Raw genomic sequence first — 90,920 nt, forward strand, 5'->3', positions numbered from 1 at the left:
CGGGTGTCGTCCGCCCGGCCCTGTCCCGGCAGGACCGCCCCGAGACGGTCCCGGTGTCGTACGCCCAGCGACGCCTCTGGTTCCTCAACCAGTGGGAAGGCCGCTCCGCCACCTACAACCTGCCCATCACCCTGCGCCTGACGGGCCCGCTCGACACCGAAGCGCTGCGCGCCGCCTGGAGCGACGTCCTGGCCCGGCACGAATCGCTGCGGACGGTCTTCACCGAGCACGACGGCGAACCCGCCCAGGTCGTCATCCCCGTCGACCGGGCAGCGGCGGCTGCGCTGACGCAGGAGCGCATCACCGGCGACGCCGACGCCTGGGCGCGCGACATCGCGGCGCACGGCTTCGACGTCACCACCGACCTGCCCGTCCGGGTGGCACTCGGCACCGTCTCGGACACCGAGTCGATCCTCGTCATCGCCGTCCACCACATCGCGGGCGACGGCTGGTCCGTGGCACCCCTGGCCCGCGACCTCACCCAGGCATACGAGCAGCGCTGCGCCGGAAACGCCCCCCAGTGGGACGAACTCCCGGTCCAGTACATCGACTACACCCTCTGGCAACGGAACTTCCTCGGCTCCGCCGACGACCCCGACAGCGTCCTGCGCCACCAGACCGACTTCTGGCGCAAGGCCCTCACCGGCGCACCCACCGAACTCACCCTCCCCTGGGACCGCCCCCGCCCGGCGGAGGCGTCCCACCGCGGCGCCACGGTCCCCTTCCACATCGACGAAGACCTGCACCACGCCCTCACCGACCTGGCCGCCCGGCACGGCGTGACGGTGTTCATGGTGCTGCAAGCGGCTCTGGCGGTGACCTTGCAGGGCTTCGGCGCGGGGGACGACATTCCCCTGGGCACCCCTATCGCGGGACGCACCGACGACAAGCTGAACGACCTCGTCGGCTTCTTCGTCAACACCCTCGTCCTGCGCACCGACCTCTCCGGGACGCCCACCTTCCGTGACGTGCTGGAACGCGTCAGGGAAGCGGACCTCGCGGCATACGAGAACCAGGACGTCCCCTTCGAAGCCGTCGTCGAGGCGATCAACCCGGCCCGTTCCACCCACCACCACCCGCTGTTCCAGGTGATGGTGGACCTCCAGAACAACGCCGATGCCGACCTCCGGATGACGGATCTCGACATCAGCGCGGTCCCGACGGACGTGGAGGTGGCCAAGTTCGACCTGCACTTCTCCTTCTCCGATGACCCGGCAGGCGCCGACGGCCACAGCGGGATGTCGGCCGACCTGTCCTACGCCGTGGACCTGTTCGACGCGACGACCGCACAGCGCCTGGTCCAGGGCCTGGTCCAGGTACTCACCGCCGTCACCACCACCCCGGAAGCACCGGTCGCCGGCATCGAGGTCATCACCCCCACCGAACGCGCCGACGTACTGACCGAACGCAACGCCACCGAGCGGCAGTTGCCCGCCACGACACTGCCCGCACTCCTCGCCGAGCAGGCGGCACGCACCCCGCAGCACACCGCCGTCGTCTTCGAGGAGCGAGAACTCACCTACGCGGAACTCGACGCCCGCTCCAACCGCCTGGCCCACTACCTCATCGGCCAGGGCGTGGGCCCGGAGGACCGCGTCGCCGTGGCGCTCCCCCGCTCCGAGCACCTCGTCGTCGCCCTGCTCGCCGTCCTCAAGGCAGGCGCCGCCTACCTCCCGATCGACATGTCCCACCCCGAGGCCCGCATCGCCCACATGCTGAGCGACGCACGGCCCGCCGGCCTGCTCACCGACGCCGGAACGCTGGCCGCCCTGCCCGAGACGGCCACCCCGGCGTTCCTGCCGACCGCCGATGACCTGGCCCGCTTCCCGGCCACCGGCGTCACCGACGGCGACCGCATCCGGCCGCTGCTCCCCAGGCACCCCGCCTACACCATCTACACCTCCGGCTCCACCGGAACCCCCAAGGGCGCGACCATCGAGCACGCCTCCTTGGTGAACCGCCTGCTGTGGATGCAGGACGCGTACGCGCTGTCCGCGCACGACCGCGTCCTCCAGAAGACACCGGCGACGTTCGACGTCTCCGTCTGGGAGTTCTTCCTGCCCGTGATCACCGGCGCCACCCTCGTGGTCGCCCGGCCTGACGGGCACCGCGATCCGAAGTACCTCGCCGAGCTGATCACCGCCGCCTCCGTCACCGTCCTGCACTTCGTCCCGTCGATGCTCGGGGTGTTCCTGGACGAGCCGGACGCCGCACGGTGCGAGAGCATCCGACTGGTGATCACCAGCGGCGAAGCCCTGTCACCCGACCTCGTGACGCGCGTGGGCAGCACACTCGATGCCCGCCTGCACAACCTCTACGGCCCGACCGAGGCCACCGTTGACGTCACCGCATCCGAGGCCCTGCCGGCCGAGACCACCGGCCCGGTCCCGATCGGCCGCCCGGTGTGGAACACACAGACATACGTCCTGGACGACGCGCTGCGCGTAGTACCTCCGGGCGTGACCGGCGAACTGTACATAGCAGGCGACCAGTTGGCCCGCGGCTACCTCGGCCGGCCCGGCCTGACCGCCTCCCGCTTCGTCGCCGACCCCTTCGGCCCCGCCGGCGCCCGCATGTACCGCACCGGAGACCTCGTCCACTGGAACACCGACGGCAACCTCGTCTACACCGGACGCGTCGACGACCAGGTCAAAATCCGCGGCTTCCGCATCGAACCCGGCGAAATCGAAGCCGTCCTCACACAACACCCCGCCACCGCCCAGGTAGCCGTCATCCCCCGCGAAGACGGCCCCGGCGGCACCCACCTCGTCGCCTACACCACCCCCACCGACAGCGACCACGACCCCGCCCATCTCGCAGCCGAACTCCGCTCACACGCAGGCCAGTTCCTCCCCGACTACATGATCCCGTCGGCGGTAATGGTGCTGGACACCCTCCCGGTCACCCCCAACGGCAAACTCGACCGCCGCGCCCTCCCCGCTCCGGAATACCCCGGCGGCGGTGCGGCGGCGCGCACCCCGCGCACCATCCGCGAGGAACTGCTCGCCGGACTCTTCGCCGAGGTCCTGGGCCTGCCCACCGTCGGCATCGACGACGACTTCTTCACCCTGGGCGGCCACTCACTCCTGGCAACGCGCCTGGTCAGCCGGGTGCGTGCGGCGCTCGGCGTGCAGTTGGGGATCCGGGACCTGTTCGCCGCGCCGACCGTCGCCGCGCTCGCGGACAGTCTGGGCGGCGAGGTCGGCGGCGAGTCGCTCGACGTCCTGCTCCCGCTGCGCGCGACCGGCGATGCGCCGCCACTGTTCTGCATCCACCCGGGATCGGGCGTGGGCTGGGTCTACTCCGGGCTGCTCCGGCACGTGGAATCCGACCGTCCGCTCTACGCCCTCCAGGCACGGGCGCTGGCAGGACCGGAACGGGAACTCCCGGGGAGCCTGACCGAAATCGCCCGCGATTACGTCGAGCAGATCCGCACGGTCCGGTCGAGCGGCCCGTACCACCTCCTGGGCTGGTCGTTCGGTGGCGTCCTCGCGCACATGATGGCCACCGAACTCCAGGCGCAGGGAGAGGAAGTCGCCTTCCTCGCGGTGCTCGACGCCTCGCCCGACCCCGTCGGCGCGGGCGAAGAGGACATGGCGGTGGATGAATCCCAAATCGTCCGCATGCTCACCGATTACTACGGTTACGACCGGCCCGAGTCCGCACAGGAAACGACCGCAGCCCCCGAGCCCGAAGCGGCGGACGGATACGACGGCGTTCTGCGCATGCTGGAAGGCTTCGAAATGGCCCGGGTGGCCGCGGTGATGAACAACTTCGCGCGCTTGTCGAGCGAAGTGTCCCTGGGTTCGTACACAGGGGATCTGACCCTCTTTGTCGCCACCGGCGGGGATTCCGAACCACTGGCACGGGAGGACCGGTGGGCGCACCACGTGGACGGTGCGCTCGACGTTTACGACATCGATTGTGCGCACGACGACATGATGAAGAGCGGCCCGGTCGACGAGATCGGCCCGGTCGTCGCGCGGAAGCTGATGGATTCACGCGAAGCGTGATGAGAAGGAGATACTGCTATGGACAACCCGTTCGATGACGACAGCGCGGAGTTCTTCGTGTTGGTGAACGACGAAGGCCAGTTCTCGCTGTGGCCGGCGGCCATCGGCATTCCGGACGGCTGGACCGTGCGCCACGGCAAGGACAGCCGCCAGGCATGTGTGGATTACGTGGACGGACACTGGGACGACATGCGTCCTCGCTCCCTGGTGCAGGCCATGGGAGACAGCTGACCGCTCTGCGGACGCGCTCCGGCCCTCGTCTCCGGGGACACTCGGCGGCGGCTGTGGAAGCGACTCCACAGCCGCCGCCGAGCGGCCCGCGACCGGGACACGACCGGACAACAGACTTCGAGGTGACGGAATATGACGAATGCGGACCGGTCCCCAGAGGCAGGCAGTGAAAGCCGGGGAGAAACCGGCAGGGGAAAGCGGCGTATCCCGTTCCTCCTGGCAGTGGCGGGTCTCGCCTATGCGATCGACCTGTTCAGCAAGGTGCTCGTGGTCGCGAAGCTGGAGCACCACGCTCCCGTGGAACTGATCGGCACCGTGCTGGAGTTGCGGGTGATGCGCAACCCCGGCGCCGCATTCAGCATCGGCGAAGCGACGACCATCCTGTTCACCGTCATCGCCGTGGCCGTCACCGTGGCCATCATCCGCATGGCGCGCAAGCTCTACAGCGTCCCCTGGGCCATTGCCCTCGGGCTGCTGCTGGGCGGCGCGCTCGGAAACCTGACGGACCGGCTCTTCCGCAGCCCGGGGCACTTCCGGGGCGCGGTCGTCGACTTCATCTCCGTACGGGGTTTCAGCGTGATGAACCTCGCCGACTGGGCGATCGTCTGCGGCGGCATCCTGATCGTGTTCTTCACCTTCCGAGGGTGGGAGCTGGACAACACCGGCAAAAGCGCCGATGCCGAGAACACCGAGGCCGGCGACAGCACGGAAACCGCTCGGTCCTGACGCCGAGCAGCACACAAAAGAATTCCCCGGTGCGGGTGTTCACTTTCGGAACAAGGAAAAGGGAGACGTCGTGTACGACGTGATCGTGGTGGGAGCGCGCTGTGCGGGGGCGCCGACGGCAATGCTGATGGCCCGCGCCGGATACCGGGTCCTGCTCTTGGAGAAGGCACATTTCCCGCAGGACAAGCTCTCCTCCCACTACCTTCACCAGCCAGGGGTCGAGATGCTCGGCCGCTGGGGCCTGCTGGACAAAATACGCGCCACCAACATCACCCCCATCGAGCGCGTCAGCTACGAAAACGCGGACATACGGCTGAGCGGCTCCCTGCTGCCGGCCGACGGCCACAGCACGACGTACGCGCCCCGCCGCTTCGTCCTCGACCCGATCCTCGCCGACGCCGCGAGCGCGGCCGGCGCCGAGTTCCGCGAAGGATGCACGGTCACCGGCCTGCTCCGCGAGGGCGACAAAGTCACCGGCGTCACGTACAAAACATCCGACGGGGACGAGATCTCCGAACACGCACACCTGGTCGTCGGCGCCGACGGCATGCGCTCGGTCGTCGCACGGCACGTCGAGGCCCCGATGATCGCCGAAAACCCGCCCATGACCTGCACGTACTACAGCTACTGGGAGGGCCTGCCCGCCCACTTCGAGCTGTACGAACGCCCCGGCCGGTGGGTCGGCGTCGTCCCGACCAACGACGACCGCACGCTCGTGATGACGTACTTCCCCCAGTCGGAATTCCAGCAGGTACGCACCGACGCCCAGGCCGCCTACCTGGAGGCGATCCGCACCACCGCCCCGAGCCTGCACGACCGGCTGGCATCGGCCGAACAGGTCGAACGGCTCTACGGCACGGGGGAACAGCTCAACTTCATGCGGCAGCCGTCAGGCCCCGGCTGGGCCCTGGTCGGCGACGCCGCCCACCACAAGGACTCGATCGCCGCCCGCGGCATCACCGACGCCTTCCTCCAGGCGCAGCTGCTGACCGACTGCGTCGGCAAGGACCTGCACGACCCCGCGGCGCTCGCCACGGCCTGCGAGCGCTACGCACGGGACCTGCAGGAGACCTTCATGGACTTCTACCGCAGCACCCTCAACGTCGCCGAACTCAAGGTCCCCGAGGACCGGGTGACCTTCCTCAAGGCCATCTCGGCCAACCAGACCCTGGTGGACCGTTACTTCGCCACCCTGTCCGGCGTCTGCACCATGGACGACTTCTACAACGAGGAACTCCTGACAGCCCTCGCAGAAGCCTGACACTCCCCACACACACGGCCCAGGTCAGCAAACCACTCGCTGACCTGGGCCTTGCACTGCCCCACACCATCGGCCACTGCCAAGAGACCCCCCATACACTGCACGCCATGCGCCTCTACCTTTCTTCCTTCCGCATAGGCAATTACCCCGAGGAGTTACCGCGCCTGCTCGACGGCCGGACACGTACGGCACTCGTGATGAATGCCTACGATTTCCAGGACGCGGACTCAAGGGCCGCATCCACCCAGCGGGAGATCGCGGAACTGCAATCCATCGGCCTGTCCCCTGAAGAACTCGACCTCCGTGACTATTTCGGCGGCGACCGTTCACTCCGGAAAACCCTGGAAAACGTCGACCTGGTCTACGTACGGGGCGGTAACTCCTTCGTCCTGCGCCGCGCCCTGCGACACAGCGGCGCGGACGCACTGCTCAAGGAACTGCTGGCCGCCGACACCCTGGTCTTCGGCGGCTACAGCGCCGCCGCGGCCGTCGCCGGCACCACCCTGCGCGGCATCGGCGGCCACATCGACGACCCCGACCACATCCCCGCCGACTACCCCGCAGGCGACCCACTCTGGGACGGACTCGGACTGCTCCCCTTCGCAGTCGCACCCCACTACCGCTCCGACCACCCCGAAACGGAAGAGATCGAGCACACCGTCCAGCACCACATCGACCACCACGAGCCCTTCGTGGCACTGCGGGACGGCCAGGCAATCGTCGCCGACGACAACGGCGTACGAGTGGTCGGCTGAACCGACTCCAGGCAACGCCCGAGAAGCGGCAGACCGTGGCGCACCGCACGCCGAGCGCGTCGCAACTCGCGTTGACGATGCGGTCGTTCTCGTAACCGATGGATCACCAAGGGCGGCCCCGCTCACCCCAAACATGAAAAAACCCCAGGTCACGGCGAGTGAGTCCTGGGGCTTTTCCGGAGCCGCCTAGGGGAGTCGAACCCCTGACCTACGCATTACGAGTGCGTCGCTCTGGCCGACTGAGCTAAGGCGGCGTGATGCGCGGCCCAGTCTACACATGCCGAAGGGGTGCTTCGTAATCGGTTGCGGGGCTGGTCAGAGGGTGAGGGTGGGCGGCGGGTGGAGGTCAGGTGCAGCGTTTGTTCTTCGGGGGGACGGTGCCGTCGAGGAGGTAGGTGTTGACGGCGGAGTCGATGCAGTCGCTGCCGCGGCCGTAGGCGGTGTGGCCGTCACCCTCGTAGGTGAGGAGGGTGGCGCCGGAGAGCTGGGCGGCGAGGCCCTTGGCCCAGGCGTAGGGGGTGGCGGGGTCGCGGGTGGTGCCGATGACGACGATGGGGGCGGAGCCCTTGGCCTCGATGCGTTGGGCGGTGCCGGTGGGCTTGGTGGGCCAGTAGGCGCAGTTCAGGGAGGCCCAGGCGAATTCGTCGCCGAAGACCGGGGACGCCTTGCGGAAGCGGGGGAGGTCGGCGCGGACCTGATCGGGGGTCTTGTAGGCCGGCGGGAGGTCGAGGCAGTTGACGGCCGGGTTGGCGTACATCTGGTTGGCGTACTTGCCGTCCGGGTCGCGCTCGTAATAGCTGTCGGAGAGCGTGAGCAGCCCGCGGCCGTTGCCGCCATCGGCCTGGGCGAGATATTCGCGCAGGACCGGCCATGCCTGCTCGTCGTACATCGCGGCGATCACGCCGTTGGCGGCGAGGGATTCGGTGAGCTTGCGGTCCTCGCCGGTCTCGGCCGGGTGTGCGTCCAGCTTTTTGAAGAGGGCGGAGAGCTGCTTTCCGGCGTCCGTGGTGCTCTTGGTGCCGAGGGGGCAATCGGGGTGCTTGATGCAGTCCGCCGCGAACGCCGTGAAGGCGGTGTTGAAGCCGGCGGTCTGGTCGATGTTGACGTCCCGGGGGCCGAGCGTGGGGTCCATCGCGCCGTCCAGGACCATCCGGCCGACGTGGGAGGGGTAGAGGCCGGCGTAGGTCGCGCCCAGGAACGTGCCGTACGAGGAGCCGACGTAGGTGAGCTTCTTGTCGCCCAGGACGGCGCGCAGTACGTCCATGTCGCGGGCCGCCTCGATGGTCGAGACGTGCGGGAGGAGCTTGCCCGAGCGTTCCTCGCAGCCCTTGGCGAAGTCGCGGAAGGCGGTGGTCAGCTTGCTGACCTCGGCGGGGGTGTCCGGGGTCTGGTCGGTCTGGGTGTAGCGGTCCATCTCCTTGTCGGTGAGACATTCGACGGGTTGGCTGCGGGCCACGCCGCGCGGGTCCGTCGCCACCATGTCGTAGCGGGCGCGGACGGCGGCCGGCTCCGGTGCGTACTGCTGGAGGTAGTCGATCGCCGAGCCGCCGGGGCCGCCGGGATTGACCATCAGGGAGCCGATCCGCTTGCCGGGCCCGGTGGCCTTCTTACGGGCCACCGCCAGCTTCAGGTCCGTGTCCTTGTCCGGCTTGGCGTAGTCCAGGGGCGCCTTCATCGTCGCGCACTCGAAGCCGCTCACTCCGCACTTGCGCCAGCTGAGCTTCTGGTCGTAGTACGGCCGGAGGTTGGCGGGTACCTCGGTGGGCAGCGGGGCGAGGGCGGGCTGGGCGCCGCCGGTGGCGCGGGCGCCCGCGGTGCGGTCCGGGGAGTCCGTCGAGTCCGAGGACGACCCCGAGGAACAGCCGGAGATCAGCAGCGCGGTGGCCGCGAAGACGGCGGCGGTGGTGCGGTACAGGCGGCTGGTGGCCATGGGCGGTCCTCGGTCCCTGGGTCGGCGTGGCGGCGGGCGGCTGCGGTGGCGCCGGTGGGCGCGTGGCGCGGAGGGCACTGGCGGCTCCGGCGGTGAGGCCGGAGGGGGGTGGTGTCGCGTGGTGTGGATGTGGATGTGGATGTGGACGGTCGGCGGCCGGGGTGTGGGGCGAACCGACGCATGAGCGGAGCGTATCGGGGTGATGACGATGCGTGCCGTAGGGAAGGCGTGGTGAAAGGACGCGCCGAGGTGGCGAGCGGGCCGGGGCGGGCCCGGCCGTCGGCGCGTGGTGGCGGTGTGCCGGTGGGTGCGGGTCAGCCCGCGCGGAGGGCGGTGGTCATCGCTTCGACGGCGAGCAGCGGGGCGACGTTGCGGTCCAGGGCGCCGCGGCAGGCGATGATCGCCTCTATCCGGCGCAGGGTGCGGGCCGCGGTGGAGTTCTGGGCGATGCGCTGGACGCTGTCGCGGACCTCTTCGTTGGCGAGCTGGACGGATGCGCCCATCTGGAGGGCGAGCACGTCGCGGTAGAAGCCGGTGAGGTCGACCAGGGCGAGGTCGAGGCTGTCGCGCTGCGTACGGGTGGAGCGGCGCTTCTGCCGGTCCTGGAGTTCTTTCATGGCGCCCGCGGTGCCGCGCGGCAGCCGGCCGCCCGTACCGGCGGCGGCCCCCAGGGCGGCGCGCAACTCCTCGGTCTCCTTGGTGTCGACCTCCTCGGCGACCTGCTTGGCGTCCTCGCCCGCCGCGTCGATCAGCTCCTGGGCGGCCTTGAGGCAGCCGCCGATGTCGTCGATGCGGAGCGGCAGTTTGAGGACGGCCGCACGGCGGGCGCGGGCCCGCTCGTCGGTGGCCAGGCGGCGCGCCCGGCCGATGTGCCCCTGGGTGGCACGGGCCGCCGCCGCGGCGGCCTGCGGCTCGATGCCGTCCCTGCGCATCAGGACGTCGGCGACCGCGTCCACGGGCGGGGTGCGCAGGGTGAGCTGGCGGCAGCGGGAGCGGATGGTGGGCAGTACGTCCTCGATGGAGGGGGCGCACAGCAGCCAGACCGTCCGCGGCGCGGGCTCCTCGACGGCCTTGAGCAGGACGTTGCCCGCGCCTTCGGTGAGGCGGTCGGCGTCCTCCAGGACGATCACCTGCCAGCGTCCGCCCGCCGGGGAGAGGGAGGCGCGGCGGACAAGGTCGCGGGTCTCCTTGACGCCGATGGACAGCAGGTCCGTACGGACGATCTCGACGTCGGCGTGGGTGCCGACGAGGGTGGTGTGGCAGCCGTCGCAGAAGCCGCAGCCGGGGGCGCCGCCCAGCGCGCGGTCCGGGCTGACGCACTGGAGCGCGGCGGCGAACGCGCGGGCCGCGGTGGACCGGCCGGATCCGGGCGGGCCGGTGAACAGCCAGGCGTGCGTCATCTGGGAGGCGCCGGTCCGCTCGGGCGCGGCCGGTTCACCGGGCACCGCGGCGTCGAGCGCGCGGTCGGCGGAGACGATGGCATCCGCTTCGCGCGCGGCTGCGGCGAGATGCTCCGTCACCCGGTCCTGGCCGACCACGTCGTCCCATACCGCCACCGCTGACCGCCGTCCCTGTTCCTGTCCGTCCTGCCTGTGTGCCGGGGTGTCGCCACTCCGGCACCGTGCCCCGCCGGTCCGCGGCACGCTCCGTGCACCGCGCGGCCTGCGGGCCGCCGCTCACGCGCCCGGCGCCTCGCTGCCTCACGCGCTCATCCCATTGTGGTGCAACCCACTGACAATCGACTCCACACCGCCCGCCGCACCCCGGCAGGCCGGCGCCGCGATGCCCCAAGTCGGCCGGGTGCCTTGCCGGTTGCGCAACGGAAACGGGCGGGGGGGGGGGGGGGGGGGGGGGGGGGGGGGGGGGCCGGGGCGCCCCCCCCCCCCCCCGGGGGGGGGGGGGGGCGGGGCGGGGGGCCCGCGGCCCCGGGCGGGGCCCCCCGCGGTGGGGGGGCGGCGCCCACGGCCGATTTCCCGAGCGGACGGAGCGAAGGGGCGGACGGCGAACGAGCCGGCCGTCAGCCCCGCTGCCCCCGGCGCCCGTTGTCGCGCGTCCCGTGGCCCTGGTTCTCTTCGGGGCGCGGCCCGAGGAGTTCGTCGGCCAGCGTCGGCAGATCGTCCAGCGGCGTCTCCTCCGCCCACTCCGGGCGGCGGCGGGGGCGCTGCTGGGGCGCTTCCACCGGGCGGCCCGTCTCCGGGTCGATCTGCGGGAGTTCGCGGGTGCGCTCGGCGCCGGACTCGGCGGGCGCGGACGGCCGTCGGCCCGCCGCGCCACGGGCGTCACCGGACGCGGCCGGCTCGTCCGCGAACATCCACGACGGCACCCGGTCCGCCGGGTCACCGTCCCGGGAGCCACGCGCGTCCCGCGCGCCACCGGCCGGCACCGAGGGCAGCACGCTGGTCTCCTCGGCATCCGAACCGATGGCCGCACGCGGCAGCACGCTGGTCTCCTCGGCATCCGAGCTGAAGGCCGCACGCGGCAGCGTCGTGGTCTCGTCGGCCGCCCCTGAGACGTCCGTCCCCGGCCGCGGCAGCGAAGCCGTCCGCTCGCTGTCCGAAGCGGCACCGGAGGCCGACGACGATCCCGAGCCCGAACCGGACGAGGAACCGGACCCGCGCCCTCCGGACGATCCGGCGCCACCCGAGCCGCTGCCCGGGGCACCCGGAGCGCCCCCGGAACCCGCGGCGCCCGAGCCTCCGCCGCCGTTCCCCCCGTCGCCGTTCGCCCTGTCGCCGCCGTCATCGGCCGTCCGCTTGTGCAGATCGGCGACCGGCGTCTCCGTGGTCGGCGCATCGGCCTTCGCGGCAGCCTCCGCAGCCGCCTTCGCCTCCGCGGCGGCAGCCTCCTCGGCCGCCGCGACCCGGGCCTGTTCGGCACGGAGCAGGGCCTCCTCGGCCTTCCGCTGCTTCTCCAGGCGGCGCTCCTCCGCCTCCGCGCGCAGCCGCGCCTCCTCCTCGGCACGCTTGCGCAGCCGCTCCTGCTCCTCGGCGCGCGCCCGCTCCTCGGCCTCGCGGCGCTTGCGCTCCGCCTCCGCCGCCTGACGGGCCTCCTCCGCGCGCTGCCGCGCCTCCTCGGCCTGACGGGCGGCCTCGCGCGCCTTGGCCGCCTCCAGCTCCTGGCGCTTGCGCTCCTCTTCCTCGGCGCGCAGCTTGGCGAGCTGTTCCTGGCGCTCACGCTCCAGGCGCTCCTCCTCGGCCTTGCGCGCGGCCTCTTCCTCCGCCTTGCGCCTGGCCTCTTCCTCGGCGGCCTTACGGGCCTCCTCCTGGGCCTTGACCTCGGCGTCCGACAGCGGCAGCACCTGGTCGAGGCGGTGCCGTACGACCGTGGTGACGGCCTCCGGGTCCTGGCCCGCGTCGACGACCAGATAGCGCGCCGGGTCGGCGGCGGCCAGCGTCAGGAAGCCGGCCCGCACCCGCTCGTGGAACTCGGCGGGCTCGGACTCCATCCGGTCGGGCGCCTCGGTGAAGCGTTCGCGCGCGGTCTCGGGCGAGACGTCGAGCAGCACGGTCAGGTGCGGCACGAGCCCGTCGGTCGCCCAGCGGGAGATCCGGGCGATCTCGGTGGGCGCGAGGTGGCGCCCGGCGCCCTGGTAGGCGACCGAGGAGTCGATGTACCGGTCGGTGATGACGATCGCGCCGCGCTCCAGGGCCGGCCGGATGACGCTGTCGACGTGCTCGGCGCGGTCCGCGGCGAACATCAGCGCCTCGGCGCGGTCCGAGAGCCCGGACGTCGAGACGTCCAGGATGATCGAACGCAGCCGCTTGCCGATGGCGGTCGCGCCCGGCTCGCGGGTCACCACGACCTCGTGTCCCTTGCCGCGGATCCACTCGGCGAGCGCCTCGACCTGGGTGGACTTGCCGGCCCCGTCGCCGCCCTCCAGGGCGATGAAGAACCCGGTGTCGGCCGGCGCCTGGTCCGGGTCGCCGCCGCGCAGCGCCTCGCGCAGGTCGCGGCGCAGCGGAACGCCGTGCCGGTCGTCGACCTTGCCGAGCACCCAGGCGGCGACCGGCAGCAGCAGCGCGCCGACCAGCATCAGGGTGAACGCGGCGCCGCCGTGGTCGAAGACGAAGGCACCGTCACCGAGGCGGTGCGGGCCGATCACCGCGGCCAGCAGCGGCGCGACGATGACGGCCAGCGCCACGGCGGTCCGCACGACGGCGTGCAGGTGCGCGGTCGTCCGGGCGGCGCGGGACTCCTCGGCCTCCTGCTCCAGCAGGACGTGGCCGGTGTTGGCGGCGATCCCGGCGCTGACGCCGGCGACCAGGGCCAGCAGCAGCACCGTGGTCGGGTCCGGCACAAGACCCATGGCCAGCAGCGCGAGGCCGGTCACGGCCACCGCCAGGGCCAGCAGCCGCCGCCTCGACAGCGCGGGCAGCACCCTGCGGGCGCCGCGGATACCGGCCACCGGGCCGCCCGTCAGCACCAGTACCAGGAGCGCGAACATGACCGGGCCGCCCACCAGGTCGTAGCCGTGCAGTGCGGCCAGCGAAACGGCCGCGGCGATCGCGGCGGCCACCGCGGCGCAGGCGAGCACCAGCAGCGGGATCGCGCCGGTGCGCCCCTTGTCGACACTGCTTCCGGACTTGGGGCGGCGCAGTCCCTCCAGAGGGGAGCGCGGACGCGGCGTCTGCCCACCGGGCAGTTCGATGAAGTAGAGGATCGATACGGAAGCGGCGAACAGGCCGGCCGCCACATAGGAGCCCAGGGCCGCCTGGTGCACATGGAACCACTCGATGCCGGTGCCCAGCAGCTTCCCGATGAGCGTGACGACCACCAGGGCGGCGGCTGCGATCGGCAGCGCGACGAATCCCGTCCGCAGCGAGAGCCGGCGCAGCGCTTCCATGTTGTCGGGGAGCGGCCTGACGGCGGCGCCCTCCGGCGGCGGCGCGGGCAGCAGACCGGGCGCCGCGCCCTCCCGTGCGACGGTCCAGAAGCGCTCGGCGACGCCGACCACGAAGACCGTGATCAGCAGCCAGGCGAGCGCGTCACCCCGGGTCCAGTCGATCCACAGGGGTGCGACGACCAGCAGCGCGACCCGGACGATGTCCGCGCCGATCATCGTCCAGCGCCGGTCGAGCGGCCCGGAAGGCGCGGTCAGCGAGGACAGCGGCCCCAGCAGGACCGCCCCGAAGAGCAGGGTCGCCAGCATCCTGGCGACGAAGACGACGGTGACCGCCAGGGCGGCGCCCCGATAGCCACCGCCGAAGGCGGCCTCCCCTCCCAGGGGTACGTACAGCGCCGCCTGAAGGGCGAGCAGTACCAGGACGAACATGGACAGGGCATCGCCGATGCCCCCGACGAACTGGGCGCTCCACAACCGCTTCAGCGGGGGGAAGCGGAGCAGGGCTCGCACGGCGCGCTCGCGGGAATCCGCGGCAAGGGCGCCTGAAGTGGGGGTCACGACCGTTGGCTGCTCGGCACGCGTCATCCCGCCAGCCTATCGGCAGGGCGCGCCGGAGCGGGCCCCGCCCGAACAAAGGGGCGGGCCCGGCGGAGCTCCGTCCGCCTTGCCCGCCCTTGTCCCCCACCGCACGGCGGCACGGCATCGGCCGCCCGCCGCCCGCGGCTCAGTCCTCGCTCGACGCCGTCTTCGCCGCCGCGGTCTTCTTCGCCGGCGCCTTCTTGGCCGTCGTCTTCTTGGCGGCGGTGGTCTTCTTCGCCGCGGTCTTCTTGGCGGTCGTCTTCTTCGCCGCCGTCTTCTTGGCCGGCGCCTTCTTGACCGCCTTCTTGGCGGTCTTCTTCGCCGGCCCCTTGGCCCGCTTCTCCGCCAGCAGCTCGTAGCCGCGCTCCGGCGTGATCGTTTCGACGTCGTCGTCCCGGCGCAGCGTCGCGTTGGTCTCGCCGTCCGTGACGTACGCGCCGAACCTGCCGTCCTTGACCACCACCGGCTTCTCGCTGACCGGGTCGGTGCCCAGCTCCTTCAGCGGCGGCTTGGCGGCGGCCCGGCCACGCTGCTTGGGCTGGGCGTAGATCGCCAGCGCCTCGTCGATGGTGATCGAGAAGAGCTGCTCCTCGCTCTCCAGGGAGCGCGAGTCGGTGCCCTTCTTGAGGTACGGGCCGTAGCGGCCGTTCTGCGCGGTGACCTCCACGCCCTCGGCGTCCGTGCCGACGACCCGCGGCAGCGACATCAGCTTGAGCGCGTCCTGGAGGGTCACCGTGTCCAGGGACATCGACTTGAAGAGCGAGGCCGTCCGCGGCTTGACCGCGTTCTTGCCGGTCTTCGGCGTGCCCTCGGGCAGGATCTCGGTGACGTACGGACCGTAGCGGCCGTCCTTGGCGACGATCTCGTTGCCGCTGACCGGGTCCTTGCCCAGCTCGAAGTCGCCGCTGGGCTTGGCCAGCAGTTCCTCGGCCAGCTCCACGGTCAGCTCGTCGGGCGCCAGGTCGTCGGGGACATCGGCGCGCTGGTGGCCCTCGGCGTCCTTCTCCCCGCGCTCGACGTACGGGCCGTAGCGACCGACCCGCAGCTTGATGTCGTCGCCGACGGGGAAGGACGAGATCTCCCGGGCGTCGATCGCGCCCAGGTCCGTGACCAGCTCTTTCAGCCCGCCGAGGTGGTCACCGTCGCCGTTGCCCGCGTCCGACGCGGCACCGACCGTGCTGTCGTCGGCGCCCTCACCGAAGTAGAAGCGCCGCAGCCACGGCACGGACTGCGCCTCGCCCCGCGCGATGCGGTCGAGGTCGCCCTCCATCCTGGCGGTGAAGTCGTAGTCGACGAGCCGACCGAAGTGCTTCTCCAGGAGGTTGACCACCGCGAAGGAGAGGAACGACGGGACGAGCGCGGTGCCCTTCTTGAAGACATAGCCGCGGTCGAGGATCGTGCCGATGATCGACGCGTACGTCGAAGGGCGGCCGATCTCGCGCTCTTCCAGCTCCTTGACCAGCGTGGCCTCGGTGTAGCGGGCCGGCGGCTTGGTGGCGTGCCCGTCCGCGGTGATCTCGCGGGCCGACAGCGCGTCGCCCTCGGCGACCTGCGGCAGCCGCCGCTCGCGGTCGTCCAGCTCGGCGTTCGGGTCGTCGGCGCCCTCGACGTACGCCTTCATGAAGCCGTGGAAGGTGATGGTCTTGCCGGACGCGCTGAACTCGGCGTCCCGGCCGTCGGCGGCCCGGCCACCGATCTTGACCGTGACGGAGTTGCCCGTCGCGTCCTTCATCTGAGAAGCGACGGTCCGCTTCCAGATCAGCTCGTAGAGCTTGAACTGGTCGCCGGTCAGGCCCGTCTCGGCCGGAGTGCGGAAGCGGTCGCCCGACGGACGGATCGCTTCGTGCGCCTCCTGCGCGTTCTTGACCTTGCCCGCGTAGCTGCGCGGCTTCTCCGGCAGGTAGTTGGCGCCGTACAGCTGCGTCACCTGCGTGCGGGCCGCGGAGATCGCGGTGTCCGACAGCGTGGTGGAGTCCGTACGCATGTAGGTGATGAAGCCGTTCTCGTACAGCTTCTGCGCCACCTGCATCGTCGACTTGGCACCGAAGCCGAGCTTGCGGCTGGCCTCCTGCTGGAGGGTGGTCGTACGGAACGGCGCGTACGGGGAGCGGCGGTACGGCTTGGACTCGACCGAGCGGACCGCGAAGTCGGTGTTCTCCAGGCCCGCCGCCAGCGCCCGCGCGTTCGCCTCGTCGAGGTGCAGCACGGCGTCGCCCTTGAGCCGGCCGTCCGAGCCGAAGTCACGGCCCTGGGCGACCCGGCGGCCGTCGACGGTGGTCAGACGGGCGGTGAGGGTGGACGGATCCGAGGTGTCGCCGGCCCGGCCGGTGCCGAACGTGCCGGTCAGGTCCCAGTATTCGGCGGAGCGGAAGGCGATCCGCTCGCGCTCCCGCTCGACGACGAGCCGGGTGGCGACGGACTGCACGCGGCCGGCCGACAGCCGGGGCATGACCTTCTTCCACAGGACCGGCGAGACCTCGTAGCCGTAGAGGCGGTCGAGGATCCGGCGGGTCTCCTGTGCGTCGACGAGCTTCTTGTTCAGCTCGCGCGGATGGGCCACGGCGTCCCGGATGGCGTCCTTGGTGATCTCGTGGAAGACCATCCGGTGGACCGGGACCTTGGGCTTGAGGATCTCCTGGAGATGCCAGGCGATGGCCTCGCCCTCGCGGTCCTCATCGGTGGCGAGGAAGAGTTCGTCGGACTCGGCCAGCAGCTCCTTGAGCTTCTTGACCTGGTCCTTCTTGTCGCTGTTCACGACGTAGATGGGCTGGAAATCAGCGTCGACGTTCACACCGAGACGGGCCCACGGCTCGCCCTTGTACTTCGCCGGGACCTCTGCCGCGCCGTTGGGAAGGTCGCGGATGTGCCCGACACTGGCCTCGACCACATAGCCGGGGCCGAGATAGCCCTTGATCGTCTTCGCCTTGGCAGGCGACTCGACGATGACGAGTCGGCGGCCGCCGCCCTCTGCGGTCTCGCTGGTCGGGGACAACTTGCTCTTCTCTCCGGTCGACGCCTGGGGATACCCCCAGGCGAAAGCGCTGGAGGCGGACACTGCGGTGTCGCTTGACGCTGCGGAGTGTGACGGTACCTCCCGCCCCCGTGTCAAACGGAAAAACCCCGCAACGCCACTCGAACGGTAACCCGACTACATGCCTTCATGCCGCCCGGACCGCACTCGGCGCCCGCGCCGGGGCTGCGACGATCACCGGGCGCTCCCCTTCCCCGCCCGCATCCCGGCGCCGCGCTCCCCTCCCCATGTCACAAGCGGGCTGCGGAAGCCCGCTCGCCGTGATACCCGGCGGCGGGCGCTGGCAGGATGGGCCCGGCACGGCTCGCCGCTCGGGCCGGTCACTGCCGTCTCACGCACACTCGGGGGTCAGATCACTCATGGCGAACCAGTATCCCGGACCGCCGCAGGACGAGCCCGGTCGGAACCCGTACGCCACCCCGCAGCCCGGCGGCCCCGCCGACGCGTCCGGTGGCACCGGCGGATACGGCTCCCCGCAGGGCGGCCGACCCGGAGAACCCGGCTACGGCTACCCGCAGGCCCCGCCGCAGCCCGGATACGGATATCCGCAGGCTCCGCCGCAGCCACCGCAGCCCGGATACGGCTACCCGGGCGGCGCGCCCCAGCATGCGCCCCAGCAGCAGACCCCGCCGCAGCCGCCCGTGCCCCCGGCCGCGCCCGCCTTCCCGATGGGCACGCCGCCGCAGCCCGGCGGCGCCTTCCCGGTCCCGCAGCCTCAGATGGGCGGCGGCATGACGATGTCGATCGGCGACATCGCGATAACCGGCGACATGATCATGACTCCGTCGGGCCCGATGCCCCTCAAGGGCGCCATATGGACGGCCACCGACATGTCCCGCACCGAGGAGAAGATCCCCGCGCACGCGGTGGTGCTGGCCATCGTCTTCTTCCTCTTCTGCCTGCTCGGCCTCCTCTTCCTCCTGATGAAGGAGCGCGTCACCACCGGCTTCGTGCAGGTCACGGTGAACAGCGGCGGACGGCACCACTCCACGATGGTTCCGGTGCAGTCCCGCGAGCAGGTCATGTTCGTGCTCAACCAGGTCAATCACGCCCGTTCGCTGAGCGTGTGACCGCCACCGACCCGATGCCAGGACCCGCTGCCGCCGGGTACGGCCACGAGCCCGCGCCGCCTGACGCCCGCGCGATCCGGAAGCGCACCGTCCGCCTGGCCTGCCTCGCGCTCGGCGCCGGCGCGGCGGGCGCCGGGTACCTCTGGCACACCAATCCGCACGAGCCGGGACACCTGCTGCCCGGCTGCCCGTTCCGGTGGCTGACCGGCCTGCTCTGCCCGCTGTGCGGCGGCACCCGCCTCGCGTACGACCTGCTGCACGGCGATGTCGTGGCGGCGTTCCACGACAACGCCGTGCTGCTCACCCTCGGAGTGCCCACCGCCGCGTACGCCATCGGGCGCTCGCTGCTCGCCGGGCTGCGCGGCCGGCGCTACCGGCTACGGCTCACACCGCGGAGCGGCGCCGTGGTGCTGGGCGTCGCCCTGGTGTGGACGGTCGGCCGCAATCTCGTCGGCTGAGCACGGCACGGCGGCGGGCCGGCGTCCGTTCAGCGCACGGTGACCGAGACCACCGGCGAGACGGTGCTGTCCACCGCGGTCCTGAGCTGGTTCACGCCCTTGATGCCGAGCTTGACCCGCACCGAGTAGCTGCCGGTGGAGTTGACCGGGGTCTGGGCGGGCAGCGAGACCCACTTGGTGCCCTGCTTCTGCTGGACGGTGACCTTGGTGCCTGCCTTGATGCCGTGCGCCGTACCGGTTATGCGGAACTCCTCCCAGGCGTGGACCGAGGACGCGCCGGCCTTGGCGGTGAGCGACGCCGTCGCCGGAGCGGTCGCCACCACGGGGGTGGGCGAGTGCAGCTGAGCGGGCGCGGCGAACGCGGCGGCCGAACCACCGGCGATGAGCGAAACGGCGATCACGCCGACGGCAGTCATTCGGAATGCTCGGTTCATGGCTTTCCTCACTGGCGGGCTTGACGGACGGAACGGACAGGCGCGGGTGACCGGCCTTCACCGAGGAAAACGGTGCTTTTGCCGACCGGGTTCCCTTTCGTCGTCCCGAACCGCCCGCTCCCCGAGATCTGGCCGGATGTGAACACCCCGCCCGCCCTTGCCCGTTGGCCAGGCGTCAGGCTCCCGCGGCCACCGGCTCCAGGAAGCCCTGCTCGACCAGCGTCCGGATCGCGTCCGGCGTACGGTCACGCAGCAGAACCGGGTCCTCGCCGACGAGTTGGGCGATGGCGTCCAGAATCCGCCCGGCGGGCAACGAGCCGTCGCACACCCCGGCGAACCCGGCGCCGACCGTGTCCACCTTCGTGGCCCGGCGCATCCCGCGGTTCTGACGCAGCACCACGTGCTCCGGGTCCTCCGCGCCCGGCAGCCCGACCTGCTCCTGCACCACCTCGCCCGCGAGCCGGAAATGCCCGGCCAGCAGCGCCGCGTCGTCCGTCCTGCGCAGATAGTCCTGCCGCTCGAAGTGCCGTACGACAGTCTCGCCGAGCGGCTGCTCCACCGGGTGCGGCCACTCCTCGACCGTGACGGACGGGTCGTCGGCACCGGACTTGCGCAGCGTGATCCAGCCGAAGCCGACGGCCCGGGTCCTGCGCGCGGCGAACTCGTCCAGCCAGGCGTCGTAGCGCGCGGCGTACGCCTCCGGGCCCGCGCGGTGGTCGCCGCCGTCCCGCAGCCACAGCTCGGCGTACTGCGTGACGTCCTGCACCTCACGCTGCACGATCCAGGCGTCGCAGCCGGGCGGCACCCACGAGCGCAGCCGGTCCTGCCACTCCTCGCCCTCCACGTGCTGCCAATTGGCCAGCAGCTGGCAGTGGCCCCCGTCGTTCAGATGCGCCGCGGCCTGCTGGACCAGGGTGCGGCAGAGGTCGTCGCCGCCCATCCCGCCGTCCCGGTAGGTGAGCCGGGCACCGGGGGAGATCACGAACGGCGGGTTGGACACGATCAGGTCGTACGTCGCCTCGCCGACCGGCTCGAACATCGACCCCTCGCGCAGCTCCGCGGGCTGCGCCCCGGAGAGCGCCAGCGTCAGCGCGGCGATCCGCAGCGCCCTGGGGTTGAGGTCGGTGGCCGTGACCTGGGTCGCGTGCTGGGCGGCGTGCAGCGCCTGGATGCCGGAGCCGGTGCCGAGGTCGAGTGCCTTGCCGACCGGGGTGCGGGTGGTGATCCCGGCGAGCGTCGTGGACGCGCCGCCGACGCCGAGCACCAGTTGCGAGCGGTCCACACCGCCGCCGCCCTGGATGCCACCCGCGCCGCCGACCGCGCAGCCCAGGTCGGAGACGATCCACCAGTCCTGCCCCTCGGGGCCGCTGTACGGGCGGACGTCGACGCTCGCGCGCACCTCGTCGCCGTCCTGGACCAGCCAGCCGTCGGCGAGGCAGTCGCTCACCGGCAGCACTGCCCGTGCACGCGCCTGCGGCACCGGACGCTGCAACAGGAACAGCCGCACCAAGGTCTCCAGCGGCCCGTCGCCCCGGGTGGCGCGCAGCGCGGGCACGGTCTCGCTGCGGGCCAGCGCGGCGTAGGCGGGCGCGCCGAGCAGCTCCAGCAGGCCGTCGGCGGTGAAGGCCGCGGCGAGCAGCGCCGCACGCAGCCGGTCGGTGCGGGCGCTGCTCTCGGGATCCTGGGCATCTGCGGTGGGGAGGTGCGTACTCACCGCTCCATTGTCAGCCCAACCACTGACAATCGACGACGGCCCGGCGCCGCACCCCTCTCGGGCGCGTCGCCGGGCCGTACACCGGTCCCCGGAAGGCGCGTTCCTGCCGCGCCCTCCTGTGCCGCCCGCCGCGCCGGGCCGATGCCGTGGCCCACGCGGCGGCTGAGTACCGGACGCTCTCCTGACGCGGCGGCGTCACGGAGCCTCCGGGCCCGTCCTACGCCTTCTTGGACGGCGCCGCGGACGGGGAGGCGGACGCGTTCTGGTTCTGGCAGCCCTTCTGGCCCGCCATGGCCTTGCCCACGTCGCCGGACTCCAGCTTCTTGAAGGCCGCCTCGCTCTGCTGGTTGAGCTTGTTGATGCCGTTGGAGAGATCCCGCAGGCCGTCGGCGAACTTCAGTTTGTCGCTGGTGTCGAGCGCGTCCACGTCCTTCTTCAGGCTCGCGTACCCCTTGGAGAGCTCGTTGAGTTCCTTGACGGCGTTCTTCTGGGCCGCTTCACCTCCGTCGCTCGGCGGGGCACCCGCACTGTTGAGCGACTTGGCCAGCGCCGCGTAGGCGTCGGAGATCTTCTGGAAGGCCGCGGAGTCGGTCTGCTGGACCTTCTTGGAGTCCGTGCTGCCGTCGTCCGCCGTCTGCATCGCAGCGTTGGCGTCCTGGATCTTCTTGAACTGTGCCTGCGCGGGGTCGCAGAACTTCTTGGCCCAGTCGTCGAGCTTCTTGCTGCTGTCGTCGCTGCACCCGGTCAGCGCGAGCATCAGTGCCGCACCGCCGGACAGTGCGGCCACAAGCTTCTTGTTCACCGGATCGGCCCCTTCCATGGCTCTCGGCCCCGGAACATACACGGCCAAAGGGCCTGCTCCGCGAGTCGGCCGTCCCCCATGTCCCGCATTGCAGCCATTTGCACCAAGGGCTGGAGGGCCACCCGGCTCCGCACGACGACGGGTGGCCGGCGCATCCCCGATGCACCGGCCACCCGTCTGTTGAGCCGTCAGGCGGCCCTTCCGCTAGGAAGCCGCAACCGTCTCGGCGGGCTTGGCCGCTTTCTCGGAGTTGCTTTCGTCACCCACGGCGATTCCGCGCCTCTTGGAGACGTAAACCGCGCCCACGATGACCACGAGGGCGAGCACCGCGACGCCGATCCGCACCCCGGTGTTCTTGTCGGCGCCGTAGCTGAACTTCACCACGGCCGGGGCGATCAGCAGTGCCACCAGGTTCATGACCTTCAGCAGCGGGTTGATCGCGGGGCCCGCGGTGTCCTTGAACGGGTCGCCCACGGTGTCGCCGATGACCGTCGCGGCATGCGCCTCGCTGCCCTTGCCGCCGTGGTTCCCGTCCTCGACGAGCTTCTTGGCGTTGTCCCAGGCGCCACCGGAGTTCGACAGGAACACCGCCATCAGCGTGCCCGCGCCGATCGCGCCCGCCAGGAACGAGCCGAGCGCGCCGACGCCGAGCGCGAAGCCGACGGCGATCGGGGTGAGCACCGCAAGCAGCCCCGGGGTGGCCAGTTCGCGCAGCGCGTCCTTGGTGCAGATGTCGACGACCCGCCCGTACTCGGGCTGCTCGGTGTAATCCATGATCCCGGGGTGCTCACGGAACTGCCTGCGCACCTCGAAGACCACCGAACCCGCCGACCGGGACACCGCGTTGATGGCGAGACCCGAGAACAGGAAGACCACCGCGGCACCCAGGATCAGCCCCACCAGGTTGTTGGGCTGCGAGATGTCCAAGCTCAGCCCCATCCCCTTCGCGGCCTTGCCGACGTCCCGCACCGCGTTGGCGATCGCGTCCCGGTACGAGCCGAAGAGCGCCGCCGCCGCCAGCACCGCCGTGGCGATGGCGATGCCCTTGGTGATGGCCTTGGTGGTGTTGCCGACCGCGTCCAGGTCGGTGAGCACCTGCGCGCCGTCGCCGGTGACGTCGCCCGACATCTCCGCGATGCCCTGCGCGTTGTCGGAGACCGGGCCGAATGTGTCCATCGCCACGATCACGCCGACCGTGGTGAGCAGCCCGGTACCGGCCAGCGCCACCGCGAACAGCGCCAGCATGATGGACGCGCCGCCCAGCAGGAACGCCCCGTAGACGGCCAGTCCGATCAGCACCGCCGAGTAGACCGCCGACTCCAGGCCGAGGGAGATCCCGGAGAGGACGACGGTGGCGGGGCCCGTCAGCGAGGTCTTGCCGATGTCCTGCACCGGCCGCCTGCTGGTCTCCGTGAAGTAGCCGGTGAGCTGCTGGATCAGCGCGGCGAGCACGATGCCGATGGCGACCGCCACCAGCGCGAGGATCCGCGGATCGCCGTCCCGGGCGAGGATCTCGGTGTCGGTGACACCCGCCAGGCCCCGGTAGGTGGACGGCAGGTAGGTGAACACCGCGACGGCCACCAGGACCAGCGAGATTCCGGCGGAGATGAAGAAGCCGCGGTTGATGGCCGTCATCCCGCTGCGGTCGGAGCGGCGGGGCGCCACGACGAAGATCCCGATCATCGCGGTGAGCACGCCGATGGCCGGAACCAGCAGCGGGAACGCGAGCCCGGCGTTGCCGAAGGCCGCCGTGCCGAGGATGAGCGCGGCGACCAGCGTCACGGCGTACGACTCGAACAGGTCGGCCGCCATGCCGGCGCAGTCGCCGACGTTGTCGCCCACGTTGTCCGCGATGGTCGCCGCGTTGCGCGGGTCGTCCTCGGGGATGCCCTGCTCGACCTTGCCGACGAGGTCGGCACCCACGTCGGCGGCCTTGGTGAAGATGCCGCCGCCGACCCTCATGAACATCGCGATCAGCGCGGCACCCAGGCCGAAGCCCTCCAGCACCTTGGGCGCGTCGACCGCGTACACGAGCACCACGCAGGACGCGCCGAGCAGGCCGAGCCCCACGGTGAACATGCCGACGACACCGCCGGTGCGGAAAGCGATCTTCATGGCCTTGTGCGAAACGGCCGTCAGATCCCTTTCCCTGGTATCGCCTTCGTCCGGAGTCGCTTCCCGGGCAGCCGCCGCCACCCGCACATTGCTGCGTACGGCGAGCCACATGCCGATATAGCCGGTGGCCGCGGAGAATCCGGCGCCGATCAAGAAAAATCCGCTGCGGCCCGCGCGCTGCGTCCAATTGTCCGCAGGCAGCAGCATGAGCAGGAAGAACACCACGACGGCGAATACGCCCAGGGTGCGCAACTGCCGTGCAAGGTAGGCATTTGCGCCTTCCTGCACCGCACTTGCGATCTTCTTCATACTGTCGGTTCCCTCGCCGGCCGCGAGCACCTGACGCACCAGGACCGCCGCGACAGCCAGTGCCGCCAGCGCGACGACGGCGATCACCAGCACGATGCTGCGGTTACCTGTCGTCAGTGACGGTCCGGCGAGAAAAGAGGGGGTGTCCAGCAACTGAGGGGTGTAAGGCCCCGCCATTCGTCCTCCTTGACGTTTGGCACATGGGCGCGCGGAAGCACGCTCAGGCGACCTGAGCAAGATGTGGACGGATTGTAGGGAGCCGCACGGCATCAAAACAGTGCGCCTGAAACGGAATTCGCCCATGGCCAGGAAGATCAAAAGGCCGACGGTTCGATGAATTAGCTCGGACGAAGGAATGCGGATAATTCGCTGACCTCTGACCGATGATCTCAGTGTCCTACTGAACGCCGCTGCTCACACACCCCGCACGGCACACCGCGACGGCCGCCGACGACGCGGCGACGGATACACCAGGACTCCCCGCGCGACCGCCGAACGGGCACCCAGGAGGCACCGTCCGGATGGTGACGACCCGTCAGATCGAGTCCTGATCGGAACCCAGGAGGACGCCCCGGCGGGTCGCGCAGACGCCGAAGGCGGCGACGCCCCACACGGGAAGACCGGCGGGCCACGGTGCCGACACCCCGCCCCGGATCACCGCGCGCGGGCTTACCCGAATGGCTTGATCACGATTGGTGCGAACGTGGCTGTCGCAGCCGGGCCACCGGCCCGCATCGCCCGGACATCACGGGTTGGGGGGACACTCGGCGATCACCGCACATCCGGGATCGCCTGCAGAACGGACCGCGGACGGCTGCATTCGGCGCGCCGGGCCCGGTGGGCGCACCGGGTGTGGGCCCGGCCGCCAGGGTCGCTACGGCGCGGCGGGAGCCGCCGCCGTGGGCCAGCTCATGCGGATCAGACCGCCGCTCTCGCCCGAACTGACCTCGACATCGTCGACGAGCCCGCTGATCACCGCGAGGCCCATCTCGTCCTCGCCCTCGCCGTCGCTCTCGGGCACGCCGTCGGAGCCGACCACCGGGCTTCCGGGGCCGCCGGGCACCTCGTCGCCCACCTCGATCGCGAACTTCTTCTCGTCCTCGATCAGCGCGACGTGTACCGGCGCCTCGATGCCATGACTCACGTGCAGGCCGACGGCCCGGCTGCACGCCTCACCGACGGCGAGCCGCACCTCGTCGAGCACGGCCTCGTCCACCCCGGCACGCCTCGCCACGGCAGCCGCTACCAGGCGCGCGGTCCGAACATGTTCGGGAAGGGCGCTGAAGCGAAGTTCGACGGTGGCCATGCCATCCCCCTCGGTATGCGGACGTGCAACGCAGGGGGCCGGACCGCTACGTCCGGATCCCCCCACAACTCCCTCCCCCGCGCCGGAGCGCGGGGCACCGCGAAGCCGTCAGTCAGTTGCTGCGACGGCTTCGTCGACCGAGGTGTGAATCGGGAACACCTTGGTCAGTCCGGTGATACGGAAGATCTTGAGAATGCGCTCCTGGTTGCACACCAGACGCAGCGAGCCTTCGTGGGCGCGCACACGCTTGAGCCCACCCACCAGCACGCCGAGCCCGGTGGAGTCCAGGAAGTCGACACGCTCCATGTCCACCACGAGGTGGTAGCTGCCGTCGTTCACAAGCTCGACCAGCTGTTCCCGCAGCTTGGGCGCGGTGTATACATCAATCTCGCCACCGACCTCGACGACCGTACGGTCGCCAACGGTCCGGGTCGACAGGGACAGGTCCACGGATCCTCCAGCACCTTGCTATCGAGCGGTCGCCCCCCTGGGGCCTCCCCACCGAAGGTAGGGGACGGATCGGCAGCCGCGATGGCATTCAATCACTTACCAGCAGGCGTGCACGACGCCCTTTCAGCATTGTCCGTCACACCGGTGACAGACTCGGTGCCGATGGCCTCCAATCGACTCCCGACGGATGCGGGCGCGAACCCCTCCCCTGGCATCATTCTCGACCGTCTCGCCAGGGGCGCGACCCGCGCTGCACGCATCACTCATACGGAGCACCTGCCCCCGCGCATCGGCAGCCATGCCGACTGGCCGGAACAGATCAGGCCGGAAGTGATCGCCGCGATCCGCGCCGCCGGAATCGAGCGCCCGTGGTCCCACCAGGCCAAGACGTCCGAACACGCGCTGCGCGGCGATTCGGTCGTCGTCGCCACCGGGACCGCATCCGGCAAGTCCCTCGCCTACCTGGCTCCGGTCCTGTCCACCCTCCTGGACGGCTCCGAGCCGACGCCGACGGGGCAACTCCCCCGGAACCGCGGCGCGCTGCGAACCGGCGGGCGGGGGGCCACGGCGCTGTATCTGGCGCCCACGAAGGCGCTGGCGGCCGACCAGCGCCGGGCCGTACGCGAGCTGGCGGCCCCCCTCGGAACGGCGATCAGGCCCGCGGTCTACGACGGCGACACCCCGGTCGAGGAACGCGAGTGGGTGCGCCAGTACGCCAACTACGTCCTGACCAACCCGGACATGCTGCACCGCGGCATCCTCCCTTCCCACCCCCGCTGGGCCTCCTTCCTGCGCGCGCTGCGCTACGTCGTGATCGATGAATGCCACTCCTACCGCGGGGTCTTCGGCTCCCACGTGGCCCAGGTCATCCGCCGGCTGCGCCGCGTCTGCGCCCGCTACGGCTCGGAGCCGGTCTTCCTGCTCGCCTCCGCCACCGCCGCGGAACCGGCCGAGGCGGCGGGCCGGCTGACCGGCCTGCCCGTGGTGGAGATCACGGAGGATTCCTCACCGCGCGGCGAGGTCGTCTTCGCCCTGTGGGAGCCGCCGCTGACGGACCTGCACGGCGAACAGGGCGCTCCGGTCCGCCGCACCGCCACCGCGGAGACCGCCGACCTCCTGACCGACCTCGCGGTCCAGGGCGTACGGACCGTCGCCTTCGTCCGTTCCCGGCGCGGCGCCGAACTGATCGCGCTGATCGCCCAGGAACGGCTCGCGGAGGTGGACCGTTCGCTGCCGTCCCGGGTCGCCGCCTACCGGGGCGGCTACCTGCCCGAGGAACGGCGTGCCCTGGAACGCGCGCTGCACAGCGGCGACCTGCTCGGGCTCGCCGCCACCACCGCGCTGGAGCTGGGCGTGGACGTCTCCGGCCTCGACGCCGTCGTCATCGCCGGCTATCCGGGCACCCGCGCCTCGCTCTGGCAGCAGGCCGGCCGGGCGGGCCGCTCGGGTCAGGGCGCGCTCGCGATCCTCGTGGCCCGCGACGACCCTCTGGACACGTATCTCGTCCACCACCCCGAAGCCCTCTTCGACCAGCCCGTCGAGTCGACCGTCCTGGATCCCGACAACCCGTACGTCCTCGCCCCGCACCTGTGCGCCGCCGCCTCCGAACTCCCGCTCACCGAAGCGGACTTCGCGCTCTTCGGGCCGACGGCCGCGGGGCTGCTGCCCCAGCTGGAGGCGGCGAACCTGTTGCGCCGGCGCGCCACCGCGTGGCACTGGACCCGCCGCGAGCGCGCCTGCGACCTCACCGACATCCGGGGCCAGGGCGGCTCGCCGGTACAGATCGTCGAGACGGGCACCGGGCGCCTGTTGGGCACGGTGGACGCCGCCGCCGCGCACACCACCGTCCACGAGGGCGCGGTCCACCTCCATCAGGGGCGTACGTACATCGTCGAGCGCTTCGATCTGGCGGACGACGTCGCCCTGGTCTCCGAGGCCAACCCGCCCTATTCCACGACGGCCCGCGACACCACCGCGATCTCCATCCTCGAAACCGAGACCGAAGTGCCCTGGGGAGACGGGCGGTTGTGCTTCGGTTCGGTCGAAGTGACCAACCAGGTCGTGTCCTTCCTCCGCCGCAAACTGATCTCCGGCGAGGTCCTGGGGGAGACCAAACTGGACCTCCCGCCCCGCACGTTGCGCACCCGTGCGGTGTGGTGGACGGTCACCGAGGACCAGCTCGACGCCGCACGCGTCAACCCCGAACAGCTCGGCGGTGCCCTGCACGCCGCCGAGCACGCCTCGATCGGCCTGCTGCCGCTCTTCGCCACCTGCGACCGCTGGGACATCGGCGGCGTGTCCATTCCCCTGCATCCGGACACGCTGCTCCCCACGGTCTTCGTGTACGACGGCCATCCCGGCGGTGCGGGCTTCGCCGAACGTGCCTTCCACACCGCCGCGGAATGGCTCGCCGCCACCCGCCACGCCATCGCGTCCTGTGAGTGCGAGGCCGGCTGTCCGTCCTGCATCCAGTCCCCGAAGTGCGGCAACGGCAACGATCCGCTCCACAAGCGCGGCGCCATCCGGCTGCTCACCGAACTCCTCCGCGGGGCACCCGAGAACACCTGAGCGGCGCGGCCGGCCTCGCCTTCCCTCGGCCGGCCGGCCCGCCTCGTGGCCCGCACCTCCCCGCCGGCCGGGGCGGTGACCGGCGGCCCGGCCCGGGACCGCACCCGGGCGGTGAACGGCCGGCCGCCCGCCTCGGCCGATACGTCGGCGACCGCGGCGTGCAGCGAACAGCGCACCAAGCGGGTGTGCTGGGCGGCGGCGACCCGTCGCGCGACCGCGCAGGCCGCCTGCGGGCCCCGGTCGGCTCGGTCGGCCGCGGCCAGCGCCGCCAGGTCCGCCGCCCCACCCGCCCGGTGGCGTGCCACGACGATCTGCCCCACGGCGATCAAGGCGGCGAAGACCAAGCACAGGGCCGCAGCGGCGAAGACCGTCCAGACCGTCGCCGAGCCTGCGTCGCCACCGCGCTGCCGCACCCCGACCGAGCCGTCGCCACCGCTCCGCCCCCTCCGTCTCACGGCTTCCTCACCGCACCGTCTCTTCGGCAAGTGCCACCGCCTCTCCGCCGACCCGCAGCGTCAGTTGGCCGATTCCCGGAAGCTCCGACTCGACGCGTACGCGCACCAGGTCTCCTTCGCGCGCCAGCGCCACCCGCGCACCCGGTGGCGCCGCCCCGCGGGCCGCCCGCAGCGCTGCCGCCCGCGGCTCGGATCGCGCGGCGGCCCGTGCACCGGCCCGCGCCGCGTCCACGCACTCGATACGGGCACAGGCCGCCATCAGCCCCCAGATCAGCGCCATCGCGATCACCATCAGCACCGGCATCACCAAGGCGGCCTCTGCCGTCACGAACCCCGCGTCACGTCCGGAACAGCGCCATGACCGTCCACGGCCGTGGCCGCAGGTATCGCCGGGATCACCCCGCTCACCGGACCGGAGAGAGTCGCGGTGCGCCCGGGGACACGGAGCGGGATCGCGCCTCCCCTCTGCCTCACGCGCCGCACCACCTCCCGAGCCGGCCGCCACCCCAGTTCCGCAACGGCTTCCGGGCCCCGTATCCGTACGCCTGCCTCGACATGCACCCACACGGCCACCAGCACGGCCACGCGCACCAGCACGGGCGCACCCGCCGTTCTCCGCCCCGGTATCGACACCGGCACCAACTCCGGTACCACGAGGCCCACGAGCCCCCAAGGCGCCGAAGTCCCGGCGCCGCTCGACGTTTCGTAAGTTCCTGCATGACCCGCTCCCCGTCGTTCCCCTGGCCCTCTTCGTCCTCGCGCAGGCGCGAACCCGTCGCCTTTCCCCCGCGCGCCGTCCGGTGCCCGGACACCCGTCAGAACTGCACATCGACCGCCCTCTCGATCACCGACCGGAGCGCTGCCTGGACCGTCGCGCTGGTCACGACCTTGTAGAGCACCGCGGCGAACGCGCACGCGGCGAGCGTGCCCACCGCGTACTCCGCCGTGGCCATCCCCCGGTCCCGCGCACCACGCGCCGCCACACGCCATCGTCGAAACATCGCCATCCCCCTTTGAATCCACTTCTTGAATTCGCTTCTTGAACAGTTGAGTTGCCCGTCCGTGCCGATCACGGGCCGATCGCGGGCCGAGGACGGTTGCGCCCGGTACGGGCCGCCGACGGGGCCGGAATCCGGCCTCAGCCCCGTCGCGGCCAGGTCAGGGCACGTCAGCCGTGGCCCAGTAGCCCGCGCGCCAGACCGGTCAGCACGGGTGCCACCCCGAGCAGCAGGAACGCCGGCAGGAAGCACGCGGCCAGCGGCAGCGTCACCAGAACCCCCGCGCGCCGCGCCCGGCCTGCCGCGACCCGGCCCCACTCCGCGCGCAGTTCGGCGGCGACACGGGAGGCCGCGTCCACCGCCGGCGCCCCGGATATTCCGGCCCGCTCCATGCACCGCGCCAGCTCCGCGGCGCCCGGCAGCACCGCCAATCTCGGCCAGACATTGGCCGGTTCACCACCCAGCCGCAGTTCCGCCGCGACCTGGCGCAGCCGTTCGCCGACGATCCCGCCCAGTGACCGCCCCACCGCCTCGGCCGACTCGCGCGGCCCGGCGCCCGCCGCGAGACAGGCCGCCAGGAGGTCGCCGGCCGGCGCCAACTCCTCACGCACCGCGGCCTGCACCCGCCGCCCCGCCTCCGTGGCGCGTTGCCTCCGGCGCCAGAGATACGCGACGTATGCCGCCACCGGCCCTGCCACGACACCCGCCGTTCCACCGACGAGAATGAGCACGAAACCGGCCACCCCCAACGGCCCCAGCCACTCCTTCACCCGGCCGCTCAGCCGAGGGCCGTCGCGCCACCGCGCACTCTCCGCACCGCCCCGCCGTCGCCCCGCACCGAGCCCCCGGGCCGCGGGGCTTCCGCCCAGCACCACCGTCGCCCTCCTGCGCATCCGCCCCCTTCTGCGTTCCTCCTTGAGCGCTGTGCGCACGCACCACACCGCGCTCACCACCGACACGGCCACACAGGCCATCCCCAACCTGTGGACAACTTCCGGACTCATGCCCTCCCCGCCTCCCCGCCCTGCCGCGTCCACGTCTCGTCCGCGCGACGCTCCTTCCCGTCCGGCTCCACCCGGCCCACGGAGACCGGCGGCAGGGCATCGGCGACGATCCGGGACGTCCAGGCCACCCCGGCCCACTCCAGAAGGCCGCCGCTCACCAGGCACACCCAGCCGACCGGCGTGTGCAGCAGCACCCGGAGCGGGTCCGCGCCGAGGGCGCTGCCCATCAGGAGCCCGCAGACGGGCAGCAGCGCGAGCATCAGCGCGGTGGCACGCGGGCCCGCCAACTGCGCGCGTACTTCCTCCCGTTGGTCACGCTGCGCGCGAAGGCCGGCCGCGATCCGTTCCAGGCCCGAGGCCAGTCCGGCCCCGCCCTCCACCGCCACCTGCCAGCACGCCGCCACCCCGCCCAGCCCGCCGGCTCCCGGCAGCCGTGCCGCCGCTCGCAGCGCCCGGGGCACGTCCCCGCCGTAACGCGCCGCCGCCATCACAGCCGAGCCCGCTTCCCCCAGCCCTGACGCCCCCGCCGCCAGCAGCGCCTGGGCCGGCTGACGCCCGGCCCGCAGCTCCCCCGCGGCCGACGCGCACAGCGCGATCACCTCCGCCGCCCGCCGGTCACGCGCCCGTTCCGCGCCGCGGGCGCGAAGCCATCTGCCGACCACGAACACCGCCGCCATGGCGGCGAACACCGGCAACACCGAGCCTCCCAGCACGCCGATCACCAGCCCCACAGGCAGGCACCACACCTCACGCCCGACGTCCAGCCGCGAGCCGATCCGCCACCGCCGCCCCGAGACCCCATCAGCGCCCTCCACCACGGTCACGACACCGGCGAAGCGTCCCTGGAGCACGGCTCCGGGCCTGCCCCGCCACCACTCCCCTGCGGCGGACCGGCCCTCGGAAGAAACACCTCCAGCCCCGGCCTCCCCCTCGGCACCCCGCGCGCCACCGGACCCGGCGCCTGCTCCCGGCGGACCCGCGCGCCCGCCCGCTCCGTGCACAGCCGCCACCGGGCCCGCGCCGCCTGCGAACATCTCCCGGGCCCGTCGCCCCGAGCCGTCCCGTCCGCCGCTCGCCAGCCAGCCCGCGGCCCCGGCGCAGCACACCGCCACCCCCATGGCCACGGATCCGCCCTCCGGCCCCCACACCGACCACATCTGCATCACCTCGCCCCACACACCACGTCACCCACATCGCCACACGCCACTCGCTCACCTCGGGCACCTCTACGCGCCCTCCGCCCCGCCGCTCCCATCAGCTCCCCCGCCCCGTACCCATCGCCTCCACCCCCGCCGCGCCCCGCTCGCACAGCTCCATCAGCCGCCCCCACCCGGCTTCCTCCTCGAAGCCGCCCGCCCCCCAGACCGCGGCCGGCACGGTCACCACGAAGCCGTTGCGGTCCCGTTCCAGGACATGGATCTGGGCGATCCGCCGCCGCCCCTCCCGGTCACGCGCAAGATGCAGCACCACGGAGAGCGCAGCCGCCAACTGGCTGTGCAGGGCGGCGCGGTCCAACCCGGCCGTCGAGCCGAGCGCCTCCAGCCGGGCGGGGACATCACAGGCGGCATTGGCATGCACAGTGCAACAGCCGCCTTCATGCCCGGTATTGAGAGCCGCCAGCAGGTCGGTGACCTCGGCGCCGCGCACCTCGCCGACGACCAGCCGGTCCGGCCGCATCCGCAGCGCCTGGCGGACGAGATCCCGCAGTGTCACCCGTCCGACGCCTTCCTGATTGGCGGGCCGGGTCTCCAGCCGCACCACATGGGGGTGGTCCGGCCGCAACTCCGCGGAGTCCTCCGCCAGCACGATCCGCTCCCCGGGGCCGACCAGCCCCAGCAGCGCGCACAGGAGGGTCGTCTTGCCCGAGCCCGTACCCCCGCTGATCAGGAACGAGATACGGGCCGCCAGCAGCGCCGTCAGCAGCCGGTCGCCGCCCGGCGGTACCGTCCCCGCCGCGACCAGCTCCGCAAGCCCGAAGGCCCGCGGTCGCAGCACCCGGAGCGACAGACAGGTGCCGCCCACCGCCACCGGCGGCAGCACTGCGTGCAGGCGCGTACCGTCCGGCAGCCGGGCGTCCACCCACGGCCTGGCGTCGTCGAGGCGCCGCCCGGCCACCGCCGCCAGCCGCTGCGCCAGCCTGCGTACCTCGGCAGCGTCCCGGAAGCGCACGAACGTCCGCTCCAGGCCGCCGCCCCGGTCCACCCACACCTCGTCCGGCGCGGTGACAAGGACGTCCGTCACCTCCGGCGCCGCCAGCAGCGGTTCCAGCGGGCCGCTGCCCACCATCTCGGACCGCAAGGCGGCCACCACCCCCAGCACCTCGGCGTCTCCGAGAAGCCGCCCTTCCTCGCGCAGCGCCACCGCCACCCGCGCCGCCGTCGGCTCCGCCCCGTCCTCCGCGAGCCGCCGCCGCACCGCCTCCACCAGGTCCCTGCTCATCCCCGCACCCCCTGTCCACAGCCAGGACCACAACAGCCCCGCCCGTACGCCCCGACCTCACGCCTCCCGGAGACTGCTCTCCGCCCACGGCGCGCCACCGCCGCGCCCCGGGCCCGCCCCCGCTCACCCGCGCACCCCGTCCCCGTCCCGCGCCGCACAGGCCGCCGGCCCGCTCCCGTCCGGCAGCGCCCGCTCCCAGAAGGCGGCGCAGAAGCGGGCGAGCGGCCCGCGGACCCGGGCGCCGGGCGGCACGCCGCGCGGCGGATCGTCCACCAGGCCGCAATCCCAGGGCAGTTCACCGGCCAGCGGCAGCTCCAGGAGGGCGGCGATCTCGTCGTCGTCCAGTCCCGGCAGTCCGCTCGGCAGCCCCCGGACGACGGCCCTCAGGTCACGCAGCGCCGCCGCGGCACCGGCCGCCACCCGCCCCGCGGCGGCCACCGCCCGCAGCTCCGCGGGCACCACCAGCAGCCCCACGTCCACCTGGGCCAGGGCCTGCGCCACCGCGTCGTCGACCCGCCGCGGCAGATCGACCACCACCACGCCGCCGCGTCTGCGCGCCGCCGCCAGCACCGCCCGCATGGCGGCCGACGGGATGGCGACCTCGGCGCCGCGATCCCAGCTGAGCACCCGTAAGGAGTGCAGCCGGGGCAGCGAGTCCTCCAGCGCCCCGGAAGCGACCCGTCCGCGCGACTCCCGGAACGCCGGCCAGCGCAGCCCTTTCTCCTTCTCGCCGCCGAGCAGCACATCGAGCCCGCCGCCGAGCGGATCGGCGTCCACGAGCACGGTGCGCCGGCCCGTGCGCGCCGCGGTGACGGCCAAGGCGCAGGCGAGGGTGCTCGCGCCGGCGCCGCCACAGCCGCCGATCACCCCGACGGTGAGCGCCGCGGGCCCGACCCCTTCGACCGCGTCGGCGATCCGGTCGACCAGCCAGAGCTCGCTTCCGGGGAGCGTCACCACCCGCTCGGCACCGAGGGCGACGGCCTGCCGCCACATGTCCGTGTCGTCGGTGTCCCGCGCGACGAGTACGAGGCCCGTCCGGCGTCCCGCGTCGCGCAACCTGGCCGCGCAGTCATCGCCGACGATCACCAGCGGCGGCTGCGCCCAGCCGTCCCTGCCCGCAGGCAGGCCGTGCGCCACCTCGGGCCGCACATCCGCCGCCGCGCACAGCCGCAGAAGATCGTCGAGCAGTTGCTCGTCCTCGGTGATGATCAGCGGGCGGCTGCGCTCTCCGCCCGAAACCGCCGGCTGATCGGATGTCCTGGATCCAGCCACGTTCCGTCCCCCAATCGCTACACAACTCGCTCCTCCGCGAACTCGCGGGCTTTTAGCGTGCAGCGATCAGGAAATCCGTGTGGATCTTGGTCAAAAACTGTGGACAACTCGCCATTGTGAATATCTCTGTCACCTATACCGGTGACTGGACAGCAACTCCTGGGGGCCTTAAGGGGCATCCGGAAAGCGACGCGACAACTACGGTGCGTGATGCACGCTGCGCGTCAACCACGCCTGGACGCTGGGGAGATGAGAGATCTGTGCCCCCTGCCCGACGCCGGGAAATGCGTCCGGACATGCGACGACCCCCGCCGGGGGGGAGAGCGGGGGTCGTCCCCACGGCCGACTCGGGGGGGGGGAGGAGCCGGACCGGGTTAGCACGGTCGCGAACGATCCGTGACTTCCATGGTGTACCCGAGAGCCTTCTCAGGCAAACCCACGCGCCCGACCTTACGCCGAATGGTGGGAGCCTATGCTCGCCTCGTGGAAAACCACTCCGTACCCCACTCGACCCCCCGTACTGCGGCGTTCTTCGACCTCGACAAGACCGTGATTGCAAAGTCGAGCACGCTGACCTTCAGTAAGTCGTTCTACCGAGGTGGCCTGATCAATCGCCGGGCCGTACTGCGCACTGCATATGCACAGTTCGTGTTCCTTGTCGGCGGCGCGGACCACGACCAGATGGAGCGGATGCGCGCCTATCTCTCGTCGCTCTGCCGCGGCTGGGATGTCGCCCAGGTCCGCGAGATCGTCGCCGAGACCCTGCACGACAGGATCGACCCGATCATCTACGACGAGGCGGCGTCCCTCATCGAGGAACACCGGGCCGCGGGCCGCGATGTGGTGATTGTTTCCACCTCGGGTGCCGAGGTCGTCGAGCCGATCGGCGAACTTCTCGGTGCCGACCGTGTCGTGGCCACCAAAATGGTCGTCGGCGATGACGGGCGGTTCACCGGCGAGGTCGCGTACTACGCCTACGGGCCGACGAAGGCCGAAGCTGTCCGGGATCTCGCCGCGTCCGAGGGCTACGACCTGGACCGGAGCTTCGCGTACAGCGATTCCGCGACGGACGTCCCGATGCTCGAAGCGGTCGGCAACCCCTGTGCGGTCAATCCCGACCGGGCACTGCGCCGCGAGGCCGCCGCCCGGGGCTGGCCGGTGCTGTCGTTCACCCGCCCGGTGCGGCTCAAGCAGCGGCTGCCCTCGCTGTCCATGCCCGCGCGCCCCCTAGTAGTCACCGCCGTTGCGGCCGTAGGCACGGCCGCCGTCACCGCCGGGCTGGTCTGGTACGCGAACCGACGGCGCGGCCCTATCGATGCATAGCGGGAAAAGGCACGGCTTATCCCGTCACCTCGCGTGACCCTTATTGCGCCCATTGCCCGTCATTGAAGGCAAAAGTAAAGATCTGAGGTGAAGGGTTCCGCTTACCCGGCACCTGGAGTACAAAGGAGTCAACGGCCCGCGAGACCAAGGACCTCCGAGAGGATCACCTTAAAACGCAACACGGCCCCACGGACCGATGCATGAACGCCGGGCACCCACGCGACGCCGACCCGTCGATTACGGGCCAGCCGCACCAGGCAACGGACAAAAGATTTCCGGCCTGATGGGCATATATCGAGCACGCATGGTCACGCGGCAGACATGCCAGCGGCGGTACGGATCAGCACTCGTACCGCCGCACCCCCTTTTGCGGGGCAGGATTTCCCGGCCCCCGGTTACGTACGCGTCCCGGGCCCGGCCACCGGATCAGGCGCCGCGCTGCATCGCCTCACAGACCGCGGTGCTCTCGCGCACCCCCAGTCCGACCGAGCGGCCACAGTGCGCGATCCACGCCGCGACGCCGTCGGGCGTACCCGATACGTAGCCCTCCAGGGCCGCCACATAAGCCGCCCTGCCCTGTTCCGCGTGCCCGACCTCGGCCGGACAGATCGATTTCGGATCGAGTCCGCTGCCGACCAGCACCACGCGTTCCGCGGCCCGTGCGACCAGGCCGTTGTGCGAGCCGAACGGCCGCAGCGCGAGCAGTTCGCCGTGCACCACCGCAGCCGTCACCAGCGCCGGCGCAGCGCTCTCCGCGAGCAGCAGCCGCGCCAGCCCGTCCAGCCGGCCCGCGACCTCGTCGGCGTCGGGAAGCGGCAGCCCGATCAGCGGCTCGTCGACCGGCTCACCCGCGAGACGGGGCCGCCCCACGGCGTCGTCCGCCACGCCGCCGCCCGCCGCCACCAGGTGGAGACGCGCCAGCACCCGCAGCGGCGACTGCCGCCACACGTTGAGCAGTTGCCCCGCCTCGGCCGTCAGCCGCAGCGCCGCGCCGACCGTCCGCGGTTCGCCGTCCACGCCGAAGTCGGTGCGCCGCCGCACCTCTTCGAGCGCCCAGTCGGCCCCCGAGAGCGCCGCGGAACCACGGGCGCCGCGCAGCGCCGCCTCCGAGGTGACCTCCGTGCTGCGCCGCCGCATGATCCGGTGCCCGTAGACCCGGTCGACGCCCTTGCGTACGGAATCGACGGCGTCGACGACCCCCGGGAGCGACGCCAGGGCCGCGAGCGGATCGGCGTTCGCCTGCGGAGGTTCGGGGGTCGTGCCCCGGGTGTGTGCAGCCATGGGTCCGACCCTACGCACCAGTTGGCCGCACCCCCCGAAGGAGTGGTCTTCTTCACTCAGCGCTCTCACTCACAGCCAGAGTCCGCTTACGCTTGGTGAACATGAAGATCGCTTTCGTAGGCAAGGGCGGCAGCGGCAAGACCACCCTGTCTTCCCTGTTCATCCGCCATCTCGCGGCCTCCCGCATCCCCGTGATCGCGGTGGACGCCGACATCAACCAGCATCTGGGGGCCGCCCTCGGCCTCGACGAGGCGTCCGCCGCCGCGCTTCCCGCGATGGGCGCCCATCTCCCGTTGATCAAGGAATATCTGCGCGGCGCCAACCCCCGGATCGCCTCCGCCGAGACGATGATCAAAACCACCCCGCCAGGCGACGGCTCGCAGCTCCTGCACGTCGGCCGCGGCAATCCCGTTTATGACGCCTGTGCCCGCACGATCCCGCTCGACGACACGTCCGTACGGCTGATGGCCACCGGCCCGTTCACCGAGTCCGACCTCGGGGTCGCCTGCTACCACTCCAAGGTCGGCGCGGTCGAACTGTGCCTGAACCACCTCGTGGACGGCCGCGAGGAGTACGTCGTCGTCGACATGACGGCGGGCTCGGACTCCTTCGCCTCCGGGATGTTCACCCGCTTCGACATGACTTTCCTGGTTGCCGAGCCGACCCGTAAGGGCATTGCCGTCTACCGCCAGTACAAGGAATACGCGCGGGACTTCGACGTCAGCCTGAAGGTGGTGGGCAACAAGGTGCAGGGCCCGGACGACCTCGCGTTCCTGCGCGACGAGGTGGGCGACGACCTGTTGGTGACGGTCGGCCACTCGGACTGGGTGCGGGCCATGGAAAAGGGCCGCCCCGCCCCCTTCGCGCAGCTCGAAGAGGACAACCGCCGCGCCCTCGACACCCTGCACACCACCGCCGACGCCGCCTACGGGGAGCGGGACTGGGAGCGCTACACCCGTCAGATGGTGCACTTCCACCTGAAGAACGCGGCGAGCTGGGGCAACGCGAAGACGGGCGCCGACCTGGCGGCCCAGGTCGACCCCGCCTTCGTGCTCTCCGAAGGGGCGGCTACTCCGCAGCCCGCGTGACCTGCGGTTCCGCGGCGGACGGCGCCGGCACCGCCGCTCCGGGCGCGGGCGCATCGGCCGCCGCGGCAGGGCTCACCGGGGCGGCCGGGGAGCCGGTCGTGAACGACGCCCAGCCGTCCCGCGGAGCCTGGCCGACGTCCAGCCCGCGCAGCTTGTCGAGCACCTCCGGGTCCTGCACGTCGAGCCAGTCCGCCAGCTGCTTGAAGCTGACGCAGCGCACCTCCTTCCGGGGGCAGACGGTCTTGATGGTGTCCTCGACGGCCTTCATGTAGACACCGCCGTTCCAGGACTCGAAGTGGTCGCCGATGAACAGCGGCGCGCGGTTGCCCCGGTAGGCGCGGTGGAACGCCTGGATGAGGCCGTCGTGCATCTGCCGTCCCCAGGCGGTCCGCTTCGCCGGGTCGCCCTCGGGGGTGACGGACTGGTTGGCGAGGAAGTTGTAGTCCATCGAGAGCGTCTCGAAGGTCCGGCCCGGCACCGGGATCTGCTGGAGCGGGAAGTCCCAGACGCCGTCGATCTTCCGGGGCCAGATCTGCAGCCCGCCGGCCGAGCTGGCGTCGTAGCGGAAGCCGCTCGCCTTGGCGGCGGGGATCAGGTTCGTCTGCCCTTCCAGGCACGGCGCCCGGCCGCCGACGAGTTCCTTGGCGTAGTCGAAGGGCAGCGGCTTCTCGTCCGTGAGCCCCGACGTGCTCTTCCAGTGCCGCACAAACGATTCGGCTTGCTCGATCTCACTCTTCCACTCCTCGGCCGACCAGGTACCGACCCCGCCGTCGGGGCCGCAGAAGTGCCCGTTGAAGTGGGTGCCGATCTCGTTGCCGTCCTGCCAGGCGCCGCGCATCTGCCGCGCGGTGTCCCTGACGCCCTGGACGTCGTTGAAGCCGATGTCCGACGCGCCGGGAGCGTGCCGCGGCGGGCGGTAGAGGTCCTTCTTGTCCGTCGGCAGCAGATAGACGCCGCTGAGGAAGTACGTCATCGTCGCGTCGTACTTCTTGCCGACCTCGCGGAAGTGCGAGAAGAGCTGCTGGCCGTCCTCGCCCGCGCCGTCCCAGGAGAACACCACGAACTGCGGGGGCCGTTCGCCCGGCTTGAGGCGCACCGGCACCGGCTGGTTCGGCTGCGCTCCGGTGTCCGCGGTCGAGCCGTCGCCGATCAGCCTGACCCGCTGGGCCTTGGGCGGAGGCGCCGCCCGGCCCTTCGCGGCGTTCTGGCCCGGTGTGCGGTGCGGTGCCGTGGAGCAGCCGGCGACCGCTGCCAGCGCCATGGCTGCGACGGCCCCCGCCGTGACCCGTGATGCGGCTGCCATCAGCCACCTCATTCCTGGTGCTGCGCGCACCTTCCGAGGGATTAATCGGAAAAACTGCCCGCAAGCTTTCATATGCCGAGGAGGGTGAGGTAAGGGACGAGCCGATAATCATCACATTCACCCGATGGGTGGAATGCGCGACCCGTCTGCCGGAAGAACCTTCTCTCGCTCTTTACCTGGCATTACGATTCGTTTACCGATGCTTGAGAGTCACCGGAGCGTCACCCACCGCGACGCCGGCCGGTCGGCTCGCGTCCCGCCGCAGTACACCGCCGCCCCACGATCGCGCCCCGCGCGACCGCGTCGCCCCGGAGGAGACGGGAATGTCGCAGCTCACGAAGACGCCGCAGCCGCAACGCACGCACCATCCACACGACCCGCCGGAGGCCGTCGGGCGCACCGCGCTCCGCAGAGATTTCTCCGCCTCGATCGTTCTCTTCCTTCTCGCCGTGCCGCTCTCGCTGGGCATCGCCCTCGCCACCGGCGCACCACCGCAGGCCGGCCTGGTCGCCGCGGTCGTCGGCGGCATCGTCGCCGGCCTGCTCGGTGGCGCCCCCCTCCAGGTGAGCGGTGCCGCCACCGGGCTCCTGGTCGTCACGGCCGACCTCGTCCAGCGCTTCGGCTGGCGCGCCACCTGCGCGATCACCGTGCTGGCCGGGCTCACCCAACTCGCCCTGGGCGCCCTGCGCGTGGCCCGCGCCGCGCTGGCCGTCAGCCCGGCGATCGTGCACGGCATGCTCGCCGGCATCGGCGCCACCATCGCCATCGGCCAGCTCCACGTGGTGCTCGGCGGCAGCGCGGAAAGCTCCGCCCTTGCCAACGCCCTTGCACTTCCTGGCCAGTTGGCGCACCCGCACACCGCCGCCCTGCTGATCGGGGCCCTCACCGTCGCCGTCCTGATCGGCTGGGGCCGGCTGCCCGGACGCCTCGGGCGGCGGCTCGCCTCGGTCCCGGCCGCCCTGGTGGCCGTCCTCGCGGCCACGGCCGTCAGCGTCGGTGCGGACGTCCCGCGCGTCGAACTCCCCTCCTGGCAGGCGCCGTCACTGCCCGCGCTCCCGGATGCCACGGTTCCCGCCCTCGCCGCAGCGGTGCTGACCGTGACCCTCGTCGCCGCCATGGAGTCCCTGCTGTCCGCGGTGGCGGTGGACCGGCTCGCGGTCGAGCACCCCGGCACCCCGTCCCGCCCTTCGGACCTCAACCGCGAACTGGCCGGGCAGGGCGTCGCCAACATCGTCACCGGCCTGCTGGGCGGCCTGCCGATTTCCGGCGGCGCGATCCGCGGCTCGGCGAACGTCCGCGCCGGGGCCACCGGCCGCCGCGCCACCGTGCTGCACGGCCTTTGGGTCCTGCTGTGCGCGGGCCTCTCGGCCGCCGCACTGGAACTGATCCCGCTGGCCGCGCTCGCCGCGCTGGTGATGCTGGTCGGCGTACGGATGGTGAGCTTCGCGCACATCCGGCATGTGCAGCGGCACCGCGAATTCCCGGTGTACGCAGCCACCTTGGGCGGCGTCGTGGCACTCGGCGTACTCCAGGGCGTCCTGACGGGCATCGCGGTCGCCGCCTTCCTGGCGCTGCGCCGGCTGACCCACACCCGCATCACGGTCCTGGAGGAGGAAGGCCGCCACCGGGTGCGCGTCAGCGGCCAGTTGACGTTTCTCGCCGTGCCCCAGCTGACCCGGGCCCTGGCGCTGGTCCCGGCCTGTTCGGACGTGGTCGTCGAGCTGTGCGGGTCCTTCATGGACCACGCCGCCTACGAAGCGCTCCAGTCCTGGTCCGCGCGGCATCGTGCGCAGGGCGGCTGGGTCACCCTCGGCGGTCGCAGCGGCCGGCCCATCGCCGAGCCCGCCGGTGCGCACGCCTGTAGCCCGTGGACACCGTGGCGCAACCACCACTGCACCCGGCCCGCCCCGGCCCGCGAGGCCGCTCCGGGCTCCAGCGGCAGCCAGCTCATGGGCGGCGTGAGCGCCTTCCAGCGGCACACCGCCCCGCTGGTCCGCGAGGAATTGGCCCGGCTGGCCAGGGAGGGGCAGCGGCCCACTCAGCTCTTCCTCGCCTGCTCCGACTCCCGGCTGGTCACGAGCATGATCACGTCCAGCGGTCCCGGCGATCTGTTCGCCGTCCGCAATGTCGGCAATCTGATGCCGCCGCCCGGCAGCGACGGCGCCTGCGACTCCGTGGGCGCAGCCGTCGAGTACGCGGTGGAGGTCCTGGAGGTCGGCTCGATCACGGTGTGCGGGCATTCGGGGTGCGGCGCGATGAAGGCACTGCTCACCACGCCGGACGAGGTGCCCCCGGGGCCGGAAGCGCCGGCTCCCGACCCCACCGCGCTCGCCCGCTGGCTGCGGCACGGCAGGCCGAGCCTGGACCGCATGAGGGCCGCGTCCGGCCGCCCGGACGAGGACGAAGTCAGCCTGGCCGAGCGCCCGGTGGCGGACGATCACGAACGACTCGCGCTGGTCAACGTCCGCCAACAGCTCGATCACCTGAGGGCGCACCCCTGCGTGGCCCGCCGCGTGGCCGAGGGCGCGCTCGCCCTGCACGGCATGTACTTCCACGTCGGCGAGGCGCAGGCGTACGTCCTGGACGAGGCGTCCGGCCGGTTCTCCGCCGTGCGCGCAGAGGCGGCGCCGGTGACGGTCTGACCCGCGACCTCCAGGAGGCAAGGGCCCGCGAGCGACCACCCGGCCCGCATCCGTGATCAACAGCTCGCGAACATCCGGACAATCTACGGCTCGAAAAGGAAGCACTCGACACCCGCGCAATCCGTACCGAACGCGTCAGATGGCGAGCACCACGGACCCCGCTCGGCGGTGGCGCCCGGAACAGCGGCGCCCCCAGGATGTGCGCCGGGGGCGCCGCCCCCGCACCGCGACACGTCCACGTCAAGACGGATCTGTACCAACCGATCAGTTAGTGCCAGGATCGGAAGGGGTTGACCAACTCCCCGTGATCATTGAGCATTCGGTCTATTGGTCTATACCACCTGCGATGTACCGGGAGCCGAGACATGGACAAGCGTCCTTCCCTCTCCGTTTTGCTCAAGAAGGAGACGGAAGCATGAGCGAGCACTCTTCCCTCTCCAACCTGCTCAAGGAGGAACGGCGGTTCACACCGCCCGCCGAACTGGCAGCGAACGCCAACGTCACGGCAGCGGCCTACGAACAGGCCGCGGCGGACCGGCTGGGCTTCTGGGCCGAGCAGGCGAAGCGCCTGTCCTGGGAGACAGCGCCCACTCAGACGCTCGACTGGTCCAACGCACCCTTCGCGAAGTGGTTCGCCGACGGCAAGCTCAACGTCGCGTACAACTGCGTGGACCGGCATGTGGAGAACGGCCTGGGCGACCGGGTGGCCATCCACTTCGAGGGCGAGACCGGCGACAGCCGTTCGCTCACCTACGCCGACCTGCAGCGCGAGGTCTCCAAGGCCGCCAACGCGCTGATCGAGCTGGGGGTGAGGACCGGCGACCGCGTCGCCGTCTACATGCCGATGATCCCGGAGACGGTCATCGCCATGCTGGCCTGCGCCCGCCTGGGCGCCCCGCACTCGGTGGTCTTCGGCGGCTTCTCCGCGGACGCACTGGCCACCCGCATCCAGGACGCCGACGCCCGCGTCGTGATCACCGCCGACGGCGGCTACCGCCGCGGCAAGCCCTCCGCGCTCAAGCCGGCCGTCGACGAGGCGCTGACCAAGCCCGGCACGGAGAACGTCCGCAACGTCCTGGTCGTGCGGCGTACCGGCCAGGACGTCGCGTGGACCGAGGGCCGTGACGTGTGGTGGCACGAGACCGTCGAGCGGCAGAGTGACCAGCACACCCCCGAGGCGTTCGACGCCGAGCACCCGCTGTTCATCCTCTACACCTCCGGTACGACGGGTAAGCCCAAGGGCATCCTGCACACCACCGGCGGCTACCTCACGCAGGTGGCGTACACCCACCACGCCGTCTTCGACCTCAAGCCGGAGACCGATGTCTTCTGGTGCACCGCCGACGTCGGCTGGGTGACCGGCCACTCGTACATCGCGTACGGACCGCTCGCCAACGGCGCCACCGAAGTGCTCTACGAGGGCACGCCCGACACCCCGCACCAGGGCCGCTGGTGGGAGATCGTGCAGAAGTACGGCGTGACGATCCTCTACACCGCGCCGACCGCGATCCGCGCCTGCATGAAGTGGGGCGACGACATCCCGGCGAAGTTCGACCTGTCGTCGCTGCGCGTCCTGGGGTCGGTCGGTGAGCCGATCAACCCCGAGGCGTGGATGTGGTACCGCAAGCACATCGGTGCCGATGCGGCGCCGATCGTCGACACCTGGTGGCAGACCGAGACCGGCGCGATGATGCTCAGCCCGCTGCCCGGCGTCACGGCGACCAAGCCCGGTTCGGCGCAGGTACCGCTGCCCGGCATCGCGGCGACCGTCGTCGACGACGACGCCCACGAGGTGCCCGACGGCGCCGGCGGCTACCTCGTGCTGACCGAGCCGTGGCCGTCCATGCTCCGCACCATCTGGGGCGACGACCAGCGCTACCTCGACACGTACTGGTCGCGCTTCGAAGGCAAGTACTTCGCGGGCGACGGCGCCAAGAAGGACGAGGACGGCGACATCTGGCTGCTCGGCCGGGTGGACGACGTGATGCTGGTGTCCGGCCACAACATCTCCACCACGGAGGTGGAATCGGCGCTGGTCGCGCACCCGAAGGTCGCCGAGGCCGCGGTCGTCGGGGCCACCGACCCGCAGACCACCCAGGCCATCTGCGCCTTCGTGATCCTGCGCGGCACCGCGAGCGCCGACGACGAGGGCCTGGTCGACGAGTTGCGTGCGCACGTCGCCCAGCAGCTCGGCCCGATCGCCAAGCCCAAGCGGATCATGCCGGTCGCCGAGCTGCCCAAGACCCGCTCCGGCAAGATCATGCGCCGGCTGCTCCGGGACGTCGCGGAGAACCGTGACCTCGGCGACGTCAGCACCCTCACCGACTCCTCCGTCATGGACCTGATCCAGGCGAAGCTGCCGGGGGCGTCGAGCGAGGACTGAGCACCGGGCCCGGCGGGGCCCCAGGAACCACGCACGCACAGCCGCAGGGGCACCGGCAGACGGCCGGTGCCCCTGCGGCGTCTCCGGAGGCGACCACCCGGCCCGCCAGCCGGATGCCCGGTATGCCCTTAAAGTGAGAATCACCCATTAGCCCCTTGTGCGCGCCAGGTAAAGTGGCAGACGCGTCAACGAAACGCAAAGAATCTCAGGGTGCGCCGGGAAGTCTGGTCGGCAACTGCAACAGCCGTACTCAGCTGCCGAAAGCCCGGAGGTCACCCGCGTGAACGCCCCCAACCGCCGCTCCCCCTTCCTCGGGCGAATACCCCTGCCCGAGCGGAACTTCATCGCCGAAGCCCTGCGCGCCGAAACCGTGGGCGGAGTGCTCCTCCTCGTCGCCGCCGTCGCGGCTCTCATCTGGGCCAACACCGCAGGCGGCAGCTACGAAGCGATCCGCGGCTTCCACCTCGGCCCCGCCGCCATCGGCCTGGACCTCTCGATCCAGCACTGGGCCGCGAACGGCCTGCTCGCCGTCTTCTTCTTCGTCGCCGGCATCGAGCTCAAACGCGAACTGGTCGCCGGCGAACTGCGCGACCCCAAGGCCGCCGCCCTCCCGGTGATCGCCGCGATCTGCGGCATGGCGATGCCCGCCATCGTCTACACCGTCGTCAACACCATCGGCGGCGGTTCCCTGGACGGCTGGGCCGTCCCCACCGCCACCGACATCGCGTTCGCGCTGGCCGTACTCGCCGTGATCGGCACGTCCCTGCCGTCCGCACTGCGCGCCTTTCTGCTCACCCTGGCCGTCGTCGACGACCTCTTCGCCATCCTCATCATCGCGATCTTCTTCACCTCGAAGATCAACTTTCTGGCGCTCGGCCTCGCCGTCGCCGGCCTGGTGCTCTTCTACTTCCTGCTGCGCAAGGGCATCCGCGGCTGGTACGTCTACGTGCCGCTCGCGCTGGTCATCTGGGCACTGATGGAGAACAGCGGGGTGCACGCCACCATCGCCGGTGTCGCGATGGGCCTGATGCTGCGCTGCACCCGGCGCGAGGGCGAAGCACACTCCCCCGGTGAGCACATCGAGCACCTGGTGCGCCCCCTGTCGGCCGGCCTCGCCGTACCGCTCTTCGCCCTCTTCTCCGCCGGTGTGTCCGTCTCCGGCGGCGCCGTCCACGAGGTCTTCACCCGGCCCGAAACGCTGGGTGTGGTCCTCGGCCTGGTCGTCGGCAAGGCGCTCGGCATCTTCGGCGGCACGTGGTTCACCGCCCGCTTCACCAAGGCCGAGCTCAACCCCGACCTCAGATGGCCGGACGTCTTCGCCGTCGCCGCGCTGGCCGGCATCGGCTTCACGGTCTCCCTGCTGATCGGCGAACTGGCCTTCGCCACGGACCTGGCGCTGGCCGACGAGATCAAGGCGTCCGTCCTGATCGGCTCGCTGATCGCCGCCGTGTTCGCCGGCATCCTCCTCAAGCTCCGCAACACCAAGTACCGGAAGCTGTGCGAGGACGAGGAGCGCGACGAGGACCAGGACGGCATCCCTGACATCTACGAAATGGACAAGCCGGAGTACCACCTGAGGATGGCCGCGATCCTCGAATCGAAGGCCGCCGAGCACCGGCGGCTTGCCGAAGTGGCCTCCGGCGCCGCCCACGGGGACGATGGTCCGGCATGATCTGAGAGGCTTTGCATCCGGCAGCAGACAAGAGGGAGACGGCGATGAGTTCAGCCGATGACGGCGCAGACCGCAGCCTCGGGCAGTTGGTGGCGGCGGCCACCGCCGAGATGTCCGCACTCGTGCACGACGAGATCGCGCTGGCCAAGGCCGAGTTGCGGCAGGACGCCAAGCGGGCGGGCATCGGCGGATCCGCGTTCGTCGTGGCGGGTGTACTGGCGCTCTTCGCCCTCCCGGTGCTGAGCTTCGCCGCGGCCTACGGCATCCACAACCTCGGCCTCGGGCTCGCCTGGTCGTTCCTGATCGTCGGTGGCGCCTTCCTGGTCGTCGCGACGCTGCTGATCCTCATCGCGCTCGCGAAGGTCAAGAAGATCAAGAAGCCGGAGAAGTCCATCGCGTCGGCCAAGCAGACGGCGGCCGTCCTCCAGAAGGCCAAGCCGCATCCGCGCACGGCGCCGGCGGAACACCCCGTCCTGGAGTCTGTGACACGCTCGTCGGTATGACAGCCGCCGACAGCACCACCTCGGTCGTACAGCCCGACGGGCCCTGGTCACACCGGGACGTCGCGGCGAACGGCGCCCGTTTCCACATCGCGGAGATGGGCGAAGGACCGCTGGTACTGCTGCTGCACGGCTTCCCGCAGTTCTGGTGGACGTGGCGGCATCAACTCCCCGCGCTCGCCGACGCGGGGTACCGGGCGGTCGCGATGGACCTGCGCGGCGTCGGCGGCAGCGACCGCACCCCGCGCGGCTACGACCCCGCAAATCTCGCGCTCGACGTCACCGGCGTCATCCGGTCCCTGGGCGAGCCGGACGCCGCCCTGGTCGGCCACGACCTGGGCGGCTATCTGGCGTGGACGGCAGCCGTGATGCGGCCCAAGCTGGTGCGCCGGCTCGCCGTGTCGTCCATGCCGCACCCGCGCCGCTGGCGCTCGGCGATGCTCGCCGACGTCAAACAGAGCAGGCGCAGTTCGCACATCTGGAACTTCCAGCGCCCCTGGCTGCCCGAGCGGGCGCTGCTCGCCGACGATGCCGCGCTGGTGGGGCAGATGATCAGGGACTGGTCAGGCCCGCAGCCTCCGCAGGAGGACGCGGTGGCGGTCTACCAGCGGGCGATGAGCATCCCCTCGACGGCGCACTGCGCGATCGAGCCGTACCGCTGGATGGTGCGCTCGATGGCCCGCCCGGACGGCCTGCAGTTCAACCGCCGCATGAAGATGCCGGTACGGGTGCCGACGCTGCATCTGCACGGCTCACTCGACCCGGTGATGCGCACCCGCAGCGCGGCCGGCTCCGGCGCGTATGTCGAGGCCCCCTACCGCTGGCGGCTCTTCGACGGGCTGGGCCACTTCCCGCACGAGGAGGACCCGGTGGCGTTCTCATCGGAGCTGATCAACTGGCTGCAGGACCCCGAACCGGACCGGTGACCTCCCGGCCGCCCGTCGGCCCCCCTCAGACAGCGCGCCCCGGACGCCCGGCGCACCACGGACGAACGTACGTCTGACGAACAGCCACTTGCCTGACGCATAGGCCAATTGGCGGGTCTCCCGGAGGTTACGGACCTTGGGGCAGGGGCAGAGTCGAGGGTATGGGCTGGACGCACGACTACCGTGACGTGGCAAGCAACCGCCGCAGCAGTGCCGCTGCGGTGGGCACTCGGGACAAGGGCACTCCGGACCTCAGGCCCGGTGATCCCTCCGACCCCGCGCACCCGATGGGGATTCCGCGCATCCTGCGCCGCAGAGCGCGCTGGATGAGCGCACGCCTCCGCCATACCCGCAGCTGAGCCGCGCGGGGCGGCGGGCGCACACTTCGCACCCACCACCCCTGGGCGCCTCAGATCGCGCAGCCCTGGCTGTCGACCTGCTGATGCCCGGCCGCCCGGCCCTTGACGACGTCCTCCCGGACCTCGTCAGCGGTGAGGGCGTAGCCGGTCTGGGCGTCGTCGAGGGACTTGGCGAACACCACTCCGTAGACCTCGCCGTTCGGCGTGAGCAGCGGGCCTCCGGAGTTGCCCTGCCGCACCGTGGCGTACAGGGAGTACACATCGCGGCCGACCGTGCCCCGGTGGTAGATGTCCGGGCCGTTGGCCTGGATACGGCCGCGGATGCGGGCCGCGCGGACGTCGTAGCCGCCGTTCTCCGGGTAGCCCGCGACGATGGCGCTCTTGCCGCTGCTCGCGTCCTTGCCGGCGAACCGCAGCGGGGGCGCGTCCAGCGCGGGCACGTCGAGCACCGCGATGTCCCGCTTCCAGTCGTAGAGCACGACCTTGGCGTCGTACGTGCGCCCCTCGCCGCCCACCTGGACGGTCGGCTCGCTCACACCGCCGACGACGTGGGCGTTGGTCATCACGCGGTGCGAGGAGAAGACGAAGCCGCTGCCTTCGAGGACCTTTCCGCAGCTGGGCGCCGTGCCGACGACCTTGACGATGCTGTGCTTGGCCTCCGAAGCGACCGGGCCGGAGGCCAGCTGCGGGTCGGGGGCCGGCACGGACGTGATCTGCTCGTTGGAGAACGGGGTGAAGACCTGCGGGAAGCCGTTCTGCGCGAGGACCGAGGAGAAGTCGGCGAACCAGGTGCCGGCCTGTTGCGGCATCACCCGCGAAACCCCCAGCAGCACCTTGGAGTTGCGGACCTCCTTGCCGAGCGTCGGCAGGGACGTGCCGGCCAGCGCGGAACCGATCAGCCAGGCCACCAGCAGCATCGCCAGGACGTTGACCAGCGCGCCGCCGGTCGCGTCCAGCGCTCGCGCGGGTGACCAGGTGATGTGGCGGCGCAGCTTGTTCCCCAGATGGGTGGTGAGCGCCTGGCCCACCGACGCGCACACGATCACGATGGCGACCGCCGCGATGGCCGCGAAGGTGCCGGGTGTGGCGTCCTCGGTGATCTCGTTCCAGACCACGGGCAGCAGGTAGACCGCGACCAGCCCGCCCCCGAGGAAACCGAGCACGGACAGGATGCCGACGACAAAGCCTTGCCGATAACCGACGATCGCGAACCACACGGCGGCGACCAGCAACAGAATGTCCAGGACGTTCACGCCGGACACCGTCTCACGCGCGCCAGTCGAGTGGGACCTGCTTGTCAGAGTCCCACGGAATCTCCCAGCCCGAATAATGCAGGATCCGGTCGATGACTCCGGCGGTGAAACCCCAGACCAGAGCGTTCTCGACGAGGAACGCCGGGCCGATGTGGCCGCTGGGGTGGCGGGTCGTCACGCGGTGCGCGGGATCCGTGAGATCCGCCACGGGAACCGTGAACACCCGTGCGGTCTCCGCCTGGTCGACCGCGCCGACCGGGGTGGGGTGGCGCCACCAGCCGAGGACCGGCGTCACGACGAACCCGCTGACCGGGATGTAGAGCCGCGGCAGTACGCCGAACACCTGGACACCGGAAGGGTCGAGCCCGGTCTCCTCCTGGGCCTCGCGCAGCGCGGCACGCACCGGGCCGCGGCCCTCCGGATCGCCGTCCTGGGGATCCAGGGCACCACCAGGGAAGGACGGCTGTCCGGCATGCGAACGGAGGGTGCCCGCACGCTCCATGAGCAGCAGTTCGGGGCCGCGTGCGCCGTGGCCGAAGAGGATCAGCACGGCGGACTGCCGGCCGCCGCTCTCCGGCGGCAGGAAGCGGCTGAGCTGGCGCGGTTCGATCGTGCCGGCCGCGCGGGCGACCGGGGCCAGCCATTCCGGCAGCCCTTCGACGCTCACCACGGTCTCCGGGCCGCCCGCGGCGGCGCCGAGCGCCGTGTCCCCGCTGTCCGTCTTCTCGCCGCACTGCTCCTGTGCACTCGTCATACGCGCCCCCTCAGGCCCTGGCTTCGGTGGTCGGTCCCCGGTGCGGTTGCCGCTGCCGCTCCTGCGGTCGTGACGGTCGGCGTCATGAGGCCGCCAACGGGGGTGCGGGCCGACCCGGATAGCCGGCCGGCGGGTTCAGACGCTGGCCCGGCTGGCCGCCCAATTCGTACTTGAGCAGCTTCTTCGCCTTCTCCGGGTCGGTCTCGCCCTCGCCGTACGACGGGCACAGCGGGGCGATGCCGCAGGCGCCGCAGGCGGGCTTGCGGGAGTGGCAGACACGGCGGCCGTGGAAGACGACGCGGTGCGAGAGCATCGTCCACTCGCTCTTGGGGAAGATCTCGGCGATCTCCGCCTCGACCTTCACGGGGTCTTCCTGGGTGGTCCAGCCGAAGCGGCGCACCAGGCGGCCGAAGTGGGTGTCCACGGTGATGCCCGGGACGCCGAAAGCGTTGCCGAGCACGACGTTGGCGGTCTTGCGGCCGACGCCGGGCAGCGTGACGAGGTCCTCGAGCCGTCCGGGCACCTCGCCCCCGAAGCGGTCCCGCAGCGCGGTCGACAGGCCGATGAGCGACTTCGCCTTGGCGCGGAAGAAGCCCGTCGGGCGGATCAGCTCCTCCAGCCGCTCCGGGTTCATCGCCGCCATGTCCTCCGGGGTGGGGCAGACGGCGAACAGGCCGGGGGTGGTCTGGTTGACCCTCAGGTCGGTGGTCTGCGCCGAGAGCACCGTCGCGACCAGCAGCTCGAAGGGGTTGGTGAAGTCCAACTCCGGGTGGGCGTACGGGTACAGCTCGGCCAGCTCACGGTTGATCCGCCGGGCCCTGCGGACCATGGCCGTCCGCGATTCCGGCTTGCGCGCGGGGGTCTTCTTCGCGGGCGCCTTCGCCGCGGTCTTCTTCGGGGCGGCCTTCTTCGCCGTCGTCTTCTTGGCCGCCGTCGTCTTTGCCGTCGTCTTCTTGGCCGCGGGCTTCTTCGCGGTGCTCTGCTGCGGGGCCGGCTCCTGGGCAGCCGTCACGGCGGCCGTCTCCTTGGTCGCCTTTGCGGGGTTCTGCTTCACGACGGCCTTCTTCCGTACCGAGTTCGCTGCCGGCTTCCCTGCCGGCCCGGCCGCCGGATTCCCGCCGGCCTCACCTTCGGCGTACGCGCCGGATCCGCCGTCCGCCCCGACGGGCCGCACCCCCGCGGCACCGCCTTCCGGACGGACACCATCCCGGCGGGCGCTTTGGGACCTTTGTTCGCATTCGGGCCGCGGGCGGGGCGGGCGTTCGCCCACAGCGGAATCGCGTTCTGCGGTCACTCGCTCAGCCCCCTCGTCCCGTGCTCTCACCGGCGTGTTGGACACTCGGCCAGACTAAGGCCACCCACTGACATCCGGCCCGATCACCATGATTCGCCACCCCAATCGGCCCCCTGCCGTAGGGCTCGGGCCACGGGTCCGGCAAACTTGTGATTGATCGCACTGTTTTGCATTCCGGCATGATGGGGACCACAGTCCCTCGGAGCATGTCGACAAGGAGAGAACTCGTGGACGACGTTCTGCGGCGCGCACCGCTCTTTGCGGCGCTCGACGATGAGCAGGCGGCCGAGCTGCGCGCCTCAATGGGAGAGGTCACGCTCGCTCGCGGCGACGCCCTGTTCCACGAAGGGGATCCCGGCGACCGCCTGTACGTGGTCACCGAGGGCAAGGTGAAGCTGCACCGCACTTCCCCGGACGGCCGGGAGAACATGCTCGCCGTCCTGGGCCCCGGAGAACTGATCGGTGAGCTCTCGCTCTTCGACCCGGGCCCGCGCACGGCCACCGCATCCGCCCTGACCGAGGTCAAGCTCCTCGGCCTGGGCCACGGCGACCTTCAGCCCTGGCTCAACGCCCGGCCCGAGGTGGCGACCGCCCTGCTGCGCGCCGTCGCCCGCCGCCTGCGCAAGACCAACGACCAGATGTCCGACCTGGTCTTCTCCGACGTACCCGGCCGGGTGGCGCGGGCCCTGCTGGACCTGTCGCGCCGCTTCGGCGTGCAGTCCGAAGAAGGCATCCACGTCGTGCACGACCTGACGCAGGAGGAGCTGGCCCAGTTGGTGGGCGCCTCCCGCGAGACGGTCAACAAGGCGCTCGCGGACTTCGCCGGCCGTGGCTGGCTGCGCCTGGAGGCCCGCGCCGTGATCCTGCTGGACGTCGAGCGGCTGGCCAAGCGCTCCCGCTGACGCCCGCACAGGGCCCCCGTGGCCCGTACGCCGCCGTGGCGCAGGCCCGGAATCATTACCGGCGCGTAGCGTTCCGTTCGGCCGCTCAGCGCCCGTACGCGGCGTTGCATCTGCAAGGGAAGGGCCCCGCCCCGGTGGGGCCCTTCGCCGTACGCCCGTAAACCCCTGGCTCCCCTCCTGGCCCGTCGGCATAGTGGCGCCATGAGTGACGGCAGGGGACTGGACCGGGACGGCTGCTTCCTCCGGGAAGGGGCGCTCGATCGGGTCGCCCCGGAGTTCGCGCCTGTCGTGGCAGCGGCTCGGGACGGGATCACCGCGCGCTTCGGGCCCGCCCTGCTGCACAGCGCGTACCTCTACGGCAGCATCCCGCGCGGCACGGCCGTCCCCGGGGTCTCCGATCTCGACCTGCTGCTCGCGCTGCGCGCCGGGCCCACTCCGGAGGACCGGGCGACAGCGGATGTCCTGGAGGCGGAGCTGGATGCCGCCTTCCCCCAGATCGACGGTGCGGGAATCCTGCTGTTCGGCGTCGACCGGCTGCTGAGCGAGCTGGAGCGGCACGACATGGGCTGGTTCGTCGCCTGCCTGTGCACCCCGTTGTCGGGCCCCGACCTCGCCGGGCGGCTGCCCCGTTACCGCCCTACTCCGCTTCTCGCGAGGGAGACCAACGGCGACTTCTTCCGCCTGCTGCCCGGCCTGCGGCGCAAGGCCGCCGAGGCACCGAGCGGTGCCGGGCGCCGGCGGCTGATCCGGAGTACCGCGCGCCTGCTGGTACGCGCCGGGTTCACGCTGGTGATGCCGCGCTGGGGCGGCTGGACGAGCGATCTCGCCGAGTCGGCCGAGGTGTTCGGCCGCTACTACCCGGCGCACGCACAGCAGATGCGCGCCGCCGCCCGCGCGGCCCGCGCGCCCGATGACCATCCGCACCTGCTGGACGAGCTGCTGGAGGGCCTGGCCCCCTGGCTCGCGGCCGAGTACCTGGCCGTCCACGGCCCGAAGGCGCCTCGCCCGTAGAGGCTCGGCGGCCCCCGCTCCCCGAAGCCGCCCCGGGTTCAGATCAACCCGTGTTCCCCCAGGTAGTCCAGCTGCGCCCGCACCGACAACTCGGCCGCCGGCCACAGGGAGCGGTCGACGTCCGCGTAGACAGCGGCGACGACCTCGGCCGGTGTGCGGTGCCCGCTCTCGACGGCGGTCTCCACCTGGGCCAGCCGGTTGGCGCGGTGCGCCAGGTAGAACTCCACCGCCCCCTGGGCGTCGTTGAGCACCGGGCCGTGGCCGGGCAGGACGGTGGTCACCCCATCGTCGACGGTCAGGGAGCGCAGCCTGCGCAGCGAGTCCAGGTAGTCGCCGAGCCGCCCGTCGGGATGGGCCACCACCGTGGTGCCCCGGCCCAGGATGGTGTCCCCGGTGAGGACGGCGGCATCGGCGGGGAGGTGGAAGGACAGCGAATCGGCGGTGTGCCCCGGGGTGGGCACGACGCGCATCTCCAGGCCGCCCGTGGTGATCACGTCGCCGGCTTCGAGCCCTTCGTCCCCGAGACGCAGCGCCGGATCGAGGGCCCTGACGTCCGTACGGGTCAGCTCGGCGAACCGGGCCGCCCCTTCGGCGTGGTCGGGATGGCCGTGGGTCAGGAGGGTCAGCGCGACCCGCTTGCCTGCCTGTTCGACGGTGTCGATGACGGCCCTGAGGTGCCCGTCGTCGAGCGGCCCCGGGTCGATGACGACGGCCAGAGGGGAGTCCGGTTCGGCGACGATCCAGGTGTTGGTGCCGTCCAGGGTCATCGCCGAGGGGTTGGGCGCCAGGACGCACCGGGCGCGGGCGGTGGCAGGTCCCGCGATGACGCCGCCGCGGGGCTGTCCGGGGAGGGCTGCTGCATTGGTCATGCGGTGGTTCCTCCTGAGGGGCGGCGGTCTCCTGCGGGTCCTTCGGGGCCGTCGGTGCCCCCGTCCGCCCTTGGGCCTGCGGCGCGACCGCTCTCCGTCTGCGGGACGTGCTTGGTGAATTCGTCGTGGCCCGGCCAGCTCAGCTCGATCCCGCCGTCCACCGGGCGGGCGCGGGCCAGCACCGGCGCCAGGTCCCGCTGCCCTGCCGCGCCCAGCGCGTCGGCCGCGGTGGCGTACGGCTCCAGGGAGCGCAGCGTGGAGATGGTCGGCGGCATCATCAGCAGGTCGCCGCGGTCGTAGCCGGCGGCGGCCTCCGCCGGGCGGATCCACACCGTGCGGTCCGCTTCCGTGGACACGTCCCGGGTGCGCTGGCCCTCGGGCAGCGCGGCGACGAAGAACCAGGTGTCGTAGCGCCGCGGTTCGAACTCCGGGGTGACCCAGCGGGCCCACGCCCCCAGGAGGTCGGAGCGCAGCACCAGGCCGCGGCGTTCCAGGAAGTCGGCGAAGGACAGCTCGTGGGCGACCAGCGCCGCGCGGTCGGCCTCCCAGTCGTCGCCCGTGGTGTCCGCGACGACCGTCCCGGCCGACGGCCCGGCGAGCAGTACCCCGGCCTCTTCGAACGTCTCGCGCACTGCGGCACAGACGATGGCCTGCGCGGCGGCCGGGTCGACCCCCATCCGTGCGGCCCATTCGGCGCGCGAGGGGCCGGCCCAGGAGACGGGACGTTCATCGCGCGGATCCACGGAGCCGCCCGGATAGGCGTACGCGCCTCCGGCGAAGGCCATGGAGGCGCGTCTGCGCAACATGTGCACGGTGGGGCCGCCGGTGCCTGAGTCCCGCAGCAGCAGGACGGTCGCGGCCCGCCGGGGCTCGGCGGGGGTCAGCTCGCCGTTCGCGAACGCCCGGATGAGGTCCGGCCACTCCGGCGGATACCACTGGCCATTGGTCGTCGACGACATGGCCGGATGCTATGCGCTCACGCGCGGATGTTCGAGGGTCTCTTTTCGGCACCCCCGCCCGGCCGTGCCCCGGGGCGGCCGTCGAGCCGCCCCGGCCGGTTACTACTCCGCGATCTCGACCTGGATCTCGACCTCGACCGGGGCATCGACGGGCAGGACCGCCACACCGACCGCGGACCGGGCGTGCACGCCCTTGTCGCCGAGTACCGCGCCCAGCAGCTCGCTGGCGCCGTTCACGACGCCCGGCTGTCCGGTGAAGTCCGGCGCGGACGCGACGAACCCGACGACCTTGACGACGCGCTCGATCCTGTCCAGATCACCGATCACGGACTTCACCGCGGCCAGTGCGTTGAGCGCACAGGTGGCGGCCAGTTCCGCGGCAGCCTCCGGGGTGACCTCGGCGCCGACCTTGCCGGTGGCCGGCAGCGCGCCGTCCACCATGGGCAGCTGGCCGGAGGTGAAGACGTAACGGCCCGAGCGCACCGCGGGCTGGTACGTGGCCAGCGGGGGCACGACCTGCGGCAGCTTCAGGCCCAGCTCCGCGATCTTGTCCTCTACGGCGCTCACGCCTTCTCCCGCTTCAGGTAGGCCACCAGCTGGTCGGGGTTGTTCGGGCCCGGAACGACCTGGACGAGCTCCCAGCCGTCCTCGCCCCAGGTGTCCAGAATCTGCTTCGTCGCGTGTACGAGAAGCGGCACGGTCGCGTATTCCCACTTGGTCATGGGCCGAGCGTAATGCCTGCCCGCACCCGCCGCGGACGGCGCCCGCCCGCCCCCGCGGGGCAGGCCCCGGGCGACCCGTAGGGCACATCCCCGACGCAGACCAGGGGCCGTCCCGTGCGTAGCCCGCGCGCGGACTGGTTAGGCTCCTTGACGTGAGCAGGCTCCATGTCGTCAGCGGCAAGGGCGGCACCGGCAAGACCACGGTCGCCGCTGCCCTCGCCCTCGCCCTGGCCACCGAGGGACGCCGTACCCTCCTGGTCGAGGTCGAGGGCAGACAGGGCATTGCCCAGGTGTTCGAGACCGAAGCGCTCCCTTACGAGGAGCGCAAGATCGCCGTGGCACCGGGTCCGGACGGCGCGTCGGCCGCCGACTCCGCCAGGGGCGGTGTCGGAAGACGGGCGGGCGAGGTGCACGCGCTCGCCATCGACGCCGAGCGTGCCCTCCTGGACTACCTCCAGATGTTCTACAAACTCGGCAGCGCGGGCCGCGCCCTCAAGAAGCTCGGCGCGATCGACTTCGCCACCACCATCGCCCCGGGCCTGCGGGACGTCCTGCTGACCGGCAAGGCATGCGAAGCGGTGCGCCGCAAGGACAAGCACGGCGCGTACGTCTACGACGCCGTCGTGATGGACGCACCGCCCACCGGCCGCATCACCCGCTTCCTGAACGTCAACGACGAGGTCGCCGGCCTGGCGAAGATGGGCCCGATCCACAATCAGGCGCAGGCCGTGATGCGGGTGCTCAAGTCCCCCGAGACCGCGGTGCATCTGGTGACCCTCCTGGAGGAGATGCCGGTCCAGGAGACCGCGGACGGCATCGCCGAGCTGCGGGCCGCCGGCCTCCCTGTGGGCGGCATCGTCATCAACATGACCCGTCCCGCCGTGCTGGACACCGAAGACCTCGACATCGCCGCCCGCAGCGCCCGGACGGGCGTGGCCAAGGCGCTCTCCCAGGCAGGTCTGGGCGGCGCCCGCCGCGGCGGCCTGGCCGAGCGGCTGATCGACCCGCTCCTGGAACAGGCCCGCGAGCACGCGGAGCGGGTCGACCTGGAGCGCGCCCAGCACGCCGAGCTGACCGCGATCGGCCTGCCCACCTACGAGTTGGAGCTGCTCCCCGAGGGAGTGGACCTCGCCGGCCTCTACCGCCTGGCGAGGGACCTGCGGAAACAGGGGCCCATATGACCGCCGACAACTCGACGCTGGACGCCTCGGCCCCGTGGCTCGAGGTCGACGCGCTGATCGACGATCCGCGCACCCGCATCGTGGTGTGCTGCGGTTCCGGCGGCGTCGGCAAGACCACGACGGCCGCCGCCCTGGGCGTACGGGCGGCCGAGCGTGGCCGCAAGGCCGTCGTCCTGACCATCGACCCGGCCAGGCGGCTCGCGCAGTCGATGGGCATCTCCGAGCTGGACAACGTCCCCCGCCAGGTCAAGGGCGTCGACGACGCGGCAGGCGGCGAACTGCACGCGATGATGCTCGACATGAAGCGCACCTTCGACGAGATCGTCGAGGGGCACGCCGACGCGGAGCGGGCCCGCGCCATCCTGGAGAACCCCTTCTACCAGTCCCTGTCGGCCGGTTTCGCGGGCACGCAGGAGTACATGGCCATGGAGAAGCTCGGCCAGCTCCGCGCCCGCGACGAGTGGGATCTGATCATCGTCGACACCCCGCCCAGCCGCTCCGCGCTCGACTTCCTGGACGCACCCAAGCGCCTCGGGTCCTTCCTGGACGGCAAGTTCATCAGGGTGCTGATGGCGCCCGCGAAGGTCGGCGGCCGGGCCGGAATGAAGTTCCTCAATGTCGGTATGTCGATGATGACCGGCACGCTCAGCAAGCTGATGGGCGGCCAACTGCTGCGCGACGTGCAGACGTTCGTGGCCGCGATGGACACCATGTTCGGCGGCTTCCGCACCCGCGCGGACGCCACGTACCGGCTGCTCCAGGCGCCCGGCACGGCCTTCCTCGTGGTGGCCGCACCGGAGCGGGACGCGCTGCGCGAGGCGGCGTACTTCGTCGAACGGCTGGCAGCCGAGCAGATGCCGCTGGCCGGTCTCGTCCTGAACAGGGTGCACGGCAGCGGCGCTTCCCGGCTGAGCGCCGAGCGGGCGCTCGCCGCGGCGGAGACGCTGACCGACCAGGCGGCGGAGGAGGCCGAGACGGCGGCCGACGAGCGCGCCGCGGCCCAGGAAGCGGAAGCCGGTGCGGAAGCGGGCGCCACGCCGGGCCCCGATCCGGACCCTGCCACGGGCCCCGTCGCGGAAGCCGCCGAAAATCTTGAGCGGAACGGCATTATGGATCACGACGGCGGGAAGAATGGATCACGTACCGCCGACGGCCACTCCCCCACCGCCCCGGCGGCGCACCCAGCACCACCCACGGCTTCGGCGGCTCAACTCGCCGCCGGGCTGCTGCGGTTGCACGCGGAGCGCATGCAGGTCCTCGCGCGCGAACGACGGACGCGAGACCGTTTCACCGCATTGCACCCCGAAGTCCCCGTGACGGAGGTCGCCGCGCTGCCCGGCGACGTCCACGACCTAGCCGGCCTACGCGCGATCGGCGCACGCCTCGCCCTCGACCCCACCGACGGCGACATAGCCCCCGCGCAACCCTGACCATCCGCAGAACGCCCCGAACGTCACACGCGCTGTGCGGAAGGTCACCCCGCCCTGCGCCCGCACCGCCGCGCCCGCCCGGCTCCACGCATACGCCAACACGCCCCGGACACGCACCCGTCCGGACGTCCGAGACACGCCCCGGGCCCAGGTCCCGGCCCACGGGCATGCACCACTGCGCCGACGCGAACGACTGCATCCGGAGCGGCCAATTCCACTCCGTATCCACCGCGTTGGCGGCGCTCCGAGATCCCGCCGCCGACCGGCTAACCGGCCGCCGCGTACTCGTCGAAATCCTCGCCCTCGCAGCCCATGGGCAGAATCCCCGTGCTGCGCTCGTATTCCGTACGCGCCGTCTCCAGAAGGCGGCGCCACGACGTCACGGTCGGCCGGCGGCGCAGCAGCGCCCGGCGTTCACGCTCGGTCATTCCGCCCCACACGCCGAACTCCACGCGGTTGTCCAGCGCATCGGCCAAGCACTCCGTACGCACCGGACACCCGGTGCACACAGCCTTGGCGCGGTTCTGCGCCGCTCCTTGGACGAACAGTTCATCCGGATCGGTCGTGCGGCATGCTGCCTGTGCGTTCCAGTCGGTTACCCAGCTCATGCTGGCGCCGTCCTCTCCCGAATCGAGGCTCCCCCACGGCGGCAATCGGCATATTCACCGTTGCCAGTTGAGGACGTTACGGAAGGTGGGCAGGGCGCAACACCCCCTTCGGGCCCAATCTTGAATGGCCCGAACGGACTATGCGTATACGGCAGATCACCCAACGGAGTGAGCGGACGACATACGTCGCCTTTCTCGTAAGCCAGGACAGTTCACCGTGAGCAAACCGGAATTCCCGTGACACGAGCGGATGTTCAGGCCACGACCCACGCGCCGACCGAACGGGAGAGGAGAGGGGCGCGCCGGGGCGGAACGGTTCCGCTGTGGCAGATGGGAAACAGCGTAGGCGAACAGTTGCGCCCCTGTCCGGCGATTGAGAACGTAGGGTGCCCTCATGGGTAAGAAGCGCGACGGCGGGGGTCTGACCAAGACCCAGCAGGCCGCTAAGTTCCTGGGTGTCAGCGTGCTGGCGGGCGCCGTCCTGGCGGGTATCGCCCTTCCCGCCGCCGGAGCGATCGGCCTCGCGGCCAAGGGATCGGTCGAGGGATTCGACGACATCCCCTCGGACCTCAAGGCCCCGCCGCTCAGCCAGCGGACCATCATCCAGGACGCGAACGGCGGCGAGATCGCCAAGGTCTACAGCCGCGACCGCACGGTGGTCGACCTCAAGGACATGTCGCCGTACGTCCAGAAGGCGATCGTCGCCATCGAGGACGCGCGCTTCTACCAGCACGGCGCGATCGACATGAAGGGCATTCTGCGCGCGGTCAACAAGAACGCCCAGTCCGGCGGCGTCTCCGAGGGTGCGTCGACGCTGACCCAGCAGTACGTGAAGAACGTCTTCATCGAGGAGGCGGGCAACGACCCGGACAAGGTCGCCCAGGCCACTCAGCAGACGATCGGCCGCAAGGTCAAGGAACTCAAGTACGCGATCCAGGTGGAGGAGGAGCTCGGCAAGCGCAAGATCTTGCAGAACTACCTCAACATCACCTTCTTCGGGCAGCAGGCGTACGGCGTCGAGGCCGCCAGCCAGCGCTACTTCAGCAAGCACGCCAAGGACCTGAACCTCGAAGAGTCCGCGCTGCTGGCCGGCATCGTCCAGTCGCCGACCCGCTACGACCCGGTCAACGACCCCGCGGAGGCCACCCGGCGGCGGAACACCGTGCTGCAGCGGATGGCCGACCTGAAGGACGTCACCCAGGCAGAGGCCGACGCCGCCGCCAAGCGGCCGATCAAGCTGGCCGTCAGCCGTCCCAAGAACGGCTGCATCACCGCGGCGGACGGCGCGGGCTTCTTCTGCGACTACGTCCGCGAGGTCTTCCTCAACGACAAGACCTTCGGGAAGTCCCACAAGGACCGGCTCAAGCGCTGGAACGAAGGCGGCATGACGATCCGCACGACGCTCGACCCGCAGACCCAGCGGTCGGTCCAGGCGTCGATGAAGAAGCACGTCTACGACGACGACCCGGTCGCCAGCGCCGCGACCATCGTCGAGCCGGGCAGCGGCAAGATCCTCGGCATGGGCCAGTCCCGTCCCTACGGGTTCGGCAAGAACGAGACGGTGATGAACCTCTCCGTCAACCACGACATGGGCGGCGGGGCCGGCTACCAGCCCGGTTCGACGTTCAAGCCGGTGGTGGCCGCAGCCGCGCTGGACCAGGGCATCAGCCCGTACCAGGAGTACTCGTCGCCGTACCGGATGCAGTACCCGAGCCCGGTCCAGACCTGCAACGGCGAATGGCAGGGCAGCGACAAGACGCAGAACGAGAACAAGTCCGAAGTCGGCCCGTACGCCATGAAGGAGGCGACCGCGAAGTCGGTCAACACCTACTTCGTGCAGCTGATCAGCGACATGGGTGTCTGTCCCGCGGTCAAGATGGCGGAGAAGATGGGCATCCAGCGGGCGGACGGCAAGCAGCTCCAAGAGGTGCCGTCGATGACGCTCGGCGTCCAGGAGATGTCGCCGCTGACCATGGCCGGCGCCTACGCCGCCTTCGCCAACGGCGGGAACTACTGCACCCCGATCGCCATCGCGTCGATCACCGACCCCACGGGCAAGGCGCTGCCGGTCCCGAAGAGCGGCTGCCAGCGCGCGATGTCGGACAGGACCGCGAAGACGATCAACACCCTCCTCAAGGGCGTCGTCGAGGACGGCACCGGCAAGGAGGCCGGACTCGACGGCCGGGACAGCGCCGGCAAGACCGGCACCAGCGACAGCCGCTACGCCGCCTGGTTCGTCGGCTACACCCCGAACGCGGCGGGCGCGGTCTGGGTCGGCGACCCGATGCACAAGCGCAAGATGTTCAACATCAGCATCGGCGGCAACTACCACGCCAAGGTCTACGGCGCCGATACTCCAGGACCCATCTGGCGCGACGCGATGTCCGGTGCCCTGGCCAACAAGCCCGCGCCGGCCCTGCCGACCGTCTCGGTAGACGACCCCGACGAGGACAAGGGCCACGGCAACAACGACGGCAAGGGCAAGCCGAAGCACAAGCCGAAGCCGCCCCCCGGCGGCAACAAGCCCGGTGGCGGCTGGCACTTCCCCGACATACTGGGTGGCCACAACGGCGGCGCCTGGTGACGACGCCGCCGGCGTAACGGCACCGGCCCGGTCCGACACGGGCAGGTACGTACGCCGCGCACCGCCGTAACAATGCCAAAGGGGCGCCCTCCGCACGGAGGGCGCCCCTTTGCGTGGGGCAGGCTGGGCATACGGGGACGCGAGCCGAAAGCGGTCCGGCAGACCGGCCCGCCGGGCCGGCCGCGGTTCACCCGCGCCGGTTCACCCGCGCCGGTTCATCTCCGTCGGATCACCTGCGCCGGGCCGCCTGCCCCGGCCGCCACTCACTCCGCCAGCAGCTTCTTCACCACGGCCGCGACCCGGCCGCCGTCCGCCCGGCCCGCCACCTTCGGGTTCACGATCTTCATGACGGCGCCCATGGCGCGCGGCCCCTCGGCACCGGAGCCCACGGCCTCCGCCACCGCCGCGGCCACCAGGCTCTCCAGCTCGTCGTCGGACAGCGGCTTGGGCAGGTAGCCGGCGAGCACCTCGCCCTCGGCCCGCTCGCGCTCGGCGGACTCGGCGCGTCCGCCCTTGTCGAACGCCTCCGCCGCCTCGCGGCGCTTCTTCGCCTCCCGGGCGATGATCTTCTCGACCTCGCCGTCGGACAGTGCGCGTGCCTCGGTGCCCGCGACCTCTTCCTTCTGGATCGCGGTCAGCGTGAGCCGGAGGGTGGAGGAGCGCAGCTCATCGCGCGCCTTGATCGCGACGGTGAGGTCGTCCTGGAGCTTGGACTTGAGCGTGGTCATGCCGTCGAGTATGCCCGTACCCACCGACAACCACCGCGCCTTTTCCCTCCGAGATCCCTCCGGACACCGGGGAACTCCCCCGCCCGCCCCCGTCGTTCTTCCTCCGTACGCCTCCCGCCCGTCACTCTGCAACGATGGGAAGCATGCGCGCGCGATACGGAGTACCCCTGTCCCTGACCGCACTCGGCGCGGCCGGCCTGGCCTACGCCGCCGGCTTCGAGGTCCGCTCGTTCCGTCTGCGGCGCGTCACCGTGCCCGTACTGCCCCGCGGCATGCGGCCGTTGCGCGTCCTGCAGGTCTCCGACATCCACATGGTCAGCGGCCAGCGCAAGAAGCAGCGCTGGCTGCAGTCGCTCGCCGGGCTGCGCCCCGACTTCGTGATCAACACCGGGGACAACCTCTCCGACCCCGAGGGCGTCCCTGAGGCCCTGGACGCCCTCGGCCCGCTGATGGAGTTCCCCGGCGCCTACGTCTTCGGCTCCAACGACTACTACGGCCCCAAGCTGCGCAACCCGGCCCGCTACCTGACCGAGAAGGTGCAGGGCCGGCACGGCCTCAACGGCAACGCCCCCGCGGTCGGCGTCGTCCACAACCCGTGGGAGGACCTGCGCGACGCCTTCGACGCGGCCGGCTGGGTCGGCCTGTCCAACACCCGCGGGCGCCTCAAGCTGGAGGGCATCGAGATCGCCCTGACCGGCCTCGACGACCCGCACATCAAGCGGGACCGCTACGCCGAGGTGGCCGGCGGCCCGGAGTCGGGCGCCGATCTTTCCCTGGCCGTCGTCCATGCCCCGTACCTGCGCTCCCTGGACGCCTTCGCCGCCGACGGCTACCCGCTGATCCTGGCCGGCCACACCCACGGCGGCCAGCTCTGCATCCCCTTCTACGGGGCGCTGGTCACCAACTGCGACATCGACACCGGCCGCGTGAAGGGCCTCTCCACCCACACCGCGGGCGCTCATACCTCGTTCCTCCACGTCTCCGCAGGCTGCGGCACCAACCGCTACACCCCCGTCCGCTTCGCCTGCCCCCCCGAGGCCACCCTCCTCACTCTCACGCCCCGGGACTGACATCCGCACCACCCGCGTCATCCGCACCACTTCAGAGCGCCGGCCACCGCCCACCCCGGGCAGGCCGGCGCTCTCCGTTCCACGACGTCCGCCCACGCCCGCCCTCCCTCCGCCCGGCAAACAGGAGCCCTTCCCTCCCCCCTCCTCCCCTCCCCCGGAACCGGATTTCGCCTACGGGGATCAGTCCGCTAAAGTAGAGCTCGTTGCTTCGGGGTGTAGCGCAGCTTGGCAGCGCGCTTCGTTCGGGACGAAGAGGTCGTGGGTTCAAATCCCGCCACCCCGACTGAAGGAACAACAGGTCAGGGGCCTGATCCGCATTGCGGGTCAGGCCCCTGACGTATTTGGGGGGCCAAACAGGGGGCCAACCGCTTTGCTCAAGCCACTACATCGCCCTCCCCCGGTTCGCGCGCCGTGGCACCTTTGCGGTCGTCAGCGAAGATCACGTCCATCGCTTCAGCACCCTTGGTGATCACAGGACGTAGCTGCTTGCGGTAGACCACCTCGGTAGTGGTCTGGCTGCTGTGTCCGACCAACAGCGCGATGGTCTCCAGTGGAACGCCGTGATCGGAGAGCAACGACACGAAGCTGGTCCGCGTCTCCCGAGTCGTCCACTCGTACGGCTTCAGATCGATGCCCGGCATCTTGGCCGCCTTGGCGACGATGGCGCGGAAGTCGCGGCGGACGTTGGCCGCATCAAGCGGTTCGCCGCTTCGGGTCGTGAAGACGAGCCCGGTCGGGCTCCACTCCTTCCCCTTCGACGCACGCTCTTGCTTCTGCCATCGCATGTGCTCTTCGAGTACTTCGACCACCATCGTCGGCAGAGCGATAGTCCTGCGGCTCTTCCTGGTCTTGGTCTCGCCGTGCTTCCGGACCGAGCGCCACACCGCGACGTGCGGCGGGATGCCGTTCTTCGTTTCTAGGAAGACGTGATCCCAGGTGAGGGGCCGCGCCTCCTCCGTGCGTACACCGCCGAGGAACGAGAGCACGAGGTAGGCATACAGCCGCGACGGTCGGGCGGCGATGAGCACGGCCTTCGCCTGCTCAAGGTTCAACGCCTTGCTCGGGCGGCCGGGGCGTCCTTCTGGCGCGGTGACGAGGAGGGCGACGTTCCGTGCCGCCTTGTCCCTGCGCTGTGCATGCGCGATGGAGCGCCGCAGAATGGCGAGCAGGTCGCGAAGGCTGCGCGTCGCGAGGAATTCGGCCCGGTCGTCGAGCCAGTCATCAACGTCATCCGCGCTCAGATCCTTGAGCTTCGCCTTGCCGATGAACGGGATCAGGTGCTTGTTCGCCACCGAGCGGTTCTTGCCGATGGTGCCCTTCTCGTCGCGCCCCTTGAGCCCCCGCTCCAGCCAGTCGTTGACCGCGTCGGCCACGGTGTAGTTGGCCGGCGCTTTGACTCCCGTCTGCACCTCCTTCTTCAAGTCCCGGATCTTCTGTCGGACTTCCGTCTTCGTCTTGCCGTAGACCTTCGGTCGGCGACGCTTGCCGTTCGGGGCGTGCCCCAGGGACACGGCGCCCACGTAGCGGTTCTTCGCGGCGTCCCAGTAGATCGTGTCCTCTCCGTGGCCAGCTCTACGGGCGCGATTCGGTGCCTCAGCCATGCGGTTCTCCAACGGCAGGTCCGCGCCCCTGGGGACGCGGACCTGCCGAAATGTGTAGGGGTGGAAGTGGAGTTCAGGCGGCAGCTTCCGCCTCGCGCTTGAGGAGTTCGACGTACCGCTCGACGTAGTCAGCCGGGACCAGTCGGCGGCGGCCGATGCGGACGGTCTGGAGCCGTCCGAGTCGGATCTCTTCGTAGACCAGCGAGCGGCCAATCCCCAACGCCGCCGCGGCCTCTTCAGGTCGGTACAGAAATCGCTCGGCAGGAGCGGCGATCGTCATACTCATCGGGTCTCCGTGCAGGGTTGGTTGTGTCCGAAGCTTGGATTTCTGCGTCACCGCGTCATCTGCGTCATTCGGGTCTCTGACCTGCGGTTTTGGGTGACGCAGAGGTTTTGGGGTGCGTCACCTGGTGACGCAGGCTTCGTCACCTGGTGACGCAGATGACGCAGGATGACGCAGCCGGAGCCGTCCTGCGTCACCGCTGTAGTGGCAGGTCAGGTGCCGTTTTTCACCCTTGGGTGACGCAGGTGACGCAGCGTTCCCCTACTTAGGAAAAAAGAGGGGGTGTCTGTTGTAGTGCGGTGCCTGTTACAGCGTGAAGAAGGAGCCGCTTCGCGGCGCGACCATCAGGCGGCGCGTGGCGCCGAACAGCAAGAGGAGCACCCGGTGCGTGGCGGGCGGTGCTCTTCTTGCTTGTCCGGGCGGCGGTCAGAGCATCGGCTCTTGCTCGTGTGGCGGCGGGGCCGGTCGCCGGGTCATCTCGATGTAGCGTCCCTCCCTGGTGCGGCCCCAGTCGATCAGGACGCCCCGGGCGGCGAGGGTGGGCTGAAGGCGCTTGAGGCGGTCTGAGAGGACCTTTCCGGTGGCGGGCCACCCCTTTGGCAGGGGACGGCAGTCGTCGCCGCTGTAGAGGCCGGTGAGGCAGTGCAGCCATTCGGACGACGTCATCTGTACCGCGTCGCCCGGAGTGAGGCCAGCGGCGTGGTTGAGGACGGTCTGCGCGAGGAGGTCGCCTTCGATGACGTCGTCGGTGAGGTCGTCGAGGCTCGCCCGGTAGGCGGCGAGTGCGCCGAAGCCGGTGGCGGTGTCGAGCTGCGCGCACAGGCGCGCGAAGTCCGCCATGCGCAGGTCGGTGGGCGTCTCGGCTTCAGCGGCACGGACCTGGACGGTGAGGTCGAGGAGCGAGCCGAGGATGACCGGCAGGGCTGGTTCGAACTCGGCCCACAGTTCCGCTTCGGTCTTCCGGACGCGGGGGCGCTCCAGGCGGAGGGGTAGGAGGCGTTCGGCGAGGTCGGGGCGGATGACGCCGACGTCGATGCCGGTCAGGAGGAGGGGGCGGCGGTAGCGGGAGCGGACGACGTCGCCGTCGGTGAACAGTGCGCGCTTGACGTCTTCGGCGCCGGTGACGATGCAGCACATGGCGTCGGACAGGTCCGGACCCAAGTGGGAGAGGTTGTCGAGGGCGGTGACCCATCCGGCGGCGACGGCCGTGATCAGGTCTTCTTCCCCTTTCGGGGCCCGGCGCAGGTCCCCGCTCATGCCTTCGATGATGCGGGTGAGCATGCGGCCCGCGGTGGACTTGCCGGCGCCCTGGGGGCCGGTGAGGAAGGGGGCGGGGACGGGTACGGACGGTTCGAGGCAGCCGACGAGCCAGGCGAGGGCCAGGCATTCGGTTTGGGCGGTGGCGAAGTTCGTTAGGCGCATCAGCAGGTCGATGCCCTTGCCGTTGGTGTCCCGTGCCGGGAGGGGGAGTTCGCCGGTGAGTTGGGTGCGGCGCCAGCAGACCTCGCGGGGGTCGGGGGTGTGGATGTCCCATCCGGTGGGGTGGATGCGGATGGACTGGCCGTCGTCGCGGCCCAGGTCGAGCCAGGTGGCGCCGTCGAAGCCGGGGGCGACGCGGATGTGGGTGGGCTGTACGTCCTGGCTCAGTGCGAGTGCTTCGATCAAGTCCAACGCCTCCTTGAGGGCAGTTCCGTTGAACACGCCGACCCCGTCGCGGTAGAGGCCGACCATGAGTTCCTGGCGGTGGCTGCCGGTCGTGCCCTGGGAGCGGATGGGCCGGGCGACGGGGTGGCCGTTCCGTTGTGCGTAGACGGTGCCGTCAACGGTGCGGAAGTAGCGGAAGTGAGATTGCGCGTAGTCGGTGATGACCTGGCGGGCCGGGGTCTTCTCGTCCTCGGACATGGCTCACATCCCCAAGGCGGTGCGGGCGTTGGCCCACGCGTCCGTGCAGTGCCGGAGCGACTCGCCCCGGGCGTGCGCGGCGGTGAACAGACGCTGCACGTGGGCGTCCGTGAGGCAGCCGCACCGGCCATGGGTGGACAGCACGGCGAGGAAGGCGCCGTAGACCGTGGCGTGGATACCGCTGGTGGCGTCGGTGATGCGCTGCTCCGCCATGGCGATGCCACGCTCCAGGTAGGCGGGCGTGCGGTGCGGGCACTCCCTGCCTTCGGCCTGCGCGGGGACAGTGAGGCCCGGCAGCACCGGCCGGGCCGTGGAGGGTTTCTTCACGACCAGAGCGCGGACGGCGTCCGGGAGTTCCGTGATGCGGCCGGTGCCGGGGCCGAGCCACCGGGCATAGCTCATGCGGGACTTGATGTCGACGCCGGGCCGTACGCCGTGTGAGGAGGGCATCGTGCCCGCGTAGATCCAGTGCTGTCCGCGTGTGGTGGGCACGGTGCGGGTGGGCGGGAGGTGGGCGTGTGCCCAGGCGACGGCGTCGGCGTGGTCGAGGTCGACGACGGTGAGGCGGACGCCGGCGGGGTGGTAGGCGACGGCGGCGGCCTGCCTCCACGTGGCCGTCCAGGCCGGGGAGGTGAGCGTGGCGGGGTTCGTGGTTGCTGCGGCCCAGGCGTGGCAGGGACGTGGGCATGTGCAGGGCCCGGCCTGCTTCATGTTCGGTCGGCCGCCGCATGCGTTCTTGGCGCAGGCGGGGCAGTTCCCGAACGGGGCTTTGCCCACGCGTAGCGGCAGCACGGGCACGCCGCGCCGGGCGAGGTCGAGTGCGACGGCGAGGAGGCCGGATGCTCGCGGAATGGGGGCAGATTGGGTCATGCTGGAGACCTCCATAGGTCTGTAGGGACTGGTGGAGGAGGGCGGCCCCAGGCTTTGGCGAGACGGGGGCCGCCCTCGTTGTGCGTGGTCAGTCGGTGCAGGTGCAGTCGGGGCGTTCGCTGGAGCCGTCGGCGCCGCACCCGCAGCAGTGCGGGTAGTAGGGCGCGGAGCCGTCCCGCGGCTCGCACAGCTCGCAGTCGATGAAGTCGTCGTCCTCGTGCACAGGTCTCCTTGGTGGTGAGCGGGCGCGGGCCCGCCGGGTTGGGACTGCTTGGTGGCGGCACGATCGGGCGCGCGACCGTGACGAGTACTCTGCGTAACCGTCAGGGGAAGTGAAAGAGGAGGGTCCTCAGGGCCTGAAAACCGGGCTTGTGAGGCCGTGGTGGCGGGCGCCTCCATCAGGTCCATCAGGTCCATCAAGGCGGCATTTCCGCAGATGGGGACTGATGGAGGCGGGTGGTGGACCCTCTGATGGAGTTCTCCATCAGATTCCGGTGCCTCCACCACTCGCCTCCACCAGTCGGCGACTACCCTGCGTTGCTGTCGATGGCGTCTTCGCGTGCCTCGATGGCTGCCTCGACCTGGGCGCGGGAGACGCACACCACGCCGGTCTTGCCGTTGTCGGCCCGTGTCGCCTTCGGTTCGGCGCCTGCTTCGCGCAGCACTCGTGTGAGGTCGTGCAGTTCCCAACTGCCGTACGCATTCGGGTTCTTGCTGATGAGCCGCCGCAGGACCTCTTGGGTCTGGATGCGCTTCCCGTCGCCCATGGCTTCGAGGACGTTGGCCAGGTGGTCGACGTCCTCTGCGGGGTCCGCGGCGGTCTGCGTCTCGGCGCCGGAGCGGAGAGCCTTCGCCCGCTCGGCGAGTTCCTTGGCGGCGTCGCCGTCGATGAAGTGGGTGCGGACCGTCGCCGAGGGCTGGCCGGGGGCGAGTTTGATTCCGTCGCCGGCCACGACGAGGGTGCCCTTGTCGAGGCCCTGGCGCAGTTTGTGCGGGGCCGCGCCGGCGTCGACCGCCGAGTCGCCCACGGCCATGCGGGCTTGCGACTCGGTGCCCAGGACCAGGGACGCGCGGATGTGGTTGCCTTCCCGGGAGCGCTTGGGGAGGTTTTCGTTCGTCGGGTCCTGGGTGCCCTCCCAGATGGTGACGTTCACCGCGCGCCCCTGGTCGTGGACTTTCTTCACGGCCTGGAAGTAACGGGAGTCCGCCTTCGAGCCGCCGTAGGGCGCCCCCTTGCGGACCGCGCCCTTGTCGGTGACGTGGGTCTCCACGGCGGCGGAGCCGTAGGCGACCTGCGCTTCGTCGACGATGAGGACGAGAGGGTGGAACCGCCCGTCGGCCAGGATCTTGTCCTGGCTCCAGCCCTTGGCGGAGAGCACCCGCATCAGGTCGATGCGGCGCCCCATCTCCTCCACGCCTTCCTCGACCATGTGGGTTGCCTGCATGACGTGCTCGTCGGTCGGGCCCTGGATGAGGATCGTGGCGAGCCCGTCGAACATCTGCCAGTCGCCGACGCCCTTGAGGTCGGCGAGACGGAACTCCACTCGCTCATCGAGCGCGAGCCACAGCGCCAGGGCCCGGAGGCTGGCGGTCTTGCCCTGGTTGGACAGGCCAGTGATGAGCATGTGGCGCTGGAACAGTGAGATCAGCACCGTCTCGCCCCGCAGATCCTGGCCCCACGGCGCCCGCCCCGAGGAGTAGTCAGCCGTCATGTCGGGGTCGACGACCAGCGGGGAGGGGCCGATCGGCACATCCAGCGCGCCACTGTCGGCGATCCACATACGCACCGTGCGGGGCGTCGGGGGGACCGTCATGTGCAGCTCGTGCTCATGACGGTTGAGGTTCTCGGCGAGCTTGCGGCGCTTGCCCAGGATCTCTTCCGTGGAGACCCCGGACGGCAAGGTGACGTCGGCCTCGACGCCGCAGCCCGCCAACGTGATCGGCCCGAGCATCCCGGCGGCCCCGTCCGCCATCTCCTTGATGCCCTTCTTCAGGGCGGGGATGCCGAGGTCGGACAGGGCCTTGACCACGATCGACGGGGTGATCGGGATGTCGTCTGCCGTGCTGGAGGCGGGCCGGGCCCAGGCGGGAGCCGTCTCGTGCTTGTGGCCCGCGCGCCACAGATGGGCGAGTCCGGCCACGAGCGCCAGGCCCAGGGCCGGGCCCCACGCGATCCCCACGAACCAGCACAGGGCCCGTACCGCGTCGATCGCGGCCAGCGTCGGCGCCACCACGTCGTACAGCTCACGGTCGTGAATCGCCATGCAGGCCCCGACCAGCAGGAGGACGCCTTCGGCTGCGGCCGTGCCGATCGCGGCGGATTTGGCCATCGTCGGCACCTTGTGGACCAGCTCGATCCGCCGGGCGTGGCGCTCCCGGCGGAACCGGTCGGCACGGTCCTGCCATTCGGCTGCCGCTTCGTGGTCTCCGGCGGCCAGGGCCATGGCCCGCATCCGGTGGTGCACGGCGACGGTTCGTCCCTCCCAGCCCCGCTTGGCGACGACCCCGGTGCCGCCGACGAAATAGCCCCCGTGCCGCACGACCAGCCCGAGAGCGGTGCGGGTCCGGTCGTGCGTGGCCAGTGCGCGCACCCGGCGGACGACCCGGCGACGACCGGAGGAGGCTCGCGCGGCGTCAACGGCGGGCGGCTGCTTCGGAATGGTCTCGGCGCCCGGGGCGGGGGCGGTGTCCTTGTCCAGGGAGACCGTCGGGGCCGCGGTGCGGGTGGCGCGGTGTTCGTCGAGATTGTGGACGGTTCCCATCGGCTCTGCCGCGGGTTCAGTCATGATGGAAGCTCCTGCTCTCTGCACGGGGGCGGGGCCCGGGGGCGGCCGTTGCTGCCAGGCGATCCGGCCGCCCCTGGGGCGTTACTTGGCGTTCTTCTCGTCGCGTTCGCGGGCGCCGTCGAGGATCTGGTCCACGCGGCGCTCAAGGTCGCTCTGGTCGACGTGGTCCCCGGCCAAGCCGCGCTTGCACATGCGGCCGACCAAGACGGTGAGCTTGGCCTTTTCGGCGGCGGTGAGCTTGGGGTCCTGCTGGCTCATGTGGTCCTCTCCCGGGCCGGGCTGTCCGGTCCCACCGCACCCCCACGGACGAGCCGCGGGGGACGGAGGGACCGTCATCAGCCCTTGCGCCGCAGGGCTTTGGCCACGGCCTTGCCGTCCGGGCCGCCGATCGAGCGCACGACGGTGACCACGCCCCACGCCACGACGACCACGACGAAGGCGACGACGGCGAGAGAGATGGCCATCGAGGAGAGGGCGGCCACCAGCAGCGGCCCGAAGTACACGCCCGCGGCCACCACACCGCCGCCCATGCCGGCGCCGAGCGCGACGCGCTGCACGGTGCGGTCCGGCGGGGCCTGGTGGATGTGCTGGACGACCACGGGCGGCTGCTCGTAGTCGACGGGGACCGCAATCGGCTCGGGCCGGTGGACGGGGTGATGCGACGCTCTCGGGGCAGGCAAGGGGTTGTCGAATTCGTAGCGGGGCACGGTGCTCCCTCCAGGTCGGTGACCGGCTGCTCCGGTCCTGTACGCCGCCCCGGCCTGTGTGGCCGGGGCAGCATGCGGGGCCGTCAGGTGGTCACCACCAGCTGGACGACTTCTTGGCCGGCTGGTCGGGCGCGGGCGGGTCGGCGGGTGCCAGCTCGCTGGCGCGGAAGCTCGGGAAGCCGCACAGAGCGTCCGTGGAGGCGCTGTTGATGCCCTCCAGCGCGATCCACTCGATGCTGGAGGGGTCGGGGTCGACGATCGTGCCGACCTTGCCGACGGCCGCGGGGTAGTCGCGGCTGGAGATGACGCGGACGGTGTCGCCGTGTCGGAAAGCCATGTCTGTCGGTCCTTTCTCAGGCGGCGAGGGCGGGTGCCTCGGCGCAGGGCAGGCAGGTGCCGAGCGAGGTGGGGATGGTGTAGCCGCGGTCGCACCGGCAGGTGGGGCAGGTGCGGCGGGCGGCGAGCGCCCGGTCGAGGGCGGTCTGTCGGGCTGGTGTCATCGGCCGTACGGGGCGGGCGAGTTCGAGGCGGTAGAGGTAGGCGGCGCGGATGCCGGGGCGGGGCCGGCGGGAGCGCCACAGGATCTGCGCGGCGACCGGCTGCCCGCCGGGCCGAAGCCCGGCGGCGCGGAGCTGTCGGCGGGTGGCCAGGCCGTACGGGGCCAGGTGCCAGGGGTAGGTGGGGATGCCGTAGCGGGCTCCGGTCGGATCCCAGTAGCGGGGGCCGGCCATCAGGCGCGGGCGGTGAAGCACAGGGTGCAGGTCGTGGGCAGGCCGTTGGGGCCGGTCAGGCAGGTGGCGAGGTCGAGGTCAGACCACAGCGGGTTCGACAGGCGGACGCCGCAGTCGGTGCAGGGCTGGAGGAGCCAGAGGTCGCCCGGCACGGTGCCGAGACCGTCGCCGGGGGTGGCGTAGCGCAGGTAGACGCCGGCGCCGAGGTGGGCCACGGCGGTCGGGCCGTCGCCGCGGTGGCGGGGGTAGCCGCGCCACATCTCCTCGGTGACGACGCGGGCGAGGGTGTCGGGGGTGAGCCACTGGAGCGTCTCGTGCGCGGCCGTCTCGGCGGCGGCGCGTTCGGCGGCCTCCTCCTCGCGCCGCCACTGCTCGATCTCGGCGGCTTCGGCGGCCTGGCGGCGGCGGAAGTTGGCGACCTGGTCGGTCGCCAGGGTGGTCAGGGCAGCGAGCACGGAGGGGTGGTTGCTGGTCATCGGGTTCTCCTGTCAGGCAGCCGGAGCGTCGGTGGTGGTGCGTTCGGCGCGGAGGGTGTCGCGCAGGGTGCGGGCGCCCGCGGCGGAGGTGCGGACGGCCTTGCGGATGCGGTCGGCGGTCAACTCGTCGGCCGACCAGTCGGCTGTCACCGACCGGGCCTCCGCGAGGAGTTGGTCGGGTGTGCGGCGGGGCCGGGCGGTGCGGGCCGAGTCGGGTACCCGACCGGTCGCCCGGCGCGGTCGGGTCGAGGCAGCCGCGGCGACGGCCGCCGGACGGCCGACCGGCACGACCGGCGGTGCGTCGGTCGGCTTGGGTGCGGACCCAACTCGCTTGCGTGTACGGCGAGTTGGTCGGATCCGGATCCGCACCGACCACCGCCGACCCGACCGCGCCGGTTCACACAGGTCAGACCCCGACTGATTTGCGGTATCTTCAGTCGTTTTCTTCGTATTTGCGGGGTTCTGTGCGAGGGTGTCGGCCATCTCGGCGGCGGCCCTGTTCGCCCTGCTGTGCAGCTCGGGGGTCATGCCGGGCTTGTCGCTGCCGTGCACGATCTCCCATGCCTGCTCCCATGCGGTCGACTCGGAGAGGGTGCCGAGCGGGGCGGCGGACAGGAGTCGGGTGGCGACCCGACGCACCCGACGGTGGTGGCGTCGGCGTCGGGCGGCGTGGCGGCGGCGTTCGCGGGCGTCCTCGTCGCGGGCGGCGAGGGTGGACACCCACTGCCGGATCTCGAAGACGACCGGACCCAGCAGCGTGACGGCGGCCAGACCGACGCCGGCCGCCTGCGCGTCGGCGGCGGAGAGGCCGGAGAGGTGGAGGCCGTAGCCGTAGTTGATGGACGCGGCGAACCCCGCAGCGGCGGCGACGAGGGCCCGCAGGAGCCAGCGGACCCACGCGGGGGCACCGCGGGTATCGGCGTAGGCGACGCCGGCCGCCATCACCCACGCGGCGCCCTCCACCCCGAGCGGGACGGGCAGCAGCATCGGCGAGATGCCGACGAAGTGGAGGATCTGCGCGGGGAGGGAGGCCAGGCCGGAGGCGACGACCAGGGAGAGGGTGCCGGTGCGGTAGATCCGCTCCGGCGTCAACGCCTGCTGGCGCCGCTCGGCCCGCTCTTGCCGCCGCTGCTCGCGGGCGATGCGGTCGGTGCTCTTGTCGGTGCGGGCCTGCTCGCGCAGGCGCGCGGTCCGTTCATCCTCCGCCTGCTGGCGTCGGGCCCTGCGGTCGTCGGCGGCGGCGGCGTTGAGGCGGCGCTGTTCGGCGTGGGCGGCCTTGTCGGCCCTGTCCTCCTGGCGGTAGGTGCTCAGGCTCATGTGGCACCCCCCGCCGTCTCGGTGGTGCAGCCGACCGCGTACACGTGCCACACGACCTCGTAGCGCCTCGCCTGGAACTCCAGCGACGACTGGTCACCGATCCGGCTCATGAAGAGCGCCTCGGCGGGGACGTCCAGCGCCTCGCGCCACGCCTCCACATGGGCGGGGTGCTTAAGCTGCACGGTCAACGCGTTCGCGGTCACCTGGCTGGAGACGAGGTAGGCGCCGGGCAGGTCCGGGTGGCTGACCGCGATCCCGGCCAGGCAGGACAGCGCCGGTGCCTGCGCGGCCATCGTCCCGGCGCTCATGCCGCACCGCCGGAGTGGGTGGCGGCGTGGTCGGCCAGGTCCCGGCGGGCGGCCAGCACGCGGCGGCGGGCGCGGCGCAGGCGGCGTTCGTCCAGCTCGGACGGGACGCGGTCGAGGACGGCGATCTGGGCGTCGAGCAGGTCCAACTCGGCGGTGATGACCGGCATCTCGGCGTCAATCGCGTCGAGTTCCGCGGCCGACGGGCCGCGGTCCTGCTCGGCCTGATCCAGCGCGGCGAGCAGATGCAGTGAGAGAATCTTCATGGGTCTGGTGTCCTTCCAGGTTGAAGAGCGACGGCCCGATGCGGCCCCGGTGTTCCAGCACCGGGGCCGCGCCGTCGTGCGGCGGAGGTCAGTCGATGTAGTCGTCGGCGGCGGCGATGAAGCGCATCCAGGCGCCCGTGGCCGCTTCCCGCACGGTGTCCAGCACTTCGCTGTCGGCCGCGCCGGCGATGGCGTAGACGGCGACGGCCGCCTCAGCCGCGGCGGCGGCGAGGGCGGGGTCCAGGGCCGTCACGGTGGCGAGCGGCGCGGTGATGGCCGCCGACGTGGTGTTGCTGCGGGCCCGCGCATCACGCCAGGCGGGGCCGGGCCCTCCGTACAGCAGACGCAGGGACTCGCACTGCCACACGGCCATCCGATGGCCGCCCAGAGCGTTGATGAGGTCGTTCACGGCGATGGTGAGCTGCTGGCGGGTGTCCTCGTCCCGGCGGGCGGCGGTCCGCTCGGCGCGGGTCCTGCGCTGCTGGAGGAGGTGGACGGACGCTGTCCCCAGCACCACCGGGGCCAGTACGGCGATCAGGCTGTTCCGCATAACGGTCTCCTGTCGTGACGGCGGGTGGTCAGTTGCTGAAGTGGGCGGTGGCGGCAGCCAGGAGGCGATCGGAGGCGGCGGTGGCGGCGTCCCGCAGAGCCTCCAGCTCCGTGATGCGGGGGGCACCGCGCAGGGCGTAGGTGGCGTTGGCCGCCTCGTTCGCGGCGGCGGCCAGGGCGGGGGCCAGCACGGTGACGGTGGTCAGGGGCGCGGTGATGGCCGAGCGGGTGGTGTGGCTGTGGGCCCGCGCGTCCTTGTAGGCGTCCCCGGTCGTGCCGGCCAGACGCAATTCCTCGCGCAGCCACATGGCCAGGCGATGGTCGGCCAGAGCGGCTACCAGGGCGGTCACCGCGGTGAGTTGGGCCGTGGCCTTCTCAGCGGCACGCTGCTCGGCGCGCTCGGCTCGTGAGGCGCGCTGCTGGAGCGCGTAGGCGGTGATCGAACCCGCCAGGGTGCCGAGGACGGCAATGATGCTGCTCCACATAGGAGGTCTCCTGCTCCTGGTAGAGGGTCAGACGGTGGCGATCAGGAGTGCGGCGACGAACAGCCAGAGGTGGTGGAAGGACTGGTCCAGCGCGTAGGCGCCGGTGCCGAGGGTCGCGGCGGGCGTGCCTTCGGCGGTGACGGGGTGCGCGGGGTGGGCGCCGGTGCCGAGGCTGTAGAACTCGCTCTTCCCGGTGACCTTGGCGAGCCAGGCGAGGGTGGAGCGGCGGTCGGCCCACCAGTGGGTGACCGCGTCCACGCCCATACCGGCCACCAGGCCGGCGGCGGACAGGTGCAGACCCAGCAGCGCGGCAGCGGGCAGCAGCAGGATCAACTTGGTGGCGGTGAGGGTGGCGACGTGCCGGGTGTCGGCCAGGCGGCCGATCCAGCCGGGCTTGCCCTTGTCGGCGGACTGCGGGAAGGTCTGGATCCAGTGGTCGCCGACGCTGTGGCCGACGTAGAGGGCGGCGAAAACAGCGGCGAAGGCGGCAGCGGTGTCGGGCATGATGGTCTCTCCTGGTCTGTGACGGATCTGGGAGTGAAGGGCGGCCGTACGCCGGGAAGTGGACGGCCGCCCTTCGGCTGTCGGTCGCGCACCCCCCTCGGCCTCCCGGGCGGGAGGCCGAGGGGGGTGCGCGCTCGCTACGGCGAGGCCGGAGGCCCGCACGGTGTGCGGGCCTCCGGGGCGAACTCGCGCTAGTCGTCCAGGTCTTCGGGGACGGCGGACTCGCCGGCCGCCTCGCGCCGCTCCATCTCGGCGCTGACCACGTCGGAGTCCGCGATGGACAGGCCGGGCATGTCGGCCGGCGACACGGTGCCGCCGTTTTCGTCGTCGTAGTCGTGGTAATCGCGCATTGAAGTCCTCTCTCCCTGCGGAGCGGACGGCTGTCCGGCTCCCTGCAACCTCGGCCGTACAGCGCAAGAGCGCTGGACGGCCGAGGAGGCAGCCGGCCGAAGCGCGAGGCTCCGGACGGAAGTTGTGCGTGCGCGGTCTTGCACCCGCGCGGCCGTCACTTACGGGGGAGACGGCTCAGAAACCCGCACTCTGTTCAGTTTTCAAAGACCGTGGCTTCCTTCGGGCTCACTCCCGTTGCCGGGGCCCTCCGGGCGCTGCTGTGCGTTTGCGCAGGCCAAAGAAGGCCCGCTCACACCCTCCAGCCTGACCAACTTGGCTAGCCCGGTGGGCGCAAGAACAACGTAGCCATCTTGGCTAGCCACGTCAACATCTGACTATCCTGGCTGCCTTGAAACGGGGTCGGGGGACGTAACATCGAGGCATGACCTTCACGCCCGAACCCTTGGATCCGGACGACGACCGGCCGCCGTATGAGCAGGTGGCGAGCAGTCTTGGCGCCGCCATTCGGACGAGGAAGCTAGCCCCCGGCGACAAGCTCCCGTCGCACAAAGACCTCACTGATCTGTACGGATTCGCCCGCGCCACCATCCAGCGGGCGCTCCGGGACTTGGAAGACGAGGGTCTCGTCGTATCCCGCAAGGGCAGCGGTGTGTACGTCCGCAACCGCACGGAGCGGCCGGCGGGTCTGCGCCCGTACGTGGAGCAGGCGTTCGCCAGCACGAACGTCTCGATCGACTTCGCCGGGTTCTCCAGCGAGACCCTGCACAGCGCCCTTCAGGAGCCCATCGACAAGATTCGTGTCGGCCGACTGACACCGTCGAGCATCAACATCCGAATCCTGGTGCCGGACATGTCAGTGCCCCACGCGGCGCCCGTGCGCCGCGACGATGGAGCGGATGACCCGCGCCTACGCCGCCGCATGCACGACATGATGGTCGGCTTCACGCGCAGCATCACCAACGCCATTAACGAGTTGAGCGTCCTCGGACTGGTGGCGGAGACGAACGTCAGCGTGCGGGTGCACCGCGGAACGCAGTTCTTCAAGCTGTACGTGGTCAACCAGGAAGATGCGTTCTTCGGGTACTACCCCATCCGGCCCAACAAGGTGGTCGCAGAGGGGGAGGTCATCGAGATTTACGACCTAGTGGGGTCCGACGCCACGCTGTTCCACTACTCCGTGAACGAGGGCGAATCGTCGAGCGGCGCGCAACAGGTCGAACAGGCCCGCATGTGGTTCGACAGCGTGTGGAACACCATCGGAAGGGACCTTGGCCCTGATGGGAAGTAACAAGCTCTCCGAGGTCTTCGGAGCCACCAGCGGAGTCCTGTTCGACTTCGACGGGCCGATCTGCGACGTATTCGCGGGTCGGCCCGCCCCCGGCGTCGCACGGGATCTCTCGGAGGTCGTCACCCGGCACGACGCAACCCTCGGCAGCAAGGTGCGCGGTGTCGACGACCCGATGGAGATCCTTCGCCTTGCCGCGCAGGGTGGCGAGTCGGTCATCCGGGCAATCGAAGAATCACTGACCAAAGCCGAAGTGTCGGCCGTCAAGGTCGCGGGCCCGCCCGTCCCCGGCGCGGTCGCTGCCCTGGAAGCGGCGCATTCATCTGGGCGAAAGGTCGCCGTGGTCAGCAACAATTCCACGGCCTGCGTGCGGGCGTTCCTGATGCTGCACGACCTTCGCCACCTGGTGCACGAGGTCATTGGACGCGCCGCCTACCGGCCGGATCTGATGAAGCCCGACCCCCACTCGTTGCTACACGCCGCCGCACGACTCCGCGTGCACCCCCATCACTGCACACTCATCGGGGACTCGGTGACAGACGTCGAGGCATCTCGTGCTGCTGGAGCGATGTGCATCGGCTTCGCCAACAAGTCGCACAAGGTGGTCGCTCTGGCTGAGGCGGGGGCCGATGCGGTAATCACCGACATGACCGCTGTGGCCGACGCTCTGGCGTCGAGGCCCGGCGGCCTGTAGGCCGTCTGAGGCAGGGGGCCAAACGGGGGGCCAAATGAGGCGGACAGTCAAAGACAGCGCTGGACACCCACGGACGATGACCACGGTCAGCGCCGATGCAGCCGAACCTATCGCGGAGGTCCCAGACGGCAGCGATCCCGTTCGGGACGAAGAGGTCGTGGGTTCAAATCCCGCCACCCCGACTGAGAAGTAGCAGGTCAGGCCCGGTTTTCGGAAACGGAAACCGGGCCTGATGCGTTTCCGGGGCGAGCGAGAAGTGAGACTTGGGATCCGGGTACACCGGGTGCCGTTCGTTGACGCCCCTTCAGGGCTCGCTCTGCGTTTGCCGGGTGCGATGTCAGAAGTGATCCGCGCCACAAGAGCCGGCGCCCTCAGGCCATCCGACGAGCCCGCCCGTCCCGGGCCGTGTTCGTGGCCCAGGTCGGGCGGCGGGAAAAACGCCGCGCCATTCGCCACCGGTCCCTCCCCTCGTGGGGACCGGTGCCGAACGGCGCGGGCGGCGGTCCGCGTCGTACCGGTGCGGGTCCGGAATGGGCCGGACCCGTGGTCGACGCGGCGGTGGTCCGGATCGGACCGGCTCCGGAGATCTCTTGCGCTCGTGCGCCGAGACCGTCGCCACCTGCTCGTGGCTCCGGTGGAAGGTGACCGAGAACATGCATCAAGAGTTGTCTCTCCGAGCAATGAGCTGGTGGCCTGTCCGGGCAACGCCCGGCTGGTGCGCCGCTGCATCGTGATCCTGCCAGCTGCGGCTCCCGCATAGGAGGTTCCGGCTTCGGGTAGACGGCTTAACCACAGGTCAGACAGCTAGGGTGAGTTTTCCGGTCCGGATGTCAGAGCGCGGGGGAAGTAAGGGGTGGAGACCTTGAGTTCCGACTCAGGGGCACGCACAGCCTTCGCGGAGCATCTCGCGCTGCTGTACAAGGAGGCCGGCAACCCTCCCCTCAAAAAGGTGGCCGAGGCGGTCGTCAGGCTGCAGCGGGTCGATGAGCGAGGGCGGCCCGTACGGGTGTCCGTGCAGCGGATCAGCGACTGGCGGCGGGCCAAGAACGTGCCGGCGCAGTTCGCCGCGCTCGCCGCGGTGCTGCACATTCTGATCCCCCAGGCGCGGCGCCTGCGGCCCGCCCCGGTATCCGCCGGTCTGTACGACCTCGCCCAGTGGCAGCGTCTGTGGGAGCGAGCGGTCGCCGACCCGGTGGGCGACCGCGCCGCGGCGTCCGCCCAGGAGGAGGAGCGCGACCCGGCCGATCCCGTGACGGTCTCCGGTGTCTGCCCGTACCGGGGGCTGGCTTCGTACCGTCAGCACGACACCCGGTGGTTCTTCGGCCGGGCGCGGAGCACGGATGCCCTCGTGGCTCAGCTCCGCGCGGCGGAGGAGACGGGCGGTCTGGTCATGCTCGTGGGCGCCTCGGGGGCGGGAAAGTCCTCCCTGCTGAACGCCGGCCTGGTGCCCGCGTTGCAGAAGGGGGCGCTGGGTGACGAGAGCGGCAAGGAGAGGGAGGTGCTGCAGCTCGTGCCGGGGGCCGCGCCTCTCGCGGAGCTGACCCGCCGGATTCCCGAGCTGGCACGCGTCGTCGCCACCGCGGACGACACCGGCGCCGCGCACTTCACGCGTGCGGTGCGGGAAGCCGTCACGGCGTGGGCGCACCGCGAAACGGCCTCCGCCGCCCGCCCGGTCGTGATCGTGGATCAGTTCGAGGAGGCGTTCACCCTCTGCTCGGACGAGGCGACCAGGCGCACGTTCATCCAGCTCCTGCACGCCGCGTGCACGCCGGCCGACCCCGCCGGCCCGGCCCCCGTGCTCGTCATCGTCGGCATACGCGCCGACTTCTACGAGCAGTGCCTGGGGTATCCCGAACTGGCCGACGCGCTACAGCACCGGCACATGGTGCTCGGGCCGCTGACCACCACGGAGCTGCGCGAGGTGGTGACGGGACCGGCCAAGGCCGTGGGCCTGGAACTCGAACCGGGGCTCGCAGAACTGATCGTCCGGGAGGTGAGCGCCGACGGCGCCAACGGGGCGCACGACTCCGGCGTGCTGCCGCTCCTGTCCCACGCCCTGCTCGCCACCTGGCAGCGGCGGAAGGCGGGCAGGCTGACGCTGTCCGGCTACCGCGCGGCGGGCGGAATCCAGGGAGCGGTGGCGGCGACCGCCGAACGGGCCTGGTCCGGCCTCGATCCGACGGCGCGGACGGCCGCGCGGCTGCTGCTCCTCCGGCTGGTCAGGCTCGGCGAGGACACCCAGGCCACCCGCAGGCGGGGGACGCGGCGTCAGCTCGCGGACGAGTCGACAGATCCGAACAAAACGGAGGAATCGCTCGAAGCGCTGGTCCACGCCCGCCTGGTGACGCTCGACTCGGATGCCGTCGAGATCACCCATGAAGCTCTGCTGCACGCCTGGCCGCGCCTGCGCGACTGGATCGACGAGGACCGGAACGACAACCTGCTGCGCCAGCGGCTTGAGGAGGACGGCAGGGCCTGGGAGGGCTCGGACCGCGACACCTCGCTGCTCTACCGGGGTTCGCGCCTGGAGCAGGCCCGCGACTGGGCGAAGTCCGCCGGTGACACCTATCTGACCCGCAGTGCGGTGGAATTCCTGGCCGCTTCGGTCAGGCTGCGCAAGCGCACGGTCTGGATCAGCCGTGGTGCGGTGGCGGCGCTGGTCGTCATGGCGATGCTGGCCGCCGGTTCCGCGGTGATCGCGTGGAAGCAGCGGGACGACACCGTCTTCCAGCAGGTGCTCGCCGAAGCCGATCGCGCCCAGTACACGGACCCCTCCTTGTCGGCTCAGCTCGACCTGGTGGCGCACCACTTGCGGCCCGAGGACGAGGGCACGAACAACCGGCTGGTCTCGATGGTGAACGCCCCGCTGGCCACGCCGCTCCTGGGCCACAGCGGCGCCGTCTACCTCACCTCGTTCAGCCCGGACGGGAAGATCCTGGCCACCGCCAGCTACGACCGGACCGTCCGGCTGTGGAACGTGGCGGACCCGGCGCACCCCAAGCCCCTGGGCGCCCCCCTCACCGGCCACACGAGCTGGGTGAGCAGCGCCGTCTTCAGCCCGGACGGGCACACGCTCGCCAGCGCTTCGGACGACGGCACGGTCCGGCTGTGGAACGTGCGGGATCCCCGCCATCCGCGGCTGCTCGGCGCTCCCCTGGCCGGCCACCACGGCACGACCTACCTGCTGGCCTTCAGCCGCGACGGGCGCACGCTGGCAACCGCCAACGAGGATCACACCGTTCGCCTGTGGGACATCCGCGACCTGCGCAGGCCCAAGTCGCTCGGCGCCTTGACCGGCCACACCGCCGCCGTACGCTCCGTGGCGTTCAGCCCCGACGGGCGGACGCTGGCGGCCGGGGGCGACGACCACTCGATCCGGCTGTGGGACCTGGCCGATCCGCGTCATCCGGCGCCGGTCGGCAAGGTGTTGACCGGCCACACCGGAACGGTGCATTCCGTGGCCTTCAGCCCCGATAGCCGCACGCTCGCCAGTGGCGGCGCGGACAACACCATCCGGCTGTGGAACGTGTCCGAACCACGTCACGCGGCGCCGCTCGGCGCGCCGCTCACCGGGCACACCGGCCCCCTGTGGTCCGTGGCCTTCAGTCCCGACGGAAACATGCTCGCCGCCGGCAGCGCGGACAGCACGGCGAGCCTGTGGAACGTCAGCGATCCGGCATACCCGTCGCAGGTCGGCGAGCCCCTCGCGGGCGGCAGCGGCGAGATGTACGCGGTGGGCTTCAGCCCGGACGGGCGGACCCTCGCCACCGGGAGCGGCGACAGCAAGGTCCGCCTGTGGTCGATACCGACGTCGAACATGGTCGGCAACATCGGGGCGTTCCGCCCGGACGGGCGGGTGCTCGCCACGGCTGCCCGCGACGAACGGGTGCGGCTGTGGAACGTGCAGACCCCCAACCGGCCCGTGGTGCTGGGCAAGCCGTTCCTGCCCGCGAAGGGCGACGTGCGTGCGCTGGAGTTCTCCCCCGACGGCCACACGCTCGCGGTGCTGACGGGAAGCCGTGCCGTGCAGTTGTGGAACGTCGCCGACCCGGCCCGTCCCGTCCCCCACGGGCCGCCCGTCGCGCTGCGGACGCGCTTCGCGGGCCCCGGTGCGCTGGCGTTCAGCCCGGACGGGCGCACGCTGGCAACCGCCTATGACGACAACACGATCCAGTTGTGGAACGGCCGCGACCCGTCCCGCCTCCGTCCGCTCGGCGCACCGCTCACCGGCCACAAGGGCTACGTCAACTCCCTCGCCTTCAGCCCGGACGGGCGCACCCTCGCCAGCGGCAGCGCGGACGCCACCGTCCGGCTCTGGAACACCGTCGACCCACGTCACGCCACCCTGCGAGGCGCACCTCTGAGGGGGCACCTGGGCCCTGTCAACGCGCTCGTCTACAGTCCGGACGGCCATACGCTGGCCAGCGGCAGCGACGACGACACCGTCCGGCTCTGGAACACCACCGATCCCGTCGAGGCGACCCCGCTGGGCGCTCCCCTCACGGGCCACACCCAGGCGGTCGTGTCGCTGACGTTCAGCAAGGACGGCCGGACCCTGGCGAGCGGCGGCAACGACAACACGGTCCGGTTCTGGAACGTCGCGTTCCCCGCCAGGGCCGATCCCATAGGCCAGTCGACGAGCCCCAACGCCAAGGCGGGCAATTTCTTGTCGTTCAGCCCGCAAACCCACATGCTCGGGGTGTCGAGCGGCGCCGGCACCGTCCGGCTGTGGGACCTGGACTCCGAGAAGGCCATTCGTCGCATTTGTTCGACCACCCGCGGCGTTCTCACACCGGAAAAGTGGCGCGAGTATCTGCCGCAACTCTCGTACGACCCACCGTGCGGCACGTAAGAAAGCCGAGGCCGGGACGACGTCACATGGCAGGGCGCCAGGCGGATGACCTCGATCGGCTCTGCGCCGCGATCGATTCCCCGATTCCCCTTGCCAGGCACTCCGCCTTCCCCTTGCCGGACGCCTCGCCGTGACTCCGATCACAACTCCGCGTGACAATTATGAAGTTGACTCCCGCTACGCAGATAGCCTTGCTAGTCTTGGCAGTAGCCCGATCGCTGGTGCATCCCCCGTCGCCAGCGATCGGGCGTTTTCATGCCCTGCGCAGCACGTGAACGGCCTGAGCGGCTGAGCGGGACGGGGTTCAGCACGCCCCTTGGATGTCGATTCCGACGCCCTGACTCCTCGCCGCACTCCCTTGACCTGACACGATCCCGCCATTCCGACGGCTGTCATCAGCCATCTCCAACCGCGCATCCCATTTCGCGGCGCCTTAATGCGGGTTCGCGGAGTCGTGGACTCATGGGTTCAAACCCCATATCCCCATGCAGAAACAAAGGATCAGCCCTGAATTTCCTTCAATGAGAAACTGAATGCTCAATCATCGGCAAGAGAAACCTCCGTCGATTTGATCAGCGCGACGACCGGGGAACCGACGGCAAGACCCAGGTCGAGCATCGCGTCCTTGGTGATGACGGCGGTGAACTCCCCACCCTCGACGTCCACCTTGACGCTCGCCATGGCGCCACCCATCGAGGCGTCGGTGACGGTGCCGGGGATCCGGTTGCGGATGCTCAGCCCCTCGACCGGCCCGGTGGCGAGGGCGACTTCGGTGGACTTGACCAAGGTGCGCACGGGCGAGCCCGCGACGAGCCCCAGCTCCTGGACGGCTTCGAGGGTGATCGCGGCCGTGACGTCCTGCCCGCCCACCAGCCGGACCGCGACCGTCGCCATGGCTTCACCAGGCGTGACGGACGTGACGACGCCGGGGATCTGATTGCGGATACTCAGGCTCATGGGAACGCCTCGATCGATGGAGGTGGAGGTGGAGGTGGAGGTGGAGTGGAATATGGCGGTTTTGGCGGTTTCGACACCTCTCCATCCTCACCACAGCTTCCCTCCGCCCGCAGTTTCGAGGGCACGCGGCGGCGCCGACCGCGTCGCGGCCACGCGATGACAGCCCCAACTCTCCACAAATCCACTGACACGACCCACGGACGCTGATATTTTCATTAGCGAAGCTAAATAGGTGACGGAAGGGAACCCATGACCCAGCAGCAGTGGACTGCCGTCGACAACTACTTCACCACCCTGCTCACGCCGCACGACGAGGTGCTGGACGCCGCGCTCCGCGCGAGCGACGCGGCCGGCCTCCCGCAGATCGCCGTCGCCCCGAACCAGGGGAAGCTGCTACAGCTCCTCGCCGAGATCCAGGGCGCCCGGCGCATCCTCGAAATCGGCACGCTCGGCGGCTACAGCACCATCTGGCTCGGCAGGGCCCTCCCCGATGACGGGTATCTGCTCACCCTGGAGGCCAGCGCCGAGCACGCAGCGGTGGCGCGCGCCAACCTGGCCCGCGCCGAGCTGCCGCAGGCCGAGGTGCGCGTCGGTCCCGCACTCGACACCCTGGCGCAGCTCGTGGCCGAGGACACCGAGCCGTTCGACCTGGTCTTCATCGACGCCGACAAGCCGAACAACCCGCACTACCTGGAGCGGGCCCTCCAGCTCACCCGCCCCGGAAGCCTGATCGTCGGCGACAACGTCGTACGCGGAGGGGAGGTCATCGAATCCGACAGCAGCAACCCGACGATCCAGGGCGTACGCAGCTTCCTCGAACTCACCGCCACCCACCCGAAGTTGACCGCCACCGCGCTGCAGACCGTGGGCAGCAAGGGGTACGACGGCTTCTCCCTGGCTCGCGTGGCGGGCTAGCCGGCCTGCGGCGACGGAGGGGGAGGGGGAGGGTGCGGCAGACCCCCTTCACCCCCTCCCCTCCACCCCGGACGAGTGAATTATGTAGCGCTCGATAAAAAATATGCTACGGTCATTTCATAGTGTTCGCTACACAAACACGGGGGCTGTCTCATGCCTGAACTCGCACTGCCTGAACCGACCTTCGCCCGCACCGTTCGCGGCACGGGCCCGGGGCTTCTGCTCGCCCATGGAGCCGGCGGAAGCATCGCGGCCAATTACGGCCCGATCCTCAACGGTCTCGCCGCCGAGCACACTGTCGTCGGCGTCGACTACCCCGGCACGGGCGACACCCCTCGCTCCGCATCCCCGCTCTCTCTCGACGAGTTGGCCGACCAGGTCGTCGCCGCCGGCGTGGCCGAGGGCTTGGGTTCCTTCGCGGTGGCCGGTTACTCCGTGGGCACGGCCGTCGCCCTTCGCGCCGCGACCCGGCACCCCGAGCGGGTCACGGCACTCCTCCTGACCGCGCCGTTCGCGCAACCGGATGCGCGGCTGCGCCTCTCCGCCAACCTCTGGCGAGATCTCCATGTCTCCGGGGACCACGCGCAGTTGGCGTCTTTCCTCATCCTGGCGACGCTGAGCCCGTCGGCGCTGGAGGCCGTCCCCGCCAACGATCTGGGAGCTGTCCTGCATGCCGCAGCGCAGACCCTTCCGCCGGGCACGGCCGAACACGCGGAGTTGACCGCTCGCATCGACGTCCGCGCGGACCTCGCTCGCGTCTCCGTTCCGACGCTCGTCATCTCCACCACGGAAGACCTCCTGGTGAGCCCCGCTCTGCACCGCACGGTCGCCACCGGCATCGCCGGTGCCGAGCTGGCCGAACTCGCCACCGGCCACCTGCCCTTCTCGGAACGCCCCGACGAGTGGCTCCAGCTCATAGCGGCCTTCCTCCGCAAAACGGCGCAGCAGGACGGGAGTTGAAGGATCGGGGCGGAGGGCTGACCTCCCACCTCCCCTCTGCTCCCTTCTCTAACTCCCCTTTTCCTATCCCCTCTCCTTGTCCAGGGCGGCACGCCAGATGATGGTCTGCGCGTCTGCCCCCTGGCCCTGGAAGACGACCGTGACGGGGTGATCCTCCTTGGGCAGCATGTGAATGGAGCACTGAGTCACCGCGCGCCCCGGTGCGACCATCTTGTTCGGCAGGGCGCCGGGGCATCGGCTGACGCCACCCCCGCCGATGTCGATCAGGGTGATCCTCTTCGCGTCCCGGCCACCGGCGCTCCGGAGCACCACGCCGTCCTGCATGCTCGGATAGAGGTCGTGGGTACCGGTGTTGCGGTACTCCACGGTGACGTAATACGGGACCAGCTTCTTCTCGTCCGCGTCCAGGTCGAAGCGGCTCAGATCGGCTACCACCCCGGCACGCACGCTCTTCGGTGTGACGTCGATCGTCACCCGGCGGCCGTCGCTGTCCTCCCATACGGATCCGGCCTGCCTGCCTGCGGGCAGCACACCGGCACCGGAGGCGTTCGTGCCGTCGACCTTCCAGATGAGCGGGCCATCCGCATCGTCCTGGTAGGAGACGGTCGCCGGCTGAGCCTCCTTCGGCAGCATGAAGATCTGGCACACCTCAGCTGTTTCACCCACCGCCAGCTTCGCCGAGCCGCTCTCCCTGCATGCCTCCGGGAGCCCTGAACTCGTCGCCAACGGGGCGGACATCAGCGAAACCCGCTCACCGGGACGGCCGTCCACTCCGTTGACCGAGAAGTTGCTCTCCGGATTCGCCGCGCTGATGGGGCTCTTGCCGGTGTTGGTGTAGGAGACGGTGAGGTAGTACGGCATCAGCCCCTTGAGGCTGTCGTCCAGACGGACGTGTGCGAGGTCGGACGGGGCGCCGCGCGCCAGGCGGGTGGGCGTGAGGCGCAGCTGGTGCACGCGGTCGCCGGAGTCGGTCCAGGTCGCCTGGTGGGCGGTGACGTGTATCGGCAATGCGTGAGCCGCCGTGGCCGTTGCGGAGGGGTTCGACGATGGTGCGCCGGCCGACTGCGGGCCGGCACACGCCGTACCCCACAGCAGAAGCATGCCCGCTCCGGCGACCCCGGCCATCCGCCTACACACCCGCGCCCGTATCCGTATCCGCACGTAACCCCCTTGGCAGGTGAGGAATGCCGAAGCACCCGAGGCACCCATTGCATCGATCCGGACAACTGGCCGGAACAGTGCGTCAGATTAGCCGTGCGGCCGTGCCATGGCCGACGGCGGCAGGGTGGGAGGCGTCACGCAGGGCGGGTGGCCTTCAGGGAGTACATGAGAGGCATACGGGGGCGGTCGGAGGGAGGACGGTAGAAGCCGTCGTCGCCGCGCTGGAGGGCCGCGAAGCGCTGGAACATCGTCATGTCGTGTTCGTGCAGGAAATCGATGCGCAGCCCGGCGGCGGCCACCGCGCTGACGACGTCGCCCAGCGGATGCTGCCACTCGACGCTGCGGTTGTTCACCGTGGGCGCGTCGAAGTCCGTGTAGGTGCCGGGGGTTTCCTCCACCCACGCGTCGCGGCTGAAGTAGTCGTACGTGAGGCGCGACCCCGTTTCTTCGTCCAGGGCATCGCACAGCGGGTGGAATTCGGCGAGGTAGAGGAAGCCTCCGGGGGCGACGAGCGAGGCTGCCGTTTCCGCCCATCGGACGATATCCGGCAGCCAGTTCAGGGCTCCGATCCCTGTGTAGACGATGTCGTAGGAGGAGTCCGGGACAGCCTCGGCGGCGTCGTAGACGTCGGCGGCCACGAACGATGCGCGGTCCGGACCGTATCCGAGTTCGGCGGCGGTCTCGCGGGCGGTCTCGATGGCCGGCTCGGAGAAGTCCAGGCCGACGACGTGGGCAGCACCGCGGTGGGCCCACGAGAGGGTGTCCTGGCCGAAGTGGCACTGGAGATGCAGGAGGGTGCGGCCGGTCACGTCGCCGACCTCGGCCACCTCGAAATCGCGCATGGTGTCCCGGCTGCGGCAGAACCCCTCGTGGTCGTAGTAGTCGCTCGCCCGGTGGATGGGAACGCGCTCGTCCCACATGGCGCGATTGGCCTCACGCCAGTCGTCAGGACCCGTCTGTATCCCCATGCCGAGAAGTTATCCACAGGCGAACGCCCTCGCCAACGGAATTATCGCGACCGGGCGCAGAATGGGGCCATGACTGACGAGACCACAGGCGCCGACCACGCCACCGACCCGACCGACCCGCAGAATCCCCGTGCGCCGCACGGCACCCGTGCGGTTTCCGCCCCTGCCGGATCCGACACCGCCGATGTCACCGGATCCGGCATGCCGGACTGGGAGAAGCGGTTCCGTGCCCCGCGGGTCGGGCTGCCGGACTGGGCCGAGGACGCTCCGGACCGTTCCCTGTTCGTCTCCAACGCGACGGGCACCTTCGAGCTGTACGCATGGGACCGGGCGACCGGTGCGCAGCGCCAGGCCACCGACCGGCCGAACGGCACGACGGACGGCACGCTGTCACCGGACGGCGAGTGGATCTGGTGGTTCTCCGACACCGACGGCGATGAATTCGGCGTCTGGATGCGGCAGCCGTTCGGCGGCGGCGCCGACGAGCCGGCCACACCGGGGCTGGAAGCTTCGTACCCCGGGGGCCTGGCGATCGGGCGGGACGGATCCGCGGTGGTCGGCCGCTCCACCGACGATGAGGGCTCGACGGTCCACGTGGTCCGGCCCGGGGAGCCGCCGCTGGAGATCTACCGTCACCACGAATCGGCTGGTGTCGGTGACCTCTCGCACGACGGCTCGCTCATCGCGATCGAGCACACCGAGCACGGCGATGCGATGCACTCCGCGATCCGTGTCGTGCGACCGGACGGTTCGACGGTCGCCGAGCTGGACGACACCAAGGGCGGCACCGAGGAGCTTGGCCTGTCGGTGATGGGGTTCGCGCCGGTCGACGGCGATGCCAGGCTGCTGGTCGGGCATCAGCGGCGGGGCCGCTGGGAGCCGATGATCTGGGATCCGCTGACCGGGGTGGAAACCGCTCTGGCGATCGATCTGCCCGGTGATGTCGGGGCCGACTGGTACCCGGACGGTTCGGCGCTGCTGATCGAGCACGAGTACCAGGCGCGCAGTGAGCTGTGGCGATACGGCCTGACCGCTTCCGGTGTGGCCGGGAAGGCACCCGCATCCGGTGTCGCTGCCGTATCCGGTGCCGCTGCCGCGTCCGGTGCGGGCGAAGAAGGCGCTGAGGGGCCGTTGACGCGGGTCGAGACGCCGACGGGAACGGTGTCCGGCGCGACGGCCAGGCCGGACGGGGCCGTGGAGTTCCTGTGGTCGTCGGCGGCTCAGCCGCCGGAGGTCCGCTCGACGAGCGGGAAGGTCGTGCTCGATCCGCCCGGGATGAAGGCACCCGAGTCGGTGCCGGTGACGGACACCTGGGTGGAGGGCCCCGGCGGCCGTATCCACGCGCTGGTGCAGCGGCCGGCCGGCGAGGGTCCTTTCCCGACGGTGTTCGACATCCACGGTGGCCCGACCTGGCATGACAGCGATGCGTTCGCCTCGTCACCGGCGGCCTGGGTGGACCACGGATTCGCGGTCGTCCGGGTCAACTACCGCGGCTCGACGGGCTACGGCCGTGCCTGGACGGACGCGCTCAAGCATCGCATCGGCCTGATCGAGCTGGAGGACATCGCCGCGGTGCGCGAGTGGGCCGTGGCCTCGGGCCTGGCAGACCCGGAGCGGCTGGTGCTGGCCGGCGGTTCGTGGGGCGGTTACCTGACGCTGCTGGGTCTCGGCGCACAGCCCGAGGCATGGGCACTGGGCCTGGCCGCGGTGCCGGTGGCGGACTACGTGACGGCGTACAACGACGAGATGGAAGCGCTCAAGGCGATGGACCGGACGCTGCTGGGCGGCACTCCGGAAGAGGTGCCGGAGCGTTTCGAGGCGTCGTCGCCGCTGACGTACGTGGACGCGGTACGGGCGCCGGTCTACATCTCCGCCGGTGTCAACGACCCGAGGTGCCCGATTCGGCAGGTGGAGAACTACGTCGAGCGGCTGGAACAGCGCAGCCACCCGCACGAGGTGTACCGCTACGACGCCGGGCACGGCTCCCTCGTCGTGGAGGAGCGCATCAAGCAGGTCCGCCTGGAGCTCGACTTCGCGCTGCGGTATCTGAAGGTCTGAGGCGGCGAGCCGCTGGTGATCAGCTGAGGGGGTGGGGCGGGGGGAGGGGGAGGGAGGGGCCCCCCCCCCCGACCCCCCCCCCCCCCCCCCCCCCCCCCCCCCCCCCCCCCCCCCCCCCCCCCCCCCCCCCGGCCCCCCCCCCCCACCCCCCCCCCCCCCCCCCCCCCAAGCCCCCCCCCCCCCCCCCCCCCCCCCCCCCCCCCCCCCCCCCCCCCCCCCCCCCCCCCCCCCCCCCCCCCCCCCCGCCCCCACCCCGTACCGCCCCCTACCTCACCCCAACCCCCGCCCCCTCATCCGCACCCGCGTCCGCGTCCGCGTCCGCACCCGCATCC

General features: G+C 71.1%; 75 protein-coding genes, 2 tRNA genes and 1 pseudogene (1 of these 78 running past the window's edge). 28 read left to right on the top strand and 50 right to left on the bottom strand.

Annotated features, from left to right (window positions below; all coding sequences use genetic code 11):
• The 5 genes from ACGFNI_RS23800 to ACGFNI_RS23820 all read left to right on the top strand — a co-directional run.
• Positions 1-4,013: the final stretch of a non-ribosomal peptide synthase/polyketide synthase gene (locus ACGFNI_RS23800; RefSeq protein ID WP_393686640.1), read on the top strand. It extends 12,787 nt beyond the left edge of the window; the window shows 4,013 of its 16,800 coding nt (coding positions 12,788-16,800); its start codon lies off the left edge, out of view; its stop codon occupies positions 4,011-4,013.
• A gap of 18 nt (positions 4,014-4,031) precedes the next feature.
• On the top strand, positions 4,032-4,244 hold the full coding sequence (locus ACGFNI_RS23805; protein ID WP_393686641.1) for an MbtH family protein: 213 nt from the start codon (positions 4,032-4,034) through the stop codon (positions 4,242-4,244).
• A gap of 132 nt (positions 4,245-4,376) precedes the next feature.
• Positions 4,377-4,970: a signal peptidase II gene (lspA, locus tag ACGFNI_RS23810; protein ID WP_393686642.1), complete on the top strand. Its 594-nt coding sequence runs from the start codon at positions 4,377-4,379 to the stop codon at positions 4,968-4,970.
• Between the two features lie 70 nt (positions 4,971-5,040).
• Entirely contained in the window at positions 5,041-6,231 is a 1,191-nt protein-coding gene (locus ACGFNI_RS23815) for an NAD(P)/FAD-dependent oxidoreductase (RefSeq protein ID WP_393686643.1), read from the top strand.
• A 107-nt stretch (positions 6,232-6,338) separates the two neighbouring features.
• Positions 6,339-6,986: a Type 1 glutamine amidotransferase-like domain-containing protein gene (locus ACGFNI_RS23820; RefSeq protein WP_393686644.1), complete on the top strand. Its 648-nt coding sequence runs from the start codon at positions 6,339-6,341 to the stop codon at positions 6,984-6,986.
• Between the two features lie 180 nt (positions 6,987-7,166).
• Here the strand turns inward: ACGFNI_RS23820 and ACGFNI_RS23825 are convergent.
• The 5 genes from ACGFNI_RS23825 to topA all read right to left on the bottom strand — a co-directional run bounded on the left by ACGFNI_RS23825 (position 7,167) and on the right by topA (position 17,330).
• Positions 7,167-7,240: transfer RNA gene (locus ACGFNI_RS23825), tRNA-Thr, on the bottom strand.
• A 92-nt stretch (positions 7,241-7,332) separates the two neighbouring features.
• Positions 7,333-8,916: an alpha/beta hydrolase gene (locus tag ACGFNI_RS23830; protein ID WP_393686645.1), complete on the bottom strand. Its 1,584-nt coding sequence runs from the start codon at positions 8,914-8,916 to the stop codon at positions 7,333-7,335.
• A gap of 314 nt (positions 8,917-9,230) precedes the next feature.
• Positions 9,231-10,472 carry a DNA polymerase III subunit delta' gene (locus tag ACGFNI_RS23835; RefSeq protein ID WP_393686646.1) on the bottom strand — a complete coding sequence of 414 codons (1,242 nt, stop codon included), beginning with the start codon at positions 10,470-10,472 and terminating at the stop codon, positions 9,231-9,233.
• A gap of 461 nt (positions 10,473-10,933) precedes the next feature.
• Positions 10,934-14,344, bottom strand: a complete 3,411-nt coding sequence (tmk, locus tag ACGFNI_RS23840) for a dTMP kinase (protein WP_393686647.1) — start codon at positions 14,342-14,344, stop codon at positions 10,934-10,936.
• Positions 14,345-14,483: 139 nt separating this feature from the next.
• Positions 14,484-17,330, bottom strand: coding sequence for a type I DNA topoisomerase (gene topA / locus ACGFNI_RS23845; protein ID WP_393686648.1), 2,847 nt, complete (start codon positions 17,328-17,330; stop codon positions 14,484-14,486).
• 398 nt (positions 17,331-17,728) lie between these two features.
• On the opposite strand from topA, the gene ACGFNI_RS23850 reads away from it, so the two are divergent.
• Both ACGFNI_RS23850 and ACGFNI_RS23855 read left to right on the top strand, forming a co-directional pair.
• The gene (locus tag ACGFNI_RS23850) at positions 17,729-18,439 is read left to right on the top strand and encodes a hypothetical protein (RefSeq protein WP_393686649.1); all 711 of its coding nucleotides are present in this window, start codon (positions 17,729-17,731) and stop codon (positions 18,437-18,439) included.
• Between the two features lie 14 nt (positions 18,440-18,453).
• Entirely contained in the window at positions 18,454-18,897 is a 444-nt protein-coding gene (locus ACGFNI_RS23855) for a DUF2752 domain-containing protein (protein WP_393686717.1), read from the top strand.
• A 29-nt stretch (positions 18,898-18,926) separates the two neighbouring features.
• Here ACGFNI_RS23855 and ACGFNI_RS23860 read toward each other — a convergent pair whose 3' ends face one another.
• The 6 genes from ACGFNI_RS23860 to bldG all read right to left on the bottom strand — a co-directional run bounded on the left by ACGFNI_RS23860 (position 18,927) and on the right by bldG (position 26,027).
• Positions 18,927-19,331 (bottom strand): hypothetical protein, encoded by a 405-nt coding sequence (locus ACGFNI_RS23860; protein ID WP_393686650.1) that lies wholly within the window; start codon positions 19,329-19,331, stop codon positions 18,927-18,929.
• Positions 19,332-19,506: 175 nt separating this feature from the next.
• Entirely contained in the window at positions 19,507-21,045 is a 1,539-nt protein-coding gene (locus tag ACGFNI_RS23865) for a methyltransferase (protein ID WP_393686651.1), read from the bottom strand.
• Positions 21,046-21,262: 217 nt separating this feature from the next.
• Positions 21,263-21,847, bottom strand: coding sequence for a small secreted protein (locus ACGFNI_RS23870; protein WP_393686652.1), 585 nt, complete (start codon positions 21,845-21,847; stop codon positions 21,263-21,265).
• 204 nt (positions 21,848-22,051) lie between these two features.
• Positions 22,052-24,448: a sodium-translocating pyrophosphatase gene (locus tag ACGFNI_RS23875; protein ID WP_393686653.1), complete on the bottom strand. Its 2,397-nt coding sequence runs from the start codon at positions 24,446-24,448 to the stop codon at positions 22,052-22,054.
• A gap of 697 nt (positions 24,449-25,145) precedes the next feature.
• Positions 25,146-25,577 carry an ATP-binding protein gene (locus tag ACGFNI_RS23880; protein ID WP_393686654.1) on the bottom strand — a complete coding sequence of 144 codons (432 nt, stop codon included), beginning with the start codon at positions 25,575-25,577 and terminating at the stop codon, positions 25,146-25,148.
• A 108-nt stretch (positions 25,578-25,685) separates the two neighbouring features.
• Positions 25,686-26,027 carry an anti-sigma factor antagonist BldG gene (gene bldG, locus ACGFNI_RS23885; RefSeq protein ID WP_004571875.1) on the bottom strand — a complete coding sequence of 114 codons (342 nt, stop codon included), beginning with the start codon at positions 26,025-26,027 and terminating at the stop codon, positions 25,686-25,688.
• A gap of 81 nt (positions 26,028-26,108) precedes the next feature.
• Between bldG and ACGFNI_RS23890 the strand changes: the two genes are divergently transcribed.
• Entirely contained in the window at positions 26,109-28,595 is a 2,487-nt protein-coding gene (locus ACGFNI_RS23890) for a DEAD/DEAH box helicase (RefSeq protein WP_393686655.1), read from the top strand.
• A gap of 143 nt (positions 28,596-28,738) precedes the next feature.
• Here ACGFNI_RS23890 and ACGFNI_RS23895 read toward each other — a convergent pair.
• From ACGFNI_RS23895 to ssd, 7 genes and pseudogenes are all read right to left on the bottom strand, one after another.
• Positions 28,739-29,050 (bottom strand): annotated as a pseudogene (locus ACGFNI_RS23895) (Rv3654c family TadE-like protein); the annotation flags it as partial.
• A 7-nt stretch (positions 29,051-29,057) separates the two neighbouring features.
• Positions 29,058-29,378, bottom strand: a complete 321-nt coding sequence (locus ACGFNI_RS23900; protein WP_393686656.1) for a TadE family type IV pilus minor pilin — start codon at positions 29,376-29,378, stop codon at positions 29,058-29,060.
• A gap of 487 nt (positions 29,379-29,865) precedes the next feature.
• The gene (locus ACGFNI_RS23905; RefSeq protein ID WP_393686657.1) at positions 29,866-30,051 is read right to left on the bottom strand and encodes a DUF4244 domain-containing protein; all 186 of its coding nucleotides are present in this window, start codon (positions 30,049-30,051) and stop codon (positions 29,866-29,868) included.
• A 167-nt stretch (positions 30,052-30,218) separates the two neighbouring features.
• On the bottom strand, positions 30,219-31,052 hold the full coding sequence (locus tag ACGFNI_RS23910; protein WP_393686658.1) for a type II secretion system F family protein: 834 nt from the start codon (positions 31,050-31,052) through the stop codon (positions 30,219-30,221).
• A complete protein-coding gene (locus tag ACGFNI_RS23915; protein ID WP_393686659.1) occupies positions 31,049-31,903 on the bottom strand; it encodes a type II secretion system F family protein in 855 nt (284 codons plus the stop codon). Before ACGFNI_RS23915 ends, ACGFNI_RS23910 begins: the two co-directional genes overlap by 4 nt.
• A gap of 403 nt (positions 31,904-32,306) precedes the next feature.
• Positions 32,307-33,491: a TadA family conjugal transfer-associated ATPase gene (locus ACGFNI_RS23920; RefSeq protein WP_393686660.1), complete on the bottom strand. Its 1,185-nt coding sequence runs from the start codon at positions 33,489-33,491 to the stop codon at positions 32,307-32,309.
• Between the two features lie 123 nt (positions 33,492-33,614).
• Positions 33,615-34,763, bottom strand: a complete 1,149-nt coding sequence (ssd, locus tag ACGFNI_RS23925; protein WP_393686661.1) for a septum site-determining protein Ssd — start codon at positions 34,761-34,763, stop codon at positions 33,615-33,617.
• A gap of 459 nt (positions 34,764-35,222) precedes the next feature.
• Here ssd and ACGFNI_RS23930 point away from each other — a divergent pair, with 459 nt between their 5' ends.
• Complete coding sequence (locus ACGFNI_RS23930; protein WP_393686662.1) at positions 35,223-36,086, top strand: HAD-IB family hydrolase; 864 nt, start codon at positions 35,223-35,225, stop codon at positions 36,084-36,086.
• 426 nt (positions 36,087-36,512) lie between these two features.
• On the opposite strand, the gene ACGFNI_RS23935 is transcribed toward ACGFNI_RS23930, so the two are convergent.
• Positions 36,513-37,367, bottom strand: a complete 855-nt coding sequence (locus ACGFNI_RS23935; RefSeq protein WP_393686663.1) for an oxidoreductase — start codon at positions 37,365-37,367, stop codon at positions 36,513-36,515.
• 101 nt (positions 37,368-37,468) lie between these two features.
• Between ACGFNI_RS23935 and ACGFNI_RS23940 the strand changes: the two genes are divergently transcribed.
• The gene (locus tag ACGFNI_RS23940; protein ID WP_393686664.1) at positions 37,469-38,455 is read left to right on the top strand and encodes an ATP-binding protein; all 987 of its coding nucleotides are present in this window, start codon (positions 37,469-37,471) and stop codon (positions 38,453-38,455) included.
• Here ACGFNI_RS23940 and ACGFNI_RS23945 read toward each other — a convergent pair.
• Positions 38,436-39,758 (bottom strand): hypothetical protein, encoded by a 1,323-nt coding sequence (locus ACGFNI_RS23945; protein WP_393686665.1) that lies wholly within the window; start codon positions 39,756-39,758, stop codon positions 38,436-38,438. The genes ACGFNI_RS23940 and ACGFNI_RS23945 overlap by 20 nt on opposite strands.
• Before the next feature lie 323 nt (positions 39,759-40,081).
• Between ACGFNI_RS23945 and ACGFNI_RS23950 the strand changes: the two genes are divergently transcribed.
• From ACGFNI_RS23950 to ACGFNI_RS23970, 5 genes are all read left to right on the top strand, one after another.
• Positions 40,082-42,400, top strand: coding sequence for a SulP family inorganic anion transporter (locus ACGFNI_RS23950; RefSeq protein ID WP_393686666.1), 2,319 nt, complete (start codon positions 40,082-40,084; stop codon positions 42,398-42,400).
• A gap of 415 nt (positions 42,401-42,815) precedes the next feature.
• Entirely contained in the window at positions 42,816-44,783 is a 1,968-nt protein-coding gene (gene acs, locus ACGFNI_RS23955) for an acetate--CoA ligase (RefSeq protein WP_393686667.1), read from the top strand.
• Positions 44,784-45,063: 280 nt separating this feature from the next.
• Positions 45,064-46,455, top strand: a complete 1,392-nt coding sequence (gene nhaA / locus ACGFNI_RS23960) for a Na+/H+ antiporter NhaA (RefSeq protein WP_393686668.1) — start codon at positions 45,064-45,066, stop codon at positions 46,453-46,455.
• 44 nt (positions 46,456-46,499) lie between these two features.
• Entirely contained in the window at positions 46,500-46,958 is a 459-nt protein-coding gene (locus ACGFNI_RS23965) for a phage holin family protein (protein ID WP_393686669.1), read from the top strand.
• Positions 46,955-47,881, top strand: coding sequence for an alpha/beta fold hydrolase (locus tag ACGFNI_RS23970; protein WP_393686670.1), 927 nt, complete (start codon positions 46,955-46,957; stop codon positions 47,879-47,881). Before ACGFNI_RS23965 ends, ACGFNI_RS23970 begins: the two co-directional genes overlap by 4 nt.
• A gap of 409 nt (positions 47,882-48,290) precedes the next feature.
• Here ACGFNI_RS23970 and ACGFNI_RS23975 read toward each other — a convergent pair whose 3' ends face one another.
• The 3 genes from ACGFNI_RS23975 to nth all read right to left on the bottom strand — a co-directional run bounded on the left by ACGFNI_RS23975 (position 48,291) and on the right by nth (position 51,259).
• Positions 48,291-49,493 (bottom strand): MarP family serine protease, encoded by a 1,203-nt coding sequence (locus ACGFNI_RS23975; protein WP_393686671.1) that lies wholly within the window; start codon positions 49,491-49,493, stop codon positions 48,291-48,293.
• 13 nt (positions 49,494-49,506) lie between these two features.
• Complete coding sequence (locus ACGFNI_RS23980; RefSeq protein WP_393686672.1) at positions 49,507-50,247, bottom strand: NUDIX hydrolase; 741 nt, start codon at positions 50,245-50,247, stop codon at positions 49,507-49,509.
• Between the two features lie 82 nt (positions 50,248-50,329).
• Positions 50,330-51,259 carry an endonuclease III gene (gene nth, locus ACGFNI_RS23985; RefSeq protein WP_393686718.1) on the bottom strand — a complete coding sequence of 310 codons (930 nt, stop codon included), beginning with the start codon at positions 51,257-51,259 and terminating at the stop codon, positions 50,330-50,332.
• A 509-nt stretch (positions 51,260-51,768) separates the two neighbouring features.
• Here nth and ACGFNI_RS23990 point away from each other — a divergent pair.
• Complete coding sequence (locus ACGFNI_RS23990; protein ID WP_006604164.1) at positions 51,769-52,443, top strand: Crp/Fnr family transcriptional regulator; 675 nt, start codon at positions 51,769-51,771, stop codon at positions 52,441-52,443.
• A 201-nt stretch (positions 52,444-52,644) separates the two neighbouring features.
• Positions 52,645-53,454: a nucleotidyltransferase gene (locus tag ACGFNI_RS23995; protein WP_393686673.1), complete on the top strand. Its 810-nt coding sequence runs from the start codon at positions 52,645-52,647 to the stop codon at positions 53,452-53,454.
• 38 nt (positions 53,455-53,492) lie between these two features.
• Here the strand turns inward: ACGFNI_RS23995 and ACGFNI_RS24000 are convergent, their stop codons facing one another.
• From ACGFNI_RS24000 to ACGFNI_RS24015, 4 genes are all read right to left on the bottom strand, one after another.
• The gene (locus ACGFNI_RS24000) at positions 53,493-54,323 is read right to left on the bottom strand and encodes an MBL fold metallo-hydrolase (protein WP_393686674.1); all 831 of its coding nucleotides are present in this window, start codon (positions 54,321-54,323) and stop codon (positions 53,493-53,495) included.
• Positions 54,320-55,282, bottom strand: coding sequence for an NUDIX hydrolase (locus tag ACGFNI_RS24005; protein ID WP_393686675.1), 963 nt, complete (start codon positions 55,280-55,282; stop codon positions 54,320-54,322). The genes ACGFNI_RS24000 and ACGFNI_RS24005 overlap by 4 nt, the downstream gene beginning before the upstream one ends.
• Before the next feature lie 102 nt (positions 55,283-55,384).
• Entirely contained in the window at positions 55,385-55,849 is a 465-nt protein-coding gene (locus ACGFNI_RS24010; protein WP_393686676.1) for a RidA family protein, read from the bottom strand.
• Entirely contained in the window at positions 55,846-56,004 is a 159-nt protein-coding gene (locus ACGFNI_RS24015; RefSeq protein WP_107050307.1) for a DUF4177 domain-containing protein, read from the bottom strand. Before ACGFNI_RS24015 ends, ACGFNI_RS24010 begins: the two co-directional genes overlap by 4 nt.
• Before the next feature lie 152 nt (positions 56,005-56,156).
• On the opposite strand from ACGFNI_RS24015, the gene ACGFNI_RS24020 reads away from it, so the two are divergent.
• Both ACGFNI_RS24020 and ACGFNI_RS24025 read left to right on the top strand, forming a co-directional pair.
• Positions 56,157-57,185 (top strand): ArsA family ATPase, encoded by a 1,029-nt coding sequence (locus ACGFNI_RS24020; RefSeq protein WP_393686677.1) that lies wholly within the window; start codon positions 56,157-56,159, stop codon positions 57,183-57,185.
• Complete coding sequence (locus tag ACGFNI_RS24025; protein ID WP_393686678.1) at positions 57,182-58,615, top strand: ArsA family ATPase; 1,434 nt, start codon at positions 57,182-57,184, stop codon at positions 58,613-58,615. The genes ACGFNI_RS24020 and ACGFNI_RS24025 overlap by 4 nt, the downstream gene beginning before the upstream one ends.
• Positions 58,616-58,881: 266 nt before the next feature.
• On the opposite strand, the gene ACGFNI_RS24030 is transcribed toward ACGFNI_RS24025, so the two are convergent.
• The gene (locus tag ACGFNI_RS24030; RefSeq protein WP_393686679.1) at positions 58,882-59,223 is read right to left on the bottom strand and encodes a WhiB family transcriptional regulator; all 342 of its coding nucleotides are present in this window, start codon (positions 59,221-59,223) and stop codon (positions 58,882-58,884) included.
• Between the two features lie 394 nt (positions 59,224-59,617).
• Between ACGFNI_RS24030 and ACGFNI_RS24035 the strand changes: the two genes are divergently transcribed.
• Positions 59,618-61,807, top strand: coding sequence for a transglycosylase domain-containing protein (locus ACGFNI_RS24035; protein WP_393686680.1), 2,190 nt, complete (start codon positions 59,618-59,620; stop codon positions 61,805-61,807).
• A 263-nt stretch (positions 61,808-62,070) separates the two neighbouring features.
• On the opposite strand, the gene ACGFNI_RS24040 is transcribed toward ACGFNI_RS24035, so the two are convergent.
• On the bottom strand, positions 62,071-62,535 hold the full coding sequence (locus ACGFNI_RS24040; RefSeq protein ID WP_393686681.1) for a GatB/YqeY domain-containing protein: 465 nt from the start codon (positions 62,533-62,535) through the stop codon (positions 62,071-62,073).
• Between the two features lie 143 nt (positions 62,536-62,678).
• Here ACGFNI_RS24040 and ACGFNI_RS24045 point away from each other — a divergent pair, with 143 nt between their 5' ends.
• Together ACGFNI_RS24045 and ACGFNI_RS24050 are read left to right on the top strand one after the other, a co-directional pair.
• A complete protein-coding gene (locus tag ACGFNI_RS24045; RefSeq protein WP_393686682.1) occupies positions 62,679-63,605 on the top strand; it encodes a metallophosphoesterase in 927 nt (308 codons plus the stop codon).
• A gap of 209 nt (positions 63,606-63,814) precedes the next feature.
• Positions 63,815-63,888: transfer RNA gene (locus ACGFNI_RS24050), tRNA-Pro, on the top strand.
• A 91-nt stretch (positions 63,889-63,979) separates the two neighbouring features.
• Here the strand turns inward: ACGFNI_RS24050 and xerC are convergent.
• The 18 genes from xerC to ACGFNI_RS24140 all read right to left on the bottom strand — a co-directional run bounded on the left by xerC (position 63,980) and on the right by ACGFNI_RS24140 (position 76,737).
• Entirely contained in the window at positions 63,980-65,206 is a 1,227-nt protein-coding gene (gene xerC / locus ACGFNI_RS24055; protein WP_393686683.1) for a tyrosine recombinase XerC, read from the bottom strand.
• Positions 65,207-65,279: 73 nt separating this feature from the next.
• Positions 65,280-65,492, bottom strand: coding sequence for a helix-turn-helix domain-containing protein (locus ACGFNI_RS24060; protein WP_393686684.1), 213 nt, complete (start codon positions 65,490-65,492; stop codon positions 65,280-65,282).
• 423 nt (positions 65,493-65,915) lie between these two features.
• Positions 65,916-67,391 carry an ATP-binding protein gene (locus tag ACGFNI_RS24065; protein WP_393686685.1) on the bottom strand — a complete coding sequence of 492 codons (1,476 nt, stop codon included), beginning with the start codon at positions 67,389-67,391 and terminating at the stop codon, positions 65,916-65,918.
• A gap of 3 nt (positions 67,392-67,394) precedes the next feature.
• Positions 67,395-68,261: a bifunctional DNA primase/polymerase gene (locus tag ACGFNI_RS24070; RefSeq protein WP_393686686.1), complete on the bottom strand. Its 867-nt coding sequence runs from the start codon at positions 68,259-68,261 to the stop codon at positions 67,395-67,397.
• Positions 68,262-68,349: 88 nt separating this feature from the next.
• Entirely contained in the window at positions 68,350-68,484 is a 135-nt protein-coding gene (locus ACGFNI_RS24075) for a hypothetical protein (protein WP_393686687.1), read from the bottom strand.
• Positions 68,485-68,788: 304 nt separating this feature from the next.
• Positions 68,789-71,047 carry an FtsK/SpoIIIE domain-containing protein gene (locus ACGFNI_RS24080; RefSeq protein ID WP_393686688.1) on the bottom strand — a complete coding sequence of 753 codons (2,259 nt, stop codon included), beginning with the start codon at positions 71,045-71,047 and terminating at the stop codon, positions 68,789-68,791.
• 81 nt (positions 71,048-71,128) lie between these two features.
• The gene (locus tag ACGFNI_RS24085) at positions 71,129-71,305 is read right to left on the bottom strand and encodes a DUF6257 family protein (RefSeq protein WP_393686689.1); all 177 of its coding nucleotides are present in this window, start codon (positions 71,303-71,305) and stop codon (positions 71,129-71,131) included.
• A gap of 77 nt (positions 71,306-71,382) precedes the next feature.
• The gene (locus ACGFNI_RS24090) at positions 71,383-71,754 is read right to left on the bottom strand and encodes a DUF6251 family protein (protein WP_393686690.1); all 372 of its coding nucleotides are present in this window, start codon (positions 71,752-71,754) and stop codon (positions 71,383-71,385) included.
• Positions 71,755-71,845: 91 nt separating this feature from the next.
• Positions 71,846-72,091: a hypothetical protein gene (locus ACGFNI_RS24095; protein WP_393686691.1), complete on the bottom strand. Its 246-nt coding sequence runs from the start codon at positions 72,089-72,091 to the stop codon at positions 71,846-71,848.
• A gap of 16 nt (positions 72,092-72,107) precedes the next feature.
• A complete protein-coding gene (locus ACGFNI_RS24100) occupies positions 72,108-72,485 on the bottom strand; it encodes an RRQRL motif-containing zinc-binding protein (RefSeq protein WP_393686692.1) in 378 nt (125 codons plus the stop codon).
• Complete coding sequence (locus tag ACGFNI_RS24105) at positions 72,485-72,961, bottom strand: hypothetical protein (protein WP_393686693.1); 477 nt, start codon at positions 72,959-72,961, stop codon at positions 72,485-72,487. The genes ACGFNI_RS24100 and ACGFNI_RS24105 overlap by 1 nt, the downstream gene beginning before the upstream one ends.
• Positions 72,962-72,973: 12 nt before the next feature.
• Positions 72,974-74,278: a hypothetical protein gene (locus tag ACGFNI_RS24110; protein WP_393686694.1), complete on the bottom strand. Its 1,305-nt coding sequence runs from the start codon at positions 74,276-74,278 to the stop codon at positions 72,974-72,976.
• Positions 74,275-74,586 carry a hypothetical protein gene (locus ACGFNI_RS24115; RefSeq protein WP_393686695.1) on the bottom strand — a complete coding sequence of 104 codons (312 nt, stop codon included), beginning with the start codon at positions 74,584-74,586 and terminating at the stop codon, positions 74,275-74,277. The genes ACGFNI_RS24110 and ACGFNI_RS24115 overlap by 4 nt, the downstream gene beginning before the upstream one ends.
• A complete protein-coding gene (locus tag ACGFNI_RS24120) occupies positions 74,583-74,849 on the bottom strand; it encodes a DUF6284 family protein (RefSeq protein WP_393686696.1) in 267 nt (88 codons plus the stop codon). Before ACGFNI_RS24120 ends, ACGFNI_RS24115 begins: the two co-directional genes overlap by 4 nt.
• Before the next feature lie 88 nt (positions 74,850-74,937).
• A complete protein-coding gene (locus ACGFNI_RS24125; RefSeq protein ID WP_393686697.1) occupies positions 74,938-75,399 on the bottom strand; it encodes a protein kilB in 462 nt (153 codons plus the stop codon).
• Between the two features lie 28 nt (positions 75,400-75,427).
• Positions 75,428-75,883, bottom strand: a complete 456-nt coding sequence (locus tag ACGFNI_RS24130) for a protein kilB (protein WP_393686698.1) — start codon at positions 75,881-75,883, stop codon at positions 75,428-75,430.
• A 27-nt stretch (positions 75,884-75,910) separates the two neighbouring features.
• On the bottom strand, positions 75,911-76,387 hold the full coding sequence (locus ACGFNI_RS24135; protein WP_393686699.1) for a transcriptional regulator: 477 nt from the start codon (positions 76,385-76,387) through the stop codon (positions 75,911-75,913).
• A gap of 191 nt (positions 76,388-76,578) precedes the next feature.
• Positions 76,579-76,737, bottom strand: coding sequence for a hypothetical protein (locus ACGFNI_RS24140; protein WP_393686700.1), 159 nt, complete (start codon positions 76,735-76,737; stop codon positions 76,579-76,581).
• A gap of 422 nt (positions 76,738-77,159) precedes the next feature.
• On the opposite strand from ACGFNI_RS24140, the gene ACGFNI_RS24145 reads away from it, so the two are divergent.
• The 3 genes from ACGFNI_RS24145 (at position 77,160) to ACGFNI_RS24155 (ending at position 83,569) form a co-directional block, all read left to right on the top strand.
• Entirely contained in the window at positions 77,160-78,026 is an 867-nt protein-coding gene (locus tag ACGFNI_RS24145) for a GntR family transcriptional regulator (RefSeq protein ID WP_393686701.1), read from the top strand.
• On the top strand, positions 78,016-78,717 hold the full coding sequence (locus ACGFNI_RS24150) for an HAD family hydrolase (protein WP_393686702.1): 702 nt from the start codon (positions 78,016-78,018) through the stop codon (positions 78,715-78,717). Before ACGFNI_RS24145 ends, ACGFNI_RS24150 begins: the two co-directional genes overlap by 11 nt.
• Before the next feature lie 853 nt (positions 78,718-79,570).
• Positions 79,571-83,569 (top strand): AAA family ATPase, encoded by a 3,999-nt coding sequence (locus ACGFNI_RS24155; RefSeq protein ID WP_393686703.1) that lies wholly within the window; start codon positions 79,571-79,573, stop codon positions 83,567-83,569.
• Between the two features lie 537 nt (positions 83,570-84,106).
• Here ACGFNI_RS24155 and ACGFNI_RS24160 read toward each other — a convergent pair.
• On the bottom strand, positions 84,107-84,526 hold the full coding sequence (locus tag ACGFNI_RS24160) for a molybdopterin-binding protein (protein WP_393686704.1): 420 nt from the start codon (positions 84,524-84,526) through the stop codon (positions 84,107-84,109).
• A gap of 249 nt (positions 84,527-84,775) precedes the next feature.
• On the opposite strand from ACGFNI_RS24160, the gene ACGFNI_RS24165 reads away from it, so the two are divergent.
• Together ACGFNI_RS24165 and ACGFNI_RS24170 are read left to right on the top strand one after the other, a co-directional pair.
• Positions 84,776-85,441 carry an O-methyltransferase gene (locus ACGFNI_RS24165; RefSeq protein ID WP_393686705.1) on the top strand — a complete coding sequence of 222 codons (666 nt, stop codon included), beginning with the start codon at positions 84,776-84,778 and terminating at the stop codon, positions 85,439-85,441.
• 153 nt (positions 85,442-85,594) lie between these two features.
• Entirely contained in the window at positions 85,595-86,401 is an 807-nt protein-coding gene (locus ACGFNI_RS24170; RefSeq protein ID WP_393686706.1) for an alpha/beta fold hydrolase, read from the top strand.
• A 63-nt stretch (positions 86,402-86,464) separates the two neighbouring features.
• Here the strand turns inward: ACGFNI_RS24170 and ACGFNI_RS24175 are convergent, their stop codons facing one another.
• A complete protein-coding gene (locus tag ACGFNI_RS24175) occupies positions 86,465-87,409 on the bottom strand; it encodes a hypothetical protein (protein WP_393686707.1) in 945 nt (314 codons plus the stop codon).
• Positions 87,410-87,696: 287 nt separating this feature from the next.
• On the bottom strand, positions 87,697-88,530 hold the full coding sequence (locus ACGFNI_RS24180) for a class I SAM-dependent methyltransferase (protein ID WP_393686708.1): 834 nt from the start codon (positions 88,528-88,530) through the stop codon (positions 87,697-87,699).
• 201 nt (positions 88,531-88,731) lie between these two features.
• On the opposite strand from ACGFNI_RS24180, the gene ACGFNI_RS24185 reads away from it, so the two are divergent.
• Positions 88,732-90,588: a S9 family peptidase gene (locus ACGFNI_RS24185; RefSeq protein WP_393686719.1), complete on the top strand. Its 1,857-nt coding sequence runs from the start codon at positions 88,732-88,734 to the stop codon at positions 90,586-90,588.
• The last annotated feature ends 332 nt before the right edge of the window (positions 90,589-90,920 follow it).

The organism is Streptomyces sp. NPDC048644, assembly GCF_043199105.1.
In the GTDB taxonomy this organism is placed as follows: Bacteria; Actinomycetota; Actinomycetes; order Streptomycetales; family Streptomycetaceae; genus Streptomyces.

What these genes read in the sequence shown, in the direction of transcription:
- ACGFNI_RS24145 (WP_393686701.1), top strand. Translation starts at nt 77,160, where the DNA reads ATGACCTTCACGCCCGAACCCTTGGATCCGGACGACGACCGGCCGCCG.
- ACGFNI_RS24065 (WP_393686685.1), bottom strand. Translation starts at nt 67,391, where the DNA reads ATGTCCGAGGACGAGAAGACCCCGGCCCGCCAGGTCATCACCGACTAC.
- ACGFNI_RS23890 (WP_393686655.1), top strand. Translation starts at nt 26,109, where the DNA reads ATGGCATTCAATCACTTACCAGCAGGCGTGCACGACGCCCTTTCAGCA.
- ACGFNI_RS24115 (WP_393686695.1), bottom strand. Translation starts at nt 74,586, where the DNA reads ATGAGCGCCGGGACGATGGCCGCGCAGGCACCGGCGCTGTCCTGCCTG.
- ACGFNI_RS23920 (WP_393686660.1), bottom strand. Translation starts at nt 33,491, where the DNA reads ATGAGCAGGGACCTGGTGGAGGCGGTGCGGCGGCGGCTCGCGGAGGAC.
- ACGFNI_RS24045 (WP_393686682.1), top strand. Translation starts at nt 62,679, where the DNA reads ATGCGCGCGCGATACGGAGTACCCCTGTCCCTGACCGCACTCGGCGCG.
- ACGFNI_RS24140 (WP_393686700.1), bottom strand. Translation starts at nt 76,737, where the DNA reads ATGCGCGATTACCACGACTACGACGACGAAAACGGCGGCACCGTGTCG.
- ACGFNI_RS24125 (WP_393686697.1), bottom strand. Translation starts at nt 75,399, where the DNA reads ATGCGGAACAGCCTGATCGCCGTACTGGCCCCGGTGGTGCTGGGGACA.
- ACGFNI_RS23880 (WP_393686654.1), bottom strand. Translation starts at nt 25,577, where the DNA reads ATGGCCACCGTCGAACTTCGCTTCAGCGCCCTTCCCGAACATGTTCGG.
- ACGFNI_RS24180 (WP_393686708.1), bottom strand. Translation starts at nt 88,530, where the DNA reads ATGGGGATACAGACGGGTCCTGACGACTGGCGTGAGGCCAATCGCGCC.
- ACGFNI_RS23910 (WP_393686658.1), bottom strand. Translation starts at nt 31,052, where the DNA reads ATGAGTCCGGAAGTTGTCCACAGGTTGGGGATGGCCTGTGTGGCCGTG.
- acs (WP_393686667.1), top strand. Translation starts at nt 42,816, where the DNA reads ATGAGCGAGCACTCTTCCCTCTCCAACCTGCTCAAGGAGGAACGGCGG.
- ACGFNI_RS23935 (WP_393686663.1), bottom strand. Translation starts at nt 37,367, where the DNA reads ATGGCTGCACACACCCGGGGCACGACCCCCGAACCTCCGCAGGCGAAC.
- ACGFNI_RS24105 (WP_393686693.1), bottom strand. Translation starts at nt 72,961, where the DNA reads ATGACCAGCAACCACCCCTCCGTGCTCGCTGCCCTGACCACCCTGGCG.
- ACGFNI_RS23965 (WP_393686669.1), top strand. Translation starts at nt 46,500, where the DNA reads ATGAGTTCAGCCGATGACGGCGCAGACCGCAGCCTCGGGCAGTTGGTG.
- ACGFNI_RS24030 (WP_393686679.1), bottom strand. Translation starts at nt 59,223, where the DNA reads ATGAGCTGGGTAACCGACTGGAACGCACAGGCAGCATGCCGCACGACC.
- ACGFNI_RS24135 (WP_393686699.1), bottom strand. Translation starts at nt 76,387, where the DNA reads ATGCCCGACACCGCTGCCGCCTTCGCCGCTGTTTTCGCCGCCCTCTAC.
- ACGFNI_RS24185 (WP_393686719.1), top strand. Translation starts at nt 88,732, where the DNA reads ATGCCGGACTGGGAGAAGCGGTTCCGTGCCCCGCGGGTCGGGCTGCCG.
- ACGFNI_RS24040 (WP_393686681.1), bottom strand. Translation starts at nt 62,535, where the DNA reads ATGACCACGCTCAAGTCCAAGCTCCAGGACGACCTCACCGTCGCGATC.
- ACGFNI_RS24085 (WP_393686689.1), bottom strand. Translation starts at nt 71,305, where the DNA reads ATGAGCCAGCAGGACCCCAAGCTCACCGCCGCCGAAAAGGCCAAGCTC.
- ACGFNI_RS23850 (WP_393686649.1), top strand. Translation starts at nt 17,729, where the DNA reads ATGGCGAACCAGTATCCCGGACCGCCGCAGGACGAGCCCGGTCGGAAC.
- ACGFNI_RS23805 (WP_393686641.1), top strand. Translation starts at nt 4,032, where the DNA reads ATGGACAACCCGTTCGATGACGACAGCGCGGAGTTCTTCGTGTTGGTG.
- ACGFNI_RS23830 (WP_393686645.1), bottom strand. Translation starts at nt 8,916, where the DNA reads ATGGCCACCAGCCGCCTGTACCGCACCACCGCCGCCGTCTTCGCGGCC.
- ACGFNI_RS24100 (WP_393686692.1), bottom strand. Translation starts at nt 72,485, where the DNA reads ATGGCCGGCCCCCGCTACTGGGATCCGACCGGAGCCCGCTACGGCATC.
- ACGFNI_RS23980 (WP_393686672.1), bottom strand. Translation starts at nt 50,247, where the DNA reads ATGACGAGTGCACAGGAGCAGTGCGGCGAGAAGACGGACAGCGGGGAC.
- ACGFNI_RS23995 (WP_393686673.1), top strand. Translation starts at nt 52,645, where the DNA reads ATGAGTGACGGCAGGGGACTGGACCGGGACGGCTGCTTCCTCCGGGAA.
- ACGFNI_RS23905 (WP_393686657.1), bottom strand. Translation starts at nt 30,051, where the DNA reads ATGTTTCGACGATGGCGTGTGGCGGCGCGTGGTGCGCGGGACCGGGGG.
- ACGFNI_RS24070 (WP_393686686.1), bottom strand. Translation starts at nt 68,261, where the DNA reads ATGACCCAATCTGCCCCCATTCCGCGAGCATCCGGCCTCCTCGCCGTC.
- ACGFNI_RS24015 (WP_107050307.1), bottom strand. Translation starts at nt 56,004, where the DNA reads ATGACCAAGTGGGAATACGCGACCGTGCCGCTTCTCGTACACGCGACG.
- ACGFNI_RS24035 (WP_393686680.1), top strand. Translation starts at nt 59,618, where the DNA reads ATGGGTAAGAAGCGCGACGGCGGGGGTCTGACCAAGACCCAGCAGGCC.
- xerC (WP_393686683.1), bottom strand. Translation starts at nt 65,206, where the DNA reads ATGGCTGAGGCACCGAATCGCGCCCGTAGAGCTGGCCACGGAGAGGAC.
- ACGFNI_RS24005 (WP_393686675.1), bottom strand. Translation starts at nt 55,282, where the DNA reads ATGTCGTCGACGACCAATGGCCAGTGGTATCCGCCGGAGTGGCCGGAC.
- ACGFNI_RS23875 (WP_393686653.1), bottom strand. Translation starts at nt 24,448, where the DNA reads ATGGCGGGGCCTTACACCCCTCAGTTGCTGGACACCCCCTCTTTTCTC.
- ACGFNI_RS24130 (WP_393686698.1), bottom strand. Translation starts at nt 75,883, where the DNA reads ATGTGGAGCAGCATCATTGCCGTCCTCGGCACCCTGGCGGGTTCGATC.
- lspA (WP_393686642.1), top strand. Translation starts at nt 4,377, where the DNA reads ATGACGAATGCGGACCGGTCCCCAGAGGCAGGCAGTGAAAGCCGGGGA.
- ACGFNI_RS23930 (WP_393686662.1), top strand. Translation starts at nt 35,223, where the DNA reads ATGGTGGGAGCCTATGCTCGCCTCGTGGAAAACCACTCCGTACCCCAC.
- ACGFNI_RS24160 (WP_393686704.1), bottom strand. Translation starts at nt 84,526, where the DNA reads ATGAGCCTGAGTATCCGCAATCAGATCCCCGGCGTCGTCACGTCCGTC.
- ACGFNI_RS23860 (WP_393686650.1), bottom strand. Translation starts at nt 19,331, where the DNA reads ATGAACCGAGCATTCCGAATGACTGCCGTCGGCGTGATCGCCGTTTCG.
- ACGFNI_RS24095 (WP_393686691.1), bottom strand. Translation starts at nt 72,091, where the DNA reads ATGGCTTTCCGACACGGCGACACCGTCCGCGTCATCTCCAGCCGCGAC.
- ACGFNI_RS24110 (WP_393686694.1), bottom strand. Translation starts at nt 74,278, where the DNA reads ATGAGCCTGAGCACCTACCGCCAGGAGGACAGGGCCGACAAGGCCGCC.
- ACGFNI_RS24120 (WP_393686696.1), bottom strand. Translation starts at nt 74,849, where the DNA reads ATGAAGATTCTCTCACTGCATCTGCTCGCCGCGCTGGATCAGGCCGAG.
- ACGFNI_RS23950 (WP_393686666.1), top strand. Translation starts at nt 40,082, where the DNA reads ATGTCGCAGCTCACGAAGACGCCGCAGCCGCAACGCACGCACCATCCA.
- ACGFNI_RS23970 (WP_393686670.1), top strand. Translation starts at nt 46,955, where the DNA reads ATGACAGCCGCCGACAGCACCACCTCGGTCGTACAGCCCGACGGGCCC.
- ACGFNI_RS24060 (WP_393686684.1), bottom strand. Translation starts at nt 65,492, where the DNA reads ATGAGTATGACGATCGCCGCTCCTGCCGAGCGATTTCTGTACCGACCT.
- ACGFNI_RS24170 (WP_393686706.1), top strand. Translation starts at nt 85,595, where the DNA reads ATGCCTGAACTCGCACTGCCTGAACCGACCTTCGCCCGCACCGTTCGC.
- ACGFNI_RS24150 (WP_393686702.1), top strand. Translation starts at nt 78,016, where the DNA reads ATGGGAAGTAACAAGCTCTCCGAGGTCTTCGGAGCCACCAGCGGAGTC.
- ACGFNI_RS24025 (WP_393686678.1), top strand. Translation starts at nt 57,182, where the DNA reads ATGACCGCCGACAACTCGACGCTGGACGCCTCGGCCCCGTGGCTCGAG.
- ACGFNI_RS23945 (WP_393686665.1), bottom strand. Translation starts at nt 39,758, where the DNA reads ATGGCAGCCGCATCACGGGTCACGGCGGGGGCCGTCGCAGCCATGGCG.
- ACGFNI_RS23820 (WP_393686644.1), top strand. Translation starts at nt 6,339, where the DNA reads ATGCGCCTCTACCTTTCTTCCTTCCGCATAGGCAATTACCCCGAGGAG.
- ACGFNI_RS24000 (WP_393686674.1), bottom strand. Translation starts at nt 54,323, where the DNA reads ATGACCAATGCAGCAGCCCTCCCCGGACAGCCCCGCGGCGGCGTCATC.
- ACGFNI_RS24080 (WP_393686688.1), bottom strand. Translation starts at nt 71,047, where the DNA reads ATGACTGAACCCGCGGCAGAGCCGATGGGAACCGTCCACAATCTCGAC.
- ACGFNI_RS23855 (WP_393686717.1), top strand. Translation starts at nt 18,454, where the DNA reads ATGCCAGGACCCGCTGCCGCCGGGTACGGCCACGAGCCCGCGCCGCCT.
- tmk (WP_393686647.1), bottom strand. Translation starts at nt 14,344, where the DNA reads ATGACGCGTGCCGAGCAGCCAACGGTCGTGACCCCCACTTCAGGCGCC.
- ACGFNI_RS24165 (WP_393686705.1), top strand. Translation starts at nt 84,776, where the DNA reads ATGACCCAGCAGCAGTGGACTGCCGTCGACAACTACTTCACCACCCTG.
- ACGFNI_RS23940 (WP_393686664.1), top strand. Translation starts at nt 37,469, where the DNA reads ATGAAGATCGCTTTCGTAGGCAAGGGCGGCAGCGGCAAGACCACCCTG.